The organism is Streptomyces sp. NBC_00663, assembly GCF_036226885.1.
Taxonomy (GTDB): Bacteria; Actinomycetota; Actinomycetes; order Streptomycetales; family Streptomycetaceae; genus Streptomyces.
In genome coordinates, this window is the sequence record NZ_CP109027.1 from 8,614,445 (window position 1) to 8,725,770 (window position 111,326).

Sequence of the window (111,326 nt, forward strand, 5' to 3'; positions counted from 1 at the left end):
GCCTTCTCGTCATCGGCGCGTTCATCCTCTACCCGTTCGTGTCGACCCTGGTGAACGCCTTCACCGACCGCCGCACCCTGGTCCCGGGCGAGTTCGTCGGACTCGCCAACTTCCGCGAGCTGCTGCACGACGACATGTTCTGGATCGGGCTGCGCAACAGTGTGTTGTACGTCCTCGGAGTCGTCCCCGCCCTCGTGATCCTGCCGCTGCTGCTCGCGCTGCTCGTGCAGAAGAACATCCCCGGCATCACCTTCTTCCGGTCCGTCTTCTACACCCCGGTCGTCGCCTCGATCGTCGTCGTCGGCCTGATCTGGGTGTGGCTCCTCGACGAACGCGGCCTGGTCAACGCCCTGTTGGAGGCGATCGGCGTGGGCCGGGTCGGCTTTCTGAGCGACCAGTGGCTGCTCCTGATGAGCGCGATGGCCGTCACGGTCTGGAAGGGCCTCGGCTACTACATGATCATTTACCTGGCGGCGCTGGCGAACGTCCCGCGCGAACTGCACGAGGCGGCGGCCGTGGACGGAGCCGGTGCCGTACGGCGCTTCTTCGCGGTGACCGTGCCCGCCGTCCGTTCGACCATGGCACTGGTCGGCGCGCTGTCGTCGGTCGCCGCCTTCAAGGTGTTCTCCGAGGTGTACCTCATGGCGGGCCCGAGCGGCGGCCCGGCGGGCGAGGACACCACGCTCGTGATGCTCGTCCAGCGCAGCGGCACCGGACTGACCGGCCGCGTCGGCTACGCCTCCGCGATCTCCGTCGTCGTCTTCGTCGTCACCGTCGCGCTGATGCTGCTCGTGCTGCGGGCCGACCGCAGGGGAGAGTCATGACCCGGGTACGCGCGCGGGAGTTGGCGCTCCGGTACGCGTTGCTGCTCGCCGTGCTCGCCCTGACCGTGGGCCCGTTCCTCTGGCAGCTGTCGACCTCTCTGAAGGGCCCCAACGAGGACATCTACAGCTCGCCGCCGACCTTCCTGCCCCAGCACCCCACCCTGCACAACTACGAACGGGTCGCGGACACCATCCCCGTCTGGGACTACGCGTTCAACTCCCTGAAGGTCGCCACCGCCAACGTCGTCACCAACTGCGTCGGCGCGGCCCTCGCCGGGTACGCCCTGGCCCGGCTGCGCTACCGGGGCCGCCGGGTCGCCACCCTCGCCTTCATCCTGGCGATGCTCGTGCCGGTGGAGGGCATCATCATCGCCCAGTTCACGACCATGCGGGAGCTCGGCCTCAACAACACCCTGGTCGGGGTGGTCCTGCCGGGCTGCGTCGGCGCCATGAACGTACTGCTGATGCGCAACGCCTTCCTCAACCTGCCGTACGAGATCGAGGAGGCGGCCTACGTCGACGGCGCCAACGTGTGGCAGCGGTTCCTCAGGATCGCGGTCCCGTCGGTGAAGGGCACCCTCGCCGTCGTCGCGATCTTCGCCTTCATGGGCGCCTGGGACGACTTCCTGTGGCCACTCATCGTGCTGAGCGACCCGTCCAGGTTCACGCTCACCATCGGCCTCAACTATCTGCACGGCACCTTCGCGGGCGACGAACGTCTCGTCGCCGCGGGCACGGTCATCGCCGTGGCCCCGCTGATCGCCCTCTTCGCCTGCCTCCAGCGGTACTTCTTCCGCGGGGTGGGGGAGGGCGCGGTCAAGGGCTGACCCGACTCCGGTATCTCCGTCACAAGGACACGCATGCCTGCTGCCGTGCGCTTCGGCGTCAACTACACCCCCAGCGAAGGGTGGTTCCACCACTGGCTCGACTTCGATCTCGACTCCGTCCGGGCCGACCTCGACTCGATCGCCGCGCTGGGCCTCGACCACATCCGGGTCTTCCCGCTGTGGCCGTACTTCCAGCCCAACCGCACCCTGATCCGCCCCGCCGCCGTGGACCAGTTGGTGGGGTTGACGGACGCCGCCGCCGAACGCGGTCTCGACGTCAACGTCGACGGTCTGCAAGGGCACTTGAGCAGCTTCGACTTCCTGCCGGCGTGGACCAGGACCTGGCACCGGCGCAACCTGTTCACCGACCCGGACGTCGTCGAGGGCCAGGCGGCCTATCTGCGGACGCTCGCCGCCGCGCTGGCCGACCGGCCCAACTTCCTCGGCATGACCCTCGGCAACGAGGTCAACCAGTTCTCGGCGGGCCCCCACCCCGACCCCGACCGGGCCACGTCCGACCAGATCGACGCCTGGCTCACGCGTCTGCTGGCCGCGTGCGAGGAGGGCGCCCCCGGACGGCTGCATCTGCACGCCGAGTACGACGCCACCTGGTACCAGGACGACCAGCCCTTCACCCCGGCCCAGGCCGCCCGGCTCGGCGGGGTCACGGCCGTGCACTCCTGGGTGTTCAACGGCACCGCCCAGCGGCACGGCCGCGCCTCCGTGCCGACCGAGCACCACGCCGCCTACCTCATCGAGCTGAGCAAGGCATGGGCCGCCGAGCCGCGCAGGTCCGTCTGGCTCCAGGAGGTCGGCGCCCCCGCGCCCCTCGTCCCGCCCGAGCACGCCGCCGCCTTCACCGAGGCCACCGTCACCCACGCCCTGGACTGCCCCGACCTGTGGGGCATCACCTGGTGGTGCTCCCACGACGTGTCCCGCAAGCTGGCCGACTTCCCCTCGCTCGAATACGGACTGGGCCTGCTCACCAACGACCGCCGGCCCAAGGACATCGCCCACGTGCTGGCGAGGACGGCCCGCGAACACACCTACGCCCCCGCCGCCCGCACCACCGCCCTCGTCGTCCCCGCCCACCCGTCGCGGCGCTCACAGTGCGCCCCGGGAGGCCCCGTCCACGACGCCTTCTTCCGGCTGGTCGCCGACGGGGCCCGCCCCACCACCGTCCTCGACACACATGCCGCCGACGCCGCCCACCTCGCCGCGCGCGGCATCACCGAAGTCGTCACGTCCGACCAGGTACTCCCCACCCCACAAGGAGGCACCCGCTCGTGAACCCCACCAGACGCACGGTCCTGCTCGCAGGAGCCGGCGCCGCTGCCGCCCTGTTCCCTTCGGGGCCCGCCACAGCGGTACCGAGAACAGCCGCCCTCCAGCCGTACGCCTCCTACTGGTACCCCGACTCCCTGCCCTCCGGCACCCCCGGCACCGGCATCACCTGGCGCAGCCTGAAGTCCTGGCGCGCCGCCGACGACCCCGACCTCGCCTTCAACGCCGCCTCCGTGCCGCTCGCCGCCCGCTTCACCCCCACCCCGGCGAACCCCACGGCCCGCGTCGGGCAGGCCCGCGTCCAGTCCCTGGTGTCCTTCGGGCCGACATCGAGCAACCCCTCGCAGGGCTCGGCGACGGCCGACTACTACGCGTTCGGGCACTGGGCGTACGTCGACGAACTCGTCTTCTGGGGCGGCTCCTCCGGGGAGGGACTGATCCTCGCGCCGAACGCGCCGATCGTGGACGCCGCCCACCGGCACGGCGTGCCCGTCCTCGGCACCGTCTTCCTGCCGCCGGTCGCCTACGGCGGGCAGCTGCGGTGGACGCGGGACCTGGTGCAGAAGGACGCGGCCGGACGGTACCCGCTCGCCGACCGACTCGTGGCCGTCGCCGCCGCGTACGGCTTCGACGGCTGGTTCCTGAACGCCGAGACCGGCGGAGGCGACAGCGCGCTCGGGGCCGCCGTGCTCGGCTTCGTGCGGGAGCTGAAGTCCCTTGCGGCGGCCCGAGGGCAGCGGGTGACCTGGTACGACTCGATGACCGTCAGCGGGTCGGTGAGCTGGCAGGGCGCTCTCAACAGCAGCAACCAGGCCTTCTTCGAGGCCGCCGACGACATGTTCGTCGACTTCCGGTGGACGGCGAGCGGTCTTGCCTCCTCAGGTACCCGTGCTGATCAACTGGGGCGCAGCCGCTATGAGTTGTGGGCGGGTGTGGACGTGGAGGCGAGCGGCTCGGACAGGTCCGTGAACTGGGACGCGATCGTGCCGAGCGGACGCGCCCACATCGCCTCGATCGGGCTGTACCGCCCGGAGTGGACCCGCAACCACCTGCCCGCGACCCGTACCCCTGAGGACTTCCACGCCGCCGACGACCGCTTCTGGACCGGCCGTTCGCTCGACCCGTCCCGCCCGGACGCCACGGACACCTGGCGAGCGCCGGCCGTGTCCGTCGCCGACCGGTCGACGGTGACGTCGGTTCCCTTCGCGAGCGTGTTCAACACCGGGCACGGGCTGCGCTGGTACGAGGAAGGCGTGGTCACCTCGGACACGCCCTGGAACCACCTAGGCCTCCAGGACCGGCTGCCGTCGCGGCAGTGGGCGGTACGGACGGAGGGCGGTGGCGCGCGGCCGGCTGTCGGCTTCGACTTCGCGGACGCGTGGCGAGGTGGGAGCAGTGTGCTGGTGGAGGGTGAACTGGACGCGCCGACGGTGCTGGATGTGTATGCGGCACGGCTGCCGATCGGTGTGGACACGGTTGTCGAGCTGACGCACCGGACCGAGGCGGGGGCGGTGAACGTCGAGCTCGCGGTGGCGACGGGGGAGCCGGGTACGCCGGGTGCGCTGGGCATATCGGGTATGCCGGGGTCGACACCGCCGTACAGCTATCTGCCTGTGAACTCGGTCAACGACTGGCAGACGGCGACTGTACGGCTCACAGGCCTGACCGGGACCATCCACGCACTCGGCGTGCGGCTCACGTCGGCCGACGGGTCCGCCGGGCCGGTGAAGTGGCGGCTGGGCGGCATCGCCGTCCGGGACGCGGTCGAGACGCCCGCCGCTCCGACCGGCCTTCGCGTGACCGCGGCGTCCGGCGGCGACCTCCGCCTGGCCTGGAACCCCGTCCCCGGCGCCACCCGCCACCACACCCTCCACCGCGTCCTCCCCGACGGCACCCGGCGCTTCCTCGGCGGCACCTGCCAGTCCGCCTACCTCGTCAGCGGTCTGCGACCCGAACAGGGCGAGCGGGCGGCGCGGTTCGAACTGCGTGCCGTGGGGGAGCTGTACACATCGTCGGCGCCCGTGACTCTGACCCACCCCTGGTCATCGGTAACCATCCCCCCAGCTTTGGAGCACCCGCATGCATGACGACCGCCGTCTGGTCGAGGCCCGTCTCCGGCGCGTCCTCGACGAGCGCATCCGCCCCGCCGTGTACCCCGAGTCCGTGCCGCTGGACGTGGCCGTCTGGCACGCCCCCGGCGAGCCGGTGCCGGTCGCCGAAGGGCTGGCGGCCGAGCCCGAGCCGATCGAGGTCGGCGCCCGCTGGGGCGCCCCGTGGGGAACCAGCTGGTTCCGGGTCACCGGGACGGTCCCCGAGGCATGGGCCGGGAAGACCGTCGAGGCGCTCCTCGACCTCGGCTTCGACGAGAACATGCCCGGCTTCCAGTGCGAGGGCCTCGTCTACCGCCCCGAAGGCACCCCGGTGAAGGGCCTCAACCCGCGCAACCAGTGGGTCAGGATCGGCGCGCCGGTCGAGGGCGGCGAGGAGGTGCGGCTGCACATCGAGGCCGCCTCCAACCCGGTCATCCTCGACTACCACCCCTTCCAGCCCACGCGGTTGGGCGACAAGGAGACCGCGGGCAGCGAGCCCCAGTACACGCTCACCCGCATGGACCTCGCCGTCTTCGACGAGACCGTCTGGCAGCTCGTCCTCGACCTGGAGGTGCTCGGCGAGCTGATGCACGAGCTGCCGACGGACTCGGCGCGCCGCTGGGACATCGTGCGGGCGGTGGACCGCGCCCTGGACGCCGTCGACCTCCAGGACGTGAACGGCAGCGCCGCCCGGGCGCGGGTACGGCTGGAGACCGTCCTGTCGGAGCCCGCCGCGCCCTCCGCGCACCGCATCAGCGCGGTCGGCCACGCGCACATCGACTCGGCGTGGCTGTGGCCGCTGCGCGAGACGGTGCGCAAGGTCGCCCGTACGACGTCCAACATGACCGCTCTTGTGGAGGACGAGCCGGAGTTCGTCTTCGCCATGTCCCAGGCGCAGCAGTGGGCGTGGGTGAAGGAGCACCGGCCCGAGGTGTGGGCGCGGGTGAAGAAGGCGGTGGCGGACGGGAGGTTCGTGCCGGCGGGCGGGATGTGGGTGGAGTCGGACACCAACATGCCGGGCTCGGAGGCGATGGCCCGCCAGTTCGTGCACGGCAAGCGGTTCTTCCTGGACGAGTTCGGCGTCGAGAACGACGAGGCGTGGCTGCCGGACACCTTCGGGTTCGCGGCGGGCCTGCCGCAGATCATCAAGGCGGCGGGCTCCAAGTGGCTGCTGACCCAGAAGATCTCCTGGTCACAGACGAACAAGTTCCCGCACCACACCTTCCGTTGGGAGGGCATCGACGGCACCCGGATCTTCACGCACTTCCCGCCCGTCGACACCTACAACTGCTCCATGAAGGGCAGCGAGATCGCCCACGCGGCCCGCAACTTCAAGGACAAGGGAGTCGCCCGGCACTCCCTCGCCCCGACCGGCTGGGGCGACGGAGGAGGCGGCACGACCCGCGAGATGGTCGCCAAGGCCGCCCGGCTGCGCGACCTCGAAGGCTCGGCGACCGTGGTGTGGGAGACGCCGGCGGAGTTCTTCGAGAAGGCCGAGGCCGAGTACCCCGAACCACCCGTGTGGGTCGGCGAGTTGTACCTCGAACTCCACCGCGCCACCCTCACCAGCCAGGCGAGGACCAAGCAGGGCAACCGCCGCAGCGAGCACCTCCTGCGCGAGGCCGAACTGTGGGCGGCGACGGCGGCCGTACGATCCGGATTCCCGTACCCCTACGAGGACTTGGACCGCATCTGGAAGACGGTCCTGCTCCACCAGTTCCACGACATCCTGCCCGGCTCGTCCATCGCATGGGTGCACCGCGAGGCACGGAGGACGTACGAGCGGGTGGCCGAGGAGCTGACCGGCATCATCGAGGCCGCACAGCGCGCCCTGGCGGGGGAGGGGGACCGGGAGCTGGTCTTCAACTCCACCCCGCACACCCGCGCCGCCGTCCCGGCGGGCGGCGCCGCCACACCGACCGTCGAAGGCCACACCCGGCTCACCCCTCGCCCCGCCGGAGGGCACCTCCTCGACAACGGCCTCCTGCGCGTCGAGATCGACGACGACGGACTCGTGGTCTCGGCCTACGACATCGCGGCCGACCGTGAGACCGTCGCGCCCGGCACGGCCGCCAACCTCCTCCAACTCCACCCCGACTTCCCGAACATGTGGGACGCCTGGGACGTCGACGAGTTCTACCGCAACACGGTCACCGATCTGACGGCGGCGGACGAGGTCGTCGCCGAGGGCGACAACGCCGTGCGGATCGTCCGCACCTTCGGCTCCTCCCGCGTCACCCAACTGCTGTCCCTCGCACCGGGGGAGCGGCGTCTGCTGCTGGACACGGAGGTCGACTGGCACGAGACGGAGAAGTTCCTGAAGCTGGCGTTCCCGCTCGACGTGCACGCCGAACGGTACGCGTCGGAGACCCAGTTCGGGCACTTCCACCGTCCCACCCACACCAACACCAGCTGGGAGGCGGCCAAGTTCGAGGCCTGCAACCACCGCTTCGTCCACCTGGAGGAGCCGGGCTGGGGCGTCGCCGTCGCCAACGACTCGACGTACGGCCACGACGTGACCCGCACGGTGCGCACGGACGGCGACGGCGGCACGACCACCACCGTCCGGGTCTCCCTGCTCCGCGCCCCGCGCTTCCCCGACCCCGAGACCGACCAGGGTGTCCACCGGTTCCGGCACGCGCTGATCCCCGGCGCGGGCATCGGCGACGCGGTCCGCGAGGGCTGGCGGATCAACCTCCCGGAACGGCGGACCACCGGGGCCGGCGAGGTGTCCCCGCTGGTCACGGTCGACCAGGACGCGGTCGTGATCACGGCCGTGAAGCTGGCCGACGACGGCAGCGGCGACGTGGTCGTGCGGCTGCACGAGGCGCACGGCGGCCGGGCCAGGGCCACCCTGACGGCCAACTTCGAGGTGGCGGACGTGACGGCGACGGACCTCCTGGAGCGACCGCTGCCGGAAACCCCGGAACGGGACGGCAATCGCGTGCCCCTGCGCCTGCGCCCCTTCCAGCTCGTCACCCTGCGCCTGAGGAGGGCAGAATCCGGGGCGTGACGAGCACATCGACGACGATCACCGCGCGGGAACTCAACCGGGCCACACTCGCCCGTCAGCTGCTGCTGCGCCGGGAGCCACGGGGAGTCGCCGCCGCGGTCCGGCGGCTCCTCGCCCTCCAGGCGCAGCAGCCGGCGTCCCCGTATCTCGCGCTGTGGAACCGGCTCGACGGCTTCGACCCGGCCGAGCTGGACGCGGCCTTCGCCGACCGCACGCTCGTCAAGGCGACCCTGCTGCGGATCACTCTGCACGCGGTCCACCGCGACGACTACGGCACGGTCCGGGAGGCGATGCAGCCGACGCTGTACGCCTCCCGGCTCGGCTACCGCTTCGTCGCCGCGGGGCTCACCCCGGCGGACGCCGCCGAACTGGAGCCGGGGTTCCTGGAGTTCGCGTCCCGGCCCCGCTCGAACGGCGACCTGGCGGGCTGGCTGGCGGAACGGGTGGGCGCGGAGAAGAAGGACGGGGCGTGGTGGGGACTGCGGTCGTACGCCCCGCTGGTCCACGTACCGACCGGCGGACCCTGGTCCTTCGAGTACTCCCCCTCGTACATCGCCGCTCCCGAGGGCCGCTTCACCGGCGAGCCCGATGCCGCGCTGCGCACCCTCGTCCTCCGTTACCTGGAAGGCTTCGGACCCGCGTCGGTGGCGGACATCGCCCAGTTCGCCATGGTCCAACGGGCGCGCGTCCGGACGGCGTTGAAGGAACTCGGGGAGACGCTGGAGACGATCGTCGGCCCCGAGGGCAGAACGCTGTACGACGTCCAGGGCGCCCCGCGCCCACCCGCCGACACCCCCGCCCCACCCCGCCTCCTCCCCATGTGGGACAGCGTCCTGCTGGCGTACGACGACCGCAGCCGGGTGATCCCGCCCGACTACCGCAAGCTGGTGACCCGGGTCAACGGCGATGTCCTGCCGACGTTGCTGGTCGACGGGTACGTGGCCGGTGTGTGGCGCCCCGTGGAGGGCGGCATCGAGGCGACCGCCTTCCACGACCTCCCGGACACGGCATGGGACGGGCTGGCCGAGGAGGCACGCGCACTGCTCGCGCTCCTGGCCGACCGGGACCCGCGGGTCTACAGCCGGTACGCCCACTGGTGGAGCAAGCTCCCCGCAGGACAGACCCGGGTGCTCCCCGGCTGACCGCCCACGCCCCGCGTTGTCCTCGGCCGCCATGCGGCCCGCGCCGAACGCCCGCTACAGGTTCCCGGACGGCGCCTTCTGGGCAGAAGATCTCGCCGACGAATCGAACAAGAAGGGACACGCGGCATGACCGACTTCGAGGGCCTCAAGGCCCTGGTGACCGGCGGCGCCTCCGGCATCGGCCGGGCCACCGCCGAACTGCTGGCCGCGCGCGGCGCCCAGGTCGCCGTCCTCGACCTCGACCCGTCGTCCGTGACCAAGCCCCTGCTCGGACACCAGGCCGACGTCACCGACGACGCCGCCGTCCGCCGGGCCGTCGCCGCCGCCGTCGCCGAGCTGGGCGGGCTCGACATCCTGGTCAACAACGCGGGGATCGGCGCCCAGGGCACCGTCGAGGACAACGACGACGCCGAATGGCACCGCGTGATGGACGTCAACGTCGTCGGCATGGTCCGCGTGGCCCGCGCGGCCCTCCCGCATCTGCGGCGGTCGTCGCACGCGGCGATCGTCAACACCTGCTCCATCGCCGCCACCGCGGGCCTTCCCCAACGCGCCCTCTACAGCGCGACCAAGGGCGCGGTCCACTCGCTGACCCTCGCCATGGCCGCCGACCACGTCCGCGAGGGCATCCGCGTCAACTGCGTCAACCCCGGTACGGCGGACACCCCGTGGATCGGCCGCCTCCTCGACAAGGCCCCCGACCCCGCCGCCGAACGCGCCGCCCTGGAGGCCCGCCAGCCCACCGGTCGTCTCGTCTCGGCCGACGAAGTCGCGGGCGCCATCGCCTACTTGGCGAGCCCGCTCTCCGGCGCCACCACCGGCACCTCCCTCGCCGTCGACGGCGGTATGCAGGGCCTGCGACTGCGCCCGGCGGGCCGGTGAAGACCCCCCGAGGGCTCGGCTTCGGGGCCGCCGCCATGGCCAACCTCTACACCGAGGCCCCCGAACAGCAGGCGCACGAGGCGGTGCCCGCCGCCTGGAGCCCTCGGGCGACGGCGGCGACGACCTGCCCCACGGCTTCGCCGTCCCCGCCACCCGTGTCTACGACCTCTGAGCCACCCCCGCCAGGCGCGTCGGCGGCAGATACTCCCGCACGTACGTCCGCTCCCAGCAGGCGCCCGTCTCCCGCAGTTCACGCCAACTCGTGTACCGGTAGCGGAAGAGACGGGCACGGACGTAACGCGGCGGGGCGTCGGGCGGGAACGGGGAGCGGCGGAGCAGTTTCAGGGTGTCGTGGTCGTTCTCCAGCAGTCGCTCCACGAACGTGCCGAACCACGGCCCCGCGTACGCGGGCGACAGCGCCGCGAACCACATCAGCCAGTCGAGCCGCAGATGGTACGGGGCGAACTGGCGCGGCCAGTGCCGGGGATCGCCGGGCTTGCCCTTGAACTCGTACTCCCGCCAGTCCGAGTCCTCGCGCGGCACGTCGTCGGCCGTGCCCTCGACGACGACCTCGTAGCGGATCCGGCTGACGCTGCCGAACGCGCCGTAGGTGTTGACCAGATGGAGCGGATCGAAGGAGCGGTTCATGATCTGGCGGCGGGAGAGCATGTTCGTCACCGGGTGGTAGCTGAGGCAGACCAGCAGCGCGGCGACGGCCAGGACGACGATCTCGTACCAGAGCGGGGCGCCGGGCGTCGACGGGGCGTCGTAGGGGAACTCCACCGCCGACAGGGCCAGCACGACGGTGATCCAGTTCAGCCAGGAGAAGTTGCCCGACAGGACCAGCCACAGCTGGGTGACGATCATCAGCGCGGCGGCCGCTGTCGCGAGCGGCTGGGGAGTGAACAGCAGGACCGGGACGACGAGTTGGGTGAAGTGGTTCGCGGCCACCTCGGCCCGGTGCAGGGGCCGGGGGAGATGGTGGAAGAACCAGCTCAGCGGGCCCGGCATCGGCTGGGTCTCGTGATGATGGTCCAGACAGGTCAGCTTCCGCCAGCAGGCGTCCCCGCGCATCTTGATCAGACCCGCCCCGAACTCCACCCGGAACAGGATCCAGCGCAGCAGGAACAGCACCACGACCGGCGGGGCCACGTCGTCGTTGCCCAGGAAGACGGCCAGGAAGCCGACTTCGAGCAGCAGGGACTCCCAGCCGAACGCGTACCAGGTCTGGCCGACGTTGACGATCGACAGATACAGCAGCCACGGCACCAGCCACAGCGCCATCCCCGCCGCCAACGGCACTCGGGAGTCGAGACCCGCGAGCAGCGCCGCCGACACCGCGCAGCCCGCCCAGGCGCAGACCGCGAAGAAGCGGTCGGAGTAGTGGAGATGGAACAGGCTCGGAGCCGCCTTGAAGGGCATCCGTTCGACGTAGCGGGGGACAGGGAGCATGCCGCGCGAGCCGAGCAGGGCCCTGAACTGTAGGGCCGCCGTCAGGAAGGCCACGAGGTACACACCGGCCAGCGCCCGCTGGAAGACCAGTCGGCTGAGCCAGTAGTCGGGTGCGGTGAACCAGTTCACGGCCAGGTGCTCCTTCCTCCCATTGTCGCGCGGGAACCCCGTGTCACTCTCCGTCTACCACTCCTCCGCTTGCGTAACCCAAGTGAGTGAAGCAGACAATAGTGACGAATGACCCGGCATGAGGTGGGAGAGCACGGTGCGTACCGGAACCTTCGTCACTGTCTGCGCGCTCTCGGCGGCGCTGATCGTCGTCGGCTGCGCAGGTGGCAACGACACCGAGAACGGCACGAGGTCGAGCGGGGAGATCTTCCTCCAGCCGATCGCGGCCCAGGGGCCCGACCCCTTCACCGCGTCCACGGCGACCGCGACGGCCACGGCCGCGCCCATCACCCGAACGCAGCAACCGCGTCAGTCCGGCGACCGCTCCATCTCGGGCGGCACACCCGGCCTCTACGGCGGCACCGCGCGGACCGGCAGCTGTGACGTGAACCGGCAGATCGACCAGCTGACCGCCGACCCGGCCAAGGGGCGTGCCTTCGCCCAGGTCGCCGGTGTCGCACAGGCCTCGATCCCCACCTACCTGCGCTCCCTCACCTCGGTCGTGCTGCGCGCCGACACCCGCGTCACCAACCACGGGTACCGAGGCGGACGGGCCACCGACTTCCCGTCCGTCCTCCAGGCCGGCACCGCCGTCCTGGTCGACAACCGTGGCGTCCCGCGCGTCCGCTGCGCCTGCGGCAACCCGCTGACGTCCGCGGCGCCGCAGCGCGGCAACCCCGGGACCAAGGGGCGGGCGTGGTCCGGTTTCGGGCACGACCAGGTGATCGTCGTGACCCCGGCGCCCCAGGTCATCACCCACATCACGATCATCGACCTCGTCGACAACACCTGGATCGAGCGGCGCTGCGGACACGACGCACGCCACGACCACGTCGTACCCCGGCCGGAGCCGCTGATCCCGACGACCGCCCCGACAGCCACGCCGACACCCACGCCCAGTCCGTCGAGGACCGGGTCCGGCACGAGCGTGAGGCCCGGCGAGAGCGAGGACTCCGCCTCCCCGTCGGACGAACAGCGGCTGACGACCGACTGCGCCACCCCGACCGTCACCGTCACCCCCGGCGTCCCCCTCCCCGCGACGCCCGGCACACAGGACCCGGCCTGCCCGGCCGCCACCGCCACCGCGCCGTCTCCCACGACCGCGCCGCAGACCCCGACCGCCCCCGACACGCCCTCCACCGCGCAGCCCACGGACACTGGGCAGGACATCGGCCCCGAGACCGTCCCGGACACCCCCGACCTGCCCGACGGCGGCGGGCTCGTCCCCGACAGCCCCGACGAGCCGGTCTCCACCGACAGCATCTTCGACAGCCCCACGGACGTCTTCGGGAGCTGACGCCCATGGCGCCCGCCCCAGTCGAAGAATCGGACAAATCCTGGCAAGGTGGCCCCATGGTTGATCGGGGAGCGAGCGCCCTGTCACTCCCGGACGACTGGCCCGCCCACCCGGACCCGATTCTGGCGCTCAACCGCATGGGCAGCTTCGACTGGGACCTGGACACCGGTCTGTTCCACATGGACGCCCAGGCCCACGAGGTCTTCGACCTGCGCCCCGGCGAGTACGACGGCCGCCCGGAGACCCTCGCGATCCGGGTCCCGCCCCCCGAGGCCTACCGGCTCGACGCCCTGGTCTCCCAGGCGATGAAGGACGGCAGCGAGAACTACGGCACCTACTTCCGCATCCGCTGCCGCAACGGCGCCCTGCGCTGGACCCACACCCAGGGCTACATCCGCCGCGACGAGACGGGGCGCCCGCGCCGGATCGTCGGCATCGTCCGGGACGCCACCCAGGAACTCGACGACCTCGACGTCCGGCGCGAACAGGCCAGCCTGGACGCCGCGCGGCAGGAGCAGACCAACGTCGTCCAGCTGACCACCGCCGCCCTCGCCTACGCCCGCTCGGTCGGCGACGTCATCGACGTCCTCAAGGACACCCACGGCCTGACCCACCTCGGCGCCACCAGCCTGGTCATGGGCCTGGTCGAGGCCGGCCGCATCAGGCTGATCGCCGAGGGCCCCGCGGGGAGCTTCGTGCCCGGCACGGACGTCACCGGCATCGACGAGCAGTACCCGATGAGCGAGGTCGTACGGACCCTGACCCCGCGATTCATCGAGTCACCGGAGGAGTTCGCCGAGCGCTACCCGCTCCTGTGGCCGCACCTCACCGACCTGAACATCACCGCGGCGGCCTACCTTCCGCTGATCGCCCAGGCCCGACCGATCGGCGCGATGGGCCTGCTCTACAGCGACCGCAGCGGCTTCTCGCCGGAGGACCGCAACGTCCTCGTCGCCCTCGGCAGCAGCATCGCGCAGAGCCTCCAGCGGGCCATGTTCTACGAACAGGAGAAAGACCTCGCCACCGGACTCCAGCAGGCCATGCTGCCGCGCACCATCCCCAGCGTGCGTGGCGCCGACGTCGCCGTCCGCTACCGCGCCGGCTCCGCCGCGGGCTCCCTCGGCCGGGACATCGGCGGCGACTGGTACGACCTCATCCCCCTGCCCGGCGGCCGGGTCGGCGCGGTCATCGGCGACGTCCAGGGCCACGACACCCACGCCGCCGCCGTCATGGGCCAGCTGCGGATCGTGCTGCGCGCCTACGCCGCCGAGGGCCACACCCCGGCCACCGTCATGGCCCGCGCCTCCGTCTTCCTCCACGAACTCGACACCGACCGCTTCGCGACCTGTCTGTACGCCGAGGCCGATCTGGCCACCGGGGTCGTCCAGGTCGTCCGGGCCGGGCACATCGACCCGCTGGTGCGGCAGGCGGACGGGAGCTGCCGCCGGGTCCCCGTCGAGGGCGGGCTGCCGCTCGGCCTGTCCGCCGAGTTCGGCAGCCTCGAATACCCCGTCGCGACCCTCGAACTCGACCCCGGCAACACCCTGCTGCTCTGCACCGACGGTCTGGTCGAACAGCCCGGCGTCGACCTCGACGACGGTATGCAGACCCTCACCGCGCTCATCGGCTCCGGCCCCGCCGATGTGCGCGACCTCGCCGACAAGCTCATCGACGTGGCCGAGGAACGCGGCGGGGACGACGACGTCGCCCTGCTCCTGCTGCGCCGCCGGGGCCTGGACGCCCCGCAGTCCGGCGGGCGGCTCCAGCAGCACGTGGCCCCGGGCGACCCGGAGGCGCTGGCCGAGGCCCGGCACATGATCCGCGCCGCCGTCCGGGCCTGGGGCTCCGGCGACCGGGCCGACGAGATCGAACTGGTGGCCGACGAGATGATCACCAACGCCCTGATGCACACCGAGGGCTCCGCCATCGTCACCCTCAGGGTCCTGGCCGGCCCTGAACGCAGGCTGCGCGTCGAGGTCGAGGACTCCTCCAGCGCCCTGCCGCGCCGCCGGGAGGCGGGGGAGTCGGGGGTCTCCGGCCGCGGCCTGCTCCTCGTCGACCTGCTCACGGACGTGTGGGGCGTGGAGGCGCGGGGCGGCGGCAAGTGCGTGTGGTGCGAGTTCGTCGTCCCGGGACGCACGTGACGGTCGATGGCACCCTGGACGTATGCCGGAACTCCCCGAGGTGGAAGCGCTCAAGGACTTCCTCACCGAGCACCTGGTCGGCCATGAGATCGTCCGGGTGCTGCCCGTCGCGATCAGTGTCCTGAAGACGTACGACCCTCCGCTCACCGCCCTCCAAGGCCGCGAGGTGACCGCCGTGCACCGGCACGGCAAGTTCCTCGACCTGGTCACGGACGGCGGCCCGCACTTCGTGACCCATCTGGCCCGCGCGGGCTGGCTGCACTGGAAGGACGAACTGCCCAGCGGCATGCCCCGCCCGGGCAAGGGCCCCCTCGCCCTGCGGGTGGCCCTGGAGACCGGCGCCGGCTTCGACCTGACGGAGGCCGGTACGCAGAAACGCCTCGCCGTGTACGTCGTCCAGGACCCCCAGGAGGTCCCGGGGGTGGCCCGCCTCGGCCCCGACCCGCTCGCGGACGACTTCGACGAGGCGCGCTTCGCGGGACTGCTGGCGACCGAACGCCGCCAACTCAAGGGCGCCCTGCGCGACCAGGGCCTCATCGCCGGGGTCGGCAACGCCTACAGCGACGAGATCCTGCACGCGGCGAAGATGTCCCCTTTCAAACTCGCCGCGTCCCTCACCCCCGAGGAGACGACACGCCTCTACGCGGCCCTGCGCGCCACCCTCACCGAGGCCGTCGAACGCTCCCGCGGGGTGGCGGCCGGGCGGCTCAAAGCGGAGAAGAAGAGCGGCCTGCGCGTCCACGGCCGCACCGGCGAGCCCTGCCCGGTGTGCGGCGACACCATCCGCGAGGTCTCCTTCAGCGACTCCTCGCTCCAGTACTGCCCCACCTGCCAGACAGGCGGCAAGCCGCTGGCGGACCGCAGGATGTCACGGCTGCTCAAGTAGGGATGCGGCGCTGGGCGATCGGCGCTCCCGTGAAGGCGTCCAGGAGGACCCGGTCGCCGAGTTCCCGCTCGAGCTTCACCGTGGCCTTCTGGAAAAGCAACTGGGCTGTGCAGTCACCGTCGCTCCCTCCGACGATCGACGCCGACAGCACCACGCTGCCGGCCGTCTCCCGTACCTGTACGGCGGCTCCGTCGTCGCAGGCGCCGTGCCCCGCGAGAACCGTGACGGACCGGCCGTCACGGCCGACCTCGACGAGTTGCTGGAGCTCCATCAGGTCGTCCGTGGCGTCCTTGAGCGGCTCGATCGGTGACCCGGGCAGCACCGAGGGTTCCAGGGCGACCCGCTTGAGCGGGGTGTCGTATCCGTCCAGGGTGAACAGCCAGGCCGGCACGGTGGCCGGCCCCCGGCTGGTGACGAGGATCGTCGTGCCGAGCTTCACCGCCGTCACGGTCAGATGGGGTCCGTCGTTGCCGCCGCGGGCGACAGTCTCGTACGCCTTCCGCGCGTCCATCAGGGGCAGGCTGAGCGAACTCCCGCCCTCCCACTCGACCTTGCCCTTCGCCGGTGAGTCGGCGGGCAGTTCGGCGTCCAGGACGTAGTTCTCCGCGGCGTACGCCGTCTTGTCGTCGTCGTTCCGGAAGGCGTGTTCGGGGAGCTGGACGACGTCCGCCAGCGGGTAGTAGCCCTTCCGCCACACCTCGGCGGCCCGTGAACCGTCCCACGCGGCGGCCACCTCACGGGCGCGGTCCTTCGACTCGGCGGACCGGGCGCCGCTGCCGGCCTTCTCGCTGCCGCACCCGGCCGCGAACAGGGCAAGGGGCAGGAGGACAGCGAGAGTTCGTGCGAAGAGTGCGCGCATGTGTTCCCCCAGGACCGAGCGGTGTCGACGGCAGGCCGTATCGGTACGGGGACGCGGGAGGCGGGCTCCGCGTTCGTTCGGACTCAGTGGGACTTGAGAGTCACCAGGTGCTCGCCGTCCGAGGAGCGCACCTCGTAGCGGGCGATCTGGTCGGGGTGGAGGGACGACGAGCCCTGCATGGTGAGTTCGCGGGCGTCGTGGCGGGGGACGGTCCAGGTGGTGACCGTCTCCTCGGAGCCGTCCGTGCCGATGATGACCAGGCGACAGGTGCGCGGACCCGCGCCGTCCTTCACCTTCAGCTCCAGCTGGCTGCCCGAGGTGTAGTCCTCGGCGGTGACCTGCGCCCAGACGCCGGATCGCGCGTCGGTCGCGTCGATCCGCAGGGCGCCCTCGCCGCCGCTCGCGAGGGCCACGAGCCCGGGCCCCGCCACCGCGAAGGCGACGGTGGCCGCGACCGCGCAGAGAAAGCGTCGACGTCCGGCCCGGTGTCGCGCCCCTACCTCGGAGAGCAGCCGGTCCAGCAGCCGGGGACCCGGCTTGGTCATCGGGTGCACGAACTGCGGCGTGGAACGCCGGTACAGCAGCAACTGCCGGGTGATCGGGCCGAATTCGGTGACATGCGCGGCGCACCTCGGGCATTCCATGAGGTGGTCCTCAAAACGGAACGCGTCCGCCTCGTCCAGCACGCCGAGCGCGTACGCGGCGACGTCGCGATGCCTCTCCTGGGACCTCATGCGGAATCCTCGTGCCGTTGGGTGCGGGTGGGGTTACTCCTTGCTCCCACCGGTACGCACCGGACCGCCGAATCACTCAAGCCCCACACAGAATCGCAACCAAGGGATTCGGAGCGGTCGGGCACGAGGATTGGTCCCGTTCGAAAAAAGTCCGGGACCGGGCCTGCGCGGGCCGGGGAGGCTAGAAGAGGTGGATGGCGAGGTGCCCCAGCGGCAGCCCGAGCTGCCAGGCCGGTGTCCACACCTTCGGCCCCTCGTCCTCGCCGATCACCGGTCCGCCGCCCGGCACCGCGTTGAGGTCGGGGGCGAGGAGCTCGGTCTCCTGGAGCCAGCGCCAGGCCGCCTCCGCGAGGTCCAGGTCGGGCGCGGGCCCGCCGGTGTCGACGGCCTCGGCGGTGAGCCGCGCCATGCGGTCACGGACCCAGTCCTGCCAGGGCTGGTCGTACGCCGTCAGCGACAGCCAGGTCTCCAGCTGGGAGACGACCCGGATGCCGGACAGCTCCCCGTCGGTGTCGGACAGGAAGATGGTCAGCGCCAGGGCGTCGCGCCCGGCGCGGAACTCGAAGGACGTCGGCGGCATGAGATCGCCGGTCCGCAGCAGCTCGTCGGCGATGTACTCGGCGTACAACCAGGCCATGGGAACGGTGAGTTCACCGCCACCGGCGCCGTCCGTGCTCTCTTGACCTCTGTGCAGCATCCCTTCCTGCCTTCCTCCGGTGCGTGCGCGTCGCCCGTCGCCGGGCTCCCAGTCGGGAACACGGATGAAGACAGCCGATTACTCAACCATGGTCCTCAGCAAGGCGCTTTGCGAAGGCTTTGCTTCACCATGAGTTTCATCGCAGGTCGGCCGCGTAACCCGGAAGGACCCGGCGCAGGGCGCGCAGCGCGTAGTACGCGCGGGACTTCACGGTACCGGGAGGAATGCCGAGGGTTTGCGCGGCTTCCGCCACACTCGCCCCCTGGAAGTACACGAGCACCAGGACTTCACGGTGCTCCGGAGTGAGTGTCTTCACAGCCTCGCGCACATCGAGGGTCGCGGCGGCCCGCTCGGCGTGATCGGCGCACACTCGCGCGTTCTCCAGGATCGCGTCCCCGACCTCCGCGGGCCGCGCCTGCCGGGCCCGCCGCGCGTCGATCGCCAGCCGCCGTCCCACGGTCAGCAGCCAGGGCCGTACGGAGTCGAAGTCGTCGGCGCGCAGCGCCTCGGGGTGCTGCCAGGCCCGTACGAGGGTCTCCTGGACGAGATCCTCGGCCCGCTGCCGGTCCCCGTCGCACAGCCGGAGAAGCAGCGCGAAGAGAGGCCGGCCGTGCTCCCGCTGTAGCGCGGCGAGCTCGTGCTCGGCGGTCGTCCCGTTCGTGAGCGTGGTTCCGGCCGTCATGGCCGTATGGCATCGCAGGGCGTGGGTGAGGGACAGGGCGTGCGCGCGGATCTGCGGCGGGCGGTCGATCGCGTCGGCGAACGGTACGACGAACGGTTCGTTCCGCCTCGCTCAACAGTTCGTCCCGCCTTGCTCAAGGGTTCGTTCCGCTCGCTCGACGGTTCCCTCCGCCGTGGCCATCGGGCGAATGCCGCGCCCATCGGGCGAATGAAGGTGCCCGATCCGTTTGCGGCCGTGTTCATCTTCGTACCTATTTGTGCGTAAATATGATCACAGTGGGGTGAGCTGATGATTGCACGCAGTCGCCAAGTGGCCCTGGCCATGACCGCACTCCTGGCCGCGGGCGCCGCCTGTCAGGCCCAGGACCACGAGAAACCCGACCGACCCGCCCGCAGCGGTCGCCCGGCCCCGTCCGCCGACACCGCCCGCGGGTTCACGCTCGTCGCCTCCGGCGACGTCCTCCCGCACAGCTCCATCATCGACCGCGCCCAGTTCGACGCGGGCGGCGTCGGCCACGACTTCCGCCCGATGCTCTCCGGGATCCGACCGGTCGTCTCCCGCGCCGATCTGGCGCTGTGTCATATGGAGACCGTCTACGGGGCGAACGGCGACTACACCGGCTATCCCGCCTTCAAGTCCCCGCCCGAAGTCGCCGAGGGGCTCGCCGCCACCGGCTATGACGGCTGCTCCACCGCCTCCAACCACAGCCTCGACGACGGCGCCGACGGGATCCGCCGCACCCTCGACGCCCTCGACCGCGAGGGCGTACGGCACGCCGGAACCGCCCGCACCGAGGGCGAGGCGCGCACCGTCACGATCCTGCGCGCGGGCGCCGCGAAGGTCGCCCACCTCTCCTACACCTACGACACCAACGGCTACCCGCTGCCCGCCGGTCAGCCGTGGGCCGTCAATCTCATCGACGAGAACAGGATCATCGGCGATGCCCGGGCCGCCCGGAAGGCGGGCGCCGACGTCGTCGTGGTCTCCATGCACTGGGGCACGGAATGGCAGGACGCCCCCGACGACCGCCAGCTCACCCTGGCCGGCTCGCTCACCGCCGCCCGCACCGGCGACCGCCCCGACATCGACCTGATCCTCGGCACCCACGCCCACATCCCGCAGGCGTACGAGAAGGTCAACGGCACCTGGGTGATCTACGGCATGGGCGACCAGATCGCCGGCGAGATGTTCAACTACGAGGGCGCCCAGGACCCGCGCGGCAACCAGTCCACGATCGGCCGCTTCACCTTCGCCCCGCCCGCGAGACCGGGGGGCCGCTGGGAGGTGCGGAAGGCCGAGTTCGTTCCGCAGCTGTTCGACATCGACGCCGGGCGGGTGGTGAACCTCAACCAGGCGATCGCGGAGGGCGCCGAACTGGCCGGCGTGCGCGACCGCATCCGGGACGTGGTGCTGAGCCGGGGTGCGGCGAAGGACGGTCTGGTCATGGGGAAATAGGTCAGTCGACGTCCACCTCGTCGAACGTCCGCAGCATCTCCTTGAGGACGCGCCGGCACGCCCGCAGCTCGGCATCGGTCAGCTCCCCGCCGACCTGCCGGTTCAGGGCGTGTTCGCGCGCGAGGATCGCGTCGATCACCGCCTCGCCCCCGGCCGTGATCCGGATCAGCGAGGACCGCTGATGCGCGGGGTTCGGCATGGCCTCGACCCAGTCCCCGGCCGCCGCGTCGTTGACCATGCGCTGCACGAACTGCCGGGTCAGCGCCATGATCCGGGCCATCTGAGGCACGGTCATGGGCCCGTAGCGACGCAGCAGGACGAGGACGGAGCGCACGCCGACGGAGACCCCCTCCTCCTTCTCGGCCTGTTCGAGCTTGCGCAGGCCACGCCGGTAGAGCGCGCCGATCAGGTCGAAGACCTCGGAGACGCGGTCGCCGAGTTCGTCGGGGGGCAGCGGGGCGTCGTTGTCGTTCACGGGGCCATCATGCACCCGTCCATCATGACAACCGGGTTGTCAAAGTCGCCAGAAGATGACACCTTGGTTGTCATGACAGTCACCTCGGAACTGAGCTACTTCCCGTCCACCGACGGCGACCTCGCCTACCGCGACAGCGGCAGCGGCGAGCTCGTGGTCCTCCTCCACTCCGGCTACGTCGACCACCGGCTCTTCGAGGACCAGACACCGTCCCTGGTCGCCGCCGGCTACCGGGTGGTCGCCCCGGACGTCCGCGGTCACGGCTGGTCCGCCAACGCGAGCGAGTCCTTCCGCTGGGCCGACGACCTCGCCCTCCTCCTCAGGCACCTCGACGCGGGCCCGGCGGTCCTCGCCGGGGTGTCGATGGGCGGTGCCATCGCCGGCGACACCGCGATCGAGTACCCGGAACTGGTCCGCGGGATCGTGCTGAGCGGGGCCTCGGTCAGCGACTTCCGCTACACCTACGAGAAGACCCGCGAGATCGTCGCCGAGTCGGCCCACACCCTGCACTCCGGCGACATCGAAGCCTGGCTCAAGGTGTTCCTGCGCGCCATGGCGGGCCCGTTCCGTACCGCGGACGACATCGAACCGGCCATCCTGGACCGGCTGCGCGAGATGGCACTGCACACCATCGCCAAGCACACACCGGGCGAACGCGACTGGCACGTCCCCATGACCGACACCTGGCCGCGCGTACCGAAGATCGACGTCCCGGTCCTCATGGTCAACGGCGCCCTGGACTCACCGGACCTGATCGCCGACGCCGAGCTCTACGCCCACACCGCCCGAGACGGCCGCTCGGTCCTCGTGGAAGGCGCCGCGCACTTCCCCAACCTGGAGAAGCCCGAGGAGTTCAACGCCCTCCTGCTGGACTTCCTGCGCGACCTGTAGGGCCACACGCGCCGCCGCCTCGTCGCTCAACAGTCCAGTCCGGAAAGGGGATTGACGCCCCGCGCCCAGGGCTCGACCATGAGTGCCTCGTGGCGCCGCTGTCAGCAGGGGGGTCGGTGTCACGCTGACGCACGGGGTGGGGCATGACCACGCAACGAAGCCTGCTCGTTCGCCGGTTCACGGCTCTGCAGTTCGTCTCCATCGCCCTCGCCGCGGCGGGGATGGTGCTGGGCTGGTTCGGATTCCGCACCTATCTCGAGGGGCACCCGGAGTTCGGGCACGGCTTCTTCGATCTGCTCTATTACTCCTGCCAGTTGTTCGTCCTCGACGCCGACCCCCTGAACGGGGCCGGGTCCCTGCCCTGGGCCCTGGAAGTGGCCCGCTTCCTCGCGCCGCTCGCCACCCTCTCGGCCCTCGTCGAGGCGGTCCGGCTGCTGGGCGCCGACGAACTCCGCCGACTGCGGCTGGCCCGGCTGGAGGGCCACAGCGTGGTCTGTGGTGCCGGGAACACGGCGCAGATGCTCACGGCCCGGCTGCGCGAGGCGGGCCGGACCGTGGTGGCCGTGTCCGCCGTCGGGGCCGACGACGACGGAGTCCTGTCCGTGGTCGGCGATCCCAGCAGCCTTGAGGCGCTCCGGGCGGCGGGCGTGGCCAGGGCGAGCGCCGTCTACGCCTGCGCGGACGACAGCGGGGACAACGTCCTGATCGCCGCGACGGTCCGCGAACTGGTCCAGGACCCCGCCCGCTCCCTCCACGTCCACGCCGCGATCGGCGACCAAAACCTGTGCAGCGCCCTCCAGGCCCGCCACCTCATGGGCGCGTCACGGGGACGGGTACGCCTCGACTTCTTCAACGTGGACATGCTCGCGGCACGGCGACTCGCCGCGACGGAACGGATCGAGGAGCATGACGCGGCCACCCCGCCGCCGCACTGTCTGATCGTCGGCGTCTCCCCGTTCGCCCGTGCCCTGCTCGTCGAACTTGCCCGCCGCTGGCGGCTGCGCCCCGGCACGGGCCTGCTGCCGATCACCTGGGCCGGCGCCTCGGCCACGGCAGCACTCAGCCGCCTGAGCGACCAGTACGAGTTCCTCCCGGAGGTCTGCCGGATCGAGCCGAAGGACATCGAGGAGACCGGCTCGGCGGTCAACGCCCTGCTGTCCGCGACGGGTTCGCAGGGCCTGCGCGTCTACATCGCCGGCCCCTCCGACGACACGTCCCTGTCCATAGCGCTGTCGGCCTTCGAGGCATGGCGCGTTCCGCCCGGCGGCCTCGTCCTCCAGTTACGGGAGCACGGTCCCTTCGGGGTGTCCCTCGGCCACGACGACTCCGCCCTGCTGGACGACCTGGACGGGCGGCTGAGCACCTTCGGCGTCCTGGACGCCGCCTGCCGTCCCGATCTCCTCGGGGACGACCTGGTGGAACACCTCGCACGGGTCCTGCACGAGCACTACGAATGGGCGGCCCGCACCCGGCGAGGGGAATCGGAGGAGACCAACGCGTCCGTGGTTCCGTGGGACCGGCTGCCCGCCCGGAAACAGGAGGACAACCGGCAGGCGGTCCTGGCCATCGGCGAGAAACTGCGAGCCCTGGACTGCGCGATCGCTCCCCGCCTGGACCCCGCGCCCCCCTTCGTACTGGAGGAAACCGAGGTCGAACGGCTCGCCCGCATGGAGCACAGGCGCTGGCTGCGGGCACGTCGCGCGGAAGGCGTCGTATACGGTCCGGACCGCGACGACGACGCGAGGACTCACCCCGACATGAAGGACTGGGACGAGCTCACGGAGCCCGCACGCGAGAAGGACCGCGAGGCCGTACGCGCCCTGCCGGTCGTCCTCGCCACCGCCGGTTTCCAGATCATCCGGCTGGCTCCCGGAGGCCCATGAGGGCGGCGGCCCACCTCAGGGCACCACCGTCACCGGCCACCGCCCCGCCTTCACCAGCCGCACCGCCACCGAGCCCACGATCCGATGCCCGGCCTGCTCCGAGGCCCCCACCACCACCGCGTCCGCCTTGAGTTCGTCCGCCGCCTTCACCAGGCCGCCGTACGGATCGCCGCGGAAGGTGTGGAACTCCCAGCGCACATCGAATATCCCCTTCGTGCGCTCGGTGGCCTCCCTGATCTGGGCGACCAGGTCCTCGGCGATCTCGTCGGTCGTCTCGGCGACCGGGGCGCCCATGGCGGCTCCCGCCGCCATCACCGGCTGCACATAGACGACGGCGAGGAGGGCGCGCTGGCGGCGGGCCAGGCCACCGGCATATGCGGCCGCTCTGAGGGAGGAATCGGAGCCGTCCACTCCCACGACGATGACCTTCGGGCCGTCCGTGCCCCGCTCGAACTGGTGCGAGTGCTGTTCCGTCACGGCACGGAGGCTATCGGAAAGCGCAGGTCCCACCCGCACGCGGGACCTCCCGACGGGCGAGGTCGGCGGGCAGTTCCTACAGTCGGAACATGAGTGCCACCGTCGAGGCCGCCCCGGCGAAGGACAGCAAGAGCCCGATACGACGGCCCGGCAGCGGCCTCCTCAGCAGGGTGCCCGAAGGCTTCGCCGCCTTCTTCGGCGCCCTGGGACTGCTCTGTCTGCTGCTGGCCTTCATCCCGCCGCTGCGCGGACCGCTGCGTCCCGTCGTGCGCTTCCTCGACGTCCTCATCGTCCCGGTCAGCGCCAACCTCGCCTACGCCGTCTTCCTCTTCCTCCTCGCCGGCGCGACCGCAGCCCGCAAACGGGTCGCCTGGTGGCTGGTGGTCGTCTACCTCGGCCTGCTGGTGCTCGTCGACGCGCTGGGCGTGGTGGTCGGCCTGTACGCCGACTCCATCCCGTCCCTGGTGGTGTGCTGCCTCGCCCTGGCCCTGCTCGTCGTCGCCCGCGGCGAGTTCTACGCCGACTCCCGACGCGGCGCCGTGCGCCGGGCCGTCGGGGTGCTGGCCCTGGGCCTGGTCCTCGGCATCCTCGTGGGCTGGGGCCTGGTCGAACTGTTCCCCGGCACCCTGCCGCGCGGCCAACGGCTGCTCTGGGCGGCCAACCGGGTCTGCGGCGGCCTGGTCTCCGGCCGCTCCTTCGACGGCTCCCCGCCACGCGCCCTGTTCTTCCTGCTCGGCCTCTTCGGCGCCCTCGCGCTGCTCAACGCCGCCGCCACCCTCTTCCGCTCCCAGCGCATGGAAGCCGCCCTGCACGGCGACGAGGAGGCACGCATCCGCGCCCTCCTCAAGGCCTACGGCGACCGCGACTCCCTCGGCTACTTCGCCACCCGCCGCGACAAGGCCGTCGTCTTCTCCACCAGCGGCAAGGCCGCCGTCACCTACCGCGTCGAGGCCGGCGTCTGTCTCGCCAGCGGCGACCCCGTCGGCGATCGCGAGGCCTGGCCGCACGCCATCGCCGCCTGGCTCGACGCGGCCCGCCGGCACGGCTGGGCGCCCGCCGCGATGGGCGCCTCCGAGGACGGCGCCAAGGCCTTCGCCCGCGCCGGACTCGGCGCCCTCCAACTCGGCGACGAAGCCATCCTCAACGTGGCCGGCTTCGACCTGAACGGCCGCGACATGCGCGTCACCCGGCAGGCCGTCCATCGCGTACGCCGCACCGGCGCCCACTGCCGCATCCGCCGCCACTTGGCCCTCACCGACACCGAGATGGAAGAGATCGTCGACAAGGCCGACGCCTGGCGCGACACCGAGACCGAACGCGGCTTCTCCATGGCCCTGGACCGCCTCGGCGACCCGGCCGACGGAAACTGCCTCCTCGTGGAAGCCCTCGGCGAGGACGGCAAGCTGCTCGCCCTGCTCTCCTTCGTGCCCTGGGGCGGCGACGGCGTCTCCCTTGACCTGATGCGCCGTGACCGCAGCGCCCCCAACGGCGTCATGGAGTTCATGGTCGCCGAACTCTGCGCGGCCGCACCGAAACTGGGCGTCCGCCGGATCTCCCTCAACTTCGCCGTCTTCCGCTCGGCCTTCGAGGAGGGCGCCCGTATCGGCGCCGGACCGGTCCTCAGACTCTGGCGCCGGCTCCTCCTCTTCTTCTCCAGGTGGTGGCAACTGGAGGCCCTGTACCGCTCCAACGCCAAGTACCAGCCCGAGTGGTACCCCCGCTTCATCTGCTACGGCGACACCGGCGCCCTCGCCCGCATCGGCCTCGCCTCCGGAATCGCCGAGGGCTTCGTCTCCGTACCGTCGCTGCGCAAACTCTGGGGAAAGGGGCACCCGAAGGCCGGGCCGCGGCCGGCCACCACGGAAGGTCTGCCGTCGCTGTCGGCGCTCGGCCTCGCCGGAGGGGACGAGACCGGGACCGCCGCGCCGGATGCGGGCCTGTCCGAACAGGCCCGCATCCGCCATCGCACCCTGGCCCGGCTCAGGACCGAGGGCATCGACCCCTATCCGGTGGGAATCCCCGCCCGCACACACGCCCTCGCGGAGGTCCGCGACGGTGAACGGGTCACCGTCGCGGGGCGGATCATGCGGGTGCGGGACTTCGGCGGCATCGTCTTCGTCACGCTGCGCGACTGGTCCGGCGACCACCAACTGGCGCTCACCCACGACGGCGTGGACCGCTTCCGGTCGCACACCGACATCGGCGACCACATCACCGCCACCGGCACGGCCGGGCTCAGTGACAAGGGCGAGCCGACCGTCTTCGTCACCTCCTGGCAACTCGTCGGCAAGTGTCTGCGCCCCCTGCCCGACAAACGCCGCGGCCTCACCGACCCCGAGGCCAAGGTCCGCATGCGCTACCTCGACCTCGTCGCCAGCCCCGAGGCCCGCGACGTCGTCCGCGCCCGCTCCACCGCCGTACAGGCCCTGCGCCAGGGCCTCCTGGAGCGCGGCTACCTGGAGGTCGAGACGCCGATGCTCCAGCAGATCCACGGCGGCGCCAACGCCCGCCCCTTCACCACCCACATCAACGCCTACGACCTCGACCTCTATCTGCGCATCGCCCCCGAGCTGTACCTCAAACGGCTCTGCGTCGGCGGCCTGGAGAAGGTCTTCGAGATGGGCCGCACCTTCCGCAACGAGGGCGTCTCCTACAAGCACAACCCCGAGTTCACGATGCTGGAGGCCTACCAGGCCTTCGCCGACTACGACGTGATGCTCGACCTCACCCGCGAGCTGATCCAGGGCGCCGCGATCGCCGCGTTCGGCACACCGATCGCCCGCAAGGACGGCACCGAGTACGACATCTCCGGGAACTGGCCGGTGAAGACGGTCCACGGCGCGATCTCCGAGGCGCTGGGGGAGGAGGTCACCGTCGACACCGAGCTCGCCCGGCTGCACCGGCTGTGCGACCGCGCCTCGGTGCCGTACACCCCCGACGACGGCCGCGGTGACGTCGTCCTCGAAATGTACGAACGCCTCGTCGAGGAGAAGACCCAGCTGCCCACCTTCTACAAGGACTTCCCGACCGACGTCTCCCCGCTCACCCGCCAGCACCGGGTCGACCCACGGCTCGCCGAACGCTGGGACCTCGTCGCCTTCGGCACCGAACTCGGCACCGCCTACTCCGAACTCACCGACCCCGTCGAACAGCGCCGCCGCCTCACCGCGCAGTCGCTGCTCGCCGCCGGGGGAGACCCGGAGGCCATGGAACTCGACGAGGACTTCCTCGACGCCCTGGAGTACGCCATGCCGCCCACCGGCGGGCTCGGCATCGGCGTCGACCGGCTGGTCATGTTCCTCACGGGGCGCACGATCCGGGAAACCCTCCCCTTCCCGCTCGTACGCCGCCACTGACGGCCCGTCATAGGCCGGGCGGGTGCTTTCCTGCCGCCGCACCGGTGCTGTCCTGGTGCGTCGGCCGTCGTTCGGGCGACTGATGAGTCATGACGAAGGATCAGTTGCTCACCCGGCTGCTCACGCGACGCCGGGCCCTGCTCGCCGGTGCCGCCGCCGTCGGGGCGGCCGGCACCGCCGGGCTGTTCGCGGCACTCGGCGGCGAGGACCCGGTCAAGCCCCCGCTCCCCGCCGCGGGCCCCCCGGCCCGCCGCCCCCTCAAACCCTCCGCCTACCGGCTCCAGCCCCTGACCGGATACGGCGCGCCCCGCGCCGCCCCCGGCCGGACCCCGGTGCGCCGCGAACCGCTGCTGCGCGTGCACGGGCGCGGTCGCACCATGGTGCTGACCTTCGACGACGGCCCGGACCCCCGCTACACCCCCGCCATCCTGGACACCCTCGCCGAGTACGACGTCCGCGCGATGTTCTTCGTGTGCGGCGAGATGGCCGTCGACAACAAGGACCTGCTGGAGCGCATGTCCGACGAGGGACACATCGTCGGCAACCACACCTGGTCCCACCCGCTGCTGACCCGCCTCAGCCGTGGCCGCATCCGCTCCGAGATGGAACGCACCAGCGACGTCATCGAAGAGGCCTACGGCGAACGCCCCCAGTGGTTCCGCGCGCCCTACGGCGCCTGGAACCGCGCCGCCTTCCAGCTCGGCTCCGAACTCGGCATGGAACCCCTCGCCTGGACCGTCGACACCCTCGACTGGACCACCCCGGGCGCGACCACCATCGAGCGGCGGGTCGAGAACGGCGCCGCCCCCGGCGTCGTGGTGCTCTCGCACGACGCCGGGGGCGACCGCTCCCAGAGTGTCCGGGCGCTGCGCGACTACCTGCCGCGGCTCCTCGACTCCGGATATCACGTCACCGTCCCGAGACGGCACTACACATAGGCCGGAATTCCGGCCCGCCCGGTCGGGGTTCGCTCAGCGGACCTCGACCAGGCGGGCGAAGGTGACGACGTTCCCGGCGTAACCGCTCTGTTTCGAGAAACCGCCCCCGCAGGTGATGACCCGCAATTCGGGGGTGCCCTTGGAACCGTAGACACGGTCGCCAGGGAAGTTGTTCTTCTCGAAGACCTCGATGCCGTAGATCTCGAACACCGCCGTCTTTCCGTCCTTGCGCCGCACCTCGACGCGATTTCCCTTCTTCAGGGCCCCGAGTCCGTAGAACACGGCGGGCCCCATCTTGTTGTCGACATGACCCACGACGACGGCCGTGCCCTTCTCGCCGGGCGAGACGGCGCCGGTGAACCAGCCGGCCAGGTTCGGGTCCTCCGGCGGCGGCGCGCCCACCCAGCCCTCGGTGTCGAGGCCGACCGGCATGACCGGCGCGTCCACCTGGATCGCCGGGATCCGCACCCGCTCGGGTTCGGAGAACGACAGCGGTGCCGCCGACCCGGAGAAGGTGCCGGGAACACGACTGTCCGCCGCAGCCGCCGTCGCCGGCTGCGGCGGACCCACGTCGAACTCTCCCGAACCATTCCGAATGAGAGCGAGGCCGGTCAGCAGAACAAGCGCTATCACGCCCCAAGGAGCGCGCCGTTTCCGCTGCTCCTCCTCTTCGGCCAGCTCGGCCAGCTCGGACGCAGACATTCGACTTCCCCTCTCGACGCGGCCGTCGCCACGTCATTCGCGCATACGAGCACGCTAAATGCCGGGCACGAAACCGGCGACGGGGCAAAGGCGAACGGGTGGCCGCCAGGCGTGGGGGTGCGCCATCCGAGTTGACGCTCACAGGAATTTTCTGACGGTCCGTGACCTGCGAGTATGTGTGATGGTGAGCTTTTCGCCCGGCGTGTCCGCTCACCAGGACGGACCATCGCCGAAATGCGCCCGCGCGCACGGCATCTGAGGGTCTTTCTGGGAGGCGCTTTCTCGCCGATCCACCGGGGACCGTTCCCGGGGGCGTCTTCCGCGGAGGATCACATGCGTACCACTCGTGCCCTGGCGGCCTCTGCCGCCGCGGTCGCCGCCCTGGGCCTCGCCGCCCCCGCCGCCGTCGCCGACGGCATGAACACCCCGTCCAACGTCACCGCCCTGCCGAGCGCCATCGCCCGCGGCGGGCAACTGACCATCACCGTCAACAACTGCTCCACGCCTGCGACCGCGAGCTCCGACGCCTTCCCGACGGTCACCCTGACCTCGGGGACCGGCGGCCTGGCCACCGGCACTGCCAGGGTCGACGACAACGCCCGACAGGGAACGCACAGCATCACGGTCACCTGCCGCAACGGGGTCATGACGAACCCGAACGCCTTCACCGTCATCGGCGCCGTCCGCGGCGGTCTCGGCGGCAGCAACTCCACGGGGGCCACTCCGACCGACATGGCCATCGGCGGTGGACTCGTCGCCGCCGCCGTCATCGGCGGCGGGGTGTTCTGGATGCGCCGCAGGTCCGAGAAGCGGATCTGATCCCGCCTCTTCGGAGACGGTCCGTCCCTGATCGCACGTGAAAGGCCTTCGCCCCGGAACCTCTTCCAAGGTCCGGGGCGACGGTCTGTGCGGTGGGACGCGGTGGGGTCAGGCGCCGTCGTCGCCGGTGCGGCGCCGGGAGAAGTGGTACGCCGCCCCGACCGAGCCGGCGATGAGCGCGGCGCCCAGACCGATCTCCTTGAGGTCGAAACCGGCGACACTGCCACCCTCACCGGCGTGCACCCCGCGGTCGGGGTACAGCGTCGGGCTGATCGGGGTCGTCGGGGTGGTGCGGCCGGTGGCGATGGTCAGTTCCGTCGAGCCGCTCACGCCGTTGCAGGAGAACGTCACCTTGTAGACCGCGCCCGGTTTGGCGTCCCAGTCGACCACGGCTGTCGCCGACGACCGGTTGCCCGGGATGGTGATCGTGTCGAACACCCCCGAGCTGACGGTCGCGGACCCGGTGCAGCCGCCGCTGTCCCGGTCCAGTTGCAGGGTGACCTGGCCGCCCGCGGCGATCGTGGAGGGCATGACGCTGAAGCCGAACGGCGTGATGTTGCCGTCGACGGCCGCCACGGCGGCCGGAGCGGAGAAAGCGAGGGCGCCTACGCCCAGCAGTGCGGCCGAAGCTACGCGTATCGCGCGCATGGTGAGTCCTCCGGGTCCCCGAGGAGCAGCCGCGGACCTTTTCCGCGTTGTGCCGGAAATGCACCTCGATGATCGGAACGCTAGGAAGGTACGCACATGTGCGCGAACGCTGTCGGGCGAATGGGTCACGGTTGTGGGCCGCTCGGGGGACACCGACGGCGTGGCGGCGCGTGGCCGCGCGCAGCGGCGTCCCCTCCGGGTGCCCGGCGGGTGAGGACCTGTCAGCCCCTGATGCTCGGGAACAGGTTCAGGAACGGTTCCGCCGACGCCGTGATGCCCCGGCTGTAGGGCGCGTCGAAGTCCCAGATCAGGAAGAGCAGGAACGCGATCAGGGCGGAGAACAGCCCGGCGAGGATCAGCTCACGTGGCGTTCTGCGGATCTGGAGGGCCAGGACCATGCCGATGGTGATGACGGCCCCGGCGACCAGCCCGAACCACACCACCCCCGGCATCGTCGCCCCCATCGCGTTGGTCCGGGAGGTGCGCGCCGCGTCGGCCGCGGCCACCTGGTCGACGAGCGGCTGGTAGGCCTGCGCCTCGAAGTCGTTCGCCGGCTCGTAGTCGGTGACGTCCTGGCGGAGCTTCTCCAGCAGCTGGGTGCCGCGCTCGGTGACCTCGCCCTTGTCGGCCATCGTCTGCCACTCCGTGTTCACGACGTGTCCGACATAGGCGTTGACATCCTCCCGAATGCGGTCACGGGTGTCGGCCGGATAGACCCGGACGCGCTCCGAGACCTCGTGCAGGGCGACGGCCTCCGCCTGGACGTGGTCCTGGGCCGCGCTGCGCCCCTCCCACACCCCCGCGATGGCCAGGCCCAGGACGATGGCGTACACCACACCGATCCACATCGTCATGTACTCGATGACGTCCGGGGTCTCGTCGGGGTCCTCGTCTTCGGAGGCCGCGCCATGGCGGACGACGACGATGACGACCACCACGGCACAGGCGGCCAGCATCGCGAGGGTGAGAACAAGCCATTCCGGCAAGGAAAGCCTCCAAAGATCAGCGCGGACGCAGCGCCGCGACGGCGGCGATCGCGGGCACGGCGATGAGCAGGACGAAGGTGAGCGGTGAGGTGCCGTGGTGCGGGGACCGCCGGGAGACGGGCGCGTGGTACGCCGGATAGCTCACCGGGGACGGGGTCGCGGACGGGCGGGGGGTCGGCTTCGGTGACGGCTCGGGCGTGGGCTTCGGGGGCGGGGTGGGGGTGGGGGTCGGACGCGGTGCGGGGGCCGCCGGCTGCGGGGCCGGGGGCGGTGGGGTCGGCTTCGGTGGGGGCTTCGGGGTGGGACTCGCCTTGGTCGGCGTCGGCGTCGGCGTCGGCGTCGGTTTCGGCGGCGGTGTGGGGGTGGGCGTGGGTGTGGGGCACGGCGGAGGCGGCGGGGGAGTGGGTGTGGGGCACGCCGGAGGGGTCGGCCAGGTCAGGCTTCCGGCGACCGCCACCGCGACCGTGCCGTCCGGACCGGTCGACGCGGAGGCGCAGGCGTCGGCCCGCGCGGTGCCTGCCGGTACGCCGACGCACAGCCATGCCAACGCCAGGGCGGTCAACACCCGTATGGCAGGGGCGTATTGGGTCGGTTCGGGTCGATGCACGACGCAGATCATGAACCCAGAACGCGCTTCGGTGCGCCCTGGTGGCGGGGGATTGCCCCGAAGGAGTGAGCGGGCCGTTTCGGGGTTTGAGTTCACCCGTGTCACAGCTTCCGAAAAGAAATCTGTGCCCCGGTTGAACACACCAGCCACTTCCGTCCGTACTCATGACCGTGCGGCGGCGCATACGGCGCTGCAACACCCGTACCAATATGGGGAGTTGACGATGAAGACCTCCTGGCGGAGTGCATCGCTCGTGGCGAGCGCTGCGGCGGTGCTGGCGCTGACGACGGCGTGCGGCCAGGAAGCAGCCCCGTCCGCGAGCAGTCAGAACGTGGGCGCGACCGCCGCGGCCGGCGACTACGGCAACGCGGGCGCCGGCGTCGGCTCCGGCTACGGCAACGGGACCGGCGCGAGCCCCTCGGCCAGCAGCCCCGCGTCGAAGGCCGCCTCCGCGGGCAAGCTGGCCGTCGTCACCAACCCGGAGCTCGGCAAGGTGCTGACGGACAACGCCGGCCTCACCCTCTACCGCTTCGACACGGACACGGCCGAGCCGCCGAAGTCCAACTGTGACGGCGACTGCGCGTCGACCTGGCCCCCGGTGCCGGCCGACGACGCCACGGCCGGCGAGGGCATCGACAAGTCGCTGCTCGGCGAGGTCACCCGCACCGACGGCAGCAAGCAGCTGACGATCGGCGGCTGGCCGGCGTACCGCTACGCGAAGGACGTCAACGCGGGCGACGTCAACGGCCAGGGCGTGGGCGGCAAGTGGTACGCGCTCGCCCCCACCGGCAAGAAGGCCACGCTGGCCTCGCTGCCCGGACTGTCCACCCGTGAGGACCCGAACCTGGGCGAGATCGTCGTCGACAAGAACGGCATGACGGTCTACCGCTTCCTGAAGGACACCGCCTGGCCCGACCCGATCTCGAGGTGCACCGGAGCCTGCCTGGAGAAGTGGCCGGCCGTCGGGCCCGTCGAGACCAACGACACCAAGGGCGTCGTGAAGAAGGGCCTGATGAGCTTCACCCGGCCCGACGGGGTCAAGCAGCAGACCATCAACTGCTGGCCCATCTACACCTTCGCCCAGGACAAGGAGCCGGGCGACACCAACGGTCAGGGCGTCGGCGGCACGTGGTACGCCGTCGCACCCGACGGAAAGCCGGTCGGCGCGCCGAAGCAGTAGGGGCCGCCCCCCGGCCGACCCGAACGTCACCCCTCCGCCCCCTGCGCACCACGCGCGGGGGGCGGACCGGTTTGCCGTGATTCACCGCTTCTATGGCAAGGTCAACTCGGCACGTGCCGCAGGCAGTGACCGGGAACGGACGGTCAATTTCCGTTTCGGCTCGCTCCTTTGGCAGGCGATCAGTAGCCTCAGCTCGAACACCGGATCGCCTGAAGCCTTGGAGAGCTAGATGGAGCGTCCCGCCTGGGCCCCACGGAGCATCGACATCTCGGTGCCCAGTGTCTCGCGGATCTACGACTACTACCTGGGCGGTTCGCACAACTTCGAGGTCGACCGGGAAGCCGCTCGCAAGGCGATGGAGTTCATGCCGGGGCTGCCCAAGATCATGCAGGCGAACCGGGCGTTCATGCGACGCGCGGTCCGCTTCGCCGTCGACCAGGGCATCTCCCAGTTCCTGGACGTCGGTTCGGGCATCCCGACCTTCGGCAACGTCCACGAGGTGGCCCAGGCCGCCGACCCCGACGCACGCGTCGTCTACGTCGACCACGACCCGGTGGCCGTCGCCCACAGCCAGGCCGTCCTCGCCGGGATCGAGCGGGCAGGGGTCGTCGCCGCGGATCTGCGCAAGCCGCAGGAGATCGTCGCGAGCGCCGAAGTACAGCAACTGATCGACCTGAAGCGGCCGGTGGCCCTGCTTCTCGTTGCCATACTGCACTTCGTGGAAGACGAGGACGACCCGTACGGGGCGGTGGCCGAGCTGCGCGACGCGCTCGCGCCCGGCAGCCTGCTGGTGCTCACGCATGCCTCGTACGAGGGAATCCCGCTGCCGGCCGAGCGGGCCGGGGGTGCGGTGGACGTGTACAAGGACATTCGCAACCCGCTGATCATGCGCTCGCGCGACGAGATCGCGCGGTTCTTCGAGGGGTACGACATGGTGGAACCGGGACTGGTGCCGATGCCGCGCTGGCGGCCGGAGACGGAGACCTGGGACCCTGACGACGAGGATCCCTGGGCCTTCTCCGGGTTCGCCGGCGTGGGGCGCAGGGCGTGAGCGCCGAGCCGGACGGGCCGGAGGACAGACTGCGCCGGTTCGCGACGATCTGGAGCCGGGCGGTGTTCCCGGTGACCACGACGTCCTCGACCCGGCCCGAGTTCGAGGCACAACTCCTGCCGCTGGCCCGCCGGTTGAGCGAGGCGCTGCGGACCAGGACCTTCGACGCCGACGCGGGCAGGTCCGTCGGGGCCGCCCTCGTCACGGTGCACTGCACCGACCCGGAGGCGCTCAGCCGGACGCTGGACTGCGTCGACGCCTACCTGGTGCTGTACTGCGGCGGCGACGGCGACCAGGAGGATCTGCGGGTGCGCGCCTCCCGGCTTCAGCACGCCATGGCCGCCGGGTTCGCGCAGGCCCTGCGCGAGCGGACGCTGGCCGAGCAGGAGGCGATCTCCGCGGCGGCCCTGAAGGCGCAGGGCGTGGTCGCGCAGGCGCTGCACGCGAGCGAGGCGCGCTTCCGCGCGGTCTTCGAGGGCGCCGCCATAGGAATCGGCATGGCCGACCTCGACGGCAACATCCTCCAGGTCAACGAAGCCCTGCTGCGGATGTTCGGCATCACCGAGAAGACGATGCTCGGCCGGAACGTGGCGGAGTGGACCCACCCCGAGGACGCGCCCCAGACCTGGACCCTCTACGACGAGCTGGTCCGCGGCGAGCGCGAGCACTACCACGTCGAGAAGGCCTTCTCCCGCCCTGACGGAACGGCTCTGTGGACCAACCTGACGGTCTCCCTGCTGCGCGACGCGGACGGCGACCCGCAGTACCAGCTGGCGTTGATGGAGGACACCACCGAGCGCCGGCTGCTCAACCTCCGGCTGCGCTACGAGGCCACGCACGACGCGCTGACCGGCCTGCCCAACCGCACGTTCTTCTTCGAACGCCTGGAGAAGGCGCTCGGCGCGGGCGAGGGCCAGCGGTTCGGCCTGTGCTACCTCGACCTCGACGGCTTCAAGACCATCAACGACAGCCTCGGCCACGCGGCCGGCGACCGGCTGCTCGTCGAAGTGGCCGACCGGCTCCAGTCGTGCACGACCGCGCCCGGCGAGATGGTCGCCCGTCTGGGCGGTGACGAGTTCGTGGCGCTGACGACGGGCACCGACACCGAGCGCGAGGTCGACGAGCTGGCCTCCCGGATCATGCACGCGCTCATCGCCCCGATCAGCGTCGACGGCCGTGAGCTGACCGTGCGCGGCAGCATCGGCATCGTCGAGGGCCCGGCGGGGGAGCGCAGCGCGGCGGAGGTGCTGCGCAGCGCCGACATCACGATGTACCGGGCCAAGGCCTCGGGCGGCAACCGCTTCGAGCTGGCGGACGCGGAGGCGGACGCCCGCGCCATCACCCGGCACGGCCTGACCACCGCCCTGCCGACCGCCCTGGAGCGGGGCGAGTTCTTCATCGAGTACCAGCCGCTGGTCCACCTCGGTGACGGCAGCGTCCGCGGCGCGGAAGCCCTGGTCCGCTGGCTGCATCCGCAGCACGGTGTGCTCGGCCCCGACCGCTTCATCCCGCTCGCCGAGCACACGGGCCTGATCGTCCCGCTGGGCCGCTGGGTCCTGGAGCAGTCCGTCCGCCAGGCCCGCGACTGGCGGGAACGCCACACGGACGCCGGCCCGCTGCGTATCAACGTCAACCTGTCGCCGTGTCAGCTCACCCACCCCGGTCTGGTGCAGGACACGGTGGACATCCTGGAGCGCACCGGTGTCGACCCGGACGCGCTGTGTCTGGAGGTCACCGAGTCGGCGTTGATCGGCGCGGACGACGACCTTCTCAAGCCCCTGCGCCGGCTGGCCGAGATGGGCGTCGACATCGCCCTGGACGACTTCGGCACCGGCTACTCGAACCTGGCGAACCTGCGCCGCCTCCCGGTGAGCATCCTCAAGCTGGACCGCTCCTTCACCCAGAGCATGCAGCAGTTCCCGGCCGACCCCGTCGACCTCAAGATCGTCGAGGGCATCGTCTCCCTCGCCCACAGCCTGGACCTCGCGGTCACGGTCGAGGGCGTGGAGACCGGCGCCCAGGCCGAGCAACTGCGCATACTGGGCTGCGACACGGCCCAGGGCTGGTACTACGCCCGCCCGGGCCCCCCGGACCGACTGCACGAACTGGCACTGGTGGACGCGACGGGCTGAGCGATGGCCGTGTGACACCCGAGCGGTGGCTGTCCGGTGCCCCCCTTCCTACGATCGAAGGGGGGCCACCGGCACCCTGAGCGGAGGGAGCGCGGACATGGACATCACCACCATGCGTCGGCTCTTCGAGGCCCACCGCGAGGCCGAGGCGGCGCGCGACATCGACTCGGTCCAGGCGCCTTCGAGGTGCCGTTCGCCAACATCGTCCCCTTCAGCCAGGGCCTCATGGCCGGCGAGACGATCTACTTCGACCTGGCCACGCTGTGCGAACAGGCGGGGATCCCGCTGGACGCCGTACGACAGGCCGCGGCGGAGCGCAGGGCGCGGTAGGGGGCTGTCACCGTTCGAGCAGCATCCGCTGCAACTCGCGTGCGGCTCGCGGTGGGGCCACGTCGCTGCGGTGGGCCAGGGCGATCGTGCGGTGCAGGCCGGGGCGGGTGAGGGGGGTGACCCGCAGGCCCCGTCCGGAGCGTGCCGCCACCATCCGGGGGACGACGGCCACCCCCAGCCCCGCCCGCACGAACCCGAGGACCGCGTCCATCTCGCCGCCCTCGACCGCGAAGTCCGGCTCGAAGCCCTCCGCGCGGCAGGCGGCGACCGTCAGTTCGCGCAGGTCGTAGCCGTGCCGGAACATCACCAGGCGTTCGCCCTCCAGGTCGGCGATGCGTACGGTACGGCGGCCGGCGCCCGGTTTGGGGGCCTCCGGGGACGACACCACCACCAGGTCCTCGCGCAGCAGCTCCACCGTGGTCAGCGCGGGGGACGGGGTCGGCAGCGGGAGGACGACGAGCGCGAGGTCCAGGGCGCCGCGGGCCAGTTCACGGACCAGGTCGTGGGAGCCGCCCTCCTCGATGAGCAGGCGGATGCCGGGGTAGCGGTCGTGGAAGGCGCGGAGCACGTCCGGGAGCAGGCCGGTGCACAGGCTCGGGGTCGCGCCCAGCCGGACCCGGCCGCTGCGCAGCTGGACCAGTTCCTGCACCTCGTGCCGGGCCGTGTCCGCGTCGGCCAGGATGCGGCGGGCCAGCGGGAGCAGGGCCTCACCGGCGTCCGTGAGGGTGATGTTGCCCCGGGCCCGGAGGAACAGATCCGCGCCCAGCTCCCGCTCCAGTGCCTTGATCTGCTGGGAAAGGGACGGCTGGGCGACATGGATCAGGTCCGCGGCCCGGGTGAAGTGCCTGGTCTCGGCGACCGCCACGAAGTACTGGAGCTGCGTGAACTGCATGACCGTACGATAGCCGCTCGATAGCCGCTGCCTATCGAATCAAGCCGGACCATGTCTTGGACCGATGGGGCCCGACGGCCCTAGCGTTCATGGACATGGCACTGGCAACGCGGACGGACCGACGACCGTCCATGGCACGCACCGTCTGGGACAGCTCCGTCGGCAAGAAGACGGTGATGGCCGTCAGCGGTCTGATCATGCTGTCGTACCTGGTCGTCCACATGATCGGGAACCTGAAGATCTTCTTCGGGGCGGGCGAGTTCAACCATTACGCCCACTGGCTGCGCACCCTCGGCGAGCCCTTCATGCACTACGAGTGGACGCTGTGGGTGATCCGCGTCGTCCTCGTCGTCGCGGTCGTCGCGCACGCCGTCTCCGCCTACCAGCTCAGCCGACGCGACATCAGGGCGCGCCCCACGAAGTACGTCCACAGCAAGGCGCGGACGAGCTACGCGACCCGCACCATGCGCTGGGGCGGCATCATCCTCGGCCTCTTCATCATCTGGCACCTCCTCGACCTGACGACCGGCACCGTGCACACGGGCGGATTCCAGGAGGGCCACCCGTACCAGAACGTGGTGGACACCTTCTCCACCTGGTACGGCAACGTCATCTACATCGTCGCGATGCTGGCTCTGGGCCTGCACGTCCGGCACGGCTTCTGGAGCGCCGCCCAGACCCTCGGCGCCGGCAGCCGTACCCGCGACCGTGCCCTGAAGGCCACGGCGAACGTCCTCGCGCTGCTGCTCACGGCCGGCTTCATCGCCGTACCCGTGGGCGTCATGACCGGAGTGGTGAGCTGAACATGACCTCTTACGCGGAGTACGCGACCGGCGAACCGGTCGTCGACACCAAGGCGCCCTCCGGGCCCGTCAACGAGCGCTGGGACAAGCGCCGTTTCGAGGCCAAACTGGTCAACCCGGCCAACCGGCGCAAGCACACCGTGATCGTGGTGGGGACGGGCCTCGCGGGCGGTTCGGCCGGTGCCACCCTCGCCGAACAGGGCTACCACGTCGTCCAGTTCTGCTACCAGGACTCCCCGCGGCGCGCCCACTCCATCGCCGCACAGGGCGGCATCAACGCGGCCAAGAACTACCGCAACGACGGCGACTCCGTCCACCGGCTGTTCTACGACACCGTCAAGGGCGGAGACTTCCGGGCGCGGGAGTCGAACGTGCACCGGCTCGCGCAGATCTCCGTCGAGATCATCGACCAGTGCGTCGCGCAGGGCGTGCCGTTCGCCCGCGAGTACGGCGGTCTGCTCGACACCCGGTCCTTCGGCGGTGTGCAGGTCTCACGGACCTTCTACGCCCGCGGCCAGACGGGCCAGCAGCTGCTGCTCGGCGCCTACCAGGCGCTCAGCAGGCAGATCGCCGCCGGGAACATCGAGATGCACCCGCGGACCGAGATGCTCGACCTGATCGTCGTCGACGGGCGGGCGCGCGGGATCGTGGCACGGGATCTCATCACCGGGAAGATCGACACCTACTTCGCGGACGCCGTCGTACTCGCCAGCGGTGGCTACGGCAACGTCTTCTATCTGTCGACCAACGCGATGAACTCCAACGCCACCGCCGTCTGGCGGGCCCACCGGCGCGGCGCGTACTTCGCCAACCCCTGCTTCACGCAGATCCATCCCACCTGCATCCCGCGCACCGGCGAGCACCAGTCCAAGCTGACGCTGATGAGCGAGTCGCTGCGCAACGACGGCCGGATCTGGGTGCCGAAGGCCAAGGGCGACGACCGGCCGCCGAACAAGATCCCCGAGGACGAGCGCGACTACTACCTGGAGCGCATCTATCCGTCCTTCGGCAACCTGGTGCCCCGTGACATCGCCTCGCGCGCCGCGAAGAACGTGTGCGACGAAGGGCGCGGCGTCGGCCCGGGCGGCCAGGGTGTTTACCTCGACTTCGCCGACGCCGTCCGGCGCATGGGGCGGGGGGCCGTCGAGGCCAAGTACGGCAACCTCTTCGACATGTACGCGCGGATCACCGACGAGGACCCGTACACGGTCCCGATGCGGATCTACCCCGCCGTGCACTACACGATGGGCGGACTGTGGGTCGACTACGACCTCCAGACCACCGTCCCCGGCCTGTTCGCGATCGGCGAGGCCAACTTCTCCGACCACGGCGCGAACAGGCTCGGCGCCTCGGCGCTGATGCAGGGGCTCGCCGACGGCTACTTCGTGCTCCCCGCGACCATCAACGACTACCTCGCCCGCAACCCCGACCAGGGCGAGGTGAGCGCCGAACACCCCGCCGTGCAGGAGGTGTTGGCCGAGACGGAGGACCGGCTCAACCTGCTCCTGTCCGTCGACGGCGACCGCACCCCCGACTCCTTCCACCGTGAAGTCGGCGAACTCATGTGGGAGTTCTGCGGCATGGCCCGCACCGACGCCGGACTGCGCAAGGCCCTGGAGCGGATCCCGCAGATCCGCGAGGAGTTCTGGCGCCGCATCAAGGTCCCCGGCACCGGCGAGGAGTTCAACCAGTCGCTGGAGAAGGCCAACCGGATCGTCGACTACCTGGAGCTCGCCGAGCTGATGTGCCTCGACGCGCTGCACCGCGCCGAGTCCTGCGGCGGACATTTCCGCGAGGAGTCGCAGACCCCGGACGGCGAAGCGGCCCGCAGGGACGAGGAGTTCGCCTACGCGGCCGCCTGGGAGTTCACGAGCACCGGCTCGGCTCCCGTTCTGCACAAGGAAGACCTCGTCTTCGAGTACGTCCACCCCACCCAGCGGAGCTACGCATGAAGCTCACCCTGCGCGTCTGGCGGCAGAAGAACGCCGACGCCGACGGCGCCATGTCCACGTACCAGGTGGACGGCATCTCCTCCGACATGTCCTTCCTGGAGATGCTCGACACCCTCAACGAGGAGCTCATCCTGCGCGGTGAGGACCCCGTGGCCTTCGACCACGACTGCCGCGAGGGCATCTGCGGCGCGTGCAGCCTGGTCATCAACGGCGATGCGCACGGACCCGAGCGCACCACCACCTGCCAGCTGCACATGCGCTCCTTCGAGGACGGCGACACGATCGACATCGAGCCGTGGCGGGCCTCGGCGTTCCCCGTGATCAAGGACCTGGTCGTGGACCGGTCGGCCTTCGACCGGATCATCCAGGCCGGCGGCTACATCACCGCCCCGACGGGCGCCGCGCCGGAGGCACACGCGACGCCGGTGCCCAAGCCGGACGCCGACTTCGCCTTCGAACACGCCGAGTGCATCGGCTGCGGGGCGTGTGTCGCCGCGTGCCCCAACGGGGCGGCGATGCTGTTCACCTCGGCCAAGGTCAACCACCTGAACGTCCTGCCGCAGGGCGCGCCCGAGCGGGAGACGCGAGTGCTCGACATGGTGGCGCAGATGGACGAGGAGGGCTTCGGCGGCTGCACCCTCACCGGCGAGTGCGCCACGGCCTGCCCGAAGGGCATCCCGCTGATGTCCATCACGGGCATGAACAAGGAATGGCTGCGGGCCACGCGCAAGGTCGCCAAGAGGTAGGCAATACAAGGACGTTCGCCGACAGAGTGCGGACGGGCGGGGTCGGGAGTGGTGCTCCCCGGCCCCGTCTCGCTCTTCCGGCCTCGATAGCCTGTGCGCATGATCTTCGGAAGCCAGACGGGGGAGCGGTTCCTCGGCGCCGTCGCCGGATTCGAGACCGCGGTGCGCGGCCAGGACCCGGACGGGGCCGATCGCGCGTTCCAGGAGATGCACGCAAGCCTCGGCGAAGCCGGCCCGCACGAGATCGCGCAGGCCGCCCCGCGGCTCGCCGCGCTGCTGCCCGAGGTGCCGCCGGGGCCCCGAGGCATCGTGGCGGTGATCGTCGGCGCCTGTGTGGAGCGCGGTGCGAACCCCCGGCCCTGCGCACCGTACGTCTTCGTGGAACTGGCCGAAACCCTCGCCGAGGTGGGGGAGTTCTGCGAACGCTGGCAGGAGACCGGCGGCGGCGACCACCCGCACCCGGACGACAGCGACGCCCATCCGGTGCTCTTCGAGCGGGTGGGACCCGAAGCGGCCCTCGCCTGGCTGTCGTTGCCCCAGTTCGAGATGGCCTGCCTCGCCCTGCTCAACCACCCCCAGGTGCGCAGCGCGCTGGACGGCTCGCTGCGCGCCCGGCTGGTGCGGGCGGTCACGGCGGTCGAGGAGACGACCGGGCACCAGTTCAAGTGCCTGAAGTACGCGCTGCTCGTCCTCGACGACGAACCGCTGGTCGTCCTGCACCGCCCCTCCGGCACCGGGTACCGGATGCGCATGGGCGGCATAGGGGACAACTTCCAGCTGCACACCCTCCTCGCGGACGTCCTGGTCGGCGGCGGTCATGTGCCGGGCCGGGCCCCGTCGCCGCAGGAGGCCGCCGTCTGCCGCGACGCGCCCGGACAGGTGCACACCGTGGGCTCGTTCAACCTCATGACGCCCGGCGGGGAATGGGTGTGGAACGAGGGCACGCCCGCCGACATCCCCGTCGTCGACGGCGTACGCCTGCTCGTCCTCGACCCGCCCGCCTACGAGCGCAGCTGGCCCTCGGGCCGCTTCTTCCCGAACATGACCGGGGACCTCGTCCTGGAGCGCGTCCTCGACGAGGCGGAGACGCGCTACTGGCTGGGAGGTTGCGTCCCGGCCACGTGACGGCCACGGACCACGGCGTTCAACAACCCCACATCCCGGCTCCCGCCACCGGTCATGTACCGGCCAGACGGCATCGGAAGAACAGGTACGCGCAGGCCGTACCCGCCGGCCTGTTCTTCCCCCTCAGGCCGAACCGGCCCGTGACCTGGAGTGAGCCATGACCGCCGTATCCGCTCTGGACTCCCCGCCCCGCTCCACCGCCCCCACCCGCTACACCGTCACCCTCGCCCGCGACGAGGCCGATGTCCGGGCCGCCCAGCGGCTGCGGCACGACGTGTTCGCCGGCGAGATGGGCGCCCTGCTGACCAGCCCCCAGCCGGGGTACGACGTCGACGCCTTCGACGCCTACTGCGACCACCTGCTCGTCACCGACACCCTGACCGGACAGGTCGTCGGCACCTACCGGCTGCTGCCGCCCGAGCGGGCCGCGGTCGCCGGACGGCTCTACTCGGAGAGCGAGTTCGACCTGACCCCGCTCGACGCCCTGCGCCCGGGCCTCGTCGAGGTCGGCCGCTCCTGTGTGCACCCCGACCACCGGGACGGCGCCGTCATCGGGCTCATCTGGGCCGGTATCGCCCGCTACATGATCGACCGCGGCCACGAGTGGCTGGCCGGCTGCTGCTCCATCCCGCTAGCCGACGGGGGCGCGCTCGCCTCCGCGACCTGGGAGCGGGTGCGGGCCAAGCACCTGGCACCGGAGGAGTACCGCGTACGACCGCTGCTGCCGTGGGTCCCCGGCGAGGCCGCCGCCGGGCCGGGCGAGCTGCCCGCCCTGCTGCGCGGCTACCTCCGCCTCGGTGCCTGGGTCTGCGGGGAGCCCGCCCACGACCCGGACTTCGGGGTCGCCGACCTGTATGTGCTGCTGTCGATGCGCCGGGTCAACCCGCGCTATCTGCGGCACTTCCTCTCTCTCGTACCGGCCTGATGAGCGTCTGGCTGCCCAGCGCGCCCTGCACCCCGGGGGCCTGCGTGGAGCCGACGGGGACCGCGGTCGCCGTACCGCGCGCCGCACTGCGGCTGGCGGCGGTGGTGGCCCTGGTGGGTGCCGGAGTCCTGCTGTCGCCGCTCGGCGGACGGATCCCCGCCGGTGCGGTGCGCCGGTGGTGCCGGTGGATCGTACGGGCCGCCGGCGTCCGGGTCCGGGTCTCCGGCGCCGCCGCGCCCGCCGGCGGCACGCTGCTCGTCGCCAACCACATCTCCTGGCTGGACATCCCGCTGCTCGCGGCCGTGCGCCCGGCGCGGATGGTCGCCAAGGCCGAGATCCGGCAGTGGCCGGTGGCGGGCGCGCTCGTCGCCAGGGGCGGGGTGCTGTTCATCGACCGGGACCGGCTCCGGGCCCTTCCGGACACGGTCGCCCGTATCGCCGGGGCACTGCGCGCGGGGCAGGCGGTCGCGGTCTTCCCCGAGGGCAGCACCTGGTGCGGACGCGCCCAGGGCCCCTTCCGCCGGGCCGCCTTCCAGGCCGCCCTCGACGCGAGGGTCCCCGTCCAACCGGTGCGGCTGCGCTACCGGTCGGACGGGGGCACGGCCAGTACCGCGCCCGCCTTCGTCGGCGAGGACACACTGCTCGCCTCGCTGTGGCGGGTGGTGTCGGCGCGGGGGCTGGTGGCGGAGGTGGAGGTACGCGATGCCATTCCGGCCGGGGCCCACCTCGACCGACGCTCACTCGCCCGCGCCGCTCAGCCGGATGCGTCCGGCCGCCAACCGGGCTGGATCCACTCGACGTCGGTGGCCGTGGCGCGGCTGCCAAAAGATCCGGCCCGCGCCTCGGAGGAGGTCGCCGTGGCGTAACGGCGGGGTGTGCGCGGGGACTTCAGCCCAGGGCCCGCGCCAGATGGGCCGCCGTGGCGCTCCCCGTCGCACGGGCCACCTCCGCCGGAGACCCCGCCGCCATGATCCGGCCCCCCGCGTCGCCGCCGCCGGGGCCCAGGTCGATCACCCAGTCCGCGCCCGCGACGACCGACATGTCGTGCTCCACGACGATGACGGTGTGCCCGGCGTCGACGAGGCCGTGTAACTGGCGCATCAGGACGTCGACGTCGGCCGGATGGAGGCCCGTGGTCGGTTCGTCGAGGAGGTAGAGGGTGTGGCCGCGGCGGCCGCGCTGGAGTTCACTCGCCAGCTTGATGCGCTGGGCCTCGCCGCCGGAGAGTTCGGTGGCGGGCTGGCCGAGGCGCAGATAGCCGAGGCCCACGTCGAGCAGCGTCCCCAGGCTGCGCGCCACGGCGGGCGTGGCCGCGAAGAACTCCGCCGCGGACTCCACCGTCAGGTCCAGCACCTGCGCGATGTTCCGCCCCCGGTACGTCACTTCGAGCGTCTCGGGGTTGTAGCGGGCCCCGCCGCAGTCCGGGCACGGGGCGTAGGTGCTCGGCAGGAACAGCAGCTCGACGCTGACGAACCCCTCGCCCTGGCAGGTCTCGCAGCGCCCGCCGCTGACGTTGAAGGAGAACCGCCCCACCCCGAAGCCGCGCCGACGGGCCTCCTCGGTGCCCGCGAACTCCTTGCGGACGACGTCGAACAGGCCGGTGTAGGTGGCGAGGTTGGAGCGCGGGGTGCGCCCGATGGGCCGCTGGTCGACCGAGACCAGCCGGCCGACGCCCGCGAGCTCCTCGGTGATCTCGCCGATGAGCGTGGACTTCCCGGAACCGGACACGCCGGTCACGGCGGTGAAGACGCCGAGCGGGAACTCCGCCGTGACGGCCCGCAGGTTGTGCCGGGTGACCGGGCCGACCTTCAACTGCCCGCTGGGGGTGCGCAGTTCGCGTGCGGGCGCGGGCGAGCGGTCGAAGAGGTACCGGGCCGTGGCCGACTCCTCGACCGAGACCAGCTCCGCCACCGGGCCGCTGTGCAGCACCCGGCCGCCGTGCTCACCGGCGAGCGGACCCACCTCCACCAGCCAGTCCGCGCCCCGGACGACATCGAGATGGTGCTCCACCACGAACACCGAGTTCCCCGCGGCCTTCAGCCGCTCCAGGACGGTCAGCAGCGCCTCCGTGTCGGCCGGGTGCAGTCCGGCGGAGGGCTCGTCCAGGACGTAGACCACACCGAACAGACCCGAGCGCAACTGGGTGGCCAGGCGCAGGCGTTGCAGCTCGCCCGCCGAGAGGGTCGGGGTCGCCCGGTCGAGGCTGAGATAGCCGAGACCGAGTTCGAGGACGGGCGCGACCCGGGATTTCAGATCCTCGGTGAGGACCCGGGCGGCCTCGCCGACCGCGTCGAGATGCCCGGCCAGGTCGGCGAGCGGCAGGGCCGCCAGCTCGGCGATCGTGCGCCCCGCGAAGGTCACGGCCAGCGCCTCCGGGCGCAGCCGGCTGCCCCCGCAGCCCGGACAGGGCGCACTGTGCAGGAACCGCTCGGCCTTCGCGCGCAGGGTCGGGCTCTTGGAGTCCGAGAAGGTCTTCATGACATACCGGTGGGCGCTCATGTACGTGCCCTGATAGGGCCGTTGGATGCGTTCGGCGTCCCGCACCGGGTGCACGGTGACGACCGGCTGCTCCTCGGTGAACAGGATCCACTCCCGCTGCTCGGCGGGGAGTTCACGCCAGGGCCGGTCCACGTCGTGGCCGAGGGCGTCGAGGATGTCCCGCAGGTTCTTGCCCTGCCAGGCACCCGGCCACGCGGCGATCGCGCCGTCACGGATGGACAGGGAAGGGTCGGGGACCAGCAACTCCTCGCTGGTGCGGTGCACTTGCCCCAGCCCGTGGCACTCCGGGCAGGCCCCGGCGGCCGTGTTGGGCGAGAAGGCGTCCGAATCGAGCCGTTCGGCCCCCGGCGGATAGTCGCCGGCCCGGGAGAACAGCATCCGCAGCGAGTTCGAGAGGTTGGTGACCGTACCGACCGAGGAACGCGACGTCGGTGCCGCACGCCGCTGCTGCAAGGAGACGGCCGGCGGCAGCCCGGTGATCTCCCCGACCTTCGGCGCCCCGACCTGATGGATCAGCCGGCGCGCGTACGGCGCCACGGACTCGAAGTACCGCCGCTGTGCCTCCGCGTACACCGTCCCGAACGCCAGCGATGACTTCCCGGACCCCGACACCCCGGTGAACACGACCAGCACGTCCCGTGGGATGTCGACGTCCACGCCCTGGAGATTGTGCTCTCGGGCGCCTCGGACACGGACAAACGGGTCATGTGGGGTGTGCATGAGGGGGAACTCTAGTCGGAGACGATCGCGGCCAGCCGTCGGTAGGAGTCCAGCAGCGCGTCACGGTCGTAGGTGCTGGTCGTGACCAGGACCTCCTGGGCCTCCGTCTCCTTGAGCAGCGCCTCCAGCTCGTCCGCCACCTGCTCCTCGGTGCCGGCGATGTGGCCGGTGAGGCCGGAGTCGTAGAGGGCGCGCTCCTTGGGGGAGAGGGTGAGCGTCTCCACCCGGTCGGCCGGGGGCAGGGGCGGGAAGGTGCCGCGGGTGCGGGAGTGGGCCATCGACCAGGCCTCGGGGATCAGGATGCGGCGGGCCTCCTCGGGGGTGGCGGCCACCGCGATCGTGCCGGAGACGACGACGTACGGTTCGCTCGCCCAGGGGGAGGGACGGAAGTGGGTGCGGTAGTCGTCGATGCCGCGCCGCATCTTCTCGCGGTTCCTGAGGTCGCCGATGACCATCGGCAGGCCCGCGCGGGCGGCGATGCCGGCGCCCTCGCCCATCGCGAGGACGAAGGGCGGGACGGTCAGGCCCTCGGCCGGGCGGGCGTGCACTCCCGTGGGGGACGTACCGGCGAACCAGCCCAGCAGCTCGTCGAGTTGGGCGGCGAAGTCGTCGGCGTCGTCCTTGTCGCGGCCCAGCGCCCTGCGCACACCGTCGGTGAAGCCGACCGAACGGCCCAGGCCCATGTCGATACGGCCCGGGAAGAGGGACTCCAGGACGCCGAACTGCTCGGCCACCACCAGCGGACGGTGGTTCGGCAGCATCACCCCGCCCGTGCCGACCCGGATGCGCCGCGTCGCACCCGCCACGGCCGCCGCCAGCACCGTCGGCGCGGAACCGGCGACGCCGGGCACGCCATGGTGTTCCGAGACCCAGAACCGGTGATAGCCCAGCTCCTCCACCTGCCGCGCGAACCACACGGTGTCACGCAGCGCCTCCGCGTTCGAGTGCCCCTCGCGGGTGCGGGAGCGGTCGAGCACGGAGAAGCGGGCGGCGCCGATCAGGGAACTCACACGGAGTGCAACGTTGCGGTCCCTCCCGTATTCCCGGCGTCACCCGGCGTCAGTGGACGGCCACGGCGTGTTCCTCGTGGTCGCAGGTGTCGTCGATGCCGTAGGTGCCCCAGGCCGGGAACGGGTCCTCGGACGGGGCGCTCTCGCCCGGCGTCATCAGACAGGCTGCGAGCGCCTCACACAGCCGCTCCTGCTCCAACCGCGTTCCGATGAAGACCAGTTCCTGCGCGTACGGCGCCTCGGCGTCCCGTGCGGCCGACGGCTCGAAGCGGGCCACCGAACCGGCCTGGGACCACAGACCCGTCACCTGCGGGCGGGTGGCGAGAGTGAAGAAGCCCTTCGAGCGCAGGACGTGTCCGTAGTTCCCGCTGTCCAGGTGCTCTGTCACGAACGCCCACAACCGGCCGGGGTGGAAGGGGAGTTCGGAGCGGAAGACGGTCGAGGAGACGCCGTACTCCTCGGTCTCGGGGACATGGTCGCCGTTCAGCTCCCGCACCCAGCCCGGTGCCTGCTGTGCGCGGTCCAGGTCGAACAGGCCTGTGTCGAGGACCTGTCGGAGGGGCACGCGTCCGTGATGGGCCGTGACGATCCGGGCGACAGGGTTGAGGCGGCGCAAGGCCGCGCGGAGTCGGGCCGCCGATTCCTCGTCCACCAGGTCGAGCTTGTTGAGGACCAGTACGTCCGCGAACTCGATCTGGTCCACGAGCAGATCGCTCACCGTGCGCTCGTCGTCCTCGAACGGGGCCAGCCCGCGCTCGGCGAGCTCGTCGCCGCCGGCCAGCTCGGGCAGGAAGTTGGCCGCGTCCACGACCGTGACCATGGTGTCCAGCTGGGCGACGTCCCCGAGTGTGGCCCCGTCGTCGCGAGCGAAGGCGAAGGTGGCCGCGACGGGCATGGGTTCGGAGATGCCCGACGACTCGATGAGCAGGTGGTCGAACCTGCCCTCCCGGGCCAGCCGGTCCACCTCCTCCAGCAGGTCGTCGCGCAGCGTGCAGCAGATGCAGCCGTTGGTCATCTCGACCAGGCGTTCCTCGGTCCGCGACAGCGCGGCCTCACCGCCCCGCACCAGGGCGGCGTCGATGTTGACTTCGCTCATGTCGTTGACGATCACGGCGACGCGCAGGCCCTCGCGGTTGGCCAGCACATGGTTGAGCAGCGTGGTCTTGCCCGCTCCGAGGAACCCGGACAGGACGGTGACCGGCAGGCGGTCGTGCGTGGGCATGAGGCGCTCAGCCCTCGGGACGCAGCAGGCCGCGCTCGTACGCCTTGACGAGGTTCTGCGGTACGAGGTGACGCACGCCGTCGATCGTGACGGGAACCAGCGTCGGCGTGGCCGCCTTCCACTGCGCGCGGCGGTGGCGGGTGTTGCTGCGGGACATCTTCCGCTTGGGGACAGCCATGACAGGGACCTCCTCGGTGGGGCGGTGAGCACCGAGGACGCTACATGAAAATGGATCCCATTAACAATTGTGGGCTCAAGTGGGTCGCGTCAGAAGCGGGCCCCGATACCCGCCCCGTTGCGCGGCACCAGGAACGACGGCGCCGACGGGAGCGAACCGTCGGTGGCCCGCGCGCCCGTGAGGGGTGCCGGGTCCGTGCTCAGGACCGCCGCGGCGTTCCAAGTGCCGCCCAGATTCCATGAGTTGCCGCTGGCGGCCGTGCTCGACCCGACGGCCGCCGCACGGGCGTCGGCGACCGAGAGATTCGCGGTGAGCGTGGCCGTCCCGCCCGAGACATCGGCGTCGAAACCGGTGCCGGCGTTGGCCCACGTCGTGTCGCGGGTCAGCGCCAGCGCCCCCGGATTGCCGTTGTCCGTGAAACCGTGCGCCGCGTTCTTGAAGGCGACGCTGTTGCGCACGGTGTGCCCCACCGCCGGGGCCGGGCTGCCGCCGCCCAGCTTGAAGCCGTTGCCGTCGCCCGCGAAGTCCGGGAAGTTCCAGCGGTTGTAGCCGTTGCCGTACGCGACCGTGTTCTCGATCGTGATCGGCGAGGTGAACTTCCAGGCGTCGAAGCCGTCGTCGACGTTGTTCCACAGCCGGGCGCCGCGCACCACGTTGCCCGTGCCGCTGCCCTCCTTGACGGCCAGTCCGTCGGCGCTCTCACCGTTCTTGCGCGGATCACGGTTGCCGTAGCTGTCCAGGTTCAGGATCTGGTTGTCGCCGGAGGCGCCCTGGAGCTGGAACCCGGACTCGTAGTTGTCGTGGGTCTTCAGCCGGGAGAAGACATTGCCGTCGCAGCCGTCGCAGTAGATCCCGTACGGGCCGTTGACGATCTCCAGGTCCGAGATCCGCCAGTACGACGCCTCCTGGTGGACCGCCCCGCGCTCGGCCCGCGGGATGCTGCCCCCGACGGGCGTGTGGCTCGCGGGCAGCTGCTCACCGTCGACCACCACGCGCTCCCCCTGGTAGGCGCCCAGGGAGATGGGCTGGGACGCGGTGCCCGAGTGGGTGATCGTGATGTTGTCGGTGAGGGCGTAGGTGCCCCCGCGCACGGCGATGACGTCACCGGGTGCGGCCAGGTCCACCGCCTTCTGGATGGTCCGCAGCGGCTGGGTGAGCGTGCCCGCGGCGGAGTCGTTCCCGTCGGTGGCCACCACCAGTGTTCTCGGTGCCGCGGTCGCCTCACCCGCCAGACCCAGTGTCGTCGCCGCCATCGCGCCCACGATCGCCGCCGTCCAGATCGACGCGTTCCGCATGTGACCCTCCCGCCTCCGCTGCCTGCCCTGCCGCAGAGAAGTGGCCGCACGGCGCCGGAAGGTTGCCGGGTCCTAAGGTGAGCGGTGTGACCGACAGTAAACGCCCCCTCGCCGTGTTCGACCTCGACAACACCCTCGCGGACACCGCCCACCGGCAGCACTTCCTGGAGCGGAAGCCGCGCGACTGGGACGGCTTCTTCGCCGCGGCCCCCGCGGATCCGCCCCTCCCGCGGGGCATCGCGCTGGTGCTGGAGCACGCGCAGGAGTGCGAGGTCGTCTACCTCACCGGCCGGCCCGAGCGCTGCCGGCAGGACACGGTGGACTGGCTCGCCGCCCAGGGACTGCCCGAGGGCCGCATTCACATGCGGCGGGACAACGACCGCAGGCCCGCCCGGCGCACCAAGCTGGAGATCCTCCGCCGCCTGGAGCGCACCCGGGAGATCAGGGTGCTGGTGGACGACGACGAACTCGTCTGCGAGGACGCCGAACGGGCCGGTTTCACGGTGGTACGGGCGCGCTGGACCGCCCCCTCCGCCACGCTGGAGAACGCGCAGGAGCGGGAGGGGCGGACCTAGGGCCTGTCCGGCGGACAGGCCCTAGGTCCGGACGGTCAGTCCGACTCCTCCAGGCGGAAGCCGACCTTCAGGCCGACTTGCCAGTGCGCGACCTGACCGTTCTCGATCTGGCCCCGTACCTGGGTCACCTCGAACCAGTCGAGGTTGCGGAGGGTCTGGGAGGCGCGGCTGATGCCGTTGTTGATCGCCTGGTCGACGCCGTCGGGCGAGGTGCCGACGATCTCGGTCACCCGATAGGTGTGATTCGTCATGGATCCACCGTGCCCCAGGCGACGGCCGAGCGCGAGCCGTCCGTCATCGCACCCGGCTCAGCGACAACGCGAAGCGGCCCTCGTCGTCCGTCCACCAGTGGGACAACTCGAGTCCCACGGCGGCCAGTTCGCCCCGCACTCCCTCCTTCCGGAACTTCGCCGAGATCTCCGTGTGCAGTTCCTCGCCGGCCGCGAAGTCGACGGCGAGGTCCAGGGCGGGAATCTTCACGGTCTGCGCGGTGCGGGAGCGCAGCCGCATCTCGATCCACTCGTTCTTCGCGTCCCACAGGGCCACGTGGTCGAAGGCGGCGGGATCGAAGTCGGCGTCCAGCTCCCGGTCGACGACCGTGAGGACGTTCTTGTTGAACGCGGCCGTCACACCCGCCGCGTCGTCGTACGCCCTGACCAGCACCTTCTTGTCCTTGACGAGATCCGTGCCGAGCAGCAGGGCGTCGCCGGGGGAGAGCAGGGCGCGGACCGAGGCCAGGAACGCCTTCCGTTCGGCCGGCAGCAGATTGCCGATCGTGCCGCCGAGGAAGGCGACCAGCCGGGGCCCCGGCGTCTCGGGCAGGACCAGCTCGGCCGTGAAGTCGGCGATGAGCGCGTGCACGCTCAGCGACGGCCGCTCGGCGATGAGCGCGTGACCGGCCTGGGTGAGCGCGCTCTCGCTGACGTCGACCGGGAGGTAGGTGTGCAGACCCGTGAGCGCGTCGATGAGGTACCGCGTCTTCTCCGAGGAGCCGGAGCCCAGTTCGACGAGGGTGCGGGCCTCGGTCGCCGCCGCGATCTCGGCGGAGCGGGCGACAAGGATCTCCCGTTCCGCGCGGGTCGGGTAGTACTCGGGCAACTCGGTGATCCGATCGAAGAGTTCGCTGCCATGGGCGTCGTAGAACCACTTCGGTGGGAGGGTCTTCGGGGTGCGGGTCAGGCCGTGCAGGACGTCGGCGCGCAGGGCGGCCTCGGTGGCGTCCTCGGGCAGGGTGCGGGTCAGGCGGAACGGGCTCACGTGCGCGGCTCCTTCAGCGATTCCACGGAGGGCTCCTTGAGCGGCGTCAGCAGCACGTCGGTGCCGCTGGCCGCGAGCAGCGTGCGGTCGGGGACCTCCTGCCAGTGCGGATCGTCGTCGTAGGGCTCGGAGGCCACTACGGTGCTGCGGCCGGGGCTCGCCAGATACCAGAGGGTGTCGCCCCAGGCGGTCGCGGCGATGGACTCGCCGTTGGTGAGGAGGAGGTTGAGGCGGGACCCGGGGGCCGCCGCGGCGACCTCCAGGACTGTGTCGGCCAGCGCCTGTCCCTCCTCGTCGCCGGCCCGGAGTCGGGCGAGGACGAGGGCCCACACGAACGCGGAGTCGTTGCGGGCCTCCATCGCCAGCAGATCCGCCGCCGGAAGGGTCTCCGTCAACGGTGCCAGGGAGCGGGGCCAGCCCTTGACGGCGCCGTTGTGGCTGAACAGCCACGGCCCGCTCGCGAAGGGCGCCGCCGCGGCTTCGGCGTCGGCGCCGGACAGGGTCGCGTCACGGACGGCGGCGAGGAGGGCGCCGGTGCGGACCACCCTCGCCAGGTCGGCGAAGGACTGGTCCGCCCAGATCGGGCCCGCCCGGCGGTAGCGCGCCGGCACCGGGTCGCCCGGCGCATACCAACCGACCCCGAAACCATCGGCGTTGACGGTCCCGTACCGCTGCCGCCGAGGCGCCCACGACTGCCGGTACAAGCTGTGCGGCGGCGCCACCAGGAGGCTGCCGAGCGGCTCCTCGGGGCCCAGATAGGCCAGGTGACGGCACATCAGACGCCCTCCGCGGACCGGGCGGTGCGGAAGCCGGAGAAGATCTGCCGCCGGATCGGGTAGTCCCAGTTGCGGAACGTCCCCCGGCAGGCCACCGCGTCCACGGCGAACGAACCGCCGCGCAGCACCTTGTACTCGGGGCCGAAGAACACCTCCGAGTACTCCTTGTACGGGAACGCCTGGAAACCGGGGTACGGGAGGAAGTCGCTCGCCGTCCACTCCCACACGTCGCCGATCAACTGGCGTACACCCAGCGGGGATTCGCCCTCCGGGTAACTGCCCGCCGGGGCCGGGCGCAGATGCCGCTGGCCGAGGTTGGCGTGCTCGGGGCCCGGGTCGGCGTCGCCCCACGGGTAGCGCGTCGAGCGGTCGGTGGTGGGGTCGTGACGGGCCGCCTTCTCCCACTCGGCCTCCGTGGGCAGCCGGCGCCCGGCCCAGCGGGCGTACGCGTCGGCCTCGTACCAGCTCACGTGCACCACCGGCTCGTCGGGCGGGACGGCCTCGGTGACGCCGAACCTGCGGCGCAGCCACTGATCGCCGTCGCGGCGCCAGAACAGCGGGGCGTCGATCGAGTGCTCCCGAATGTGCGCCCAGCCGGCCGGTGACCACCACCGGTCGACCGAGTAGCCGCCGTCCTCGATGAACTCCTGGTACGCCCCGTTGGTGACCGGAGCGGTGTCGATGTGGAACGGCGCCACCTCGCGCCGGTGCGCGGGGCGTTCGTTGTCCAGCGCCCAGGGCTCCGTGGAGGTGCCCATCATGAACGGGCCGCCGGGGACGAGGACTTCGGCCGGGCCGGTGTACAGGGGCGCCGGTTTCGGGTCGGGGGCGGTGAGCGCCTGCGGGCCGGTGCGGAGCTGATGCGTGATCAGCATCGTCTCGTCGTGCTGCTGTTCGTGCTGGGCGATCATCCCGAAGGCGAAGCCGGCCTCGGTGAGCCGGGTGCCGTGGAAGGCGGTCGACTCCAGCAGGTCCAGGACCCTGCCGCGCACCTCCGCCGCGTACTTCCGGGCCTCGGCGGGCGGTAGCAGCGGCAGCTTCGGCCGTTCCGCGCGCGGGTGCTCGAAGGCGTCGTACAGGCCGTCGATCTCCGGGCGCATCGCCTCCCGGCCCGCGACCCCCCGCAGCAGCCACAGCTCCTCCTGGTTGCCGATGTGGGCGAGGTCCCACACCAGCGGGGACATCAGGGGGGAGTGCTGGGCGGTGAGGTCGGGGTCGTCGACGCAGCTGGTCAGCAGCGTGGTGCGGTCGCGGGCCGTGGTGAGGGTGGTCAGCGCCCGTACGCGGAGCGTCTCGGCGTCGTCGGTCATGTGCGGAGGTCCTTCCCGTGCGGCCGGTCCAGCTGTTCGTCGGCGAGGTGGTTCCTGTGCGGCCGGTCCGGCGGTTCGTCGGCGGGGTGGTTCCTGTGCGGCCGGTCCGGCGGTTCGTCGGCGTTGTTCCCGCGCAGCAGGTCCAGCAGGTCGTCGGCGGGGCAGCGGCCCTGGCGGACGTAGCGCTCCAGATACGCGGCGACCGCGCCCCGGACCTCGTCGGTCGCGCCGAGCCTCGGCAGGGCGTCGAGGGCGGCCGTGAAGCACTGGACGGCCACGTCGTGCAGTTCCGGGTCGGCGAGACCGGTGCGCGCCGCGTCCAGCCACAGCGGGTTGTGCGGGGCCGGCCGCCCCAGCGACCGCTCGGCCAGCGGCTTCACCGCGCGGTAGGCGGTCTCGGCCGCCTCCGGGTCGTCGAACAGCGCCGTCGTCACCGCGAGCGGCACGATCCAGCCGTCCTCGCCGGGCTGGGCGTCCATCATGCGCAACTCGATGTGGCCGCGCGGTCTGATCGGCGGGAAGAGGGTGGTGAGGTGGTAGTCGAGGTCCTCCCGCGTCGGCGGCCTCGGCACGCCGGAGCGGGTCCAGTCGCGGAAGGTCATGCCGTCCGGGACGTCCCAGGCCCGGCCGTCCTGCCGTATGCACATCACCGGGGCGTCGAGCACATGCCGCGCCCAGGTCTCGCGGGGGTCCCCGTCCAGCGGGGGAGCGCCCGCGCGGCCCGCGCCGATCTCCATCCACAGCAGCTGCCGGGTGGAGAGCCAGCCAGTGGGCTCCCGGCCGACCAGCGGGGAGTTGGCGAACGCGGCGACCAGTACCGCGCCCAGCTGATGCGCCAGCCACCAGCGCCGGCCGTGCCCGAGCGGGCCCGGTTCCTCGTAGCCGGCGTCCAGGCAGACCTGCACGGACGCGGAGGTGCACATCATCGCGCGGCCGGCCGGGCCGGTGCGGTCGAGGCACGCCTCCATGGCGTCGTAGCGGGGCTCGTGGAGATACCGGCGAGGGGAGTGCCAGGGATCGTGCCCGAGGCCGACGAGGCCGAGACCGTGCCCGGCGAGCGCCGTACGGACGGCGTCGAGGTCGGCGGAGACGGTGCCGATGCACTCCATCAGGGAGGCGGCGGGCGGCGAGCTGAGCTCCAGCTGGCCGCCGGGCTCGACGGTGAGCGCCGAGCTCAGGGGCACGGTCCGCAGTGCGGCGTAGGCCGCTTCGAGTCGTTCGGGTGTGACGGGGAGCTGCGGTGTCCGCAGCTCGTGGACGAGCCATTCCACCTCTACCCCGACGGTGCGGGGCGGTCCGGTCTTGAAGCAGATGCCCCTGACCAGGGCCTCCACCTCGGCGGCGGACAGAGCGGTGCGGGGCTCCGTACAGTCGCTACAGTCGGTAACCGAATCGGACATGTCGGGATCCTCCTGAGATTCCACCATGCCGCCGGCCCGGATGATGTTGGCCGGACCGGCATCGCTCGTCCCACCCAAAACCCTCGAAGCGAATCGCACAAGGGTGCACATTGCCGCAATCGGGGCTGACGATCTCCGTTTCCTGTGCGTTTCCTGGGTGTTCTCGAGGCCGGGAAACTCCGTTGCACCGTAGGACCAGCATCGCCCACGATGCCTGCATGAGCACGACGGGGGAGCGCGCACGGCGCGCGATCGTGGCGCCCACGGGGGTGGCGCCATGAGCGCGCGCCTGCGCGGGATCGCCCAGCAGACGGAACAGATCGTCGAGGCCGGTTTCTATCGCCTCCCTGACGGGCGCGAGGTGTCCGTGGGGGAGGCGACAGAAGCCGCGCGGGCCGGTACGCGGATGTACGGGCCGGTGCCGGTGCCGGTGCCGGTCTGGACGCCGGCCGACCTGTTCGTCGAGGTCACCGGCGAGAGCAGCCTGGAGGCCGCGCGCCGGCTCGGCGGCAACCCGGCCGTCCTGAACTTCGCCTCGGCCCGCAACCCCGGCGGCGGCTATCTCAACGGCGCCCAGGCCCAGGAGGAGGCCCTGTGCCGGGCCTCCGCGCTGTACGCGTGCGTACGGGAGGCCCGAGACTTCTACGACCACCACCGGGCCCACCGCGACCCGTTCTACACCGACCGTGTCCTCCACTCACCGGCCGTGCCCGTCTTCCGCGACGACCGTGGCCGGTTCCTGGACGAGCCGTACCTCTGCGGCTTCCTGACGGCCGCCGCGCCCAACGCGGGCGTCGTCCGGCGTACGGCGCCGGAGCGGGCCGGCGAGCTGCCGCGGGCCCTGGCCGTCCGCGCCGAGCGGGTGCTGGAGGTCGCGGCGGCCGAGGGGTACCGGCGGCTGGTGCTCGGGGCGTGGGGGTGCGGGGTCTTCCAGAACGATCCGACGCAGGTGGCGGGGGCCTTTCACGCCCTGTTGCGGCCCGGGGGAAGGTTCGCGGAGGCCTTCGAGCACGTGGTGTTCGGGGTCCTCGACCGCACGCAGGGTCACGTGGTGCGGGCGGCCTTCGAGAAGACCTTTCAGGTCCAGCCGTAGCGCTCGTGCAGCCGCTGCCTGACCAGGTTGAACCGGCCGCGGTCCAGCGCGCACGCCTCCCGGCGCATGCCGTCCTCGTGCAGCCGCAGGATGCGGTCCACGTCCACCCAGGAGTCGCGGCCCGACTTGTCCCAGGGGCCGCTGCCGATCGGCACCCACTCGCGGTCGCCGTCGTGCCGCTTGCTGGACAGCTGCACGGCGAGGACGGTCCCGGCCGCCTCCCTGGCCACCACCAGCACGGGCCGGTCCTTGCCCCGCCCGTCGTTCTCCTCGAAGGGCACCCAGGTCCACACGATCTCCCCGGGGTCCGGGTCGCCGTCGTGCGCGGGTGAGTACTCGGTGCGCACCCGGCCCACCTCGCGCGGGGCGGCCTCGGTGGTGGCGGTGGCGCCGAAGCGGCCGGGAACGTTCTCATCGGTAAACGCAGTCACGGGGGCACCTTAGAGGGTGCCCCCGTGAGCCCTTGCGTCAGTCCTCCTGGACGGGCACCTTCTGCGCCGGCGGCTGCGGCGCGACCCCGTTCAGGGCCGAAGCACCGGCCGGTGTCTGCCCGTTCTGGTTCATGGACGCGAGCAGCTGACGGGCCAGGCCAAGACCGGTGCCGCCCATGGTGAGCGCCTTGGCGAGCATGTCCGCCATGCCGTCGGCGCCGTTGAGCACCACCATGTTGTCGACGTTCCCGAACGCGGACGCCCCGGCCCGCACGATCTCCGGCCAGTTCTCGGCGAGTTGCTGGGCGACCACGGCCTCCTGGTTCTCGGCGAGGGCGGCGGCCCGCGCCTTGATGGCCTCCGCCTCCGCGAGCCCCTTGGCCTTCGTCGCCTCGGCCTGCGCCAGGCCCCTGGCCTGGGCCGCGGCGGCCTCGGCCTCACCGGTGGCCCGGGTCGCCGCCGCCGACGCCGTACCGCGCGCCTTGGTCGCCTCGGCCTCGGCGCCCGCGGCCGTCTTGACCCGGGTGGCCTCGGCCGCGGCGGCCAACTCGGTCTCCTTCGCCTTGGCTTGGGCGGCGGAGATGCGTGCGTCGCGCTCGGCCTCGGCCAGCGTGCGCTTCTCGTACGCCTTCGCGTCCGCGGGTTTGCGCACGTCCGCCTGGAGCTGCTGCTCGGTCCGCTGCGCCTCCAGTTCGGCGACCCGGGTCATCTGCACGACGACCTCCTGCCGGGCGGCGGCGTCGGCGAGCGGTCCCGCCTGCTGGGTCTTGGCGGCGGCCTTGTCGCGCTCCGCCTGATAGCCGGCCTGGAGGATCTCGCTGTCCCGGGTGGCCTCCGCCATCCGCGCGAACGACTGCTGCTCGGCCTCGGTGGCCAGCCGGTTCGCCTCGGCCTGCGCGATCCGCGCGTCCCGCTGGACGGCCGCGGCGTGCGGCATCGCGAGGTTCTGGATGTACCCGGTCGGGTCCTCGATCTCATGGATCTGTAGCGAGTCCACGATCAGACCGAGCTTCTCCATCTCCGTGCCGCACGCGGCCCGCGTCTGCCCGGTCAGCTTCTCCCGGTCGCGGATCATGTCCTCGACCGTCAACCCGCCGACGATGGAGCGCAGATGACCGGCGAAGACGTTGTGCACCCGCTCCGACATCAGCTTCTGCTGGTCCAGGAAACGGCGCCCCGCGTTGGCGATGGACACGAAGTCGTCGCCCACCTTGAAGATGACGACGCCCCGTACTTTCAGCGGAATGCCCTGGTGGGTCACGCAGTCCACGTGCAGCTCGGTCTCGTTGAGGTCGAGGGACAGCTTGCGCACCGCCTGCACGCCGGGCAGCACCAGCGTGCCGCGGCCCGTGACGATACGGAATCCCATGCCCTCTTCGAGGCCCTCGGTCTTGTGCTTGGAACCCGAGATGATGAGCGCCTCGTTGGGCTCGGCGACCCGCCACATCATCTTGAACACACCGATCAGAACGAGGACAGCACCTACCGCGATCCCCGCAACGACGCCGATGACCATCGGCATTCGCCCCCTTTGCATGGTGCCCTTTCGGCACCGAACGAAGGGAGTCTGCGCCTCGGCGCAGCCCGGGTACAGACCCTGACGAACTCTTGTCGCAACCTTGACGCAAACGGCTCTCACCTGCGACAAAGACTGCTCAACTGTCGTACGCCGCCTGCACGTAGACCGTTCTCGGTGCCTGGTACTCCACCACCATGACGACCGTGCCCCGCTCGATGCGGTCGCTGCCGGTGGCCGGATAGGCGAGGAAGTGCTCGGCGCCGCCGCGCACCCGGACGATCACCTCGCCGACGAGCCCGGGCCCGACCGTTCCGGTGACCCGCCCCATGAGCCCGACCATCGACGCATCGTCCATGGTCACAGGGTACGGGCCCGACGCCGTCACACGGCCGGTGAGTCGACGGCGAACCTCCGCGGCGGCCACGCCTCGTGCCAGCGCAGCTCCGCCTCCAACTGCGCCGCGAGGGAGATCAGAAGCGGCTCGCTGTTGGCCGGACCGAGCAACTGCGCCCCGACCGGCAGACCGCCGTCCACGAAGCCCGCGGGGACGTTGACACCGGGCCAGCCCAGCACGTTCCACGGCCAGGCGTAGGGGCAGGCGGCGATCATCGCCCGGTCGGTGGCGAAGCCGCCGAGGCCGAGCATCGAGCCGACGCGGGGCGGGGGAGCGGCCGTGGTGGGCGCGAGGACGACGTCGTACGAGGTGAAGAAGGCGCCGATACGGCGGTGCAGGACCGCCTCCGCGCGCCGCGCGGCCCGCAGCGGTGCCCCGCCGAGCAGCCGGCCGAGGCGGGCGGCGTCGCGGGTGCGCCGGTCGAGCAGCGCGGGGAAGGGCGCCTCGCCGACGTGCTCGGCGAGGCCGACGGTGGCGCGCGGGATGAAGGTGAGGCCGATCTGGCCGTACGGCGGGTCGGCCTCCTCGACCGTGTGCCCCAACGCGGCGAGCTGCTCGGCGAGTTGGACGACCTTCGCCCGTACCGCCGGTTGGAGCCGGGCGGGCAGTGCGGTGAACGGCGGTTTCAGGGCGAGGGCGATGCGCAGGCGGCGGCCGGGGTCGCGGCGGGCGGCCTCGGAGGCGTCCATGGACGGCGGGCGGTGCGGGTCGAGGGCGTGGTTGCCGCTCGCCGCGTCGAGCAGGAGCGCGGCGTCCGCGACGGTGCGGGCCAGGGTGCCGTTGACGGTGATGCCCTGGAAGGACTCGCCGCGCGGCCAGGTGGAGATGCGGCCACGCTGCGGCTTGATGCCGATGAGATGGGTCCAGGAGGCCGGAATGCGCACCGACCCGGCGCCGTCGGAGCCGAGAGCTGCCGGTACGAGCCCCGCGGCGACGGCGGCGGCCGAACCACCCGACGAGCCGCCCGGCGTGTGGTCTGCGCTCCACGGATTACGAGTGGCCCCGAAGGCGGGCCCCTCGGTGAAGGGCCACTGCCCGAGCTCACAGGTGTTGGTCTTGCCGACGACGACGGCCCCGGCGGCCCGCAGCCGTCGTACGGCCTCACCGTCCTCGGCGACCGGCGGGAACTCCCCCTGGCAGCCGAACGCGGTGGGCTCGCCCGCCACGTCCATGTCGTCCTTCACGGCCACCGGCACCCCGAGCAGCGGCCTGCGCACTCCGGCCGCGAGCTCCTTGTCGGCGGCGTCGGCCTCGGCGAGCGCGGCCTCGGCCCGCACGATCCGGAAGGCGTTCAGCGAGCCCTGGTCGGCCTCGATCCGGGCGAGGGTCCGCTCGACGAGCGCGCGTGCGGTGACGGCACCGTCGGCCAGCGCGCGTGCGGTCTCCACCAGGCCCGCAAAACGGTCGGGCGCCGCACCGCCTGCGGAACGGTCGTGCGTCATACGGGACACCTCCGAGGCGCCTTCCGGGACGTTGCCTACCGAACGGTAACGTCGGAAAGCGCTTCGCCGGAACGTCCGTGACGGCAGCGGCCGTTCGACGCTCGGCACAGCCGCCGCACAGTGCTCATGAGGTCGTGCGCAAACCATTGACGCACCCGGATCTCACCCCTACCTTCTGATCGACTTTCCGAACCTTGTTCGGTATGCCGGACGTCTGAGCCGCGTCCTGTCCGAGAGAGAGCCGCCCGTGACCACACAACCCCCCATGCCGTCACGTCGTACCCTGCTGCGCGTCATGGCGGCCCTGCCCGCCTCGGCCGTCCTGCTCGGCGAACTGCCCGGCGCGGCCTACGCCGCCGCCCCGGCCAGCGGCTCCGCCACCCGCTACACGATCGTGCCGTTCCTCAACAGCAACGACGGCACGGTGAACGTCTACCAGTCGGACGACGCCCTCGACTTCCGCCTGGTGCAGGCCTCCGCGTACACGCCGCCGAGCAACCGGATCCGCGACGCCAGCGTGTTCAAGCACACCGACGGCTACTACTACATCACCTACACCACGCACACCTGGCAGGACGTCAGCACCACCATCGGCTTCGCCCGTAGCTCCGACCGGGTCAACTGGACCTTCCTGTACGACTACACGGTCCCGATCACCAACCTGTCCCGGGCGTGGGCGCCGGAGTGGTTCGTCGACAGCGACGGCAGCGTCAACGTCATCGTGTCCTGCTCGCTCACCAGCGACGAGTGGATCTTCACACCCTATCGGCTGAAGGCGACGAACTCCGCGCTCACGGCGTGGAGTTCACCGGTGGCCCTGGCCGGCATCGGCTCGAACCACATCGACACCTTCATCGTGAAGATCGGCTCGACCTACCACGCCTTCACGAAGAACGAGACGACCAAGTACATCGAGTACGCCACCGCGACCTCCCTGACCGGCCCCTACACAATCTCCAGGACCGGCGACTGGGCCGGCTGGGGCAGCTACCGCGAGGGCCCCGCGCTGGTGCAGCTCGACAACGGCGCCTGGCGCCTGTTCTTCGACGGCTACGGCGACGGCAAGTACTACTACAGCGACAGCTACGACACCTTCGCCACCTGGTCCGCGCCGACGGCCCTGCCCGTGATCTCCGGTACGGCACGGCACTTCACGGTCATCAAGGAGACGGTGTCCGGCGGCCCGACCCTGGCGAAGAACGTCACCCGGTCCTTCCAGTCGGCCAACTACACCACCCGTTACTGGCAGACGCAGTCCTCGCTGCTCAACCTGCCGGTGGTGACCAGCTCCAGCACCTCCGCCGAGAAGACGGCCTCCACCTTCACCGTCGTCGCGGGCCTCGCCGACTCGGGCGGCTACTCGTTCCGCGACTCCGCCGGCAACTACCTGCGCCACTGGGACTTCCGGGGCCGCTTCGACGCCAACGACGGCACGTCGACCTTCGCCAAGGACGCCACGTTCATCGCCCGCACGGGCTCGACGACCGGCTCGATCCGCTTCGAGTCGTACAACTACCCCGGCTACTACCTGCGGCACTACAACTACCAGCTGCGCGTGGAGCGTTCGGACGGCACGGCGCTGTTCCGGCAGGACAGCTCGTTCACCCCGGTGACGGCCTGGGCCTGATCACCGAAGGCTGCCAGGGGCACAGCACGATCTTGCCGTGGGTGTGCCCCAGCTCCAGCTCGCGGTACGCGTCCCGCACCTGCTCCAACGGGTAGGTGCGGGCGACCGGCACCTCCAGCTCCCCGCGAGCGGCGAGCCGGGCCAGTTGGCCGAGGACGACCGCGCAGGCCGCCGAGCCCTCGCCGTAGGTGCGCGCACCGACCCTGGCCGCGGCCCGCCAGTCGCGGATCGTGTTGATCCGCTCGGGCCGCACGCCCAACTCCACGGCCAGGTCCACATAGCCGTCGCCGAACGTGTCGATGAACGCGTCGACCCGGCCGCCGGACGCCTCCCGGACCCGTTCGGCGACGCCCTCGCCGTACGCCACCGGGACGATCCCGCGCTCCTTCAGCCAGGCGTGGTTGCGTTCGCCCGCCAGCCCGATCACCGAGGCGCCCCGACGCCGCGCCAGCTGCACGGCCAGCGACCCGACACCGCCCGCCGCGCCGGACACCACGACCGTGTCCCCGGGGACCGGGTCCACGGCGAACACGGTGGCGTACGCGGTCGTACCGGCCACGTACAGCGACCCGGCCACCTCCCAGGGCAGCCCTCGCGGCCGGGAGACCAGGTTCACGTCGTCGACCACCACGAACTCCGCGTGGCTCGCCCGGTTGTGGGTGAAGCCCAGCACCTCGTCGCCCACCGCGAATCCGCGTGCCTCGGCGCCGAGCTCCACCACCACGCCGGCCAGATCGCTGCCCTGTCCGGAGGGGAAGGCGGCCGGCCAGCGGCCGTGCCGGGCGCCCTCGCGGATCATCACCTCGCCGGGCTGGATCCCGGCCGCGCGCACCTCGACGAGCACCTGTCCGGGGCCGGGTGACGGGCGCGGCACGTCCTCCACCCGCAGCACGTCGATCTCGCCGTATTCGTGGAAACGGACCGCCCGCATCGCTTGATCACCGCACCTTCGAGTTCGGCCAGGACCTCGCCTTCAACGGTGCGCGGGCGCCGCTCTGTTCCCGCCTGTGTTGGGTGATACGAGCGTCATCGGCCCACTTCTTCGTGTCATCCGCCAGTACGGGCGCCGGACCGGGCGGGGGGAGACTCGCTGCCGCGTACACATCAGGCGCGGCGGTCGCCGTGCGACAGATGGGGGAGAGACATGAGTGTGCAGCAGTACGACGCGATCGGTGAGGCGTTCGAGGGGTTCAAGGCCCTGCCGATGATCCGGTACGGCGAAGTGCCCAGTTTTCTGGGGCTCGTCGGGGACGTGCGGGGCAAGTCGGTGCTGGACCTGGCGTGCGGGACCGGCTTCTACAGCCGGGAGTTCAGGCGGCGCGGCGCCACCGACGTCCTCGGGGTCGACATCTCGGGCGAGATGATCGCCGTCGCGCGGGACATCGAGCGTGCCGAACCTCTCGGCGTGCGCTACGAGGTCGGGGACGTGGCCGAACTGCGGCCCCTCGACCGGCGCTTCGACATCGCCCTCGGTGTGCAGTGCCTCAACTACGCCGAGGACATCGCGGAGTTGGAGCGGATGTGCCGCAACGTCCACCGCGGCCTGGTCCCGGGCGGTGAGTTCTTCGTGCTCTGCCAGCGGCCCGACTACCGGTTCGACTGCGCGTCCCTCGACCAGTACGGCTTCCGCTGCGAGCCCACCGGCGAGGAGGCGGAGGCCGGTCCGCGATGCCGGGTCACCGCCCTCCTCGAACCGCAGCCGATCAGCATCCTCGGCACGGTTCCGCGCCGCGAGGTCTACGAGGCGTCGCTGCGGGGGGCCGGCTTCGGTGAGCTGGAGTGGGTGCCGTTGAGCGTGTCCGAGGCGGGCGTCCGCGAGTTCGGCGAGGAGTTCTGGGCGGACCTGCTCGCGCACCCGCCGCTGGTGATGCTGCGCTGCCGGGCCTGAACGGTCCGCTCGGTTCCGCCCCGGCCGGACGGCGTTCAGGCGAACGCCACCTCGGCCGTGGCGTGCCGGGGTTCACAGCGAACGCGGCGTCCTGTCGGGGGCGTTGACGCGCACCAGGTCCAGCATGAGGAGGGCCAGCAGATCGCCCTCAACGCCGTACGCATCCACGGCGGTTACGGCTACTCGACTGAGTTCGACGTCGAAGGCTACTTCCGGGACGCCCCGCTGATGATCGTCGGCGAGGGCACGAACGAGATCCAACGGAACGTCATCGTGAGCCAGTTGGTGAAGCGAGGAGGCCTCGACGCCTAGGGCGCGTCCGGCGGCACCGCGGCCTGGATCTCCACCCGGTGCCGCAGGTACGCGTCCGGATGGCCGCGGGCTATGCGCACCGCCTGAGCCACCAGGTCCTGGAGCGCGGCGGGTTGACTGCGCGGACCGAGCGCGAGACCCGGCAGGATGCACCGGCGTACATCGAGGTCCTCGTTGGCGACGAACTCCCTCAGCGCGGTCTCCTGCCACTCGGCCCTGAGGTCGGCGACGGCATCGAGCTCGGCCTGGCTCTCGGGCGTCAGGACACGGTTCTCCCAGTCGAGGAACCGCATGGGCACCCCCGTCCAGTACCAGGCGCGGGCCGCTCCGGCCCGCTCCGGATTGCTGCCGGTGCGCAGATGTCCGATCAGCGCGAGCTGCACCCGGCGGCGCCCGTAGACGCGGACGGCGGGCTCGACGAACTGCCGGTTGAAGCTGGGGTCGGGGTCGTGGACCCCGGCGCGGACCAGGTGCTCGAAGAGACCTTCGGGACGCACGTCCGTGTCACGTAGGGTCTTCCTGACGATCGATCGGGCCCGGTGCGCCCACTCCCGGTCCGAATCGGCAGGGGCGGGGGGCTCGGCGCCGAGCAGCTCGACGAGAGCCGTCAAGTGCCCGTGGAACACGGCATGCCGGTCGCTCGGCCGCTCAGGAAGCGGCAGGTACGTGCGTGGTGTCTCGTCGCCCACCGGTGATCGTCCCCCTGGCTCGTGGTCGTAGCAGTGTGCGGACAAGAATGCCCGGACGGCCGGGTGCGGCGGCACCCGGCCACCGGTCGTCAGGCCTTGCCGCCCGTGCAGGCCGCGCCCGGCTCGGGGGTCTGACTGCCCTGCACGTACTTCTCCAGGAACTCGCCCACCCGCGGATCGGACCCCTTCGTCACGTTCAGCTGGTGGCCCCAGGCGGAGAGCGTGATCGGCGAGGACTGGTCGGGGTACGGGCTCATCAGGGTGTACGGGGTTGTGGCGACCTTGCCGGACAGGGACTTGACGTCGGTGTCCGCGGCCTTGTCGTTGTACGTGATCCAGACCGCGCCGTGTTCCAGGGAGTGCACGGCGTTCTCGTTCTGTATCGGGTCGGAGTAGACGTCGCCGTTGCAGTTCTGCCAGACGGGGGCGTGGTCGCCGCCGACGGGCGGCGTCATCGGATAGTCGACCGCGGTGTCGACGTGGGTCTGGCTCAGCTTCGACCACGACTTCTCGCCGGAGACCGGCGCGGCCTGGGCCTGTTCCTCGGCGTCGGCGGCGTCGATCAGGTACCAGCCGCCACCGACCAGACCGGCGAGGATCGCGGTGGAGGCGGCGATGGTGATGATCCGGTTGCGGCGTTCACGGGCCTGCTCGGCGCGGCGCTGTTCCTCGACGCGGGCGCGCCGGGCATCGGCCTTGGAGCCGTTGGTGTTCCTGCTCTTCTTCGTACTGGTTCTGGTGCTCTTCGAGTTGGCGGAAGCCATGGTGAAGTCCCTTGTGGGCAGCGGAGATCGACGGATGCCGGTGGATCGGGGGGAACGGCGTCCGGTCTAGGTCCGCAGCACTTGCAGGGCATGGAGGTCGGGGGCGCGGGGCTCCGCGGTGAAGGGGGTGCGGGTGGTGGTGGCCACCGCCGGCCGGGTGTCCACGCGGGTGGGCGCGGCGAGCGGTTGGGGATGCGGGCCCGGTCCGGTGCTCGGCTTGCCCGCGACGGCCCTTCCGCCGCACCGGTCGTGGCCGGACGACACGCAGACGTGCTCGCGCTCCTGCTCGTCCGGCACGTCGTAGAAGGCCGCGGCCACGGTGGTGTGCTCCGGCGGCAACTGCGGCCCGCGGGCGCACAGACAGGCCACGCCGAGCAGCGTGGCCAGGGCCACCACCAGGCCCAGCACCACGGCTCCGGTCCGCCGCCCCGTACGCATTGTCGACTCCCCGCCCTTCGAGGACTCAGCGTAGGTGAGGGTGGGGCGGGGGAGGAGGGCGGGGGAAGATCTCTCCGCGGGGGTGGGGTCGCCGGAGTCGCTCCACGTGGTGAACCGGCCGGGTCAGTCGGGGCCGCTCCAGTCGAAGGGGAAGTGCTTGCTCGACTTGCCGGAGTGGTCCCAGGAGAAGCCGAACGCGTTCGCCTCGTCGACGGTGGCCCGGCCCCAGGTGGCGACCTGACCCGGCCCCACCTCGGCGCCCGGCGCGTTGTGGACCTGGACGCGCCCGCCTTCGGGAGTCGTCGGCCCGGTGAATGCCTCGGCCACCGCCTTGACCCGGCCGGGCACGTCGGCCCGCCAGCCTGCGAGATCCTCGTCGATCTCCACATGGACCGGAGCGACGTCCATCCCGCGCATCTCGGGGTGGAACATCTCCCCGAACTGCGCGGGCCAGCCGCCCGCCTCCCCGCCGAAGACGGCACCGAGCGCGGCCCGCTGCTGTTCGTCGGCCCGTTCGTCGAGGAAGACCGCGGCGTACGGATCGCTGTGCTCGCCGGCCCAGACATTGCCCGTGAAGGAGGCGAGCATCAGGACGTTGAGGCCGTCGAGCCGTACGTCGCCGTAGTAGCCCTCCCGGATGTGCCAGACCATGACGCCTTCGCAGTCGCCGTAGGTCGGGGGCTGGGCGAACGTGCACGGGCAGGGGATGGCGCACTTGCACACATCGAACCAGTCGCCGGTCAGATGCCAGCGCGTCGCAGTGGTGGTGGCCTGCTCAGACATCTCGCTTCCCTCCTGCCGAGCCCCAGGGAGCTCTCTCGGAGTGGCGAGACCGCGTGTGCCGAGCCCGGCCCCGGGATCGGGAGCGGTCTCCCTTCCAGCTTGCACCTCCCGTTGCGGCAGGGGAACCCGGTCGCGAACATGGGATCAGCGCCTGGTCACGCGTCGGCGATCACATGTCGCCCATCGTCGGCATCGAGTCCCGCAGCCCCGGCAGCAGCCAGTCCTGGAAGGGCGCGAGCACCGCCAGGACGAGGAACGCCACGCCGACCACCCGCCCGAGCAGCACCCCCCAAGGTGACAGCTTCTCCAGGAAGATCACCACGGCCAGCCCCGCCATCGCCGCCACGTTCATCACGCCCAGCGGCACGAGGACGACCATCAGCCCGGCACAGCAGCCGACGCAGTACGCCCCGTGGTGCAGGCCCACCCGCAGATCGCGCAGCGGCCCGCGGAAGCCGGAGTAGCGCACGAGATGGCCGAGTGGGTCGCGGCAGTGCCGCAGGCAGACGTACTTCAGGGGGCCCAGCTGGTAGAGGCCCGCCAGCGCGAAGGCGACCGAGCCGATCCAGCGGCCGGCGGCGGGGTGGTCGTCGACGAGGTGGCCGGTCAGGGCCAGGGCCGCGTAGGCGAGGAGTCCGAACGCCGTCCACACCAGCAGATACCCGGCGATGAACGCGACGGTCCGCCCGGTGCGGGCCCAGCCGGAGGACTGCCGGCCGATACCCCGGACCCAGGTGATCGCCACCGGCGCCATGGACGGCAGCATCATGGCCGCCATCATCGTCACCCACAGCAGCAGGAACAGCGGCAGCGCCATCCCCATCGTGCCGGGCTCGACGCCCATGTCACGTGCTTGGCCGACGGTCAGCACCCAGGCGGGCACCGAGATCAGCACCACGAGGAACCAGGCGGCCGCGAGATCCCGGGCCGGCAGCAGCCCTCCGCCCGCTCCGGTCGGGACGCCGGACGGGGCGGATGCGACGACGGAACCGCGGCTGTGACGCATCGGCATGCTCTCCTGCGACTGCTTCCAGCACAGCACAGGACACCCCGCGAAGCGACCCGGTCGGGACGGCGGCCTGTGCGTACCGTGCGGCTCTCGCTATAGTCAATAATGCGAGTAGGTGTGTAGTTGTATGAATGCGGCAACGGGCGGGGCGATCATGGTGGACAGCGGATACGTGCGGTACGTCGCCCTTGGTGACAGCCAGACCGAGGGGCTCGGCGACGGTGACGACGTACAGGGGTTGCGGGGCTGGGCCGACCGGCTCGCCGAGCAGCTCGTACGCGCATCACCGGGCCTGCTCTACGCCAACCTCGCCGTCCGTGGGCGCCTCGCGGGACAGGTGCGGGCCGAACAGCTCGCGCCCGCCCTCGCGTTGAAGCCCGACCTCGCCACGGTGGTCGCCGGGGTCAACGACCTGTTGCGGCCCCGCTTCGACGCCGACGAGGTGGCCGGACACCTGGAGGCGATGTTCGCCGCGCTCACCGATCAGGGCGCCCGCGTGGCCACGCTGACCTTCCCCGACGTCTCCCGGATCACCCCGCTGGCCCGCCCCCTCGGCCCTCGCGTCGCCGCCCTCAACGCCCGCATCCGCGAGGCGGGGGCGCGGCACGGCGTGCTGGTCGCCGAGACCGCCGACCATCCGGTCGTGACCGACCCCCGTCTGTGGAGCCCCGACCGGCTGCACGCCGGCCCGCTCGGCCATGCCCGGATCGCCGCCGCCGTCGCCCAGGCGCTCGCCCTGCCGGGCAGCGACGACAGCTGGACCCGGCCGCTGCCCGTCGACCCGCGCGCGACCTCGGGGCTGCGGGTCCTCGCAGGCGAACTGCGCTGGGCCGGTTCCTTCCTGGGGCCGTGGCTGGTACGGCGGGTCAGGGGCCGCTCGTCCGGCGACGGACGGCGGGCCAAGCGCCCGGAATTGCTCCCGGTGCTCGCCCTGGACTGATCAAACCGGCTGTTAGGTTGAGTGCATGGCTCTGCGCAACGCGGTGATGGCGGCCCTTCTGGAGGGCGAGGCCTCCGGATACGACCTCGCCAAGGGCTTCGAGGCATCCGTGGCCAACTTCTGGATGGCCACACCGCAGCAGCTCTACCGCGAGCTGGAGCGCATGGAGAGCGAAGGACTCGTCTCCGCCCGCGTGGTCCAGCAGGAGCGCCGCCCCAACAAGCGGCTGTTCTCACTGACCGACGCCGGGCTCGACGTCCTGCGGTCCTACGTCGCCCATGCGCCCGCCAAGCCGACGGCCATCCGCGACGAGCTCATGGTCAAGGTCCAGTGTCTCGACATCGCCGACCGCGACGACATCCACGCCGTACGGGAAGCGGTCGCCGAGCGCAGGGAACGCTCCGCCACAAAGCTCGCCCGCTACGAGCGCATGCGGGAACGCATGCTGGCCGGGCGGACCGAGGACGAGTACTTCGCCGGCGCCGACCGCATCGGCCCCTACCTCACCCTCCTCGGCGGCATGGCCTTCGAGCGCGGCAACCTCCGGTGGGCCGAGACGGTCCTGGAACGCCTCGCGCAGCGGACCGCCACCCGCGGCTGAACCCCTGTCACTCTCACTCGCGACGCCCGGACCTAACTGAGCGTCAAGCCCTTCGCGCAGAAGTTCCAGATCTCGTCGGCCGTGATCGGGTGGGCGCCCGCCTGGCCGCTGGACTGCGCGTTGAACATGACGGTCTGCATGGTCATGGCCGCCACCCGGCGCGGTTCGAAGCCGGGACGCAGCAGACCCGCCTCCTCCAACTCCGTCATCAGGTCGGTGAACAGGGCGAGCAGCGGGGCGTTCGCGACCCGCATCTCCGCGGGGTGCGAGAGCAGCAGGCGCAGGGCGAAGTCCGTGAACAGCGGGCGCTGGGCGGAGGGGTCCGGCCGGGAGATGTCGAACAGGGTCTGCACGGCGGTCTTCAGCCGCTCCAACGGCGTCGACTTGTCGGCCGCGGCGACCCGCAGTTGGTCGGCAGACTTGCTCATGGAGTCCTCGAACAGGGCGAGGAGCAGTTCGTGCTTGCCGTCGAAGTGCTGGTAGAAGCTGCGCAGCGACTGCTTGGAGCGGTCGACGACCTCCTGCACGGTGAAGTCGGTCGTGCCCTTCTCCGCCATGATCGCCTGCGCCGCGTCGAGGAACCGCTCCACCCGCTCCTCGGCCCGGCGCTTCGCCGCCTGGGTGGAACGTTCGACCGCGCGCTGCTTCCAGGCCGGCTCTTCGGTGGGGGTGCTCACGGGCTGGCCTGCCTTCTGCGCCGTGGGGAGAACGTCATTGCAGTGTAGCGAAAACGGGCTTATCTCCAAGCGAGAGTTCCCTTATCGCACATCCGATGAGGACGCTCGCCCACCGTGCCGCTCCTCGCGGGGCGTGGAGAAGGTGCCGCGGACGGTCTGCCGGCTGATCCCGTACCGCGGGAGCCGCGTCGGTGTCGGCCCTCCCTCAGACCACACCGTCGGCGCGCAGCGCCTCGATGTCGTCGCCGGTACGACCCAGTTGCCGGAGGATCGCCTCCGTGTGCTCACCGACGGCCGGTACGGGGTCCATGCGCGCCGGCAGCCCCGCGAGGTCGGCCGGCGGGAGCAGGGCCTGGACGGTGGCTCCCGGCACGCCCACCTCGCGCCAACGGCCTCGGGCCGCCAGCACCGGGTGGTCGAGGAACGCGGCCACGTCGTTGACCCCGGCGCACGCGATCCCGATGTCCTCCAGGTCCTTGAGGATCTCCTCGGCGTCGGAACGCGCACAGCGTTCGGCGACGATCGCGTTGATCTCGTCGCGGTGGGCGACCCGGTCGGAACCGGTGGCGAAGCGCGGGTCGTCGGTCAGGCCGGGGTTCCCGAGGAACTCCGCGCACAGAACGGCCCATTCACGCTCGTTCTGGATCGAGAACAGCACGTCCTTGCCGTCGGCGGCCGTGAAGGCGCCGTACGGGGCGATCGTGGCGTGCTGGGTGCCCAGGCGCGGGGGCTGGGCGCCGCCGTAGCGGGTGTAGTTGGCCGGCTGGCCCATCCACTCGGCCAACGCCTCGAAGAGCGAGACCTCCACCGCGTGCGCCTTGCCGGTGGTGGCGCGGGTGTAGAGGGCGGTGAGGACGCCGCTGTAGGCGTACATCCCGGCGGCGATGTCGGCGACGGTGATACCGACCCGCGCCGACTCCTCGGGCGTTCCGGTCAGCGACACCAGCCCCGTCTGGCACTGCACCAGCAGGTCGTACGACTTGCGGTCCGCCCAGGGGCCGTCGGTGCCGTACCCGGAGATCGTGCACGGGATCAGCCGTGGATACCGCTCGGTGAGCACGTCCGTGCCGAGGCCGAGCCGGTCGGCCGCTCCGGGAGCGAGGTTCTGTACGAAGACGTCGGCGCCGTCGAGGAGTCCGCGCAGGATCTCCTGTCCCCGGGGGTCCTTGAGGTCGAGGGTGAGGGATTCCTTGGAGCGGTTGAGCCAGACGAAATAACTGGAGTGACCGTGCACCGTCGTGTCGTACCGGCGCGCGAAGTCGCCGTCGCCCGGGCGCTCCACCTTGATGACCCTGGCCCCGAGGTCGGCCAGCTGCCGGGTCGCGTAGGGAGCGGCCACGGCCTGCTCCAGGCTGACGACCGTGACCCCGGCGAGGGGAAGCGTCGGTACGTTCATGAGGCCCATGTGTACGGCCATGTTTCCGCCGCTGACAACCCGTCCCCGCTGAGGCACGCACCACACACCGGCGGTGGCGGATCCGGAGGAAGGACGCGCAGTCCCGTACGCGTCCCCTCCCTTCTCACGTGCTCAGGACTGGCGGCATGGCGATTCGTCCTTCAACACCTTGCCCGGGGCGTTCAGCGGCAACTCCTCCCGGGACTCCACTGGCGTCCGTGAGCGACCTGCCACCTTCGCGAGCACCCTCGCCCTCGTCTGCGCTGAGGCCCCCAGGGGAGGGCTTAGTTGAGGGTGTCGGGGTCCGGGCCCGTCCGCAGGCCCCGATCCAGCCCGGCGATCGCCGTCATCTCCTCGTCGGTGAGGACGAAGTCGAACACGTCCGCGTTCTCCCGGATGCGGGCCGGGGTGACGGACTTGGGGATCACGATGTTCCCGAGCTGGAGGTGCCAGCGCAGCACCACCTGCGCGGGCGACTTGCCGTACCGCCCGGCGATCGAGGTCAGCACCGGCTCGCTCAGCACCGCGCCCTGCGCGAGCGGGCTCCAGGCCTCGGTGGCGATGCCCAACTCGGTGTGCAGGTCCCGCAGTTCGCGCTGCTGGAGACCGGGGTGCAGTTCGATCTGGTTGACGGCCGGTACGAGCGAGCTGTCGTCCAGCAGCCTGTGCAGATGGGCGGGCTGGAAGTTGGAGACGCCCGCGGCGCGGATCCGCCCCTCGCCGGCCAGCTTCTCGATGGCCCGCCATGACTCGCGGTAGAGATCACGGGCCGGGGTCGGCCAGTGGATGAGGTAAAGGTCGACGAAGTCGAGGCCCAGCTTGGCGAGGCTCGCGTCGAAGGCCCTGAGGGTGGCGTCGTAGCCCTGGTCCGCGTTCCACAGCTTGGTGGTGACGAACAGTTCGTCGCGGGCGATGCCGGACGCGGCGAGGGCTTGGCCGACGCCCGTCTCGTTGCCGTAGATCGCCGCCGTGTCGATGCTGCGGTAGCCGGCGTCCAGGGCCGAGGTGACCGCCTCGGCCGTCTCGGGGTCGGGGACCTGGAAGACGCCGAAGCCGAGCTGCGGGATCTCGATGCCGTTGTTGAGGGTGAGGGTGGGGAAGGACGTACTCATGCAGACGACTGTAGTTGCAGGCGCGGGTTAATCGCAAACGCGGGTATGGGGTGGGGGAAATGAGGTAGCCGGGGGCCCTGGCCGCTGGATATCGTCTCGACGCCGCCCCGGCGCCCGCTACCAGGCATCCAGTACCCGGCACCCGGCATCCGGCACCCACTCGATCCGACCGAAAGCGATCCATCCCATGACCAGCCCCCGCCCCACGACCACCCTCTGGCGCCCCACCGGCCCCGAGGAGCTGGACCTGGTGCGCGAGCTGGACTGGCGCGCCTGGCCGCCCCGGCTGCCCGAGCAGCCGATCTTCTACCCCGTCCTGAACGAGGACTACGCGGTGCGGATCGCCCGGGACTGGAACGTGAAGCACAGCGGCGTCGGGTACGTGACCCGCTTCGAGGTCGACGCGGAGTTCGTCAGCCGCTACCCCGTCCAGCAGGCGGGCGGGCGGACGATCCTGGAGCTGTGGGTACCGGCGGAGGAGCTCGACGAGTTCAACGCCCACATCGTCGGCGAGATCGAGGTCGTCCACGAGTTCCGCTGACCGGCTCTAGGGGCGGGCCAAGTGGCGCATCGTCAGCGCCAGTTGCAGCCGGAACCGGCCCTGCGGGGTGCGCACCGGCCAGCCCAGCAGATGCTCCGCGTGGACCAGCCGGTCCTGGAGCGTGGAGTGATGGACGTTGATCTCGGCGGCGGCGGCCCTCAGGCTCGTCGTCGAGGCGACGGCGTCCAGCGTGGCGAGCAGCCAGGGCGCTGTCGCGGCGGCCACGTCCAGTGCGACTACGTCGGCCGGGGGTTCCGTCCCTGGCCCGACGAGGTCGGCGAGCAGTGCCAGACTCCCCAGATCGTCGGCGCGCACGACCCGCCGACCGGGTTCCTCCGCGGTGAACCGCAACGCGGTCCGGGCAGCGGCCCATGACTCGTGCAGTCGAAGTACAGGGACGGCGGGCCCGACACCGACTCTCCCGGGGGGTGGTGCGGCGGGTCCGGCGTCGGTTCTCCCCGAGGGTGCGACGGCGGGTCCGGAACTCGCCCTCCCCGCGGCCGCTACGGCAGCCCCGGCGCCAGGTCTGCCCGACCGGGGGACGGACGGCCCGGCGCCCGCTCCCTCTGTGGCCGGGGCGGTGTGGCCGGTACCCGTTCTGTCCGTGGCCCGGACGGCGTGCCCGGCGCCCGCTCCCTCTGTGGCCGGGGCGGTGTGGCCGGTACCCGTTCTGTCCGTGGCCCGGACGGCGTGCCCGGCGCCCGCTCCCTCTGTGGCCGGGGCAGTGTGGCCGGTACCCGTTCCGTCCGCGGCCCGGACGGCGTGCCCGGCACCCGCTCCCTCTGCGGTCGTGACGGATGGCCCGGCACCAGCTCTCCCCGCGGCAAGGACGCTCGGCCCCCCGACGACTCCCTCCGCCTGGGGGAGGGACGGGCCTGCGCCCAACCTTTCCGCGGGCGGGAGGGCCGGGCCTGCATCGGCTGCCGCTGCGGGCGAAACGGCTGGAGCCGTGCCGGTTCTCCCCGTGGCCGGTTCTGCCGGCGCTGTGCCCGCCCTCCCCGATGGAGAGACGGCATGAGCCGTGCCCGCCCTCCCCGCGGCCCGTACCGTCGCAGCCGCGCCCGTTCTCCCCGTGAATAGTCCGGCCGGAACGACTCCGGCCCTCCCCGTGGGTGGCACGGCCGGAGTGCCTCCGGCCCTCGCCGCGGGACGTTCGTCCGGTGGCTGGGCGGGGACGATGCGGGGCGGGCCGTCGGCCGGGGCGAGTGCACGGGCGGGTGCCGTCGGGTCCAGGCCCAGTCGGCGGGCCGCGTGCAGCCGTGCCGACTCGGGGGCCGTGGCGTCGAGAAGGGTCTCCACCAGGGCGGGATCATCCGCCGGGGCCCGTCCCCGGGTGCGGTCGAGCACGCGTCGTACGGCACCGGCGGCGCGCTCCAGGATCACCGCGTCGACCACACTCGGCTCCGCCCCGGCCCGCTCCAGCCACAGCGCGGGAACGCCGTCCGGCGACAGCGCTGCGGACGGCCACGCCGGATCCGGCGGCACCTCGGAGTCCCGCCGGGTGCCGTCGGCCTCGACACGCACCCGCACCCGACGTTCCTCGTCGACGAGGAGCGCCGGCACCCCGGCCAGCACGGCGGCGCCCCGCACCAGTGCCTCCAGCCCGGCCCGCGACTCGGCCAGCCGATCGAAGTAGGCGATCACCTGGACCGCGGCCCCGGCATCGGGGTCCAGCGCGGTCAGCCGCCCGGCCAGCTCTTTCATGGGTCCATGGTGCGGGACGCGCGACGGGAACGGGGAGGGGTGAGCCTCTCAGTTCGCCAGCAGCCGTCGCAGCCACCGCAGCTGAGCCGCCCGTGCCCCCTGGGACAGGGCCGCCTGCGGGGCGAAGCCGTCGAAGCCGTGGAAGCCGCCCGGCCAGACGTGCAGCTCCGCCACTCCGCCCGCCTGCCAGATGCGGGAGGCGTAGGCGACGACCTCGTCCCGGAACGTCTCCGCGGAGCCCACGTCCAGGAAGGCGGGCGGCAGGCCGGAGAGGTCCTCGGCGCGGGCCGGTGCGGCGTACGCGGGGACGTCGGGGCCGCCGCGCAGCTCGCCGAGCAGGGCGGTCCAGCCGGTCTCGTTGGCCGTACGGTCCCAGACCCCGACGCCCGCCATCTGGTGGGCGGACGGAGTGTCGTTGCGGTCGTCGAGCATCGGGCACATCAGCACCTGCCCGATCACCTGCGGACCCTTGCGGTCCCGGGTGAGCAGGGCCAGCGCCGCGCACAGGCCGCCGCCCGCGCTGGCGCCCGCGATGACGATCCGCTCCGGATCGGCGCCCAGCTCCGCCGCGTGCTCGGCCGTCCAGACCAGCCCGGCGTACACGTCCTCCACCGGCGCGGGATGCGGATGCTCGGGGGCCAGCCGGTACTCGACCGACACCACGACCGCGTCCATCTCCTTCGCCCAGGCCAGCGGGACGTCTACGCCCACCCTGTTGTTGCCGATGACCATGCCGCCGCCGTGGACGTGGTAGACGACGGGCCGCGGGCCCGCGGCCGGCGGTGCGGTGGGGCGGCAGATCAGGAGCGAGATCTCGGGGGCGCCCTCGGGCCCCGGCACCTTGCGGTCCTCGACCGCGAAGAAGCCGTCGAGGGTGAGGTCCAGCTCGGCGAGCAGCGCGATCCCCGGCCCCTGGCGTATCTCGTCGATCTGGTCGAGCGTGAGACCGGGGGAGATCACGTCCTTGATCAGCTCCAGGGCGGCGGCCAGCTCGGGATCGAACGGTGGCGGGACCAGGCTCATGGCATCTTCTCCTCACGAGGGAACACGGCGGCTCGAGTGCCCATCATTCGCCCCGTGCCTCTCTCTCCGGATGCCGCCGTCCGGCGGAACCTGCCCGCCGAACGGCGGGTGGCACCGGCGTGAACGCCGACCTTGCCAGGTCGTGACCCGTTGTTCACCCTCCGGTGGTGGAAGTGATCGGAACCTGAGACAACGCTGTCAAGGCCCCGCCCGCACCAGGAGTAAGTACGTGAACGTCTCCCTCACCACCTGGCTGGTGACCGTAGCCGCCCTGTGCGCGCTCATCGCGGTCGACTTCTTCATCGGCCGCAAACCGCACGACGTGTCCGTCAAGGAAGCCGGCGTCTGGACCGTCGTATGGGTGCTGCTCGCCTGTCTCTTCGGGATCGGGCTGCTCGTCTTCAGCGGGGGAGGTCCGGCCGGGGAGTTCTTCGCCGGGTTCATCACCGAGAAGTCGCTGAGCGTCGACAACCTCTTCGTCTTCGTCCTGATCATGTCCAAGTTCGCGGTGCCCTCGCAGTACCAGCAGCGCGTGCTCATGGTCGGCGTTCTGCTCGCCCTCGTGCTGCGCGCCGGGTTCATCGCGGCCGGCGCGGCCATCATCTCCGCGTTCTCCTGGGTGTTCTACCTGTTCGGCGCCTTCCTGATCTGGACCGCCTGGAAGCTCGTCCAGGACGCCCGCAAGGGGGGCCACGAGGAGGAGTACGAGGAGAACAAGATGCTCAGGACGGTCGAGGAGCGCTTCGGCGTCGCCGACCGCTATCACGGCACCAAGCTGTGGATCGAGGAGAACGGCAAGCGGGTCATGACCCCGATGCTGGTCGTGATGCTGGCCATCGGCTCCACGGACCTCCTGTTCGCCCTCGACTCGATCCCGGCGATCTACGGGCTCACCGAGGAGCCGTACATCGTCTTCGCGGCGAACGCCTTCGCCCTGATGGGCCTGCGCCAGCTGTACTTCCTCATCGGCGGCCTCCTCAAGCGGCTCGTCCACCTCAGCTACGGTCTGTCGATCATCCTCGGGTTCATCGGCGTCAAGCTGCTGCTGCACGCGCTGCACGAGTCCGGCGTGCACGTCCCCGAGATCAGCATCCCCTTCTCGCTCGGCTTCATCGTCCTCGTCCTTGCGGTGACCACGTTCACCAGCCTGCGCGCCTCGAAGAAGCAGGAGGAGCAGGAGGAGCAGGAGCGGCGGACGAAGCGGGAGGCGGAAGGGGAACGGGAGGAGACCGTCTCCTAGGCGGAGAGGCTCCCTGACCGCCGTCACCGCCTCCGGGCCGTCGCCGGCACCGCGCACAGCAGCCAGACCGCCACGTAGCCCGACTTCGCAGGGCTCCCGTCGCCGTGGCCCCGGCTCGCCGACGCGGCCGGCAGGGAGACCATCACGCCGCCCGCGACCGCACCGCCGAGCGTCTTGACGTTGTTGTACAGGGCGGTCGTCACACCGGTGCGGGAGCGGTCGCCTCCCTCCGCGATCACCGTGGCGATCGCGCCGAGCGCCACACCCGCGCCGAGCCCCGCGAGCACCTCACCGCGGAGCAGCGCCGCAGGCTCGTGCCGACGGCTACCGCGGGGGCCTGGCCGCGGGGCGCCTCCCTGTCCGGGCCGCACAACCTCCTGCTCGCCGCCTGGCTGCGCTCGGTCGACGACATCGCCCCCTTCGAGTCACGGCTTACCTCACGCTTCCCCGAACTCGACGTCGCCGACCGGGCGTTGACCCTCTGGCCGATGAAACTGGGCGGCCACCTCCTCGACCCCCAGGGCCGCCAACTGCGCGCCGTCACTCTCGGTCCCTGGCACCACCCGCACTCCGAAGCGGCCGAAGCGGCCCTCCTGGATCGCCTGCGCACGCCACCCGGGCGGGTGCCGGTCGGCCGGAACCCTTGACTTCGAGAACGCTCCAAGTCCTAGCGTCAGCAGGGACGGCGAAGGCCGACGAAGTCGGCAAGAGTCCAGCAGAACGGAACGGAGACGCAGATGCGGGTCGGCGTGCACATCAACCGGTTCGACCACCCCGGAGGCGGCCCGGCGCTCGCCGCCGAACTCGCCGCGGCGGGCGACGCCGCCGAGGCCGCGGGCGTGAGCTGGCTGTCGGTGATGGACCACTACTTCCAGATGGAGTTCAACGACGGCGCCACGGACCCGATGCTGGAGGCCTACACGACCCTCGGCTACCTCGCCGCCCGTACCTCCACCGTGCAGCTCGGCGCCCTGGTGACGGGGGTGACCTACCGCCACCCCGGACTGCTCGCCAAGATCGCCACCACCCTCGATGTGCTGTCCGGCGGCCGGGCCACGCTCGGGATCGGCGCGGCCTGGTACGACCGGGAGCACGCGGGCCTCGGCGTGCCGTTCCCGCCCCTCGCCGAGCGCTTCGAGCGGTTGGAGGAGACCCTGAGGATCTGTCTCCAGATGTGGGACCCGGACGCCAACGGGCCCTTCGAGGGCAAGCACTACCGGCTCGCCGAGACGCTGTGCGTACCGGGCCCGGTCAGCAGCCCGCGCCCCGAGATCATGATCGGCGGTGGCGGCGAGAAGAAGACGCTCCGGCTGGTCGCCCGCCACGGCGACGCCTGCAACCTGTTCACCACCACCCCGGAGGAGGTGGCCCACAAACTGGACGTTCTGCGCGGTCACTGCGAGGCCGAGGGCCGCGACTACGACACGATCCGCAAGACCGTCGCCTACTCCGGCGACCCCCTCGCCACCGGTGACCTGGACGCCTTCACCCGGGACATCACGGGCTACACCAAGCTCGGCATCGAGACGGTGATCCTCTGCCCGCGCACCGGTGAACCGGCGGCGTTCATCGAACGCTTCGCGGCCCGGGCCGTCGAGCGGCTGGCAGGGCTCGACTGAACCCGGCGGAGGACGGGGGAGTCCTACGGGGTACTACTGGGCCGGCCCGCTGCGGGAGACGATGCGCGTGCCGCGGTCGTCGACCGTGCGGACTTGCAGGGAACCGCAGCCGCACCGGGTCCACAGGGTGTGGCCCGCGGCGGTCGCGTGCCGGGACACCACCTGGAACGGCTCGGCGTCGTCCGGCCATCCGCAGTGCGGGCAGCCGGTGCGGGTCGTGCTGGTCATGAGAACTCCTCGTACGTCGTGGCCGGTTGGCCGGTGCGGCTGGTGGACCGTCGCGACACGATCCAGGGTGCGGCATCGCTTTCGTACACGTCCAGGTTGACTTTCCGCACGACACCTTGAAGCGTGGGCTTCATGATTGACCTGCGCCGGCTTCATGTCCTGCGAGCGGTCGCGCACTACGGCACGGTCACCGCCGCCGCCCGCGCCCTGCACTTCACCCCGTCCGCCGCCTCCCAGCAGATCCGCCAGCTCGCCCGCGATCTGGGTGTCGACCTCCTCGAACCGCAGGGCCGGGGGGTCCGCCTCACTCCGGCCGCCGAGAGCCTGCTCACCCACGCCGACGCCATCCAGGCCCGCTGGGAACTGGCCGAGCTCGATCTGCGCGCCGAACGGGACGCCCCGGCGGGGCCGTTGCGGGTGAGTGGGTATCCGGTGGCGATCTCGGTGCTGCTGGCACCGATGGCGGTGCGCCTCCAGGAGCGGTATCCCCGGCTGGCCGTACGCATCCAGGAGGCGGCCGTACCGGAGAGCTTCGACCTGCTCTTCGAGGGCGCGATCGACCTGGCGATCGTCGAGGCGACCCCGCACAACCCGCCGCTGAGCGACGCCCGTTTCGATCAACGACCGCTCCTGGACGACCCGTTCGACCTCGTGGTGCCCGCCGGTCATCCGCTGGCCGGCCGGGAGCGCGTCGACCTCGCGGAAGCGGCGCACGAGGACTGGATCGCGCCGATGCCGGAGAGCCCCTGCAATACGCATGTCATCTCCGCCTGCGGCGAGGCCGGGTTCAGTCCTTCGGTGGTCCACCAGGCCGTGGACTGGGACGTCACCGCCCAGCTCGTCGCCCACCGGCTGGGCGTAGCGCTCATTCCGCGGCTGGCCCGGCTCACCCCGGACCTGCCCGTCACCCGGGTGTCCTGCGCGGGCGACCCGCACCGCAAACTGCTCACCTGCACCCGGCGCGGCGGACATGAACGACCGGCGGTGGCGGCCGCGTTGACGGAACTGCGGGAACTGGCGCCGACCGCGGTGGCCTGACCGGCGGTACGGCCGGGCACACGAAAGGGGCCGGAGCTCCAAGAGCTCCGGCCCCTCACGACACGGTCGGGCGGCGACGGCCCCGCTCGCGAGACATCAGCTTGCGACGGTCTCGCTCACGGGATGATCAGGCGGCGACCGTTTCGTTCGCGTGCCCGTGCAGACGGGCGATGACCTCGGTCAGCTGCGTGGCGACCTCGGCGTCGTCGGCCGGGTGGGTCTCGGCGAAACGGACCACGGAACCGGGGATGGAGAGCTTGACGTCCTCCAGCACCTTGGCGCCGGCGATGCCCAGGGCCTTGCGGGTCTCGTCCTGCGCCCACACGCCACCGAACTGGCCGAACGCGGTACCGACCACGGCGGCCGGCTTGCCGCCGAAGGCGCCGGCGCCGTAGGGACGCGACAGCCAGTCGATGGCGTTCTTCAGGACGGCCGGAATGGTCCCGTTGTACTCGGGGACGAAGAGCAGGAAGCCGTCGGCGCCCTGGGCGGTCTCGCGCAGCTTCGCGGCGGCGGCCGGGACGCTGCCCTCGACGTCGATGTCCTCGTTGTAGAAGGGGATCTCGGCCAGGCCCTCGTACAGCTCGACGGACGCACCCTCGGGAGCGAACTTGACGGCCGCCTCCGCGAGCTGGCGGTTGTGCGAACCGGCGCGAAGGCTGCCGACGAGCGCAAGGATACGAACAGACATGCTAACTCCAGGGGTGCTGAAACACTGCCGTCACAATCCGGACCGGGGTCCGTTTAATGTTCTATCACCCTAACCGGACCGCGGTCCAGTTTCATTCCCGATGCTTTACGCTGGGTTCATGCCCGCCGCCCTGCCGCCCTTCCCGCGGCCTCAAGGTCCCCTGGGGGAGACCGAGTTGTTCCAGCTCGGCCCTCGCGAGGAGGAGCCGTGCCTGCGCGCCGACGCCGCGCGCAACCGCGCCCGGCTGCTGGAGGCCGCCGCCCGGCTGATCGCCGAGCACGGCGCGGCCGGGGTCACCATGGAGGCCGTGGCCGCCGCCGCCCAGGTGGGCAAGGGCACCGTCTTCCGCCGCTTCGGTGACCGGACCGGACTGCTGATGGCGCTCCTCGACCACTCGGCGCGGCAGTTCCAGGCGGACTTCATGAGCGGCCCGCCCCCGCTGGGCCCCGGCGCACCGCCCCTGGAGCGGCTGCGCGCCTTCGGCGTGGCCATGCTGTACCGCTCGGTGGAGCAGCTGGACCTCCAGCTCGCCGCCGAGCCGGAGCCCACCCGCCGGTTCTCCCACCCCTCGTACCGGGCCCTGGCCATGCACGTCGCGATCCTGCTGCGGCAGATCGCCCCGGACTCCGACTGCGAGCTGCTGGCCCGGACTCTGCTGGCGTACCTCGACGCGGCCCAGATCCACCATCTGACCAGGGAGTGCGGGATGCCGATGGAGCGTCTCGAAGCCGGCTGGACCGATCTGGTCGCCCGGGTCACGGGGACCGCGCCACCCGCCTGAGCGCCCCGCCGGGAGCCGTCTCCACAGGTTCTGCAAAGATGCCGTACGTCATGGTGCAGATACCGAAAACGTCGGCCCCCGGGGTCCCCGCACCGCGCTCCGTGCCCACGAGCGCCGATGTGGCCCGCCTGGCCGGCGTCTCGCGCGCGACCGTCTCCTACGTCCTGAACAACACCAGCGCCGTCCGGATCAGCGAGCCCACCCGCCGCCGGGTCCACGAGGCCGCCAAGGAGCTGGGGTACGTACCGCACGCCGCCGCCCGCAGCCTGCGTGCCGGACACAGCCGTCTGGTCCTGATGCCCGCCCCGACCATCCCCGTCGGCCAGCTCTACGGCCAGTTCATCAACGAGCTCCAGTGGGCCCTCAGCCGCCTCGACTACACCGTCGTCCAGCACGGCAGTGTCGGGCTCCACGGCGACGAGGCCGCCCGTGCCTGGGCCGAGCTGCGGCCCGTCGCCGTGCTGGTGCCCGGCGCCGGACTCGGCCCGAAGGGCGTCGCCGTGCTCAAGCGCTCCGGCGCCCGGGCCGTCGTCACCCTCGGCCCCGAGACCGTCGAGGGCGCCCACGCCCTCCTCATGGACCACGAGGCCGTCGGCCACCGCGCCGGACGCCATCTGTACGAGCGCGGCAGGCGCCGCATCGGCGTCGTCGTCCCCGAGGAGGCGGGCCTGGAGGCCTTCTCCCTGCCCCGCCTCAGCGGGGTGCGCGCCGCCCTGCGCGACACCGACGCCACCGTCACCGAGCTGCCCCTCGCCTACACCGAGGAGGCCGGCACCCGGCTCGCCGCCCGCTGGCGGGAGCTCGGCCTCGACGCGGTGTTCACGTACAACGACGAGTACGCGATGCTGCTGACGCGCGCCCTGCTCGACGAAGGGATCGACATCCCCGGCGAGACGGCCGTGATCGGCGCCGACGACCTCATGCTCGGCCGGCTCCTGCGGCCTCGCCTCAGCACGGTCCGCCTGGAGCTGCCTTCCGGCCGCGACCTCGCCGAACTCGTCGACCGCGCGGTGCGCGACCCCGCCGCCGCCCCCGAGACCCACAAAGTGCTGGAAGCCACGGTGGTGCACCGCGAGTCGAGCTGAAAGGCTGGCGCGCAACCGCTCACCGAGGGGAGGCGTGCCATGCGCACGACGGTCGGCATCATCGGCGGCGGCCCCGCCGGACTGCTCCTGGCCCGCCTGCTGCACCGCGCGGGCATCGACTGCGTCGTCCTGGAGGCGCGCACACGGGACTACGTCGAGCAGCGCCAGCGCGCCGGAATGCTGGAGCAGGGCACGGTCGACGCCCTGCGCGAGTGCGGCGCGGCCGAGCGGCTGACCGCTCAGGGCCTGGTCCACCAGGGCATCGAGCTGCGCTTCGACCGCGAACGCCACCACATCGACTTCCCGGTCCTCACGGGCGGCCGTACGGTCACGATCTACGCCCAGACCGAGATCGTCAAAGACCTCGTCGCCCTCCAACTGGCCGACGGGCCACCGCTGTTGTTCGAGGCGGAGGCGCTCACGATCGAGAGGCCGGAGACGGAGGCACCCGTCGTACGGTTCCTGCACGAGGGTGAGGAGCAGACCCTGGCCTGCGACTGGGTCGTGGGCTGCGACGGCTTCCACGGCATCGCCCGCGACACCTTCCCGGCCGGCACCGGACGGACGTACGCCCACGACTACCCGTACTCCTGGCTCGGTGTCCTCGCCGATGTCGCCCCGTCCTGCGACGAGTTGATCTACGCGCGCGGCGAGGGCGGCTTCGCCCTGCACAGCATGCGCTCACCGCAGATATCCCGGCTGTACTTGCAGGTGCCGAACGGCACCGATCCCGACGACTGGCCCGACGACCGCGTCTGGGACGAACTCTCCGCCCGCTTCGCCATCGACGCCGACTGGACCCTGAACCGCGGCCCGATCACCGCCAAGTCCGTGACACCGATGCGCAGTCACGTCCACGAACCCATGCGCCACGGACGGCTGCTGCTCGCCGGGGACGCCGCGCACATCGTCCCGCCGACCGGCGCCAAGGGCCTCAACCTCGCGGTCTCCGACGTCCGTCTGCTCGCCCGCGCCTTCGCCGCACTGCACCGCACCGGCTCCGAGCAACTCCTCGACCGCTACTCCGCGTCATGCCTCGCCCGGGTCTGGCAGGCCACCCGGTTCTCCTACGACATGACGACGATGCTGCACACCCGCCCCGACGCCGACCCCTTCGACCACCGGCTCCAGCTCGCCCGGCTGCGACGGATCATTTCCTCCCGCCACGCCGCCGCCGAACTGGCCGCGAACTACACGGGCCTTCCCCTGGAGTGGTGAACACCCCAGGGCAAGTCCTCAGGCATCACTGGCCGTTCTGCTCCGTGTTCGCCTGCTGCTCCTCGACCGCCTTGCGGACCTCGTCCATGTCCAGCTTGCGAGCCTGCCCGATCACATCCGTCAGCGCGGCCTCCGGGAGGGCTCCCGGCTGCGCGAACACGGCCACCCGGTCACGGACGATCATCAGTGTGGGAATCGACTGGATACCGAAGGCCGCGGCCAGCTCCGGCTGCGCCTCCGTGTCCACCTTGCCGAAGACCAGGTCCGGGTTCTCCTCGGCCGCCTTGTCGTAGACCGGTGCGAACTGACGGCACGGCCCGCACCAGGACGCCCAGAAGTCGATCAGGACGAACTCGTTGTCCGTGACCGTCTGGTCGAAGTTCTCCTTGGTGAGCTCCACGGTCTTGCTCATGGCGTGCATCCCTCTTCCTGGTGTCGGGGCCTAGCCATGCGCACAAACACGGCCTGCCGGGTAGGTATTCCGCGCGCGTACCCCATGTGGCCCGAGCGCACACCACCCACCAGACTGACCCCATGACGGAAACGGAATCCACTGTGAACAGCACCTACGACGTAGTGGTGCTCGGGGCCGGGCCCGTGGGGGAGAACGTCGCCGACCGCACCCGCGCGGCCGGCCTCTCCACCGCGGTCGTGGAGAGCGAACTGGTCGGCGGCGAGTGCTCCTACTGGGCCTGTATGCCCAGCAAGGCCCTGCTGCGCCCGGTCATCGCCCAGGCCGACGCCCGCCGGCTGCCCGGACTCGCCCCGGCCGTACAGGGCCCCCTCGACACCGCCGCGGTCCTCGCCCGGCGCGACGAATACACCTCCCACTGGAAGGACGACGGCCAGGTCCGGTGGCTGGAAGGCGTCGGCGCCGACCTCTACCGCGGCCACGGCCGCCTCACCGGCCCCCGCACCGTGACGGTGGGCGACAAGGTCCTCACCGCCCGGCACGCCGTCGCCGTCTGCACCGGCACCCGCGCCGTCCTGCCGGACCTGCCCGGACTCGACGCGGTCAAGCCCTGGACCAGCCGCGAGGCGACCAGCGCCCAAGCCGCGCCGGGGCGGCTCATCGTCGTCGGCGGGGGAGTCGTCGCCACCGAGATGGCCACGGCCTGGCAGGCCCTCGGCTCGCGGGTCACCCTCCTGGTCCGCGGCAAGGGCCTGCTGAACCGGATGGAACCCTTCGCCGGCGAACTGGTCGCCGAGGCGCTCACCGAGGCCGGGGTCGACGTCCGCACCGGGACCTCCCTCGCGTCGGTGACCCGCGAGGACGGCACCGTCGTCGCCGTCACCGACAGCGGCGACCGGATCGAGGCCGACGAGATCCTCTTCGCAACCGGCCGCGCCCCGCGCACCGACGACCTCGGTCTGGACAGCGTCGGCCTGGAAGCCGGCTCCTGGCTGGACGTCGACGACAGCCTCCGTGTCACCGGCACCGACTGGCTCTACGCCGTCGGCGACGTCAACCACCGCGCCCTCCTCACCCACCAGGGCAAGTACCAGGCCCGCATCGCCGGTGCCGCCATCGCGGCGCGGGCGTCCGGTACGGACGTCCAGTCCGACCCTTGGGGCGCGCACGCCGCTACCGCCGACCACGCCGCCGTACCCCAGGTCGTCTTCACCGACCCGGAGGCCGCCGCCGTCGGCCTCTCGCTCGCCGAGGCCGAACAGGCGGGCCACCGGGTCCGCGCGGTCGACTACGACCTCGCGAACGTCTCCGGGGCGAGCCTGTACGGCGAGGGCTACCGCGGCCGTGCCCGCATGGTCGTCGACCTGGAGCGAGAGGTCCTGCTCGGCGTCACCTTCGTGGGCCCCGGAGTCGGCGAACTCATCCACTCGGCGACCGTCGCGGTCGCGGGCGAGGTGCCCATCAGCCGCCTCTGGCACGCCGTGCCGTCCTATCCGACGATCAGCGAGGTGTGGCTGCGGCTGCTGGAGACCTTCCGGGACAGCTGAGCTTCGGCCCCGCGGCCGATTCCGGCGACTCAGTCCGGCAGCCGGAACCCCAGGGAGGCAGCCGCTTCCCTGGGCGTCGGCTGGGCCCAGCGCTCCACCATCGCCTGGTTCGAGGACAGCGAGCGCAGCTCCGCCCGGTCCAGGTACAGCGTGCCGTCCAGATGGTCCGTCTCGTGCTGCACGATCCGCGCGGGCCACCCGGAGAACACCTCGTCCACCGACCGCCCGTACTCGTCCTCGCCCGTCAGCCGCACCCGGTCGTGCCGGTCCACGACCGCCTGCCAGCCCGGGACGCTCAGACAGCCCTCGAAGAACGCGGCACGCGCGGGGCCGACCCCCTCGTACGACGGATTGACCAGGACCCGGAACGGCTGCGGCACCCGTCCCCGCGCGAGGCGCACCTCGTCCGGCACCGGCGCCGGGTCCTCGATCACCGCGATGCGCAGCCCCACGCCCACCTGCGGCGCCGCGAGGCCCACCCCGGGAGCCGCGTGCATCGTGACGCGCAGCGCCTCGACGAACCGGGCCAGCAGCGCGGAGTCCAACTGGCCCTCGAAACGCTCGGCGCCGCGCCGCAGCACCGGATCGCCGGCCGCCACGATCGGCAGCGGGCCTCCGTCGGCCAGGAGTTCCTCGACCAGCTCGGCAAGGGACGCGTGATCACGGGGAGTTGCCATCGCGCCAGGATGCCATGCCGTCCACCCGTGTGACGCAGGACACTTCAACCCCCGGGAACTCGGGGCGCGTTTCTCCCGACTACTGGACCGACCGACCAGCCGAGCACGTCCCCACCTCCGGAGTTAGCCGCCGATGACCTCCGCTCCCTCGACGACCACCGACGAGGCCCCGAAAGCCGCCGACCTGCCGCCGAGACCGGGCGGTTGGGCATCGCTGCGCCCGCTGATGCTGCGCCTGCACTTCTACGCCGGAGTGTTCGTCGCGCCCTTCCTGCTGGTGGCGGCCGTCACCGGGTTCCTGTACGCCGCCTCGTTCCAGGCCGAGAAGATCATGTACGCCGACGAGATGACGGTCTCCGCCGTAGGCGACGCCAAGCTGCCGATCTCCGAGCAGGTCACCGCCGCCCGCGAGGCCCACCCCGAGGGTGCCGTCGCCGCCGTACGGTCCTCCCCGGCGGACGACGCGACCACCAGGGTCCTGCTCTCCGGAGTCAAGGGCGTCGACCCCGACCACACTCTCGCGGTGTTCGTGGACCCGTACACCGGCAAGGTCGAGGGCTCCCTCGAACAGTACGGTTCCACGGGCGCGTTGCCGCTGCGCACCTGGATCTCGGAGCTGCACCGCAATCTGCACCTCGGTGAGACCGGCCGCCTCTACAGCGAGTTCGCCGCGAGCTGGCTGTGGGTGATCGCCGGGGCCGGTCTGGTGCTCTGGTTCACCCGGCGCCGGGCCCAGCGCAAGGTGCGCGGCACCGAGGGGCGGCGCCGCACGCTGGGGCTGCACGCCACGGTCGGCGTCTGGGCCGCCCTCGGCTTCTTCTTCCTGTCGGTGACCGGTCTGACCTGGTCCACCTACGCCGGCGCGAGCATCGACGACCTGCGCGCCTCGCTCGGCCAGACCACGCCCTCGGTGTCGGCGACCGCGGGCGGCGACCACTCCGGGCACGGCGCCTCCGCCTCGGCCGGGGACGCCGAGCACGGCGTCGGCCTCGACAAGGTCCTCGCCGCCGCGCGCGCCGAAGGTCTCGGCGACCCCGTCGAGATCGTGCCGCCGGCCGACGCGACCTCGGCGTACGTGGTGAAGCAGATCCAGCGCAGCTGGCCGGAGAAGCAGGACGCGGTCGCGGTCGACCCGACCACCGGCGAGGTCACCGATGTGCTGCGGTTCGACGACTTCCCGGTGCTCGCGAAGCTGACCCGCTGGGGCATCGACCTGCACACCGGCACCCTCTTCGGGCTCGCCAACCAGATCGTCCTGATGGCCGTGGCGCTCTCCCTGGTCCTGCTGATCGTCTGGGGTTACCGCATGTGGTGGATGCGCGGCCGCGGCAACGCGTTCGGCCGTCCGATCCCGCGCGGCACCTGGCAGAAGGTGCCCCCGCAGCTCCTGCTGCCGGGCGTGGCGCTGATCGCCGCCCTCGGCTACTTCGTGCCGCTGCTCGGCATCCCGCTGGCCGCGTTCGTCGTGGCCGACGTGGTGCTCGGCGAGACCGCCCACCGGCGGGCGAGCCGCGTCTGACGGCCGGTGCACGACGACGGGGCCCGGTTCCGCGAAGGAACCGGGCCCCGGTCGGGTCGTACGGCGTCGCCTACAGCTCGTCGAAGTCGCCGGCCAGCGCGGACGCGAGGCGCAGATGCGGCTCGGCCTCCTCGGGCCGGCTCAGCCGCTCCAGCGTGCGGCCCAGCATCAGACGGGCGTAGTGCTCCACCGGGTCGCGCTCCACGATGATGCGCAACTCCGTCTCGGCGCGGCGCAGTTGGGCCGAGTGGTAGTAGGAGCGCGCCAGCAGCAGCCGCGGCCCGGTCTGCTCCGGCACCTCCTCGACCAGCTTGCTCAGGACGCGCGCCGCGGCGGCGTAGTCCTTGGCCTCGAAGAACATCCGCGCGCGCTCCCAGCGCTCCGCCGGCGTTCCGTGGTCGTAGTACGTCATGTCCACTCTGACCTCCTTCGACGCCGTCAACAGAGGTCGTTGGTTCAATATTCCACTAACTGTTCAGGGCGGCGAGCTCGGCGTTCGCCCGCTCGGTGATGAGCGTCAGCACCCGTCCGGCGACGGCGAGATCCTCCTCCGGGATTTCGGCGTAGACCCGGGCGGTGATGGGGGCGGTCGCGGTGGACGTCGTGTCGTACAGCTCTCGTCCGGCCTCCGTGATCCGCACCCGCGACGGCTCCTCGGGGGCCAGCAGCTGTGCGGCGACCAGCTCGTCGACGACGGCGGAGGCCTCCGCGGTGTCGATCTTCAGTGAACCGACGACACCGTCGACGAGGTGCTCCCGCTCCACCGGCCCGTCGGCGACGGCGGCGAGGCGGAGGGTGACGGACTGCTGGAACGTGACGCCGTGGCGGGCCAGGACCCGCTCCAGGACCGCACGGGCCGCGTAGTGCGCCAGGGCGATGACGCGCGGGTTGAGCAGGGGAGGTGTGGTGGTGGTCATGACTGCTCCTTGTCGGACTCACGGTCGGGGGCGAGCGGATCGAGAGGGGCGTCGAGCAGGGTCGCGAGTTCGGCGCTGAACTCCCGGGTGCGTGGGCTGTCGAGCCCGCCGAGCGGTGCGAGGAACTGCTCCAGCAGCCCCTGGACGACCTTGATGGCCTGCCGAGTGGTGTCCCTGCCCCGCTCGGTGAGGGCCAGCTGGACGGCGCGCGGATCGCGTGGGTCGCGGGTGCGCTCGATCAGGCCCGCCGACTCCAGGGCGCGCGCCAGCTTGGACACATAAAGCGGTTCGAGGCCGGTGTGGTCGGCGAGCATTCGCTGGCTCGGTCGCTCGCCGTCGCGCTGCATGCCGTAGAGGGACGCCACCAGCGAGTACTGCGCGTGGGTGAGACCCAGTGGGGTCATCGCGCGGTCCACCGCGGTCCGCCACTTCATCGACAGTCGCCACACCAGGAAGCCCGGCGTCGCCTTCTCGTAGCCCTTGCTCATGACGAATACAGTACATGGCTACTATGTACATGGCTACTATTTCTCGCGACTCCCCGACGACGGACTGGCGACGGACTGGCGACGGACTGACGGGACACCGTCCGCGGGGCTAGGTTGGGCGCCATGAGCAATCTTGATCGCGATGCGGCTCCCGCCCTGTGCGGCGGCCGCGGCTTCGTGGTGGCGGAGCCCGTTCGCGAACTCCTCAGCCCGCGCACCGTCAAACTCGGGGAGGCCACCGAGGTCCGCCGTCTGCTGCCCAACCTGGGCCGGCGCATGGTGGGCGCATGGTGCTTCGTCGACCACTACGGCCCCGACGACATCGCCGACGAGCCCGGCATGCAGGTCCCCCCGCATCCGCACATGGGTTTGCAGACCGTCAGCTGGCTGCACCAGGGCGAGGTGCTGCACCGCGACTCCACCGGCAGCCTCCAGACGATCCGCCCGCGCGAGCTGGGCCTCATGACCTCCGGGCGGGCCATCAGCCACTCCGAGGAGAGCCCGAAGGCGCACGCCCGCTTCCTGCACGGCGCCCAGCTCTGGGTCGCCCTCCCGGACGGCCACCGGCACACCGACCCGCACTTCGAGCACCACGCCGAACTGCCGCGGGTCACCGCGCCGGGCCTGACCGCCACGCTCATCCTCGGCGACCTCGACGGCGCGACCTCGCCCGGGACGACGTACACCCCGATCGTCGGCGCCGACCTCACCCTCACCGCCGGCGCGGACCTGCGCCTCCCGCTGGAGCCGGACTTCGAGTACGCCGTGCTGTCCATGTCCGGCGAGGCCCACGTGGACGATGTCCCGGTCCTGCCGGGCTCCATGCTCTACCTCGGCTGCGGTCGCACCGAACTGCCGCTGCGCGCCGCGTCGGACGCGAGCCTGATGCTCCTGGGCGGTGAGCCCTTCGAGGAGGAGCTGATCATGTTCTGGAACTGGATCGGGCGGTCCCAGGAAGAGATCGTGCAGGCGCGCGAGGACTGGATGACCGGGTCCCGGTTCGGCGAGGTCAAGGGCTACGACGGAGCGCCCCTGCCCGCCCCGGCGCTGCCGCCGGTCGCCCTGAAGCCGCGGGGGAGGACCCGCTGACCGGCCGTTTCCCTCGCCGGCCCGGGCGCCGGCTCCTCGGCATGCCGGACCGCCGCAAAGGACCAAGACTGGAGCTGTGAGACCAGGCCCGCACGCGGGCGCCGGCCCGGCCGGAGTGAGGCGCCCATGCGTACGGAGGCAAGACGAGTCGCCGTCGTCGGTGACTGCCCGCTGCTGTCCGGGGGCGTGGCCCACGCCGTCGAGGACGCCGAGGGCCTGGTGTTCACCCTCGCCACCCGGTCGGCCGACGAGGCCCTGCGCGCGCTCCGGCCGGGCGACATCGTGCTGGTGGATCTCCAGGTGCGGCCGGTGTGCCTGGCGGACGTGGTGGCCCGGCTGGCCGCCCAGGACGCCGCCGTGCTGGTCTTCTCCACCGGCCTGGACCACCACGCCGTACCCGCCCTGCGCGCCGGCGCCCGCGGCTGCCTCAGCCGGCGGGCCGACGAGCGCGAGCTGCTGGCCGCGATCCGGCTGGTCGCCGACGGCTGCTCCTACGTCTCCGCGGATCTCGCCGTACGTCCCGACACCGAGCCCTCCTGCCATGTCACGGACCGCGAGCGCCAGATCCTGGAGCTGGTCGTCCACGGCGAGACCGACCACGACATCGCCGTCCGGCTGGGTATCAGCGAGCACACCGTCCACTCCCACCTGGACCGGCTCCGCGACAAGACCGGTTCCCGGCGCCGGGCCGACCTGACCCGCTTCGCGATCACGCACGACATCGTCCCCGCGGCCTTCTGGCAGGGGTAACACTGCCCCTGGTGCCCGTGGGCCTTTCTCCCCTGTGCCGCTTCTCCGCCTGCTCGCACACTGAGGGACGAAAGCCCTCGAAGAGCGAGTCCGGGAGGCGTTTCGCGATGAGCGGCATCTTCGGCAGCACCCTCACGTTCAGCCAGGAAGAGGGCGAGGATGTCCGCCTCGTCGTCTTCGGTGACGACAAATACGCCCGGTACGAGACCCTCGACGGCTACTCCGTCGTGTACGACGCGGACCGGGGCGCCTACTGCTACGCGCAGACCGACGGCGCGGGCGCCACGCGCCGGTTCGTCTCCACCGGCACGCCCCTTGCCGCACCGCCGCCGGAGGGCCTGCGCCGGCATCTGCGGGAAGGGCAGCTCTATCGCAGAGAGGTCTTCCAGGACCGGATGATGAAAGGGGTCCCGGACGAGGACCGGGCCGAGATCGACCCCGACGCGCTGTTCACCCGCGGCCCGGTCAAAGGGCTGCTCCCCGGCACGGCCCTGACGGAGGGTGAGGTCCAGGGCCTGACGATCCTGGTCGACTTCCCGTCCAAGCAGACCCAGGTGACCGGGGACGACGTCTCCGCCCTGCTGAACAGTCCGCACTTCACGGCGAACGGCAACCACTGCTCCGTGAGGGAGTACTTCCGCACGATGTCGACGGGCCGGCTCGTCTTCTCCAACACCGTCGTCGGCCCGTTCCGGATGAGCCGGCCGCGGCTCGCCTACTCGCTCGACGAACACGAGGGCGAGCTCGTCCCCGAAGCGCTACAGGCCGCCGCGGACGCCGGTGTGGACTTCAGCCGCTTCGACTCCCTCGGACGCGGCGTCGTCGACTCCGTCTGCATCATGTACGCGGGCAACACCGTGTTCAAGGGCGACCTGTGGCCGCACAACTCGCGCTTCCCGGCCCAGATCGGCGGCGTACGCACGGACTTCTACACCGTCACGAGCATGGGGGAGCGGGCGAGCGACCTGAGCATCGGCACCTTCTGCCACGAGAGCGGGCATCTGCTGTGCCGCTGGCCCGACCTGTACGACTACGGGACCCTCGAACGCGAGGGCGACGACTTCACCAGCGCGGGCCTGGGCACCTACTGCGCCATGTCGAGCGGGAACAACCTGGGCGACGGGTTCCTGCCGTCCGCCGTCTCCGTCTATCTGCGCCGTCTGGTGGGCTGGACGGAGGACGTGGACATCTCGGCGCCGGGTGCGTACGAGGCCAGACAGGGCGCGTACGACAAGGCGCTCGTGTACCAGAACCCGGACCGCCCCGACGTCGAGTACTACCTCGTCGAGAACCGCAGCAAGCTCGGCTTCGACACCGCGCTGACCTCCAGTGGCCTGGCCGTCTACCACTGCGACATCAAGGGCTCGAACGAGTTCCAGCAGGGCACCCTGGTGCGTCACTACCAGTGCGCCCTGCTCCAGGCGGACGGCCATCTGGACCTGGAGCACAACCAGAACGACGGCGACGGCGGGGACCTCTACGGACCGACCGCGGGCACCGCGGTCTCGCACAGCAGCCGTCCTCCGTCCCTGTGGTGGGACGGCAGCGAGTCGGGGCTCACGATCTCGAACGTCGGCGCCCCGGGTGAGGTCATCACCTTCAGCACCGGCGAGCAGGGCGTGGCGGGCACCAGGATCACCGGCCGGTCGGCGCCCAACGAGGCCATCCCCGAGGGCGTCGGCGGGCTGACCGACGCCATCTCCCTCGAAGGCGCCGGCACGGTCCGCGACCTGACGGTGTCGATCGACATCGAGCACGGTCACATCGGCGATCTGCGCGTGGTCCTGCTGGCGCCGTCGGGCCGCCGGGCCGTGATCCACAACCGCACGGGCGGTGCCGACAAGAACCTGCGGCTGACGCTGACGTCCGACCCGCCGTCCCTGCTGGCGCCCCTGGTCGGCGACGCCGTGGCCGGCGACTGGAAGCTCAAGATCACAGACGCGGCCCAGCCCGTCGCCGGGACCCTGCTCAGCTGGGAGATCACCCTCCACACCAGCACCTGACGCCTGCCCCGCCGGCCGATCGGCACGGTCACCAGGTCACGGGCAGCTCATGGACGCCGTACACCACCCCGTCGTCCTTGAACGGGATCTTCTCCAGGTCGACGGCCCGGCGCAGGGTGGGGATCCGGCGGAAGAGTGTGCCGTAGACGACCTGGAGTTCCAGGCGGGCCAGCGGCTGGCCCAGGCACTGGTGGATGCCGAAGCCGAAGGCCATGTGCCGGCGGGCGTCGCGACGGACGTCGAGGCGCTCGGGGTCGGGGAAGCGGTCGGCCTGCCAGTTGCCCGTGGCGCCCGGGATGATGACGCCCTCCCCGGCGCGGATGTGCTCCCCGCCGATCTCGATGTCCGCGAGGGCGAGGCGGCGTTGGCCGTCGTGGACGACGGTGAGGTAGCGCAGCATCTCCTCGACGGCACCCGCGAGCACCTGGGGATCGTCGGTGTCCCGCACGATCGCGAGCTGGTCGGGATGCTCCAGCAGGGCCAGCACGCCGAGCGCGATCATGTTGGCGGTGGTCTCGTGCCCCGCGCCGAGCAGCAGCAGCCCGAGCATCGCGGCGTCGTGGCGGGCGAGTTCACCGTCCTGCATCCGGGCGGCCAGGACGGAGAGCAGGTCGTCGGCGGGGTCGGCGACCTTCGCCTGGAGCTGTGCGTCGAGGTACTGGAGCAGTTCGGCAGAGGCGGTCCTGGACTCCTCGACCGAGGCGTCCTGGCGGACGCCCACCTTGCTGCGGCTCTGGAAGAACTCGTGGTCGTCGTACGGCACTCCGAGCAGCTCGCAGATGACCAGGGACGGCAGCGGCAGCGCCAGGGCCTCCACCAGGTCGACCGGCTGCGGTCCGGCCAGCATCGCGTCGACGAACCGGTCGGTCATGCGCTGTACCGCGGGCCGCATCGCCTCGATGCGCTTGATGGTGAAGGGGGCGGTGACCATGCGCCGGATCCGGGCGTGCTCGGGGTCGTCCATGTTGAGGAACGACGGCGGCATCCGGGCGTAGGCCTCCTGGAAGGCCTCGCTGATGTGGGGAAAGCCCGGCTGCCGGGGATCGACGCTCAGCCGCTCGTCGCCGTACAGCGCCCGCTGGTCCTCGTACCGCGTCACCAGCCACGGCGTGCTGCCGTCCCACAGCCGTACCCGGGTCACCGGCCGCTCGGCGTGCAGCCGCAGCATCCCGGGCGGCGGATCGAACGGACAGCCGGCCGCGCGCGGCATCGGGAACAGGGGGACGTCCTCGGTGGTGCTGGTCATCTCACTCCTCGGTGGGGGGAACAGGGAGTGGTGCTCATCGAAGCCCCCCAAGCTGACGGAAGGCCGACAGGGAGCGGACACGGGGCGGATGTGGCCGGATCCCGCAGCACAGGCGTGGCGATTCCGCCAGCGACGCGAGGGATTGGACTGTACGTCCAGAGCTTGGATGTGTAGTCTGAAGATCCTGATCTCACTCGCACTGGAGAATTCGGAGTACGTCATGACGTCCGAGCGTGCGCTGGAAGCCGAGCGGGACGCGATCGTCGCCGCGTTGACGCCGGTCGTCGACGGGTTGGTGGCGACGTTCGGGCCGCTGTGCGAGGTGGTGCTGCACGACTACCGGGACCCGGAGACCTCCGTCGTCGCCCTCGCCGGATCGGTGACCGGGCGCTCGGTCGGCGGGGCGATGAGCGAGATCGGCCTGCGGATCGTGGCCCGCGGTGACCAGGCGCGGGACGAGCTGAACTACCTCACCCGCACCGGGACCGGCAGGACCGTCAAGTCGTCCACGATGGTGCTGCGCGACTCCACGGGCACGGTGTTCGGCGCCCTGTGCGTCAACCTCGATGTGACCGCCGTCAGCGAGGCCCACACCCTGCTGGGTGCCCTCGCCGGGCTCGGTGCGGCCCCCGCCGAACTGCCGGTGACCACTTTCGGCGACGACATCGACTCCGTGGTCGACGTCATCCTCGACACCCACCGGCACGAGCCCTGGGGTGCACTCGACCGCGCCGGACGCCTGGCGCTGTTCCGCAGCCTCGACGAGCGCGGCGTCTTCGCCGTCCGCCGCGCGATCGAGCAGGTCGCCGCCCGGCTCGGCATCTCCCGCGCCTCCGCCTACAGCTACCTCTCCCAGGCCCGCGCCACGACTTCCACCCCTCCTGGAGGACCCGCGTGACCACCACACCCCCGCCCGTCACCCTCGACGCCGTCCGCTCCGCCGCCGACCGGCTCAAGGGCATCGCCCACCGCACCCCGGTGCTGCGCTCCCGCACGCTGGACGCGCGCGTGGGTGCCGAGGTCTTCCTCAAGTGCGAGAACTTCCAGCGGGTGGGCGCCTTCAAGTTCCGCGGCGCCTACAACGCGGCCTCCCGGCTGACGCCCGAACAGCTGGCCCGCGGGATTGCCGCCTACTCCTCCGGGAACCACGCCCAGGCGGTCGCCCTCGCCGCCCGTGAGCTCGGCAGCACCGCGGTGATCGTCATGCCCGAGGACGCCCCGCCCTCCAAGCGGGCCGCCACCGCGGGCTACGGCGCCGAGATCGTCTCGTACGACCGCTACACCGGCGACCGGGTGGCGATCGCCGAAGCCCTGGCCGCCGAGCGGGGCCTCGCCCTGATCCCGCCCTACGACCACCCGCACGTCATGGCGGGACAGGGCACGGCGGCGCTGGAACTGCTGGAGGAGACGGGGGAGTTGGACGCCCTGCTGGTCCCCGTCGGCGGGGGCGGACTCATCGCGGGCAGTGCCACGGCGGCGAAGGGGCTGCACCCCGCTGTCCGGATCGTCGGCGTCGAGCCGGAAGCCGGGGACGACACCAAGAGGTCGCTGGAGGCCGGTCGGCGCGTCGCGATCCCGGTGCCCCGCACCATCGCCGACGGGCAGGCCCTGCACATTCCCGGGGAGCTGACGTTCGCCGTGAACCAGCGGCTCGTCGACGGGATCTCCCTGGTCAGCGACGACGAGATCCGGGACGCGATGCGCTTCGCCTTCGAGCATCTGAAGATCGTGGTCGAGCCGAGCGGGGCGACGCCGCTGGCCGCGCTGCTGGCCGGCCGAGTGGAGGGGCTGCCGCGTCGGGTCGGGGTGATCGTCTCCGGCGGGAACGTCGACGCGGCGCGCTTCGCCGAACTCTGCGGCTCCGCGGGGGACTGACGCGGGGGACTGACGCCTCACCCGAATGGCGGCGCCGACTGGACGGGCGGACGATGGAGTGGGGCTGTGTGGTGAAGGGAGATCCGACATGCTGGAGACGAAGACCCTCGACAAGCCGGACGAGCGGCGGGACTTCCCCCGAGGGCATCTGGAAGCGGTCCACCTCAGCGGCCTCGACTTCGCGGTGGGGACCTTCGAACCCGGATGGCGTTGGTCCGAGTCCGTGGGGCCCATCGTCGGGACCAAGAGCTGCGAAGTGCACCACAACGGCTATGTCGTCCAGGGCCGCATGCACGTCACCATGGACGGCGGCGGCGAGGCCGAGGTGGGTCCCGGCGACGTCTTCGTGATCCCGCCCGGCCACGACGCCTGGGTGGTGGGCGACGAACAGTGCGTGGTCTACGACTTCGCGGGGACCATGGCGAACGAGTACGCCAAGCCTGCCGAGGAGTGACGGACGCGGGCTCGCCGGACGAAGACCGATCGGTTCACTCGTGCGGGAAGAGGCTGCTGCCGCCTAGATCGGCAGCAGCCGCCCGACCAGTGCGCCCAACTGCCGCACGGTGCGGCACTCGTGCATCTCCACGAGCTCGGCGTACTCGGGTGCCGCCGAATCGCCCGTGCCCCACTGGGAGCGCTGCTCGGGGTTCAACCAGTAGACGCGGCGCGCGCGTTCGGTGATCTGCCGTACGGCGGCGAGGTTCGGGTCGCTCATGTTCGTACGGGCGTCACCGAGGACGAACACCGTCGTACGGGGCCCGATCGCATCGCCGTGCCGCTCGGCGAACTCCCCGAGGGCGACGCCGTAGTCGCTGCTGCCGTGCCAGCCGGTGAGGGTCGCCTCCGCCTGGATGCGCGCGCCGAGGCCCGCCGCGTCGGCCGCGCCGTGCTCCAGGAGCCCGGTCACCTCGTCGATCCGGTTGACGAAGGCGAACACCCGCACCTTGCTGAACTGGTCGTGCAGCGCCTGTACCAGCAGCATTGTGAAGTCGGAGAATCCCGACACCGAGCCCGACACATCGCACAGCAGCACCAGTTCGGGCCGGGCCGGACGGCGTCGGCGCAGCACCGGCCGCATCGGCACCCCGCCCGTGGACAGCGAACCGCGCAGGGTGCGCCGCAGATCGATACTGCCCCGGGCCGCCCGGCGCCGGCGTGCCGCCAGACGGGTCGCCAGTTTCCGGGCGAGCGGCTGAACCGTCTTGCGCAGCTCGGCCAGCTGGGACTTTCCGGCGAACAGGAAGTCGACCCGGTCCGCCGTCGGCGCCACCGCGCGGCGGGCGATCTGGTCGCGGTCCCGCCGCTCGGCGACCCGGCGCCGCGCCTCCGAGGCCACCAGACCCCGGAAGGCCTCGATCCGGCGCCGGATCTCGTCGTCGAGCAGCCGCTCCGCGAACCCCGAGCTCCCGCTCCGCCCCCGCACATCGGCGCGTACCTGGGCGAGCAGCGTCTGAGGGCGGATCCGGTCGAGCGTCTGGTACGACGACCAGCCGTCCGACCCCGGGGAGGAGCCGTAGCCGCCGAAGCCGTCGACGGCCTCGGCCGCCAGCCGCGCCAGCAGTGCCTCGTCGTTCGCGGCGAGGGCCGCCGCCAGCCGGTCGCGCAGGTCGTCCCGGTCCGTCGTCCCGGCCTCGGGCGCACCGACCCGGCGCGGGAAGTAGAGGTCGAAGACCGGGTCGAACACCGGCCGTTGGGCGGTGCCGTGCAGCAGCGTCGCGGCCAGCCCCTCGCGCAGCAGCTCCCGGTCCTCGAACCCGAGCGCCGCCATCGCCTGGGCCGCGTCCACGGTCTCGCCCGTGCCGACCCGGATGCCGTGGGCCCGCAGAGCGGCGACCAGCGAGGTGAGGCGCTCGGCGACGGGCGTGGTCACAGCGCGTCCAGATCGAGCTTCGCCGCGGCCTTCAGGACGTCGTCCTGATGCTTGAGGAGCACGCCCAGTGTGTCCCGTACGACGGTCTCGTCCAACGAGTCGGCGCCGAGCGCGAGCAGGGTGCGGGCCCAGTCGATGGTCTCCGCGACCGACGGCACCTTCCGCAGGTCCATCGCCCGCAGCGCACCCACCACCCGGACCACCGACTCCGCCAGCGCCGCGTCGAGGCCGGGCACCTTCAGCCGGACGATCCGGCGCTCCAGTTCCTCCTCGGGGAAACCGATGTGGAGGAACAGGCAGCGGCGGCGCAGCGCCTCGGACAGCTCACGGCTCGCGTTGGAGGTGAGGACGACGAAGGGGCGGCGGGTGGCGGTGATCGTGCCCAGTTCGGGCACCGTCACCTGGAAGTCGCTGAGGACCTCAAGGAGCAGGCCCTCGACCTCGACGTCCGCCTTGTCGGTCTCGTCGATCAGCAGGACCTTGGGCTCGTCGCCGCGGATCGCCGTCAGCAGCGGGCGGGTGAGCAGGAACTCCTCGCTGAAGATGTCGGTACGGGCCTCGTCCCAGCTCTCGTCGCGGCCCGCGCTGATGCGCAGCAGCTGCTTGGCGTGGTTCCACTCGTACAGCGCGCGGGACTCGTCGACGCCCTCGTAGCACTGAAGTCGCACCAGTTCGGCCCCCGCGATCTCGGCGACGGCCTTGGCGAGCTCTGTCTTTCCCACCCCGGCAGGACCCTCGACCAGGAGCGGCTTGCCGAGGCGGTCCGCCAGGAAGACGGTCGTGGCGACCGAGGGCGAGGCGAGGTAGCCGGTCTCGGCGAGGCGCGCGGAGACGTCGTCGACGGAAGAGAACAACGGGGCCTCCTGGGTGGCGGCGGCGTACAGGCCGAGCGATGGTCCACCTATCTAAGCGCTTGTTCAGGGGAGCTGTCACTCCGGTGCACCGATCCACGGGCACGGCACGGGAGGTGGGGCGGCTGCACCGGCAGCCGCCCCACCTCCCCATGCCGGCGTTCACGCCGCCAGCGCCACCACCTCCGTCGCCGGTGTCCGCAGCACCTTCCGGGCCGTCGCCAGGCTCGTCCCCACCGTCACCGCCGCCGCGACGGACACGACCGCGAGCCAGACGCCGAACAGCTGCCCCGGCAGCACCGCGTCGCCGCGGACGACGGTGAACGGGACGATCCCCGCCAGCGCCGCGACCGTGCCGAACAGGACACCGGTGACCGTGAGGACCGCGGCCTCGGCGCCCACCATGCCGAGCACCTGACCGGGCGTCGCACCGGCCAGCCGCTGCTGGCCGAACTCCCGGCAGCGGTAGGTGGTCGCCGCGTACAGCGAGTTGACCAGCATCACGCAGACGAAGACCACGATGATCCCGACGACCGTGAAGTTCAGCGTCTCCAGATTCTTCGCGTCCACGGACTTCACCAGCCCCGAGGCCTCGACCGCGTCACTCTCCACCGCCTGCACGGTGAGCGTGGTCGTGGCCACCGCCGTGAACAGGATCAGCGACATCAGGATCCCGGCGAGATCCCCGGCCCGCTGCCGCAGATTCCGCACCGCCAGCCAGCCGCTCGCCCCGGAGAGCGCGAGCCGGTCCAGCAGCCCCTTCAGCAGCCGCGGCGACAGCAGCGCGAAGCCGACCGACAGCAGGATCGCCCCGTACGCCGGCGGCGCCATCAGCGCCTCGTCCGTCGCCTTCATCAAGAAGGTGCAGCAGACCGCCAGGGCGCCGGTCGCGAGCGCGGCGTACGCGAAGAACCTCTGTGCCCCGCCGCGCCGTCGCCGCCCCCGCGTCGCCCGCCGCACGGCGAGGAACGCGGCGCCCACCGCGGCCGCCAGCGTGATGTCGACGCCTGTGAGCAGCGCGATCGGACCGAACGAGTACTCCACCGAGTCCGCGACCTGACCGCTGTCCTGGAACACCCCCAACAGCGCCCGCCCGCCGAGCGTCGCGGGCCCGATCGCCAGCGCCGCACCCACCAGGGCGACGGCCAGCGCCTCACCGACGACCATCCGCTTGAGCTGCGCCGGAGTCGCCCCCGAGCAGCGCAGCAGCTCCAGCTCGGCGGCCCGCTGCCGGACGTTCACCGTCAGGGTGGAGGCGACCGCGAAGAACACCAGCAGGCTGCCGTAACCGCCCACCACGCTCGCCGCCGTCGTCAGCGTGTTGGAGCTGACCGAGTCGACGCCGCTCCCGGCCGCCGTGTCGTGCAGCGAGTTGAACGTCATGATGATCGCCGCGCCCAGGAAGGCGGACAGCAGCGTCGCGAGGAACCGTCCGGGGCGTCGCCGGATCGACCGCAGGGCCAGTACGAACATCGCTCACACCCCCGCCGTCACGTCGTCGCCCAGGTGCGCGAGGCGTTCGGCGACCGCGTCCGCCGTGGGCGCGCGCAACTGGCCGGCCAGCCTGCCGTCCGCGAGGAACAGCACCGAGTCGGCGTACGAGGCCGCGACCGGATCGTGCGTCACCATCACCACGGTCCGCCCGTGCACCCGCACCGCCTCCTGGAGCAGCCGGAGCACCGTGCGCGCGCTGCGGGTGTCCAGGGCCCCCGTCGGCTCGTCAGCGAAGATCACCCGGGGTTCGCAGACCAGCGCCCTGGCGATCGCGACCCGCTGCCGCTGACCGCCGGACAGCTGGTCGGGGCGGTGCCCCAGCCGGTCGCCGAGCCCGACCTGGGTGAGGATCTCCCTGGCCCGCCCGCGGTCCACCCGCCGCCCGGCCAGTTTCAGCGGCAGCACCGTGTTCTGTGCGACGGTCAGCGTGTCCAGCAGGTTGTACTGCTGGAACACGAAACCCACCCGGCCACGCCGGAACCTCGTCAGCTCCGCCTCCGTACCGCCCGTCAGCTCGGTGCCGTCCACCACCACGATGCCGTGGTCGGGCCGGTCCAGGCCGGCCGCGCACTGGAGCAGCGTGGACTTCCCCGACCCCGACGGCCCCATGACGGCGGTGAAGGTGCCCCGGCCCAGCCCGAGCGTGACCCCGTCCAGGGCGGTCACGGCGCTGTCGTCACTGCCGTAGGTCTTGGTGACCTTGACCAGCCGCAGCGCTTCGGCGGCGGGTCCCGTGTCGTGCCGGCGTCGCGAGCCTGTGCGAAACATCGTCATCACCGTCATCACCTCTCGGTCGGGCACCTCGTGTGCCCTGTCCAAGAAGCTACGGAGACGCCGCGTGAACCACATGGGGCGCAGAACCCGTATCCGAGGGTGTACTCAGCACCACCGCGCCCACCCCGGACGGGTCACCACCATGCGCCAACCTCCGCGCCGGCCCGGCGCAACGGACCTCGGTGCTCATCGGCTGGGGCTGGGCCGCCGCTGGGGCTGGGCCGCCGGACCCGCGTGGAACTGCCCCTTTCGCTCCCGATGGTCCTGAACGGCGTCCGGATCCCCGCCGTCCAGCTCGTCGCGGGCGCGGTGCTGGTCGCCGTGTTCGCGCTGCTGCTGGACCGGGCCGGCTTCCAGACGTCCCTCCTGACCGTCGCCAACCGGGAACTGTACGAACCTGCCCTGGAGCCCGGCCAGATCGACGTCGTCCCCGAGTACGCGGCCACCGACGCCGACTGGCTGAACGCCAAGACCCACGCACGAAGGCACTGGGCGACCTCGACGACGTCCTGACGGCGGCCGGCCTTGCGTCGATGAACCAACAGGTGGGCAGCTGGCGGCGGTTGGTGAGGGATGTGGGGCGGGGGTATCTGGAGGGGGAGGGGCTGCTGAGGTGAAGTGTCAGTGGGGCCCCGTAGATTGCGGCCATGGGTGTCTATCTGGTCGATGTCGGCGCACAGGACTGGCGCGGCGAGCACGAGGGTGGGTACGGCGAGATCGCCTCCGCTCTCGACGGGGAGCTGAGCGGGCGAGGCCTGCCGCGGTACGAGGTTCCGGCGGAGTGCCGCGGGCTGGAGTTCGAGGAGAAGCTCAGCCCTTCCATGGACGGCTTCGTCGAGCTCTGCCGCGCGCAGCTGACCCGCGACGAGGAAGAGATGCTCTGCGGCTGGTCGGTGCTGGTGCCGGTCCCGCTCGACGAGACGATCGAACTGCCCGTGGGTTCCGCCTACACGGATACGACCGTGGTCGCCGGAGCACCCCAAGTGCTCGCCCTCGCACAGCGGTTGGCTGCGGTGATCGGGCTGCCGCCGATGCTGCCCGTCTCGCGCACGAACCTCGACCTGACCAACTGGTTCCTCGACGGCCAGGCCGAGCAGACCGCCGCCGCCCGACCCGGCCCCTGGGCCGAGGACCTGGACGCCGCCTTCTACGTGGCCCTCTACGTCCGCGCGGCCCAGCACTCCCTTCGCCGCGGCTGCCCCATACTCTTCAGCTGACGTGCCGGGGCCGTCACGCCGGCTCGTGGGGATCGGAAGGCCGTCGAGCGTCCACCTCGTACTCGAACCACACCCGGTGCGTGCCGTCCGCGTCGATCTCGATGCCGCCCGTACCGGTGATCCCGGCCAGCTCACCCGTGCCGCTGCCCGGGACGATCACGAAGAACTCGCTCCCTCTGAACTCGCCCAGGGTCGTCGCCGAGTGCGCGAAGTTGAACGCGCCGGCCCGGCCCTGTAGCGAGCCCTCGAAGGACTCCATCGCGACATACGTACCGACCTCGGTCTCCTGGTCGTACGCGGCCGTGAACAGGGTCGCCGAACGCCCGGCGACCTCACCCTCGTAACTCTTCTCCATCGTGGCGACACCGACCGGCACGGCCGTCTCGATGCCCGGGGCCGGCACCGGGGCCGGTGTGAAGTCCGCGACCTTGAACGTTCCCGAAGCTCTCATGGCCCGAGCGTAGGACGCACCACTGACAACGGCACCGCCACCAGCACCGGCCCCGCATCGCCTCGGATCAGGCGGGTACAGGCGGCCTTTCCCGGCCGATCTCGTCGATCAGCAGCTTCGCGGCGATCATCGCCCCGTCCGTGCGCATCGTGCCCGCCACCGCCTCGGCCCGCTCGCGGGTCTCGGGGGACAGCGCCACCTCCAGCGCGGCCGTCAGGGACGCGAGGGTCGGCGCCGGACCGTCGTGCGCCACCCCGATGCCCAGGTCGGCCACCCGGGCCGCCCACAGCGGCTGGTCCGCGATCTGCGGGACGACCACCTGGGGCGCGCCCGCCCGCGCTGCCGTCGTCGTCGTACCCGCGCCGCCATGATGGACGACCGCGGCGACCCGGGGGAACAGCGCCTGGTGGTTGACGTCGCCGACGGCGAAACAGTCCTCCTGGCCGTCGATCAGCGCCAGGTCCGCCCAGCCGCGCCCCAGCAGCACCCGGCGGCCCAGCGCACGCACCGCCTCGATCGCCACCGGCCCGACATCGCTCGCGGCATGCATGGCCATACTGCCGAACCCGACGTACACCGGTGGCGCGCCGGCCGCCAGGAACGCCTCCAGCTCCTCGGGGAGCGACCGGTCGTCCGGCCGGATCCACGCGCCGGTCGGCACGAGTTCGAGGTCCGTCATCTCCTGCCACGGGCCCAGCGCCGGGTCCGCCGCCAGCCACGGCCGCTCAGTGAGGACATGGTCGCGGACGTTGTCGACCGGCGGCATGCCGAGGGCGGCGCGCCGGGTGTTGAGGGGCTCGCCGTACAGCGCGTTCACGCGCTCGGCGTCGAGGCGCCACAGCTCCTTGAGGTCGGTCACGCCCGGCGGGTTCGGCTTGCCCGGCCGGGTCAGCGGCGGGTAGTGGGACGACGGCAGCCCGCACGGGTGGAAGCAGGCGAGCACGTAGGGGATGCCGAGATGCTCGGCCACCGACCGCGCCCCGGCCGGCATCAGACCGGTCGCCAGCAGCGCGTCGCACCCCTCGGCCGCCGCCGCGACCTCATCGAAGTGCCCGGCAACCAGCTCGGCCGCGACCCGGAACGCGAGGTCGGGCGACGGCCCCCGCGCCCCCGTCACCAGCGCCCGCACCGACGAGCCGAACGACACCACCTCCGCCCCGACGCGGGTGAGCAGCGCCGCGAGTTCCTCGTCCGGCGGTACACACGCCCGCACCTCCACACCGAGCTCCCGCAGGGCCGCGGCCAGCCCCGCAAGCGGTTCCACGTCCCCGCGCGATCCGTACGACATCAGCAACACACGCACTTCAAGACTCCCGTTTCCGCTGGTCCAGGCGGTCAGGTCGCAGATTCTGCTGCAGGAGGGGGGTCTTGCCACAAGCCCCCCGGTGCGCTATAGGTTGATAGTGGCGGGGAGTTCATGAACTCTCTGCCTTTCGCATGTCGGCCTTGCGGGTGGCGGGCTCGCACCTCTCGCCGTACGGAACAGCACCGCGACCCTCCTGCCGACTGCCCTCCGGACGCTACGAGTTGGCCGCCGCGCCGGGCTGAGCACCGACCAGCACCACCTCCAGGGTGCGCGGGCCGTGCACCCCCTCGACCCGGTCCAGCTCGATGTCACTGGTCGCCGACGGACCGGAGATCCACGTCAACGGGCGCACCGGGTCGAGGCGTTCGAGCGCCTGCGGCACTGACGAGACGACCTGCTCCGGGACGTGTACGACACAGATGTGGTGGTCGGGCACGAGCGTGATCCGGCGGCGGCCCTGGTCGGGGCCGCCGTCCAGCACGATCGTGCCGGTCTCGGCGACCGCCACCGCGCAGGCCGTGACGACGCTGTCGATCCGGTCCAGTTCGTGCGGGGTGCTCTCCGGCCGGTCGGGGACCTGCTCGGCGTCGGCCTCCGCGAGCCACGACGGTTCCAGGCCCTGCGGCACCAGCACGGTCTTCGCCCCGCGCGCGGCGAGCATCCCGGCGAGCGTCGCCGCGAGGTCGTCGGGGGAGCAACGGTGCACGACCGCACGGTAGTCGGCGAGGTTCTCGGCGAGGAGTTCCGTGGTCTCCTCGACGGTGCGGTCACCGTGCTCGCGCAGATACGTGCGCTCGATCGGCGTGTCCTCGCCCTGGGCGTCGGTCAGCGCGCGCCGCACCCGGCCCAGAATCCGCTCCCTGCTGCTCACTTGGCACCGCCCTTTCCGCCCTGAGTCCGCTGCCACCAGTCACGGAACGGCTCCGCGGGCACGGGTGGCAGATCCCGTGTCGCGCTCCACGCCTTGCCGGGACCCGGCAGCGGCAGGCTGCGCGGATGCAGGCGTCGGGTGCGGGAGGCCAGGCGCTGGCCGGTGCGCAGGGCGCCGGGACGGGCGAACGCCCAGCGGGCCGCCCGCATCGCCGCCCGCTCGGCGGCATGCCCCTTGGCGGGCTTGAGCACCACCTTGTTGCCCGCGCGGGTCACCTCACCGCCCTGCACGACCCGTTCGCGCAGATGCACCAGCACCTCGGGGATGTCGATGGCGACCGGGCACACCTCGTAGCAGGCACCGCAGAGCGACGACGCGTACGGCAGCGAGGCGTCGATCTCGCTTCCGGTGCCCCGGAGTTGGGGGCTGAGGATGGCGCCGATCGGACCCGGGTACACCGAACCGTAGGCGTGGCCGCCGGCCCGCTCGTAGACCGGGCACACGTTCAGACAGGCCGAGCAGCGGATGCAGCGCAGGGCCTGGCGGCCGACCTCGTCGGCGAGGGTGTCGGTGCGGCCGTTGTCCAGGAGCACCAGGTGGAAGGTCTTCGGGCCGTCCCCGTCGGTGGTGCCGGTCCATGTCGACGTGTAGGGGTTCATGCGCTCGGCGGTCGAGGAGCGGGGGAGCGTCTGGAGGAAGACCTCCAGGTCCTGCCAGGTCGGCACGATCTTCTCGATGCCGACCACCGAGATCAGCGTCTCGGGCAGGGTCAGACACATCCGCCCGTTGCCCTCGGACTCCACGACCACCAGGGTGCCGGTCTCGGCGACCATGAAGTTGGCGCCGGAGACACCGACCTTGGCGCGCAGGAACTTCTCCCGCAGATGGAGGCGCGCGGCCTCGGCGAGTTCGGCGGGCGTGTCCGTCAGGCCCTCGGGGGCCGGCCGCCCCCACTCGCTCATCTCCTTCGCGAAGATGTCCCGGATCTCACCCCGGTTGCGGTGGATGGCGGGGACCAGGATGTGCGAGGGCCGGTCCTTGCCCAACTGCACGATGAGTTCGGCGAGATCGGTCTCGTAGGCATGGATGCCCGCCTCCTCCAGCGCCTCATTGAGCCCGATCTCCTGCGTGGCCATCGACTTGACCTTGACGACCTCCGACTCGCCGGTGGCCCTGACCAGTTCGGTGACGATCCGGTTGGCCTCGTCGGCGTCGGCCGCCCAGTGGACGATGCCGCCCGCCGCCGTCACCGACTCCTCCAACTGGACGAGGTAGTCGTCGAGATGGCGGAGGGTGTGATCCTTGATCCGCTTGCCCGCCTCGCGCAGCTCGGCCCAGTCGGAGACCTCGGCGACGGCCTTCTCGCGCTTGGCGCGGATCGTGTGTGTGGCGTGCCGCAGATTGCCGCGCAGCGTCGGGTTGTTGACCGCCTCGTGCGCGGCCTTCGGAAAGGCCGGCATCCCTACGAACGTGCCGCTCATGCCGCCGGTTCCTCCTCCGTGCTCGCCAGGATCTCCGCGATGTGCACCGGCCGCATCTCCGTGCTCAGCCGGGCCATGGTCCCGCCGATGTGCATCAGACAGGAGTTGTCGGCCGCGCACAGCACCTCGGCACCGGTCGACTCGGCGTTGCGCACCTTGTCGGCGCCCATCGCCGCCGAGACATCGGAGTTCTTGAGGGCGAAGGTGCCGCCGAAACCGCAGCACTCCTCCGCCCCCGGAAGCTCCACCAGCTCCAGTCCCTTGACGGCCTGGAGCAGCCGCCGGGGCCGGTCACCGAGACCCAGTCCGCGCAGCCCGTGACAGGTCGGATGGTAGGTGACCTTGTGCGGGTAGTAGGCGCCGACGTCCGTCACCCCGAGCACGTCCACCAGGAACTCCGTGAGCTCGAACGTCTTCGGCACCACGGGCGCCAGCGCGGTCGCGAGACCATCCCCGCGCCCCTCCGCCCGCGCCCGCTCACCCAGCCGCGGGTACAGCTCCCGCACCATCGCCCCGCACGAACCAGACGGCGTGACGATCGCCTCGTACTCCCCGAAGACATCGGAGAAATGCCGGGCCATCGGTTCCGTCTCATGGCGGTAACCGGTGTTGTAGTGCGCCTGCCCGCAGCAGGTCTGGGCCATCGGGAAGTCGACCTCGACGCCCAGCCTGGTCAGCAGTTTCACCACGGCGCGCCCGGTGTCCGGATAGAGCGTGTCGTTGACACAGGTCAGGAACAGGGCGACACGCATCGCGGCTCCTTGTGATCGATCATCGGATGAGTGCAGGGTAGTGCGGACCCGCGGCCGGGGGGAGACCCCGCTCACCGCTCGGCGAGCCGGGCCTCCGCCTCGCGCCACGGCGCCGTGTCCCCCTGGGGCTCGTACCGGGTCAGCGGCTGGGTACGGGTGAGGAGCTGCCGGGAGGTGGCCAGGTCGCCGACCAGCCCGTGCGCCCGCGCCTGCACCAGCACGTTCCCGAGGGCCGCCGCCTCCGTCGGGCCCGCCACCACCGGCAGCCCGCAGGCGTCGGCGGTCAGCTGGCACAACAGCGCGTTGCGGGTGCCGCCGCCGACGACGTACACGACGTCGACGGGACGGTCGGCGAGCCGCTGGGCCTCCTCGACCGCCCTGCGGTGCGCGAGGGCGAGCGAGTCGAGGATGCAGCGCGTGATCTCGCCGGGCGTCCGCGGCACCGGCTGCCCCGAGGCACGGCACGCCTCGGCGATCCGCTCCGGCATCCGGCCGGGCGCGAGAAACACGGGATCGGACGCATCCACCACCGACCGCAGCGCCGGCGCCTTGGCCGCGTCGAGGAGCAGCGTCCCCAACTCCGGCTCGCCCCAGGCCCGTACACACTCCTGGAGCAGCCACAGGCCCATGATGTTGCGCAGATACCGGACCGTGCCGTCGAGCCCCAGCTCATTGGTGAAGTTGGCGGCCCGGCTCTCCTCGGTCAGCACCGGGGAGTCCAGCTCAAGTCCCGCCAGCGACCAGGTGCCGGTGCAGATGTACGCGAACCGCTCACCGGCCGCGGCCGGCACAGCGGCCACAGCGGACGCGGTGTCGTGCGAACCGACCGTCGTCACCGGCACGGGCCCGCGCAGCCCCGTCTCCTCCAGCACCTCGGCCCGCAGCACCCCCGCCGGATCACCGGGCTGCCGCAGCGGCGCGAACAAATCGAGGTCGATGCCCAGCCGGGAGGCGATGTCGTACGACCACGCGCGCGTCCGGGGATCGATCAACTGCGTCGTCGAGGCGTTGGTCAGCTCGGTGCCCTGCTCGCCGGTGAGCCAGTACGTCAGCAGATCGGGGATGAGCAACAGCCGCTGAGCGGCCCCGAGTTGTTCCTTGGCGGCGGTCAGCTGGTAGAGGGTGTTGAAGGGCGCGTACTGCAACCCCGTTGCCGCGTACAGCTCTTCGGCCGGGACGGTCGCCCACACCTTCTCCGCGACCCCCTCGGTGCGGGAGTCCCGGTAATGCACCGGGTTGCCGAGCAGCGCCCCGTCGGCGTCCAGCAGTCCGTAGTCCACGGCCCAGCTGTCGATGCCGACGGAGTTGACCTGCCCGGCCGCCTTCAGGCCGTCCAACACCCCGGCGTACAGCGAGAGAACGTCCCACCGCAGCCCCTCCGGCACCCGCACCGGCCGGTTCACGAACCGGTGCGCCTCGGCCAGCTCCAGGCTGTCGGGGCCGACGCGGCCGACCATGACGCGTCCGCTGGACGCGCCGAGGTCGACCGCGGCGTACGACTTCACGAGCGCGCTCATCGCAGGAAGGCGGCCGCGACGCCGGCGTCGACGGGGACATGCAGACCGGTGGTGTGGGTCAACTCCCCACCGGTCAGCGCGAAGACGGCGCCCGCGACGTGCTCGGGCAGCACCTCGCGCTTGAGGATGGTCCGCTGGGCGTAGAACTCGCCCAGCTTCTCCTCCTCCACGCCGTACACGGCGGCCCGCTGGGCGCCCCAGCCGGCGGCGAAGATCCCGGAACCGCGCACCACGCCGTCCGGGTTGACCCCGTTGACGCGGATGCCGTGCTCGCCCAACTCGGCGGCCAGCAGCCGCACCTGGTGGGCCTGGTCGGCCTTGGTGGCGGAGTAGGCGATGTTGTTGGGACCCGCGAAGACGGCGTTCTTGGAGGCGATGTAGACGATGTCGCCGCCCAGCCCCTGCGCGATCATCACGCGGGCGGCCTCACGCGAGACGAGGAACGAGCCGCGGGCCATGATGTCGTGCTGGAGGTCCCAGTCCTTGGCGGAGGTCTCAAGAAGCGGCTTGGAGATGGAGATCCCGGCGTTGTTGACGACGAGGTCCACCCCGCCGAAGGCGAGCGCGGCGGCCTTGAAGGCCTCGGCGATCTGCTCCTCCGAGGTGACATCGACGGTCACGGCGACCGCCTTGTCGGCGCCACCGAGCTCCTCGGCGACCGCGGCGGCGTTCTCGGCGTTCAGATCGGCGATGACGACACACGCGCCCTCGGCGACCAGCCGGTGCGCGATGGCCTTGCCGATCCCGCTGCCCGCACCCGTGACCAGCGCGACCCGGGTCGCGAGCGGCTTCGGCTTCGGCATCCGCTGAAGCTTGGCCTCCTCCAGCGCCCAGTACTCGATCCGGAACTTCTCGGACTCCTCGATGGGCGCGTACGTGGAGACGGACTCCGCGCCGCGCATCACGTTGATCGCGTTGACATAGAACTCGCCGGCCACCCGGGCGGTCTGCTTGTCCTTGCCGAAGGAGAACATGCCCACGCCGGGGATCAGCACGATCGCCGGGTCCGCACCGCGCATCGCGGGGGAGTCGGGCAGGGCGTGCCGCTGGTAGTAGGCGGCGTACTCCTCGCGGTAGGCGGCGTGCAGTTCCTTCAGCCGCGCCACGGCCTCCTCCAGCGGGGCGGCCGGCGGCAGGTCGAGGACGAGCGGCGCCACCTTGGTCCGCAGGAAGTGGTCCGGGCAGGAGGTGCCCAGCGCGGCGAGCCGCGGGTGCTCGGCACGGGCCAGGAACTCCAGCACCACGTCCGAGTCGTTGAAGTGGCCGACCTGGGGCCGGTCCTGCGAGGCGATGGCCCGTACATGAGGAGCCAGCGCGGCGGCCCGCTCGCGCCGCTCACCCTCGCCCAGCGCCTCGTACCCCTCGACCACCGGCCCGAAGGGCTCGGCCTTGCCGCGCTCGGCGAGGAAGGCCTCGGCGGTACGGATCATGTGCAGGGAGTTGCGCTCGCACTCCTCCGCGGTCGCACCCCACGCCGTGATGCCGTGCCCGCCCAGGACGACACCGATCGCCTGCGGGTTGGCCTCCTTGATCGCGGCGATGTCCAGGCCCAGCTGGAACCCGGGCCGCCGCCACGGCACCCAGGCCACGGTGTCGCCGAAGCACTCCGCGGTCAGCTTCTCGCCGTCCGCCGCACAGGCCAGCGCGATCCCGGAGTCGGGGTGCAGATGATCGACGTGCGCGGCGTCGACCAGGCCGTGCATCGCGGTGTCGATAGACGGAGCCGCCCCGCCCTTGCCGTGCAGGCAGTAGTCGAACGCGGCGACCATCTCGTCCTCACGCTCGACGCCCGGGTAGACGTCGACGAGCGCCCGCAGCCGGTCCAGCCGCAGCACGGCGAGGCCCGCCTCGGTCAGCGTCCCGAGGTCCCCACCGGACCCCTTGACCCACATCAGCTCCACATCACCCCCGGTGACGGGATCACTATCGATACCTTTCGCCGACGCGTTACCACCGGCGTAGTTGGTGTTACGGGGGTCGGCACCGAGCCGATGGGAGCGAGCGAGGAGAGCGGCAGCTTCGGGTTGTACAGCCATGACGTCCAGTTCCTTTTAAACAGAGGGTGAGTTGTCAAGGGGCGCGGGGAACTGCGCGACCAGCCACAACCGGCCCGCACCCCGCGACGAAACAGATCCAGGCAGACGCTTACGCCCCCCACCCGGCCTGCTGTCCACCCACCCGCTCGGCGACGATCTTCTCCGCCCACCCGGACCGGCGATACGCGGCCATCGGGTCGGCGTCCAACCCCATCTCCTCGCGCACCTCACGAAGCAACGGCCGCACATCCGTGTTGTACGCGTCCATGATCACGGCGTTGGCCTCAAGGACATCCCCGGAAGC

Annotated in this window: 107 protein-coding genes and 4 pseudogenes (2 of these 111 running past the window's edge); 52 read left to right on the forward strand and 59 right to left on the reverse strand. The window is 71.5% G+C overall.

Features of this window, described 5'->3' with window-relative positions:
• The 7 genes from OG866_RS39135 to OG866_RS39165 all read left to right on the forward strand — a co-directional run.
• On the forward strand, window positions 1–824 hold the 3' portion of the coding sequence (locus OG866_RS39135) for a carbohydrate ABC transporter permease (protein ID WP_329342188.1). 88 nt of this gene lie to the left of the window's left edge; the window shows 824 of its 912 coding nt (coding positions 89–912); its start codon lies beyond the left edge, outside the window; the stop codon is at window positions 822–824.
• A complete protein-coding gene (locus OG866_RS39140) occupies window positions 821–1,651 on the forward strand; it encodes a carbohydrate ABC transporter permease (protein WP_329342190.1) in 831 nt (276 codons plus the stop codon). Before OG866_RS39135 ends, OG866_RS39140 begins: the two co-directional genes overlap by 4 nt.
• Window positions 1,652–1,684: 33 nt before the next feature.
• A complete protein-coding gene (locus OG866_RS39145; protein ID WP_329342191.1) occupies window positions 1,685–2,941 on the forward strand; it encodes a glycoside hydrolase 5 family protein in 1,257 nt (418 codons plus the stop codon).
• Window positions 2,938–5,022, forward strand: coding sequence for an endo-beta-N-acetylglucosaminidase (locus OG866_RS39150; protein ID WP_329342193.1), 2,085 nt, complete (start codon window positions 2,938–2,940; stop codon window positions 5,020–5,022). Before OG866_RS39145 ends, OG866_RS39150 begins: the two co-directional genes overlap by 4 nt.
• Window positions 5,015–8,038: an alpha-mannosidase gene (locus tag OG866_RS39155; protein ID WP_329342195.1), complete on the forward strand. Its 3,024-nt coding sequence runs from the start codon at window positions 5,015–5,017 to the stop codon at window positions 8,036–8,038. Before OG866_RS39150 ends, OG866_RS39155 begins: the two co-directional genes overlap by 8 nt.
• Complete coding sequence (locus OG866_RS39160) at window positions 8,035–9,180, forward strand: winged helix DNA-binding domain-containing protein (RefSeq protein ID WP_329342197.1); 1,146 nt, start codon at window positions 8,035–8,037, stop codon at window positions 9,178–9,180. The genes OG866_RS39155 and OG866_RS39160 overlap by 4 nt, the downstream gene beginning before the upstream one ends.
• A 126-nt stretch (window positions 9,181–9,306) precedes the next feature.
• Window positions 9,307–10,062, forward strand: coding sequence for an SDR family NAD(P)-dependent oxidoreductase (locus OG866_RS39165; RefSeq protein WP_329342199.1), 756 nt, complete (start codon window positions 9,307–9,309; stop codon window positions 10,060–10,062).
• Window positions 10,063–10,221: 159 nt separating this feature from the next.
• On the opposite strand, the gene OG866_RS39170 is transcribed toward OG866_RS39165, so the two are convergent.
• Window positions 10,222–11,643 (reverse strand): lipase maturation factor family protein, encoded by a 1,422-nt coding sequence (locus OG866_RS39170; RefSeq protein WP_329342200.1) that lies wholly within the window; start codon window positions 11,641–11,643, stop codon window positions 10,222–10,224.
• Window positions 11,644–11,779: 136 nt separating this feature from the next.
• Between OG866_RS39170 and OG866_RS39175 the strand changes: the two genes are divergently transcribed.
• The 3 genes from OG866_RS39175 to OG866_RS39185 are packed head-to-tail and all read left to right on the forward strand — an operon-like array spanning window position 11,780 to window position 16,009.
• Window positions 11,780–12,979 (forward strand): DUF6777 domain-containing protein, encoded by a 1,200-nt coding sequence (locus OG866_RS39175; RefSeq protein WP_329342201.1) that lies wholly within the window; start codon window positions 11,780–11,782, stop codon window positions 12,977–12,979.
• 56 nt (window positions 12,980–13,035) lie between these two features.
• The gene (locus OG866_RS39180; RefSeq protein WP_329342203.1) at window positions 13,036–15,123 is read left to right on the forward strand and encodes a SpoIIE family protein phosphatase; all 2,088 of its coding nucleotides are present in this window, start codon (window positions 13,036–13,038) and stop codon (window positions 15,121–15,123) included.
• Between the two features lie 22 nt (window positions 15,124–15,145).
• Window positions 15,146–16,009, forward strand: a complete 864-nt coding sequence (locus OG866_RS39185; RefSeq protein WP_329342204.1) for an Fpg/Nei family DNA glycosylase — start codon at window positions 15,146–15,148, stop codon at window positions 16,007–16,009.
• Here the strand turns inward: OG866_RS39185 and OG866_RS39190 are convergent.
• From OG866_RS39190 to OG866_RS39205, 4 genes are all read right to left on the reverse strand, one after another.
• Entirely contained in the window at window positions 16,002–16,868 is an 867-nt protein-coding gene (locus tag OG866_RS39190; RefSeq protein WP_329342205.1) for a hypothetical protein, read from the reverse strand. The two genes, OG866_RS39185 and OG866_RS39190, sit on opposite strands and share 8 nt — an antisense overlap.
• Window positions 16,869–16,951: 83 nt before the next feature.
• Complete coding sequence (locus tag OG866_RS39195) at window positions 16,952–17,602, reverse strand: zf-HC2 domain-containing protein (RefSeq protein WP_329342207.1); 651 nt, start codon at window positions 17,600–17,602, stop codon at window positions 16,952–16,954.
• Between the two features lie 181 nt (window positions 17,603–17,783).
• Window positions 17,784–18,299 (reverse strand): hypothetical protein, encoded by a 516-nt coding sequence (locus tag OG866_RS39200; protein WP_329342209.1) that lies wholly within the window; start codon window positions 18,297–18,299, stop codon window positions 17,784–17,786.
• A gap of 136 nt (window positions 18,300–18,435) precedes the next feature.
• On the reverse strand, window positions 18,436–18,981 hold the full coding sequence (locus OG866_RS39205; RefSeq protein ID WP_329342211.1) for a sigma-70 family RNA polymerase sigma factor: 546 nt from the start codon (window positions 18,979–18,981) through the stop codon (window positions 18,436–18,438).
• Between the two features lie 6 nt (window positions 18,982–18,987).
• Here OG866_RS39205 and OG866_RS39210 point away from each other — a divergent pair, with 6 nt between their 5' ends.
• A complete protein-coding gene (locus tag OG866_RS39210) occupies window positions 18,988–19,245 on the forward strand; it encodes a hypothetical protein (RefSeq protein ID WP_329342212.1) in 258 nt (85 codons plus the stop codon).
• A 24-nt stretch (window positions 19,246–19,269) separates the two neighbouring features.
• On the forward strand, window positions 19,270–20,436 hold the full coding sequence (locus OG866_RS39215) for a CapA family protein (RefSeq protein WP_329342213.1): 1,167 nt from the start codon (window positions 19,270–19,272) through the stop codon (window positions 20,434–20,436).
• A 1-nt stretch (window position 20,437) separates the two neighbouring features.
• Here OG866_RS39215 and OG866_RS39220 read toward each other — a convergent pair whose 3' ends face one another.
• Complete coding sequence (locus OG866_RS39220; RefSeq protein ID WP_329342216.1) at window positions 20,438–20,911, reverse strand: MarR family winged helix-turn-helix transcriptional regulator; 474 nt, start codon at window positions 20,909–20,911, stop codon at window positions 20,438–20,440.
• Between the two features lie 72 nt (window positions 20,912–20,983).
• Between OG866_RS39220 and OG866_RS39225 the strand changes: the two genes are divergently transcribed.
• Together OG866_RS39225 and OG866_RS39230 are read left to right on the forward strand one after the other, a co-directional pair.
• The gene (locus OG866_RS39225) at window positions 20,984–21,802 is read left to right on the forward strand and encodes an alpha/beta fold hydrolase (RefSeq protein WP_329342217.1); all 819 of its coding nucleotides are present in this window, start codon (window positions 20,984–20,986) and stop codon (window positions 21,800–21,802) included.
• Window positions 21,803–21,945: 143 nt separating this feature from the next.
• Complete coding sequence (locus tag OG866_RS39230; RefSeq protein ID WP_329342218.1) at window positions 21,946–23,685, forward strand: RyR domain-containing protein; 1,740 nt, start codon at window positions 21,946–21,948, stop codon at window positions 23,683–23,685.
• A gap of 15 nt (window positions 23,686–23,700) precedes the next feature.
• On the opposite strand, the gene OG866_RS39235 is transcribed toward OG866_RS39230, so the two are convergent.
• Entirely contained in the window at window positions 23,701–24,162 is a 462-nt protein-coding gene (locus OG866_RS39235) for a universal stress protein (protein ID WP_329342220.1), read from the reverse strand.
• An 89-nt stretch (window positions 24,163–24,251) separates the two neighbouring features.
• Between OG866_RS39235 and lysX the strand changes: the two genes are divergently transcribed.
• Entirely contained in the window at window positions 24,252–27,518 is a 3,267-nt protein-coding gene (lysX, locus tag OG866_RS39240; protein WP_329342222.1) for a bifunctional lysylphosphatidylglycerol synthetase/lysine--tRNA ligase LysX, read from the forward strand.
• Window positions 27,519–27,607: 89 nt separating this feature from the next.
• Window positions 27,608–28,456 carry a polysaccharide deacetylase family protein gene (locus OG866_RS39245; RefSeq protein WP_329342223.1) on the forward strand — a complete coding sequence of 283 codons (849 nt, stop codon included), beginning with the start codon at window positions 27,608–27,610 and terminating at the stop codon, window positions 28,454–28,456.
• 33 nt (window positions 28,457–28,489) lie between these two features.
• Here OG866_RS39245 and OG866_RS39250 read toward each other — a convergent pair whose 3' ends face one another.
• Window positions 28,490–29,158 (reverse strand): class F sortase, encoded by a 669-nt coding sequence (locus tag OG866_RS39250; RefSeq protein ID WP_329342225.1) that lies wholly within the window; start codon window positions 29,156–29,158, stop codon window positions 28,490–28,492.
• A 333-nt stretch (window positions 29,159–29,491) separates the two neighbouring features.
• Between OG866_RS39250 and OG866_RS39255 the strand changes: the two genes are divergently transcribed.
• On the forward strand, window positions 29,492–29,977 hold the full coding sequence (locus OG866_RS39255; RefSeq protein ID WP_329342226.1) for a hypothetical protein: 486 nt from the start codon (window positions 29,492–29,494) through the stop codon (window positions 29,975–29,977).
• A 108-nt stretch (window positions 29,978–30,085) separates the two neighbouring features.
• Here the strand turns inward: OG866_RS39255 and OG866_RS39260 are convergent, their stop codons facing one another.
• The 3 genes from OG866_RS39260 to OG866_RS39270 all read right to left on the reverse strand — a co-directional run bounded on the left by OG866_RS39260 (window position 30,086) and on the right by OG866_RS39270 (window position 32,218).
• Entirely contained in the window at window positions 30,086–30,625 is a 540-nt protein-coding gene (locus OG866_RS39260) for a hypothetical protein (RefSeq protein WP_329342228.1), read from the reverse strand.
• 221 nt (window positions 30,626–30,846) lie between these two features.
• Complete coding sequence (locus tag OG866_RS39265; RefSeq protein WP_329342229.1) at window positions 30,847–31,611, reverse strand: bestrophin-like domain; 765 nt, start codon at window positions 31,609–31,611, stop codon at window positions 30,847–30,849.
• 16 nt (window positions 31,612–31,627) lie between these two features.
• Window positions 31,628–32,218 (reverse strand): hypothetical protein, encoded by a 591-nt coding sequence (locus OG866_RS39270; RefSeq protein ID WP_329342230.1) that lies wholly within the window; start codon window positions 32,216–32,218, stop codon window positions 31,628–31,630.
• Between the two features lie 223 nt (window positions 32,219–32,441).
• Here OG866_RS39270 and OG866_RS39275 point away from each other — a divergent pair, with 223 nt between their 5' ends.
• From OG866_RS39275 to OG866_RS39290, 4 genes are all read left to right on the forward strand, one after another.
• Entirely contained in the window at window positions 32,442–33,398 is a 957-nt protein-coding gene (locus OG866_RS39275; RefSeq protein WP_329342232.1) for an SCO0930 family lipoprotein, read from the forward strand.
• Window positions 33,399–33,627: 229 nt separating this feature from the next.
• Window positions 33,628–34,449 (forward strand): SAM-dependent methyltransferase, encoded by an 822-nt coding sequence (locus OG866_RS39280; RefSeq protein ID WP_329342233.1) that lies wholly within the window; start codon window positions 33,628–33,630, stop codon window positions 34,447–34,449.
• Window positions 34,446–36,581, forward strand: a complete 2,136-nt coding sequence (locus OG866_RS39285) for a putative bifunctional diguanylate cyclase/phosphodiesterase (protein ID WP_329342234.1) — start codon at window positions 34,446–34,448, stop codon at window positions 36,579–36,581. Before OG866_RS39280 ends, OG866_RS39285 begins: the two co-directional genes overlap by 4 nt.
• 186 nt (window positions 36,582–36,767) lie before the next feature.
• Window positions 36,768–36,911 (forward strand): hypothetical protein, encoded by a 144-nt coding sequence (locus tag OG866_RS39290; RefSeq protein WP_329342236.1) that lies wholly within the window; start codon window positions 36,768–36,770, stop codon window positions 36,909–36,911.
• Window positions 36,912–36,918: 7 nt separating this feature from the next.
• Here OG866_RS39290 and OG866_RS39295 read toward each other — a convergent pair whose 3' ends face one another.
• Complete coding sequence (locus OG866_RS39295) at window positions 36,919–37,803, reverse strand: LysR family transcriptional regulator (protein ID WP_329342238.1); 885 nt, start codon at window positions 37,801–37,803, stop codon at window positions 36,919–36,921.
• A gap of 131 nt (window positions 37,804–37,934) precedes the next feature.
• Here OG866_RS39295 and OG866_RS39300 point away from each other — a divergent pair, with 131 nt between their 5' ends.
• From OG866_RS39300 to OG866_RS39325, 6 genes are all read left to right on the forward strand, one after another.
• Window positions 37,935–38,606 (forward strand): succinate dehydrogenase, encoded by a 672-nt coding sequence (locus OG866_RS39300; RefSeq protein ID WP_329342240.1) that lies wholly within the window; start codon window positions 37,935–37,937, stop codon window positions 38,604–38,606.
• 2 nt (window positions 38,607–38,608) lie between these two features.
• A complete protein-coding gene (locus tag OG866_RS39305) occupies window positions 38,609–40,558 on the forward strand; it encodes a fumarate reductase/succinate dehydrogenase flavoprotein subunit (RefSeq protein WP_329342241.1) in 1,950 nt (649 codons plus the stop codon).
• Entirely contained in the window at window positions 40,555–41,304 is a 750-nt protein-coding gene (locus OG866_RS39310) for a succinate dehydrogenase/fumarate reductase iron-sulfur subunit (protein WP_329342242.1), read from the forward strand. Before OG866_RS39305 ends, OG866_RS39310 begins: the two co-directional genes overlap by 4 nt.
• Window positions 41,305–41,403: 99 nt before the next feature.
• Window positions 41,404–42,429, forward strand: a complete 1,026-nt coding sequence (locus OG866_RS39315; protein ID WP_329342243.1) for a hypothetical protein — start codon at window positions 41,404–41,406, stop codon at window positions 42,427–42,429.
• A 157-nt stretch (window positions 42,430–42,586) separates the two neighbouring features.
• On the forward strand, window positions 42,587–43,354 hold the full coding sequence (locus tag OG866_RS39320; protein WP_329342244.1) for a GNAT family N-acetyltransferase: 768 nt from the start codon (window positions 42,587–42,589) through the stop codon (window positions 43,352–43,354).
• Entirely contained in the window at window positions 43,354–44,220 is an 867-nt protein-coding gene (locus OG866_RS39325) for a lysophospholipid acyltransferase family protein (RefSeq protein ID WP_329342245.1), read from the forward strand. Before OG866_RS39320 ends, OG866_RS39325 begins: the two co-directional genes overlap by 1 nt.
• A 22-nt stretch (window positions 44,221–44,242) precedes the next feature.
• Here OG866_RS39325 and OG866_RS39330 read toward each other — a convergent pair whose 3' ends face one another.
• The 5 genes from OG866_RS39330 to OG866_RS39350 form a co-directional block, all read right to left on the reverse strand.
• Window positions 44,243–46,573 carry an excinuclease ABC subunit UvrA gene (locus OG866_RS39330; RefSeq protein WP_329342247.1) on the reverse strand — a complete coding sequence of 777 codons (2,331 nt, stop codon included), beginning with the start codon at window positions 46,571–46,573 and terminating at the stop codon, window positions 44,243–44,245.
• A gap of 11 nt (window positions 46,574–46,584) precedes the next feature.
• Window positions 46,585–47,583 (reverse strand): LLM class flavin-dependent oxidoreductase, encoded by a 999-nt coding sequence (locus tag OG866_RS39335; protein ID WP_329342248.1) that lies wholly within the window; start codon window positions 47,581–47,583, stop codon window positions 46,585–46,587.
• Between the two features lie 49 nt (window positions 47,584–47,632).
• A complete protein-coding gene (locus OG866_RS39340) occupies window positions 47,633–48,805 on the reverse strand; it encodes a GTP-binding protein (protein ID WP_329342249.1) in 1,173 nt (390 codons plus the stop codon).
• Between the two features lie 7 nt (window positions 48,806–48,812).
• Window positions 48,813–48,983: a 50S ribosomal protein L32 gene (gene rpmF, locus OG866_RS39345; RefSeq protein WP_095750490.1), complete on the reverse strand. Its 171-nt coding sequence runs from the start codon at window positions 48,981–48,983 to the stop codon at window positions 48,813–48,815.
• Between the two features lie 89 nt (window positions 48,984–49,072).
• Window positions 49,073–50,278 (reverse strand): right-handed parallel beta-helix repeat-containing protein, encoded by a 1,206-nt coding sequence (locus OG866_RS39350; protein ID WP_329342250.1) that lies wholly within the window; start codon window positions 50,276–50,278, stop codon window positions 49,073–49,075.
• Window positions 50,279–50,364: 86 nt separating this feature from the next.
• Here OG866_RS39350 and OG866_RS39355 point away from each other — a divergent pair, with 86 nt between their 5' ends.
• Window positions 50,365–50,853: a phosphatase domain-containing protein gene (locus tag OG866_RS39355; protein WP_329342252.1), complete on the forward strand. Its 489-nt coding sequence runs from the start codon at window positions 50,365–50,367 to the stop codon at window positions 50,851–50,853.
• Window positions 50,854–50,888: 35 nt separating this feature from the next.
• Here the strand turns inward: OG866_RS39355 and OG866_RS39360 are convergent, their stop codons facing one another.
• Genes OG866_RS39360 through egtA form a run of 5 tightly spaced genes read right to left on the reverse strand, consistent with a single transcriptional unit; the run spans window position 50,889 to window position 55,596 of the window.
• Entirely contained in the window at window positions 50,889–51,104 is a 216-nt protein-coding gene (locus OG866_RS39360) for a dodecin (protein WP_329342254.1), read from the reverse strand.
• A 43-nt stretch (window positions 51,105–51,147) separates the two neighbouring features.
• Window positions 51,148–52,110 carry an L-histidine N(alpha)-methyltransferase gene (gene egtD / locus OG866_RS39365; RefSeq protein ID WP_329342255.1) on the reverse strand — a complete coding sequence of 321 codons (963 nt, stop codon included), beginning with the start codon at window positions 52,108–52,110 and terminating at the stop codon, window positions 51,148–51,150.
• A complete protein-coding gene (egtC, locus tag OG866_RS39370; RefSeq protein WP_329342256.1) occupies window positions 52,107–52,886 on the reverse strand; it encodes an ergothioneine biosynthesis protein EgtC in 780 nt (259 codons plus the stop codon). Before egtC ends, egtD begins: the two co-directional genes overlap by 4 nt.
• Window positions 52,886–54,196 (reverse strand): ergothioneine biosynthesis protein EgtB, encoded by a 1,311-nt coding sequence (gene egtB, locus OG866_RS39375; RefSeq protein ID WP_329342257.1) that lies wholly within the window; start codon window positions 54,194–54,196, stop codon window positions 52,886–52,888. Before egtB ends, egtC begins: the two co-directional genes overlap by 1 nt.
• The gene (egtA, locus tag OG866_RS39380; protein WP_329342259.1) at window positions 54,193–55,596 is read right to left on the reverse strand and encodes an ergothioneine biosynthesis glutamate--cysteine ligase EgtA; all 1,404 of its coding nucleotides are present in this window, start codon (window positions 55,594–55,596) and stop codon (window positions 54,193–54,195) included. The genes egtB and egtA overlap by 4 nt, the downstream gene beginning before the upstream one ends.
• 277 nt (window positions 55,597–55,873) lie before the next feature.
• Here egtA and OG866_RS39385 point away from each other — a divergent pair, with 277 nt between their 5' ends.
• Entirely contained in the window at window positions 55,874–56,689 is an 816-nt protein-coding gene (locus OG866_RS39385; RefSeq protein WP_329342261.1) for a TIGR02452 family protein, read from the forward strand.
• Here OG866_RS39385 and OG866_RS39390 read toward each other — a convergent pair.
• From OG866_RS39390 to OG866_RS39405, 4 genes are all read right to left on the reverse strand, one after another.
• A complete protein-coding gene (locus OG866_RS39390; RefSeq protein ID WP_329342263.1) occupies window positions 56,674–57,120 on the reverse strand; it encodes a type II toxin-antitoxin system PemK/MazF family toxin in 447 nt (148 codons plus the stop codon). The genes OG866_RS39385 and OG866_RS39390 overlap by 16 nt on opposite strands.
• Window positions 57,121–57,157: 37 nt before the next feature.
• The gene (locus OG866_RS39395; protein WP_329342265.1) at window positions 57,158–58,642 is read right to left on the reverse strand and encodes a flotillin family protein; all 1,485 of its coding nucleotides are present in this window, start codon (window positions 58,640–58,642) and stop codon (window positions 57,158–57,160) included.
• 133 nt (window positions 58,643–58,775) lie between these two features.
• Window positions 58,776–58,994, reverse strand: a complete 219-nt coding sequence (locus OG866_RS39400; protein ID WP_258314481.1) for a hypothetical protein — start codon at window positions 58,992–58,994, stop codon at window positions 58,776–58,778.
• A gap of 26 nt (window positions 58,995–59,020) precedes the next feature.
• Complete coding sequence (locus tag OG866_RS39405; RefSeq protein WP_329342268.1) at window positions 59,021–60,475, reverse strand: amidase; 1,455 nt, start codon at window positions 60,473–60,475, stop codon at window positions 59,021–59,023.
• Window positions 60,476–60,740: 265 nt separating this feature from the next.
• Between OG866_RS39405 and OG866_RS39410 the strand changes: the two genes are divergently transcribed.
• Entirely contained in the window at window positions 60,741–62,102 is a 1,362-nt protein-coding gene (locus OG866_RS39410; protein WP_443063611.1) for a glycoside hydrolase family 43 protein, read from the forward strand.
• Here the strand turns inward: OG866_RS39410 and OG866_RS39415 are convergent.
• Window positions 62,077–63,033 carry an NADP-dependent oxidoreductase gene (locus OG866_RS39415; RefSeq protein ID WP_329342270.1) on the reverse strand — a complete coding sequence of 319 codons (957 nt, stop codon included), beginning with the start codon at window positions 63,031–63,033 and terminating at the stop codon, window positions 62,077–62,079. The genes OG866_RS39410 and OG866_RS39415 overlap by 26 nt on opposite strands.
• A 213-nt stretch (window positions 63,034–63,246) precedes the next feature.
• Here OG866_RS39415 and OG866_RS39420 point away from each other — a divergent pair, with 213 nt between their 5' ends.
• A complete protein-coding gene (locus tag OG866_RS39420; RefSeq protein ID WP_329342273.1) occupies window positions 63,247–63,990 on the forward strand; it encodes a class I SAM-dependent methyltransferase in 744 nt (247 codons plus the stop codon).
• Between the two features lie 126 nt (window positions 63,991–64,116).
• A pseudogene (locus OG866_RS39425) lies at window positions 64,117–64,302 on the forward strand (acyl-CoA dehydrogenase family protein); the annotation flags it as partial.
• Here the strand turns inward: OG866_RS39425 and OG866_RS39430 are convergent.
• From OG866_RS39430 to OG866_RS39450, 5 genes are all read right to left on the reverse strand, one after another.
• The gene (locus tag OG866_RS39430) at window positions 64,299–64,799 is read right to left on the reverse strand and encodes a hypothetical protein (RefSeq protein WP_329342275.1); all 501 of its coding nucleotides are present in this window, start codon (window positions 64,797–64,799) and stop codon (window positions 64,299–64,301) included. The pseudogene OG866_RS39425 and the gene OG866_RS39430 overlap by 4 nt on opposite strands.
• A 281-nt stretch (window positions 64,800–65,080) precedes the next feature.
• Complete coding sequence (locus OG866_RS39435; RefSeq protein WP_329342276.1) at window positions 65,081–65,755, reverse strand: DUF3105 domain-containing protein; 675 nt, start codon at window positions 65,753–65,755, stop codon at window positions 65,081–65,083.
• A gap of 66 nt (window positions 65,756–65,821) precedes the next feature.
• A complete protein-coding gene (locus OG866_RS39440; protein WP_329342278.1) occupies window positions 65,822–66,193 on the reverse strand; it encodes a hypothetical protein in 372 nt (123 codons plus the stop codon).
• A 123-nt stretch (window positions 66,194–66,316) separates the two neighbouring features.
• Window positions 66,317–66,976 carry a DUF1326 domain-containing protein gene (locus OG866_RS39445; protein ID WP_329342280.1) on the reverse strand — a complete coding sequence of 220 codons (660 nt, stop codon included), beginning with the start codon at window positions 66,974–66,976 and terminating at the stop codon, window positions 66,317–66,319.
• 169 nt (window positions 66,977–67,145) lie between these two features.
• Window positions 67,146–67,982: a DUF2182 domain-containing protein gene (locus tag OG866_RS39450; RefSeq protein ID WP_329342281.1), complete on the reverse strand. Its 837-nt coding sequence runs from the start codon at window positions 67,980–67,982 to the stop codon at window positions 67,146–67,148.
• Between the two features lie 157 nt (window positions 67,983–68,139).
• On the opposite strand from OG866_RS39450, the gene OG866_RS39455 reads away from it, so the two are divergent.
• Window positions 68,140–68,925 carry an SGNH/GDSL hydrolase family protein gene (locus OG866_RS39455; RefSeq protein WP_329344514.1) on the forward strand — a complete coding sequence of 262 codons (786 nt, stop codon included), beginning with the start codon at window positions 68,140–68,142 and terminating at the stop codon, window positions 68,923–68,925.
• Between the two features lie 25 nt (window positions 68,926–68,950).
• Complete coding sequence (locus tag OG866_RS39460) at window positions 68,951–69,526, forward strand: PadR family transcriptional regulator (protein ID WP_329342283.1); 576 nt, start codon at window positions 68,951–68,953, stop codon at window positions 69,524–69,526.
• A 32-nt stretch (window positions 69,527–69,558) separates the two neighbouring features.
• Here the strand turns inward: OG866_RS39460 and OG866_RS39465 are convergent, their stop codons facing one another.
• The 3 genes from OG866_RS39465 to OG866_RS39475 form a co-directional block, all read right to left on the reverse strand.
• Window positions 69,559–70,203 (reverse strand): TetR/AcrR family transcriptional regulator, encoded by a 645-nt coding sequence (locus OG866_RS39465; protein ID WP_329342285.1) that lies wholly within the window; start codon window positions 70,201–70,203, stop codon window positions 69,559–69,561.
• A gap of 205 nt (window positions 70,204–70,408) precedes the next feature.
• Complete coding sequence (locus OG866_RS39470; protein ID WP_329342286.1) at window positions 70,409–71,599, reverse strand: CaiB/BaiF CoA transferase family protein; 1,191 nt, start codon at window positions 71,597–71,599, stop codon at window positions 70,409–70,411.
• 284 nt (window positions 71,600–71,883) lie between these two features.
• Entirely contained in the window at window positions 71,884–72,711 is an 828-nt protein-coding gene (locus tag OG866_RS39475) for an aldo/keto reductase (protein ID WP_329342287.1), read from the reverse strand.
• Between the two features lie 187 nt (window positions 72,712–72,898).
• On the opposite strand from OG866_RS39475, the gene OG866_RS39480 reads away from it, so the two are divergent.
• Complete coding sequence (locus tag OG866_RS39480; protein ID WP_329342288.1) at window positions 72,899–73,252, forward strand: hypothetical protein; 354 nt, start codon at window positions 72,899–72,901, stop codon at window positions 73,250–73,252.
• A gap of 6 nt (window positions 73,253–73,258) precedes the next feature.
• On the opposite strand, the pseudogene OG866_RS39485 reads toward OG866_RS39480, so the two are convergent.
• The 3 genes and pseudogenes from OG866_RS39485 to OG866_RS39495 form a co-directional block, all read right to left on the reverse strand.
• Window positions 73,259–73,681, reverse strand: a pseudogene (locus OG866_RS39485) (helix-turn-helix domain-containing protein); the annotation flags it as partial.
• 674 nt (window positions 73,682–74,355) lie between these two features.
• Window positions 74,356–74,956, reverse strand: a pseudogene (locus OG866_RS39490) (PucR family transcriptional regulator); the annotation flags it as partial.
• Between the two features lie 48 nt (window positions 74,957–75,004).
• A complete protein-coding gene (locus tag OG866_RS39495; RefSeq protein ID WP_329342289.1) occupies window positions 75,005–75,979 on the reverse strand; it encodes an alpha/beta hydrolase in 975 nt (324 codons plus the stop codon).
• A gap of 229 nt (window positions 75,980–76,208) precedes the next feature.
• Here OG866_RS39495 and OG866_RS39500 point away from each other — a divergent pair, with 229 nt between their 5' ends.
• On the forward strand, window positions 76,209–77,219 hold the full coding sequence (locus OG866_RS39500; protein WP_329342291.1) for a TerC family protein: 1,011 nt from the start codon (window positions 76,209–76,211) through the stop codon (window positions 77,217–77,219).
• Between the two features lie 23 nt (window positions 77,220–77,242).
• Here OG866_RS39500 and OG866_RS39505 read toward each other — a convergent pair whose 3' ends face one another.
• Window positions 77,243–77,506, reverse strand: coding sequence for a hypothetical protein (locus OG866_RS39505; RefSeq protein WP_329342293.1), 264 nt, complete (start codon window positions 77,504–77,506; stop codon window positions 77,243–77,245).
• Window positions 77,507–77,533: 27 nt separating this feature from the next.
• Here OG866_RS39505 and OG866_RS39510 point away from each other — a divergent pair, with 27 nt between their 5' ends.
• On the forward strand, window positions 77,534–77,866 hold the full coding sequence (locus OG866_RS39510; RefSeq protein ID WP_329342294.1) for a hypothetical protein: 333 nt from the start codon (window positions 77,534–77,536) through the stop codon (window positions 77,864–77,866).
• A 90-nt stretch (window positions 77,867–77,956) separates the two neighbouring features.
• The gene (locus OG866_RS39515) at window positions 77,957–78,838 is read left to right on the forward strand and encodes an LLM class F420-dependent oxidoreductase (RefSeq protein ID WP_329342295.1); all 882 of its coding nucleotides are present in this window, start codon (window positions 77,957–77,959) and stop codon (window positions 78,836–78,838) included.
• A gap of 33 nt (window positions 78,839–78,871) precedes the next feature.
• On the opposite strand, the gene OG866_RS39520 is transcribed toward OG866_RS39515, so the two are convergent.
• Window positions 78,872–79,066 (reverse strand): hypothetical protein, encoded by a 195-nt coding sequence (locus OG866_RS39520; protein WP_329342296.1) that lies wholly within the window; start codon window positions 79,064–79,066, stop codon window positions 78,872–78,874.
• Between the two features lie 132 nt (window positions 79,067–79,198).
• On the opposite strand from OG866_RS39520, the gene OG866_RS39525 reads away from it, so the two are divergent.
• Entirely contained in the window at window positions 79,199–80,104 is a 906-nt protein-coding gene (locus OG866_RS39525) for a LysR family transcriptional regulator (protein ID WP_329342298.1), read from the forward strand.
• A 127-nt stretch (window positions 80,105–80,231) separates the two neighbouring features.
• Here the strand turns inward: OG866_RS39525 and OG866_RS39530 are convergent, their stop codons facing one another.
• Complete coding sequence (locus tag OG866_RS39530; protein WP_329342300.1) at window positions 80,232–80,795, reverse strand: NAD(P)H-dependent oxidoreductase; 564 nt, start codon at window positions 80,793–80,795, stop codon at window positions 80,232–80,234.
• Between the two features lie 100 nt (window positions 80,796–80,895).
• Here OG866_RS39530 and OG866_RS39535 point away from each other — a divergent pair, with 100 nt between their 5' ends.
• The 3 genes from OG866_RS39535 to OG866_RS39545 are packed head-to-tail and all read left to right on the forward strand — an operon-like array spanning window position 80,896 to window position 83,879.
• Window positions 80,896–81,576: a TetR/AcrR family transcriptional regulator gene (locus tag OG866_RS39535; protein ID WP_329342302.1), complete on the forward strand. Its 681-nt coding sequence runs from the start codon at window positions 80,896–80,898 to the stop codon at window positions 81,574–81,576.
• A 50-nt stretch (window positions 81,577–81,626) separates the two neighbouring features.
• Window positions 81,627–82,661, forward strand: a complete 1,035-nt coding sequence (locus OG866_RS39540) for a LacI family DNA-binding transcriptional regulator (RefSeq protein ID WP_443063612.1) — start codon at window positions 81,627–81,629, stop codon at window positions 82,659–82,661.
• A 39-nt stretch (window positions 82,662–82,700) separates the two neighbouring features.
• Window positions 82,701–83,879 (forward strand): 4-hydroxybenzoate 3-monooxygenase, encoded by a 1,179-nt coding sequence (locus tag OG866_RS39545; protein WP_329342305.1) that lies wholly within the window; start codon window positions 82,701–82,703, stop codon window positions 83,877–83,879.
• Window positions 83,880–83,904: 25 nt separating this feature from the next.
• On the opposite strand, the gene trxA is transcribed toward OG866_RS39545, so the two are convergent.
• Window positions 83,905–84,291, reverse strand: a complete 387-nt coding sequence (gene trxA / locus OG866_RS39550) for a thioredoxin (protein ID WP_329342306.1) — start codon at window positions 84,289–84,291, stop codon at window positions 83,905–83,907.
• Window positions 84,292–84,413: 122 nt separating this feature from the next.
• Here trxA and OG866_RS39555 point away from each other — a divergent pair, with 122 nt between their 5' ends.
• A complete protein-coding gene (locus tag OG866_RS39555; protein ID WP_329342308.1) occupies window positions 84,414–85,838 on the forward strand; it encodes a dihydrolipoyl dehydrogenase family protein in 1,425 nt (474 codons plus the stop codon).
• A gap of 29 nt (window positions 85,839–85,867) precedes the next feature.
• Here the strand turns inward: OG866_RS39555 and OG866_RS39560 are convergent, their stop codons facing one another.
• Entirely contained in the window at window positions 85,868–86,515 is a 648-nt protein-coding gene (locus tag OG866_RS39560; protein ID WP_329342309.1) for a peptide deformylase, read from the reverse strand.
• Between the two features lie 133 nt (window positions 86,516–86,648).
• On the opposite strand from OG866_RS39560, the gene OG866_RS39565 reads away from it, so the two are divergent.
• On the forward strand, window positions 86,649–88,034 hold the full coding sequence (locus OG866_RS39565; RefSeq protein ID WP_329342310.1) for a PepSY-associated TM helix domain-containing protein: 1,386 nt from the start codon (window positions 86,649–86,651) through the stop codon (window positions 88,032–88,034).
• 70 nt (window positions 88,035–88,104) lie between these two features.
• Here the strand turns inward: OG866_RS39565 and OG866_RS39570 are convergent, their stop codons facing one another.
• Genes OG866_RS39570 through OG866_RS39580 form a run of 3 tightly spaced genes read right to left on the reverse strand, consistent with a single transcriptional unit; the run spans window position 88,105 to window position 89,439 of the window.
• Window positions 88,105–88,452 (reverse strand): tetratricopeptide repeat protein, encoded by a 348-nt coding sequence (locus tag OG866_RS39570; RefSeq protein ID WP_329342312.1) that lies wholly within the window; start codon window positions 88,450–88,452, stop codon window positions 88,105–88,107.
• A 49-nt stretch (window positions 88,453–88,501) separates the two neighbouring features.
• On the reverse strand, window positions 88,502–88,951 hold the full coding sequence (locus tag OG866_RS39575; RefSeq protein ID WP_329342313.1) for a MarR family transcriptional regulator: 450 nt from the start codon (window positions 88,949–88,951) through the stop codon (window positions 88,502–88,504).
• Window positions 88,948–89,439, reverse strand: coding sequence for a MarR family winged helix-turn-helix transcriptional regulator (locus OG866_RS39580; RefSeq protein ID WP_329342314.1), 492 nt, complete (start codon window positions 89,437–89,439; stop codon window positions 88,948–88,950). The genes OG866_RS39575 and OG866_RS39580 overlap by 4 nt, the downstream gene beginning before the upstream one ends.
• Before the next feature lie 123 nt (window positions 89,440–89,562).
• Here OG866_RS39580 and OG866_RS39585 point away from each other — a divergent pair, with 123 nt between their 5' ends.
• The 3 genes from OG866_RS39585 to OG866_RS39595 all read left to right on the forward strand — a co-directional run bounded on the left by OG866_RS39585 (window position 89,563) and on the right by OG866_RS39595 (window position 93,281).
• Window positions 89,563–90,528 carry a pirin family protein gene (locus OG866_RS39585; protein WP_329342315.1) on the forward strand — a complete coding sequence of 322 codons (966 nt, stop codon included), beginning with the start codon at window positions 89,563–89,565 and terminating at the stop codon, window positions 90,526–90,528.
• A 126-nt stretch (window positions 90,529–90,654) separates the two neighbouring features.
• Window positions 90,655–91,278 carry a response regulator transcription factor gene (locus OG866_RS39590; RefSeq protein ID WP_329342316.1) on the forward strand — a complete coding sequence of 208 codons (624 nt, stop codon included), beginning with the start codon at window positions 90,655–90,657 and terminating at the stop codon, window positions 91,276–91,278.
• Between the two features lie 107 nt (window positions 91,279–91,385).
• Entirely contained in the window at window positions 91,386–93,281 is a 1,896-nt protein-coding gene (locus OG866_RS39595) for a M6 family metalloprotease domain-containing protein (protein WP_329342318.1), read from the forward strand.
• A gap of 28 nt (window positions 93,282–93,309) precedes the next feature.
• On the opposite strand, the gene OG866_RS39600 is transcribed toward OG866_RS39595, so the two are convergent.
• Complete coding sequence (locus OG866_RS39600) at window positions 93,310–94,527, reverse strand: cytochrome P450 (RefSeq protein WP_329342319.1); 1,218 nt, start codon at window positions 94,525–94,527, stop codon at window positions 93,310–93,312.
• 220 nt (window positions 94,528–94,747) lie between these two features.
• Between OG866_RS39600 and OG866_RS39605 the strand changes: the two genes are divergently transcribed.
• The 3 genes from OG866_RS39605 to OG866_RS39615 all read left to right on the forward strand — a co-directional run bounded on the left by OG866_RS39605 (window position 94,748) and on the right by OG866_RS39615 (window position 96,856).
• The gene (locus OG866_RS39605) at window positions 94,748–95,425 is read left to right on the forward strand and encodes a helix-turn-helix transcriptional regulator (protein ID WP_329342320.1); all 678 of its coding nucleotides are present in this window, start codon (window positions 94,748–94,750) and stop codon (window positions 95,423–95,425) included.
• On the forward strand, window positions 95,422–96,402 hold the full coding sequence (locus tag OG866_RS39610) for a threo-3-hydroxy-L-aspartate ammonia-lyase (RefSeq protein ID WP_329342321.1): 981 nt from the start codon (window positions 95,422–95,424) through the stop codon (window positions 96,400–96,402). Before OG866_RS39605 ends, OG866_RS39610 begins: the two co-directional genes overlap by 4 nt.
• Before the next feature lie 88 nt (window positions 96,403–96,490).
• Window positions 96,491–96,856, forward strand: coding sequence for a cupin domain-containing protein (locus OG866_RS39615; protein ID WP_329342322.1), 366 nt, complete (start codon window positions 96,491–96,493; stop codon window positions 96,854–96,856).
• A gap of 63 nt (window positions 96,857–96,919) precedes the next feature.
• Here OG866_RS39615 and OG866_RS39620 read toward each other — a convergent pair whose 3' ends face one another.
• The 4 genes from OG866_RS39620 to OG866_RS39635 form a co-directional block, all read right to left on the reverse strand.
• Entirely contained in the window at window positions 96,920–98,272 is a 1,353-nt protein-coding gene (locus OG866_RS39620) for a vWA domain-containing protein (protein WP_329342323.1), read from the reverse strand.
• A complete protein-coding gene (locus OG866_RS39625; protein ID WP_329342324.1) occupies window positions 98,269–99,126 on the reverse strand; it encodes an AAA family ATPase in 858 nt (285 codons plus the stop codon). Before OG866_RS39625 ends, OG866_RS39620 begins: the two co-directional genes overlap by 4 nt.
• 159 nt (window positions 99,127–99,285) lie before the next feature.
• On the reverse strand, window positions 99,286–100,596 hold the full coding sequence (locus OG866_RS39630; protein WP_329342325.1) for an FtsX-like permease family protein: 1,311 nt from the start codon (window positions 100,594–100,596) through the stop codon (window positions 99,286–99,288).
• A 3-nt stretch (window positions 100,597–100,599) separates the two neighbouring features.
• Window positions 100,600–101,385, reverse strand: coding sequence for an ABC transporter ATP-binding protein (locus OG866_RS39635; RefSeq protein ID WP_329344516.1), 786 nt, complete (start codon window positions 101,383–101,385; stop codon window positions 100,600–100,602).
• A 327-nt stretch (window positions 101,386–101,712) separates the two neighbouring features.
• On the opposite strand from OG866_RS39635, the pseudogene OG866_RS39640 reads away from it, so the two are divergent.
• Together OG866_RS39640 and OG866_RS39645 are read left to right on the forward strand one after the other, a co-directional pair.
• Window positions 101,713–101,868: pseudogene (locus OG866_RS39640) on the forward strand (ABC transporter substrate-binding protein); the annotation flags it as partial.
• A 170-nt stretch (window positions 101,869–102,038) separates the two neighbouring features.
• Window positions 102,039–102,608 carry a hypothetical protein gene (locus tag OG866_RS39645; protein ID WP_329342326.1) on the forward strand — a complete coding sequence of 190 codons (570 nt, stop codon included), beginning with the start codon at window positions 102,039–102,041 and terminating at the stop codon, window positions 102,606–102,608.
• 13 nt (window positions 102,609–102,621) lie between these two features.
• On the opposite strand, the gene OG866_RS39650 is transcribed toward OG866_RS39645, so the two are convergent.
• The 8 genes from OG866_RS39650 to rhaI all read right to left on the reverse strand — a co-directional run.
• Window positions 102,622–103,059 (reverse strand): DUF3224 domain-containing protein, encoded by a 438-nt coding sequence (locus OG866_RS39650; RefSeq protein ID WP_329342327.1) that lies wholly within the window; start codon window positions 103,057–103,059, stop codon window positions 102,622–102,624.
• A 67-nt stretch (window positions 103,060–103,126) separates the two neighbouring features.
• On the reverse strand, window positions 103,127–104,362 hold the full coding sequence (locus OG866_RS39655; protein WP_329342328.1) for a glycosyltransferase: 1,236 nt from the start codon (window positions 104,360–104,362) through the stop codon (window positions 103,127–103,129).
• A gap of 217 nt (window positions 104,363–104,579) precedes the next feature.
• Window positions 104,580–105,236 carry a LutC/YkgG family protein gene (locus tag OG866_RS39660; RefSeq protein ID WP_329342329.1) on the reverse strand — a complete coding sequence of 219 codons (657 nt, stop codon included), beginning with the start codon at window positions 105,234–105,236 and terminating at the stop codon, window positions 104,580–104,582.
• A complete protein-coding gene (locus OG866_RS39665; RefSeq protein ID WP_329342330.1) occupies window positions 105,233–106,717 on the reverse strand; it encodes a LutB/LldF family L-lactate oxidation iron-sulfur protein in 1,485 nt (494 codons plus the stop codon). Before OG866_RS39665 ends, OG866_RS39660 begins: the two co-directional genes overlap by 4 nt.
• On the reverse strand, window positions 106,714–107,469 hold the full coding sequence (locus tag OG866_RS39670) for a (Fe-S)-binding protein (RefSeq protein WP_329342331.1): 756 nt from the start codon (window positions 107,467–107,469) through the stop codon (window positions 106,714–106,716). The genes OG866_RS39665 and OG866_RS39670 overlap by 4 nt, the downstream gene beginning before the upstream one ends.
• A gap of 71 nt (window positions 107,470–107,540) precedes the next feature.
• Window positions 107,541–108,986, reverse strand: coding sequence for a rhamnulokinase (locus OG866_RS39675; protein ID WP_329342333.1), 1,446 nt, complete (start codon window positions 108,984–108,986; stop codon window positions 107,541–107,543).
• Entirely contained in the window at window positions 108,983–111,022 is a 2,040-nt protein-coding gene (locus OG866_RS39680) for a bifunctional aldolase/short-chain dehydrogenase (protein ID WP_329342334.1), read from the reverse strand. The genes OG866_RS39675 and OG866_RS39680 overlap by 4 nt, the downstream gene beginning before the upstream one ends.
• A 109-nt stretch (window positions 111,023–111,131) precedes the next feature.
• A protein-coding gene (gene rhaI / locus OG866_RS39685) for an L-rhamnose isomerase (protein WP_329342337.1) crosses the window boundary here: on the reverse strand, window positions 111,132–111,326 show its end. 966 nt of this gene lie beyond the right edge of the window; 195 of the gene's 1,161 nt are visible here — the last part of the coding sequence; its start codon lies beyond the right edge, outside the window; the stop codon is at window positions 111,132–111,134.

What these genes read in the sequence shown, in the direction of transcription:
- OG866_RS39555 (WP_329342308.1), top strand. Translation starts at nt 84,414, where the DNA reads ATGACGGAAACGGAATCCACTGTGAACAGCACCTACGACGTAGTGGTG.
- OG866_RS39340 (WP_329342249.1), bottom strand. Translation starts at nt 48,805, where the DNA reads ATGCCCACGCACGACCGCCTGCCGGTCACCGTCCTGTCCGGGTTCCTC.
- OG866_RS39540 (WP_443063612.1), top strand. Translation starts at nt 81,627, where the DNA reads ATGGTGCAGATACCGAAAACGTCGGCCCCCGGGGTCCCCGCACCGCGC.
- OG866_RS39195 (WP_329342207.1), bottom strand. Translation starts at nt 17,602, where the DNA reads ATGAGGTCCCAGGAGAGGCATCGCGACGTCGCCGCGTACGCGCTCGGC.
- OG866_RS39675 (WP_329342333.1), bottom strand. Translation starts at nt 108,986, where the DNA reads ATGAGCGCGCTCGTGAAGTCGTACGCCGCGGTCGACCTCGGCGCGTCC.
- OG866_RS39360 (WP_329342254.1), bottom strand. Translation starts at nt 51,104, where the DNA reads ATGACGAATCACACCTATCGGGTGACCGAGATCGTCGGCACCTCGCCC.
- OG866_RS39280 (WP_329342233.1), top strand. Translation starts at nt 33,628, where the DNA reads ATGGAGCGTCCCGCCTGGGCCCCACGGAGCATCGACATCTCGGTGCCC.
- OG866_RS39600 (WP_329342319.1), bottom strand. Translation starts at nt 94,527, where the DNA reads ATGACCAGCACCACCGAGGACGTCCCCCTGTTCCCGATGCCGCGCGCG.
- OG866_RS39145 (WP_329342191.1), top strand. Translation starts at nt 1,685, where the DNA reads ATGCCTGCTGCCGTGCGCTTCGGCGTCAACTACACCCCCAGCGAAGGG.
- OG866_RS39605 (WP_329342320.1), top strand. Translation starts at nt 94,748, where the DNA reads ATGACGTCCGAGCGTGCGCTGGAAGCCGAGCGGGACGCGATCGTCGCC.
- OG866_RS39185 (WP_329342204.1), top strand. Translation starts at nt 15,146, where the DNA reads ATGCCGGAACTCCCCGAGGTGGAAGCGCTCAAGGACTTCCTCACCGAG.
- OG866_RS39595 (WP_329342318.1), top strand. Translation starts at nt 91,386, where the DNA reads ATGAGCGGCATCTTCGGCAGCACCCTCACGTTCAGCCAGGAAGAGGGC.
- egtB (WP_329342257.1), bottom strand. Translation starts at nt 54,196, where the DNA reads ATGACCGACGACGCCGAGACGCTCCGCGTACGGGCGCTGACCACCCTC.
- OG866_RS39460 (WP_329342283.1), top strand. Translation starts at nt 68,951, where the DNA reads ATGGCTCTGCGCAACGCGGTGATGGCGGCCCTTCTGGAGGGCGAGGCC.
- OG866_RS39210 (WP_329342212.1), top strand. Translation starts at nt 18,988, where the DNA reads ATGGCATCGCAGGGCGTGGGTGAGGGACAGGGCGTGCGCGCGGATCTG.
- OG866_RS39180 (WP_329342203.1), top strand. Translation starts at nt 13,036, where the DNA reads ATGGTTGATCGGGGAGCGAGCGCCCTGTCACTCCCGGACGACTGGCCC.
- OG866_RS39260 (WP_329342228.1), bottom strand. Translation starts at nt 30,625, where the DNA reads ATGCGCGCGATACGCGTAGCTTCGGCCGCACTGCTGGGCGTAGGCGCC.
- OG866_RS39245 (WP_329342223.1), top strand. Translation starts at nt 27,608, where the DNA reads ATGACGAAGGATCAGTTGCTCACCCGGCTGCTCACGCGACGCCGGGCC.
- OG866_RS39350 (WP_329342250.1), bottom strand. Translation starts at nt 50,278, where the DNA reads ATGCGGAACGCGTCGATCTGGACGGCGGCGATCGTGGGCGCGATGGCG.
- OG866_RS39680 (WP_329342334.1), bottom strand. Translation starts at nt 111,022, where the DNA reads ATGGCTGTACAACCCGAAGCTGCCGCTCTCCTCGCTCGCTCCCATCGG.
- OG866_RS39305 (WP_329342241.1), top strand. Translation starts at nt 38,609, where the DNA reads ATGACCTCTTACGCGGAGTACGCGACCGGCGAACCGGTCGTCGACACC.
- OG866_RS39440 (WP_329342278.1), bottom strand. Translation starts at nt 66,193, where the DNA reads ATGCGTACGGGGCGGCGGACCGGAGCCGTGGTGCTGGGCCTGGTGGTG.
- lysX (WP_329342222.1), top strand. Translation starts at nt 24,252, where the DNA reads ATGAGTGCCACCGTCGAGGCCGCCCCGGCGAAGGACAGCAAGAGCCCG.
- OG866_RS39395 (WP_329342265.1), bottom strand. Translation starts at nt 58,642, where the DNA reads ATGCCGATGGTCATCGGCGTCGTTGCGGGGATCGCGGTAGGTGCTGTC.
- OG866_RS39140 (WP_329342190.1), top strand. Translation starts at nt 821, where the DNA reads ATGACCCGGGTACGCGCGCGGGAGTTGGCGCTCCGGTACGCGTTGCTG.
- OG866_RS39255 (WP_329342226.1), top strand. Translation starts at nt 29,492, where the DNA reads ATGCGTACCACTCGTGCCCTGGCGGCCTCTGCCGCCGCGGTCGCCGCC.
- OG866_RS39205 (WP_329342211.1), bottom strand. Translation starts at nt 18,981, where the DNA reads ATGACGGCCGGAACCACGCTCACGAACGGGACGACCGCCGAGCACGAG.
- OG866_RS39665 (WP_329342330.1), bottom strand. Translation starts at nt 106,717, where the DNA reads ATGAGCGGCACGTTCGTAGGGATGCCGGCCTTTCCGAAGGCCGCGCAC.
- OG866_RS39645 (WP_329342326.1), top strand. Translation starts at nt 102,039, where the DNA reads ATGGGTGTCTATCTGGTCGATGTCGGCGCACAGGACTGGCGCGGCGAG.
- egtC (WP_329342256.1), bottom strand. Translation starts at nt 52,886, where the DNA reads ATGTGCCGTCACCTGGCCTATCTGGGCCCCGAGGAGCCGCTCGGCAGC.
- OG866_RS39455 (WP_329344514.1), top strand. Translation starts at nt 68,140, where the DNA reads ATGGTGGACAGCGGATACGTGCGGTACGTCGCCCTTGGTGACAGCCAG.
- OG866_RS39635 (WP_329344516.1), bottom strand. Translation starts at nt 101,385, where the DNA reads ATGTTTCGCACAGGCTCGCGACGCCGGCACGACACGGGACCCGCCGCC.
- OG866_RS39525 (WP_329342298.1), top strand. Translation starts at nt 79,199, where the DNA reads ATGATTGACCTGCGCCGGCTTCATGTCCTGCGAGCGGTCGCGCACTAC.
- OG866_RS39630 (WP_329342325.1), bottom strand. Translation starts at nt 100,596, where the DNA reads ATGTTCGTACTGGCCCTGCGGTCGATCCGGCGACGCCCCGGACGGTTC.
- OG866_RS39450 (WP_329342281.1), bottom strand. Translation starts at nt 67,982, where the DNA reads ATGCGTCACAGCCGCGGTTCCGTCGTCGCATCCGCCCCGTCCGGCGTC.
- OG866_RS39405 (WP_329342268.1), bottom strand. Translation starts at nt 60,475, where the DNA reads ATGACGCACGACCGTTCCGCAGGCGGTGCGGCGCCCGACCGTTTTGCG.
- OG866_RS39590 (WP_329342316.1), top strand. Translation starts at nt 90,655, where the DNA reads ATGCGTACGGAGGCAAGACGAGTCGCCGTCGTCGGTGACTGCCCGCTG.
- OG866_RS39670 (WP_329342331.1), bottom strand. Translation starts at nt 107,469, where the DNA reads ATGCGTGTCGCCCTGTTCCTGACCTGTGTCAACGACACGCTCTATCCG.
- OG866_RS39315 (WP_329342243.1), top strand. Translation starts at nt 41,404, where the DNA reads ATGATCTTCGGAAGCCAGACGGGGGAGCGGTTCCTCGGCGCCGTCGCC.
- OG866_RS39230 (WP_329342218.1), top strand. Translation starts at nt 21,946, where the DNA reads ATGACCACGCAACGAAGCCTGCTCGTTCGCCGGTTCACGGCTCTGCAG.
- OG866_RS39155 (WP_329342195.1), top strand. Translation starts at nt 5,015, where the DNA reads ATGCATGACGACCGCCGTCTGGTCGAGGCCCGTCTCCGGCGCGTCCTC.
- OG866_RS39330 (WP_329342247.1), bottom strand. Translation starts at nt 46,573, where the DNA reads ATGCACACCCCACATGACCCGTTTGTCCGTGTCCGAGGCGCCCGAGAG.
- OG866_RS39535 (WP_329342302.1), top strand. Translation starts at nt 80,896, where the DNA reads ATGCTTTACGCTGGGTTCATGCCCGCCGCCCTGCCGCCCTTCCCGCGG.
- OG866_RS39320 (WP_329342244.1), top strand. Translation starts at nt 42,587, where the DNA reads ATGACCGCCGTATCCGCTCTGGACTCCCCGCCCCGCTCCACCGCCCCC.
- egtA (WP_329342259.1), bottom strand. Translation starts at nt 55,596, where the DNA reads ATGTCCGATTCGGTTACCGACTGTAGCGACTGTACGGAGCCCCGCACC.
- OG866_RS39575 (WP_329342313.1), bottom strand. Translation starts at nt 88,951, where the DNA reads ATGACCACCACCACACCTCCCCTGCTCAACCCGCGCGTCATCGCCCTG.
- OG866_RS39190 (WP_329342205.1), bottom strand. Translation starts at nt 16,868, where the DNA reads ATGCGCGCACTCTTCGCACGAACTCTCGCTGTCCTCCTGCCCCTTGCC.
- OG866_RS39530 (WP_329342300.1), bottom strand. Translation starts at nt 80,795, where the DNA reads ATGTCTGTTCGTATCCTTGCGCTCGTCGGCAGCCTTCGCGCCGGTTCG.
- OG866_RS39410 (WP_443063611.1), top strand. Translation starts at nt 60,741, where the DNA reads ATGCCGTCACGTCGTACCCTGCTGCGCGTCATGGCGGCCCTGCCCGCC.
- trxA (WP_329342306.1), bottom strand. Translation starts at nt 84,291, where the DNA reads ATGAGCAAGACCGTGGAGCTCACCAAGGAGAACTTCGACCAGACGGTC.
- OG866_RS39400 (WP_258314481.1), bottom strand. Translation starts at nt 58,994, where the DNA reads ATGGACGATGCGTCGATGGTCGGGCTCATGGGGCGGGTCACCGGAACG.
- OG866_RS39495 (WP_329342289.1), bottom strand. Translation starts at nt 75,979, where the DNA reads ATGAGCCTGGTCCCGCCACCGTTCGATCCCGAGCTGGCCGCCGCCCTG.
- OG866_RS39420 (WP_329342273.1), top strand. Translation starts at nt 63,247, where the DNA reads ATGAGTGTGCAGCAGTACGACGCGATCGGTGAGGCGTTCGAGGGGTTC.
- OG866_RS39310 (WP_329342242.1), top strand. Translation starts at nt 40,555, where the DNA reads ATGAAGCTCACCCTGCGCGTCTGGCGGCAGAAGAACGCCGACGCCGAC.
- OG866_RS39565 (WP_329342310.1), top strand. Translation starts at nt 86,649, where the DNA reads ATGACCTCCGCTCCCTCGACGACCACCGACGAGGCCCCGAAAGCCGCC.
- OG866_RS39560 (WP_329342309.1), bottom strand. Translation starts at nt 86,515, where the DNA reads ATGGCAACTCCCCGTGATCACGCGTCCCTTGCCGAGCTGGTCGAGGAA.
- OG866_RS39200 (WP_329342209.1), bottom strand. Translation starts at nt 18,299, where the DNA reads ATGCTGCACAGAGGTCAAGAGAGCACGGACGGCGCCGGTGGCGGTGAA.
- OG866_RS39275 (WP_329342232.1), top strand. Translation starts at nt 32,442, where the DNA reads ATGAAGACCTCCTGGCGGAGTGCATCGCTCGTGGCGAGCGCTGCGGCG.
- OG866_RS39225 (WP_329342217.1), top strand. Translation starts at nt 20,984, where the DNA reads ATGACAGTCACCTCGGAACTGAGCTACTTCCCGTCCACCGACGGCGAC.
- OG866_RS39545 (WP_329342305.1), top strand. Translation starts at nt 82,701, where the DNA reads ATGCGCACGACGGTCGGCATCATCGGCGGCGGCCCCGCCGGACTGCTC.
- OG866_RS39470 (WP_329342286.1), bottom strand. Translation starts at nt 71,599, where the DNA reads ATGAACGTACCGACGCTTCCCCTCGCCGGGGTCACGGTCGTCAGCCTG.
- OG866_RS39325 (WP_329342245.1), top strand. Translation starts at nt 43,354, where the DNA reads ATGAGCGTCTGGCTGCCCAGCGCGCCCTGCACCCCGGGGGCCTGCGTG.
- OG866_RS39300 (WP_329342240.1), top strand. Translation starts at nt 37,935, where the DNA reads ATGGCACGCACCGTCTGGGACAGCTCCGTCGGCAAGAAGACGGTGATG.
- OG866_RS39585 (WP_329342315.1), top strand. Translation starts at nt 89,563, where the DNA reads ATGAGCAATCTTGATCGCGATGCGGCTCCCGCCCTGTGCGGCGGCCGC.
- OG866_RS39295 (WP_329342238.1), bottom strand. Translation starts at nt 37,803, where the DNA reads ATGCAGTTCACGCAGCTCCAGTACTTCGTGGCGGTCGCCGAGACCAGG.
- OG866_RS39435 (WP_329342276.1), bottom strand. Translation starts at nt 65,755, where the DNA reads ATGGCTTCCGCCAACTCGAAGAGCACCAGAACCAGTACGAAGAAGAGC.
- OG866_RS39165 (WP_329342199.1), top strand. Translation starts at nt 9,307, where the DNA reads ATGACCGACTTCGAGGGCCTCAAGGCCCTGGTGACCGGCGGCGCCTCC.
- OG866_RS39580 (WP_329342314.1), bottom strand. Translation starts at nt 89,439, where the DNA reads ATGAGCAAGGGCTACGAGAAGGCGACGCCGGGCTTCCTGGTGTGGCGA.
- OG866_RS39520 (WP_329342296.1), bottom strand. Translation starts at nt 79,066, where the DNA reads ATGACCAGCACGACCCGCACCGGCTGCCCGCACTGCGGATGGCCGGAC.
- OG866_RS39515 (WP_329342295.1), top strand. Translation starts at nt 77,957, where the DNA reads ATGCGGGTCGGCGTGCACATCAACCGGTTCGACCACCCCGGAGGCGGC.
- OG866_RS39480 (WP_329342288.1), top strand. Translation starts at nt 72,899, where the DNA reads ATGACCAGCCCCCGCCCCACGACCACCCTCTGGCGCCCCACCGGCCCC.
- OG866_RS39615 (WP_329342322.1), top strand. Translation starts at nt 96,491, where the DNA reads ATGCTGGAGACGAAGACCCTCGACAAGCCGGACGAGCGGCGGGACTTC.
- OG866_RS39475 (WP_329342287.1), bottom strand. Translation starts at nt 72,711, where the DNA reads ATGAGTACGTCCTTCCCCACCCTCACCCTCAACAACGGCATCGAGATC.
- OG866_RS39385 (WP_329342261.1), top strand. Translation starts at nt 55,874, where the DNA reads ATGAGCGCGCGCCTGCGCGGGATCGCCCAGCAGACGGAACAGATCGTC.
- OG866_RS39250 (WP_329342225.1), bottom strand. Translation starts at nt 29,158, where the DNA reads ATGTCTGCGTCCGAGCTGGCCGAGCTGGCCGAAGAGGAGGAGCAGCGG.
- OG866_RS39215 (WP_329342213.1), top strand. Translation starts at nt 19,270, where the DNA reads ATGATTGCACGCAGTCGCCAAGTGGCCCTGGCCATGACCGCACTCCTG.
- OG866_RS39415 (WP_329342270.1), bottom strand. Translation starts at nt 63,033, where the DNA reads ATGCGGGCGGTCCGTTTCCACGAATACGGCGAGATCGACGTGCTGCGG.
- rpmF (WP_095750490.1), bottom strand. Translation starts at nt 48,983, where the DNA reads ATGGCTGTCCCCAAGCGGAAGATGTCCCGCAGCAACACCCGCCACCGC.
- OG866_RS39650 (WP_329342327.1), bottom strand. Translation starts at nt 103,059, where the DNA reads ATGAGAGCTTCGGGAACGTTCAAGGTCGCGGACTTCACACCGGCCCCG.
- OG866_RS39445 (WP_329342280.1), bottom strand. Translation starts at nt 66,976, where the DNA reads ATGTCTGAGCAGGCCACCACCACTGCGACGCGCTGGCATCTGACCGGC.